Below are 114,037 nucleotides of genomic sequence, written 5' to 3'. Positions count from 1 at the left end.
TCGGTGTCCCTGGAGCCCCCGCTGGTGCTGGCGAGCGTACGGGTGGGGTGCCGGATGGACGAACTGCTGGAGCGGCAGCCGCGCTGGGCCGTCTCGGTGCTCAGCGAGAGCCAGCGGCACATCGCCGGCCGGTTCGCGATGCGCGGCCGGATCAGCGACCGGCTGCTCTTCGAGGACGTCGCCTACTACCGCGGCGAGCAGACCGACGCGCCGGTCCTGGGCGGCGCGCTGGCGATACTCGAGTGCGAGACCGAGCAGCGGGTGGTGGCCGGCGATCACACGCTGGTGATCGGCCGGGTGCTCACCGCCCGCACCCCGAGCGCCGAGGGCGGCCCGCTGACCTACTTCCGCGGCCGGTACCGCTACCTGAGCTGAGCCGGGCCGAAGGGCCCCGCGCCGAACCGGACCGGGCGAAGGGCCCCGCGCCAGGGGCTCGCGGGCTCCGGGGCAGGAGCCCCCCGGGCCCGGATAAAGGCCCCCCGGTCAGTCCCAATCGCCGCCGCTGCGGCCCTTCTTGGTCTGGCCGCGCTGCTTCTTGACCCGCAGCCGGCGCTCGTTGATGCCGCGCGGGATCTTCGTCGGGCGGCGGGCCTTCGGCGGCGGTGCGGTGGCCTGCGCGAGGATCGCGGTGAGGCGGGCGGCGGCGGCCTCGCGGTTGCGCCACTGGGAGCGGTGCTCGGACGCCCTGACGGTCAGCACGCCCTCGCCGGTCAGCCGGCCCGCCAGCCGCTCCAGCGCGCGCTCCTTCCACACCCGCGGCAGCGACTCGGTGGCCGCGAGGTCGAAACGCAACTCCACCTGACTGTCACTGGTGTTCACATGCTGTCCACCGGGCCCCGAGGACCTGGAGAAACGCCAGACCAGCTCGGCCTCCGGCACGGAGACCGAACCGCGGATGACAAGAGGCCCGGACATGTCTCCATGATCCCGCGCCCGCGCTCCCGCGTCACGGGGATTTCGCCCCGGAGCGCAAACTCCGTCCGGTGAAGAAGAAGCTTCAGGGAACCGCGGGCTCCCCGGTCCGCGTTCTGTCCGATGACGGTACTTTCGTCGTAACACCTACGACCACAAAAGGGGACTTCCCATGGCGGTAAGCCTGTCCAAGGGCGGCAACGTCTCACTCACCAAAGAGGCGCCCGGTCTGACGGCCGTGACGGTCGGTCTCGGCTGGGACGTCCGGACGACCACCGGCACGGACTTCGACCTCGACGCGAGCGCCATCGCCGTCAACGCGACCGGGAAGGTCTACTCCGACGGCCACTTCGTGTTCTTCAACAACAAGCAGAGCCCGGACCAGACCATCGTCCACACCGGTGACAACCGCACCGGCGAGGGCGAGGGCGACGACGAGCAGATCAACGTCAACCTCGCGGCCCTGCCGGCCGACGTCGACAAGATCGTCTTCCCGGTCTCCATCTACGACGCCGAGGCCCGCAGCCAGAACTTCGGCCAGGTCCGCAACGCGTACATCCGCATCATCAACCAGGCCGGCGGCACCGAGATCGCCCGTTACGACCTGAGCGAGGACGCCGCCGTCGAGACCGCCATGGTCTTCGGCGAGCTGTACCGCAACGGCGCCGAGTGGAAGTTCCGCGCGGTCGGCCAGGGTTACGCCTCCGGTCTGGTCGGTATCGCCTCCGACTTCGGCGTCTCGCTCTGACGCACCGCTGAGCCGGGGCCGCCACGGCTCAGCGGGGCCCGGCTCCACCGCGGCGCCGGCCCGTCCCGCACAGCCACGCACGGCTACGCACGGCCCCGTACAGCCCCGTACAGCCCCGCACGGCCCGCACTCCGTCCGGCCCCCGCCCCCGGTCCACCCGGGGCACGGGGGCCGTTCGCGTCTGACACCATCGCCTGCGTGATCGACCTCGGCTACGCCCTGTCCCGACGTTTCCCCGATCCGCCGCAGACGGACTACCGGCGTGCGGACGTACGGGCACTACGGCACGACCTGTTCTGCGGGGACGTGTATCTGGCGGAGGGCGAGCGGGAACTGTCCACAGCCTGGGGATGGGTGCCGGTACTGGATTTCGCGTGGGCCCTGTGCGACCTGGTGGAGGAGCTGGACCGGGACCCGCGAGGAAGCCGGTCCGCCCGGCCGCAGTACGCGGAGTTCGACTTCACCGAATCCACCGACCGGCTCCGGTTCGTCCGCCGCTTCGGGCATGTGGAGGTGACCGCGGACTGGCTGCCGGACGAGGCGCCGCTGGTGCTGCCGTACGGCGGACTGCGCCGCGAGGCACGGGACTTCCTGCACGACCTGACCGCCGACCTCACCGACATGCACGAGGGCCTGGACGGCAACCCGGCGGTCTGGGACCTGCTGGCCCGCTTCCCGCGGGTCTGAGCCCCCGGCCGACCGCGGGGCCCGTTTCCGGCGCGGACCCCTCTCCGGCGCGGGCCCGTCTCCGCCGCCGGCCCGTTTCCGGCGCGGACCTGCGGCGTTCGCCGAGAGCGAACTCGCCGGACGAAAGGGCATTCCGGCCCCCGAGGGCGGGCCGAGCGCGGTCAATCGCCCCGGAAGCCCGCCACACGAGTGGTGGAACGGGCCAGCGGGGACGCGCGCTTGGGAACTCCTTTACGCTCCCGGAGAGTTCTCAGTGCGCACGAACGAACCCCGTCGAGGAGAGACCAGCCATGGCCCTGTGGGACCGTTTCAAGGAATCCACCCAGAGCATGCAGACCCAGCTCAACGCCAAGAAGAACGACCTCAAGAGCGGCGCCTTCCGCGACGCCAGCATGGCGATGTGCGCGCTGGTCGCCGCCGCCGACGGCTCCGTCGACCCCGCCGAGCGGCAGCGCGTCGCCACCCTCATCGGCACCAACGAGGTGCTGCAGAACTTCCCGGCCCTCGACCTGCAGCGCCGCTTCGAGGACTACCTCGGCAAGCTCACCGCCGACTTCGACTTCGGCAAGGTCGCGATCCTGCAGGAGATCGCCAAGGCGAAGAAGAAGCCCACCGAGGCACGGGCCGTCATCCAGATCGGTATCGTCATCGGCGGCGCGGACGGCGTCTTCGACAAGTCCGAGCAGGCAGTGGTGCGCGAGGCCTGCTTCGCGGTGGGCCTCGACCCCGCGGAGTTCGACCTCTGAGCACTTCGAACCCCTGAGTTGCTGTCCGGAGGGGCCGTCCGATGCAGGACGACGACGAGACACCCGCACTGGTGCTCTACCAAACGCTCCGCGCCCGCGGTGCGGCCACCTCCGAGGCGGAACTGGGCAAGGCCGCCGGCCTGGACCGCGAGCAGACCGAACGCGGCCGGCAGCGGCTGACCCGGCTCGGCCTGATCCGCCACGAGGACGGCGTACTCGAACCGGTCGACCCCGACACCGCGCTCACCCGGACCATGGACGCCTACCGCGCCACCGCCGCCGAGCAGGTGCGCACCGCGGCCGACCTGCAGGAGCTCACCGGCTCGCTGCTCACCGTCTACCGCCCGGCCGTCGCCCGCGAGGCGTCCCTGGTCGAGGTGGAGTACTACAGCGACCGGCGGCAGAAGGTCCGGGTGCTCCGCGAGCTCGACAGCACCGTCCGCCACACCTCCGACTCGATCCACCCCGGCCCGGTGGCCCCGATGGACGTGCTGCACACCTCGGCGCGCCAGGACGAGGAGATGATCCGCCGGGGCGTCCGCAACCGGACGGTCTATCCGCAGTCCGCCGTCTCCAACCCGCAGTTCAACCGCTATCTGCGGGAGCTGACCGAGATGGGCGTCGCGGTCCGGCTGATCGACCACGCCCCCTACGACATGATCATCTACGACGGCCAGGTGGCCGCCTTCCGCGGCAACCCGCCGGTGCCCGGCGACCCGCACCTGGTGGTCGTGGTCCGCGGCTCGGCGCTCATCCAGGCGCAGATCGCGGTCTTCGAGGACCTCTGGCTGCGGGCGGTCCCGTACGAGCCGCCGGCCGCGGCCTCCCCCGGCGACACCGAACTCGCCCCGCAGGAAAGGACCGTCATCCGGCTGATGGCCGGCGGCCTGAGCGACGACCAGATCGCCCGGAAGATGGGCGTCAGCCGCCGTACGGTCCAGCGCGCGGTCACCAAACTCATGGAGCGGCTCGGTGCGACCAGCCGCTTCGAAGCGGGCCTCAAGCTCGCGCAGGACCCCGAATTCAGCCGGGCGGTACGGCGCTGAGTCGTGGCGGCGGGCTGAGGATGCCTGGGGGTGGGTGGGGACCGGCGGGCCGTGCCGGGCCCCACCCTTCCGACGGATGGCTCCCCCCCGGGAAACCGGGCGAGCGTGCCGGTTGCTGCCATCTGCGGATCCGGACGCGGCGACTCGGGGGAGCCGCGACCGGCGGCATCTCGCGATGCCACGGCGCTCCCGGGCGGAGATGTCCACCGCGAGTTCGCCGCTTCAGATAATTACCCGATGCCGCGGTCCGGCGCCTAGCGGCTTTTCCGCCGGAAAGCGCGTGTGCCACCCGGCGGTTACCCCCGCGAGCTGCGCTTTTGCCACCTCCGGTCACTCTGTGTCCAAAAAGCGACACGTCCCTATCTGGACATCATCGGAGGCCGGGCCGGCTCGGCCCGGCCCGGCCGCCGCGCGGCTCTTGTTCAGCGCAGCGCCCGCCGTGCGTGGATACGGCTCACCCACGTGGTGAGCAGCAGGAAGACGGTCGCGACCGCGGCCACCACCTGGGAGACCACGGTGCGCGTCTTGTCGGCGAACCAGACCGGCTCGTACATGTTGGGCAGCGGGCCCAGCGTGCCGACGTCGACGTAGCGGTAGAGCAGGATCGCGAAGAGCCCGGCCAGGGCGACGAGCAGGGCGAAGGCATCGACGAACGCCCGGCGCCAGACCAGGACGAGGAGCGCGGCCAGCGACGCGAGGCCGGCCTCGGCACGGAAGAGGTCGCCCTGGCTCCAGGTGGCGGTGACCGCGTCGTACTGCGAGGCGAGTTTGGCGTGCACATACGCGTCCACGGCCAGGCCGGCCGCGGCGATCACCCGGGCGGTGCCGCGGAAGACGGTGAGGAAACTGGGCTGGTCCATGGGTCCACCTTGCCCGTGCCGGACGTCGCCTCCCCGATGGCGGCGACGGTAACAGCGGTGGCGTCCCCCTTGACCACCTGTACGGCGGTCCCCTGGGGGCCCGGCGGCCCCGGCGAGTGCCCCGCCGCGCCGCCACCAGCGCCGCGGCCGTTCCGGCCCCGCGTCCTCGGTGAAGTCGCCCAGCGCCTGCGCGGTGATCCGCACGGCGTCACTGTTCAGGTCCTGTGACTGCTCGGTGAGTTCCGCCAGCAGCCGGGTGTCGATGCGCTCCGCGCCCATCACGCCCCATCTCTCCACAGCGCGCCCGCTCTGTCCGCGGGCACTTCGCGACCTGCTTCGTCACGGCCGGGCAGGCGGATTGGTCCGTCACCCGTACGGAGGAGGCACAGCCGCGCCCGGTGCTGACGGCCGGCGGATCTCCCGTACCGCGAGACTTTCCGTCCATCACGGGCCACCGCGGGCTGTGGGCGGTTACGCTCGGTCTATGCCCTCTTGGTGGCAAATGTCAGGTGGTCGGCGCGCGAGCCGGCTGCTGACCGAGGCCATTCGGGAGGCCGGCGCCTACGGCGGCTCCCTCTATGTCATGGATCCGGCCGCGTCCCTGCTGCGGATGCTGCTGATCAGCGGCATCCCGCAGGAGCTCTGCACCCCCTGGCACACGGTGCCGCTGCACTACCAGGTGCCCGTGCCCATGGCGGCACGCGAACGGCGCCAGGTCTGGCAGGCCGTGCAGGGCTCGGACGGACAGCCGGTGGCGCGTTTCCACGACGGCTCGGTCACCATCCCCTACCCGTTCGCCGTGCTCGCGGTGCCGATCTTCGGCGCGGACGACCAGCGGGAGGAGCAGGAGGACGGACAAGGGAACGGACTGGGAGACGGACACGGGGACGGACCGGGAGATGGTGAGGTGCTGGGTGTCCTCTCCCTGCTGTGGGACGGCTGCCACGCCCGGACGGTGGCGCCGGCCGAGGCGGCCACCGGCGCCGCCACCGCGCGGCGGCTGGCACCGCTGGTACGCCGGGTGGTCCGCTCGGGCGCTGCCTCCTCCGCGGGCACCCCGGTGGACGTCCTGCCGCCCCGCGACCGCCGGCCCGGCCGGTCGGAGGCGATGGCCGCCGCCGACTTCACCGAACTCATGCCGGAGGGCGCCTGCACGCTCGACCTGACCGGCCGGGTGCTGCACATGAACGCCGCCGCCGCCCGGCTGCTCGGCGCGAGCCCCGCCCAGCTGCTCGGCAGACGCCCCCGGGAGGTGCTCCCCTGGCTGGACGACCCCACCGCCGAGGACCGCTACCGTACGGCGCTCTTCGGCCGCCAGCCGGTGGCGTTCACCATCCGCCGGCCCACCGGGCAGGCACTCACCTTCGAGGTCCGCCCGGGCGAGCGGGTGATGAACGTCCGGATCACGCCGGCCGGCACGATGGACGAGCAGGCGACGCTCCCCGCCTCTCCCGTCCCCCCGAGCGCCCGCGGCGGCGCCCTCTACCGGCTCACCCAACTCGCCGCCGCCCTCGCCCAGGCCGTTGGCGTGGGAGACGTGATCGACACCCTGGCCGTCCACTCCCTGCCGGTCTTCGGCGCGCAGGCGGTGGCGGTGTTCAGCGCGGAGAGCGGCAGGCTGACGCTGCTCGGCACCCACGGCTACCCGCCGGGCGCCCTCGACCAGTACGACAATCTGCCGCTCTCCTCCGGCACCCCGTCGGCGCGCGCCCTGGCCGACCGCGTCCCGCTCTTCTCGTCCTCGCCCGACGAACTGCGCAGGCACGCACCGGGCATCGAACCCGACCCCTCCCGCCAGGCGTGGGCGCACCTCCCGCTGATCATCTCCGACCGGGCGATCGGCGGCCTCGTCCTCGCCTACGACCAGCCGCATCCGTTCCCGCCGGACGAACGGGCTGTCCTGCTCTCGCTGTCCAGCGTGGTCGCCCAGGCCTTCGACCGGGCGCGGCTCTACGACACCCAGCACCAGCTCGTCCGCAGCCTGCAGTCCGCGCTGCTGCCCAGGTCACTGCCGGCGGTGCCCGGCCTGGAGACCGCCTTCCGCTACCGCGCCGCCACGGAGGGCGTCGAGATCGGCGGTGACTTCTTCGACCTGGTCCCGCTCGACGACGGCAGCACGGTCGCCGTCATCGGTGACGTCCAGGGCCACAACGTGAACGCGGCGGCGCTGATGGGCCAGGTGCGGACCGCGGTGCGGGCCACCGCGAACACCGCCCCCGACACCGTGCTCAGCCAGGTCAACCGGCTGCTCACCGACCTCGACCCCGGGCTCTTCACCAGCTGCCTGTACGCCCACTACGACCCGGTGACCTCGGTGGTACGGCTGGCGAGCGCCGGCCACCCGCCGCCGCTGCTGCGCGACCCGGCGGGCGGGACCACCGTCGTACCGGTGCCGCCCGGCCTGCTGCTCGGCATCGACGCGAAGGCCGACTTCACGGTCACCGACGTACCGCTGCTCCCGGGGTCGGTGCTCGTCCTCTACACCGACGGCCTGGTCGAGACCCGCGGCGAGGACCTCGACTTCTCCACCCTGCGCCTGTCCGAGCTGCTGGAGGACCACGGCGCCGAACATCTCGACGCCCTCGCCGACGCCCTTCTGCGGGCCACCTCCCCGGCCGAACGCCTCGCCGACGACGTGGCGCTGCTGCTGCTCAAGGTGACCGTCTGACAGTCCGGCGACACGGTCCGCCGGCCGCCGTGGGCTACCGCCGGTCCGGCGGCGGGTTGAGCACCGCCCGCACCGCGTCCGTCACCAGCTGCCGACGGGCCGACCGGCTGCTCTTGCGGGCCACCGAGTGGTATTCCGGCGTCTGGGCGGTCCACAGGCCCGCCAGCGTGAGCACCAGCGTCAGCAGGTCCGTCGCGGAGAAGTGGTCCGGGAGCAGCCCGTCGCGCTGTGCCTTGTCGATCGCGGCGATCTTCGCGTGGCTGGAGTCGACGATCGACTGGATCGGATCGTGCCGTTCGGCCCGCTCCAGCCGGTACCAGGTGGCCAGCCTGGCCACCTCCGGGTGGTCCTCGTAGCCGTCGAAGAGCCGGCCCGCGTACCCCGGGAGGTCGGCCGCGTCCATGGCGATCTCGTCCGTCGTCCGCACCACGAGACGGTCGAAGACCGCGTCGAAGAGGGCCTCCTTGCTGCCGAAGTAGTGGTAGATCTGCGCCTTGTTCGAGCGGGCCGCCAGGGCGATCCGATCGACCCGGCCGCCCGCGATCCCGTACTCGGCGAACTCCTGCGCGGCGGCGTTCAGCAGCCGGTCTCTGGTCGCTTGTGCGTCTCCTGCCATGCCGGCAGCTTAGCAACTAACCAATCGGTTGACATCTGCGGAGCTTCGGAGCGGAATACGACTAACCGGATAGTCGCATGAAAGATGCAGTTCAGATGGTGCGACTAACCAGGTGGTTGACAATCGACTGCCGCGCCGCTTCACTTCAATCAACCGGTTAGTCAGAAGGACGGGCCGGGCAACGGACAGCAGGGAACCGCCATGCGGAGATTCACCGGCAGGACCGCACGGTCACCGGCGCGGGCAGCGGCGCGGGCAGCGGCATCGGAGCCGCCACCGCCGAACAGCTCGCCCGAGCGGTGCGCGCGGCCCGTGGGCTCCTTCACCTCGACCTCGGCGGGCGCCTCCGCCGCGCGAGCTGTGCGCCGCCCTCGGCGGGCGCCTCCGCCGCGTGAGCAGTGCGCCGACCACGGCGGGCGCCTCCGCCCCCTGAGCCGCGCGTGGGGCGCGAACAGCCCGGCCCCTCCGGCCGGTTCGCCCCCTCAGCCGTCCCGCTTCTCCTTCCGGCACCGCTCCCCCCGCCCTCCTCCCGAAAGGCCCGTCACCGTGTCCGCATCCGTTTCCTTCGCCGGCGCCCGCTCCCCGTTCGTCACCGGCCTCGACCCCGATGTGCTCGCCGCCCAGCGGCAGGCCAACCTCGTACTGGCCCAGATGCCGCAGCCCGATGTCACGACCCCCGAGGGGCTCGCCGCACTGCGTGCTCTCACCTCCCCGGCGCAGCCGGCCTCCCAACTCGTGCCCGAGGACATCACCGTGGACGGCCCGGCCGGGCCGCTGCGGCTGCGGGTCTTCACCCCCGAGGGCGACATCCGCGCGGTCTATCTGCGCATCCACGGCGGCGGCTGGGCGGCCGGCACCCCGGAGGACGACGAGGCGGTCAACGATCACATCGCCCGTACCTGCCAGGTCGCCGTGGTCAGCCCCGCCTACCGGCTGGTCCCGGAGTCGACGATCGCGGTCCAGATCGAGGAGTGCCTGGCCGCGGCCCGCTGGGCGGCCGGCCAGGCCGGTCCCCGGTTCGGCGCCGGCCGGCTGCTGATCGGCGGCATCTCGGCCGGCGGCCACCTGGCCGCCACGGTCGCCCTCCGGCTGCGCGACCAGGGCGATCCGGCGTTCGCGCTGCTGGCGGGCGCGCTGCTGGACTGCGGGGCGTACGACATGTCGTACACGCCCAGCGTCCGCCGGTCCGACCACACCACCCTGGTCCTGCCCCGCACCTGGATCGAGGGCCTCACCACGCTGGGGCTCCCCGGCCTGGACGCGGAGGCCCGCCGCGACCCGGAACTCTCCCCGCTCTACGCCGACCTCACCGGACTGCCCCCCGCGCTCTTCACCGTCGGCGCCCTCGACCCGCTCCGCGACGACTCCGTGTTCCTCGCCACCGCCTGGCAGTTGGCCGGCGGACACGCCGACCTCGACGTCTGGCCGGAAGGGGCGCACGCCTTCACCAACATGGGCACCCCGCTGGCCGCCCTGGCCCTTCAGCGCACCACGGACTGGATCGACGCCCTGCTCGCCTGATCGCCCTCCGGCCCACCCCGACTCCGTACCCCCCCGCCCGTACACCCCGCCCCCCAAGGAGCCCTCATGTCCGCCTGGACCGTTGCCGACATCCCCGCCCAGCACGGCAAGCTCGCGCTGGTCACCGGTGCCAACTCCGGCCTCGGCCGTATCACCGCACTCGAACTGGCCCGGGCCGGCGCGACCGTGCTGCTGGCCGGCCGTACGCCCGCCTCGCTGGAGGAGGCCGCCGCCGCCATCACCCGGGAAGTGCCGGGCGCCGGCCTCCTGCCGGTCCGGCTCGACCTCGCCGATCTCGCGTCGGTCGAGGAGGCCGCGGCAGCGGTCATCGCCCTGGACCGGCCGCTCGACCTGCTGATCAACAACGCCGGTGTGATGGCGGTGCCCGAACGCCGCACCACCAAGGACGGCTTCGAGCTGACCTTCGGCACGAACCATCTCGGCCACTTCGCACTCACCGGCCGGCTGCTCCCCGCGCTGCTGCGGGCCGAAAGCGCCCGGGTCGTCACGGTGAGCGCCCTGGTCGCCCGCAACCGCGGCCTGACCTTCGACGACGTGGCGGGCGAACGGAAGTACACGCCGATGAGCGCCTACGCCCTCTCCAAGTACGCGAACGTCGTCTTCACCCAGGAGCTGGCCCGCCGGGCGGCGGCCACGCCGCTGACCGCCGTCGCCGTCCACCCGGGGTCCGCGAACACCGGCATCCAGCGCCATGTGCCCCGGCTGGTCAAGGCGGTTGTCGGAGTGGCCATGGAACGCGTGCTGGGGCAGCGCCCCGAGGAGGCCGCGCTGCCTTCCCTCTACGCCGCCACCGAGCCCGGCATCGCGCCCGCCGCCTTCATCGGCCCCACCGGACGGATGGAGACCCGCGGCGCGCCCGGCCCGGTCAAACTCCCCGCCACGGCAGCGGATCCGGCCATCGGCCGCACCCTGTGGGAGCTGTCGGAACGCCTCACCCACGTCGGCTACGCCCTCCCCTGACCAGCACCGTTCAGCACCCGCCCGGCCGGCGGCCGGCCCAGCCGCCCGGCCGACCCCCGGCCCGGTCGGCGGCCCGGTCCGGCGGCACCCGGCCGGAACGGGCCGGTGACCGGCCGACCGATCAGACCCCGTCCGGTCAGCCGGCCCACGGGCGTCCGGGGCCCTTCCCGCCGGGGTCCTGGCTGCCCGAACCCACGGCGTCCGGACGGTTCGCCCCGGGCGGTTCGCCTCCGGACCACCCCCACCCCAACCACCATCCCAGCGGCGCAACCACGCCCCCCTCGTATCGGTTAGGTAAGGCTAAGCTAATCTGTCGGCCGTGAGAGTTGCAGCAGGCCCAACGGGTGCGGTGCCGGCGCCGCGCCGCGGTCATGAACTGGCCGCCGACGGCGTGACCGTGGCGTACGACGGGGTCGACGTCGTGCACGGCGCCGCGATCACGCTCAGGCCCGCCGAGGTCACCGCGCTCGTCGGTCCCAACGGCAGCGGGAAGTCGACGCTCCTGCGTACGCTCGCCCGCCTGCAGCCCGCCAGGGCCGGAACCCTCGCCCTCGACGGCGGCACCGCGTCCGCCCTGGACGGCTGGGAGCTGTCGGCCCGTGAGTTCGCCCGCCGCGTCGCCCTCCTGACGCAGGGCCGGCCCACCCCCAGCGGACTCAGCGTCCGCGACGTCGTCGAGTTCGGCCGCTACCCGTACCGGGGCCGCTGGGGCCGCCCCGACCCCGGCGGCGCCGCCGCGGTCGACCGGGCGCTCGGCCTGACCGGCCTGGAGGACCTGGCCGGACGCGGCGTCGACCACCTCTCCGGCGGACAGCTCCAGCGGGTGTGGCTCGCCGGCTGCCTCGCCCAGGAGACCGGCGTACTCCTCCTCGACGAGCCGACCACGTACCTCGACCTGCGCTACCAGGTCGAACTCCTCGACCTGATCCGCGACCTCGCCGACGACCACGGGATCGCGGTCGGCGTGGTCCTGCACGACCTCGACCAGGCGGCGGCCGTCGCCGACCGGGTCACCCTGCTCCACGCGGGACGCATCGTCGCCGACGGCGCACCCGAGGACGTCTTGACGCCGCACCGGCTGACCGAGGTCTACGGCATCCGGATCGACGTCGACACCGACCCCGCGACCGGCCGGCTGCGCACCCGCGCGATCGGCCGCCACCACGCCCGAAGCGAAAGGCACCAGGCCACCTCATGAAGCACCTCCCCGCCGCAGCCGCGGCCGCCGCCGCGGCGCTGCTCCTGGCCGGCTGCGGCACCACCGAGCACGCGTCCGCCGACTCCTCCCCGTCCGTCTCCCCCACCGGCTCGGCCACGACCGCGGGACCGGTCACCCTCACCGACGCCACCGGCGCGACGGTCCGCCTCGACCACCCCGCCACCCGGGTCGTCGGCACCGAGTGGAACGTCGTCGAGGACCTCCTCACCCTCGGCGTCGCGCCGGTCGGCGTCGCCGACGTCAAGGGCTACAAAGCCTGGGACACAGCCGTCCCGCTGACGAACGCGCCGAAGGACATCGGCACCCGCGGCGAGCCCAGCACGGACACCATCGCGGCCCTCTCGCCCGACCTCGTCGTGGCCACCACCGACCTGTCGGCGGCCGTGGTGAAGCAGCTGCGGAAGGCCGCCCCGGTCCTCGTGGTGCGCTCGGCCGACGCCGCCGACCAGATCGGCCTGATGATGAAGGACCTCGACCTCATCGCCCAGGCCACCGGGACGACCGCCAAGGCCGGCACCGTACGGCAGGCGTTCGAGGCGAAGCTCGCCGCCGGCAAGCAGGCCCTGGCGAGCGCCGGCCGCACCGGCGCGAAGGTCGCCCCCGCCGACGGCTACGTCGTGTCCAACCAGGTCTCCGTCCGCCCCTACACCAGCGGCTCCCTCATAGGAGCGGTCAACGAGCGGCTCGGCCTGCGGAACGCCTGGACGATCAAGGGCGACAAGGACTACGGCCTCGCCACCACCGACGTCGAAGGGCTCACCGGCCTGGGCGACATCCAGTTCACCTACATCGCCAACGACACCGACGGCGACCCGTTCGCCGGCGCCCTCGCCAAGAACGCGGTGTGGAAGTCGCTCCCGTTCGTCAAGGACGGCCACGTGCACCGGCTCCCCGACGGCATCTGGATGTTCGGCGGACCCGGGTCGATGGAGGCGTACGTCGACGCCGTCGTCGACGCCCTCACCAAGTAGCGCCATGGCCGCCACCGGGACGACCGCACCCGCCCGCGACCGCACCGCCCCGGCTCCGGCCGCGTCCAGGACCGGCGCGGTCGCGGCGACGGCCGCGCTCGTGGCCCTGCTCGCCGCCCTGGCCGTACTGGACATCACCCAGGGCACGGCCGCGGTCGGCGCGGGCGAGGTGTGGAAGGCGCTCACCGGCCACGCCGACCAGAGCGACGCCTCCGTCGTCATCGCCTCCCGCCTGCCGCGGATGACCGCCGGCGTCCTGGTCGGCGTCGCCCTCGGCAGCGCGGGCGCCGCGCTCCAGGCGGTGAGCCGCAATGTGCTCGCCGCGCCGGACACGCTCGCGGTCAACGCCGGTTCGTATCTCGCGCTCGGGGTGCTCACCGTCACCGGCGCGTCCGTCCCGCTGCTGGCCTCCTCCGGCGTCGCGTTCGCCGGCGGTCTCGCGGCGGCGGCCGTGGTACTCGGGCTCTCCGGCCTCGGCGCCGGTACGGTCCGGCTGGTCCTGGCCGGCAGCGCCCTCGCACTCGGCCTCGGCTCCCTCACCGACGCCCTGCTCCTGCTCTTCCCTGAGCGGACCAACGGCCTCTACCAGTGGAGCCAGGGCAGCATCAGCCAGAACGGCTTCGGCGGGGTCGGCCAGATGGCGCCGGTGATCCTCGTGGGCCTGGCCGGACTGCTGCTCGTCGCCCGCCGCGTCGACGCCCTCTCCCTCGGCGACGACGCGGCCCGCGGCCTCGGCGTCCCGGTGCGGGCCACCCGGATCACCGTCGTCGTCCTCACCGCCCTGCTCTCCGCGGCGGCGGTGACGCTCGCCGGACCCATCGGCTTCGTCGGACTGTGCGCGCCGGCGCTGGTCCGGCCGCTCGGCCGCCGGTTCCGGGCACTGCTGCGGGCCCGGGCGGCCCTGCCGGTCGCCGGGCTCACCGGGGCGGCGCTCGTCCTCGGTTCCGATGTCCTGCTGCGCGCCCTGGTCAGCGCCCAGTCCGCGGTCGCGGTGCCCACCGGGGTCGTCACGAGCGTCGTCGGCGCCCTGTTCCTGGTCGCGATGGCCTTCCGCGCCCGTGAGTCCGGTGCCCCCGCCGAGCCGGACCGGATGCGTATCCCGAGCCGGGCGGCGTTCTGGTCGACCGTCGCCGTACTGACGGCGGTGCTGGTCGGCGTACTGATCGCCGCGGTGCTCTTCGGTGACACCGGACTGCTGCTCGGCGATGTCACCAACTGGGCGCTGGGCCGGGCCGGTCAGGGGGTCACCTTCGTCCTCGACACCCGGGTGCCCCGGGTGCTCGCCGCGCTTCTGGTGGGCGCGGCCCTCGCCCTGGCCGGGACATTCGTGCAGGCCGTGACCCGTAATCCGCTCGCCGAGCCGGGCATCCTGGGCGTCTCCGGTGGGGCCGGCCTGGGCGCCGTGCTGCTGGTCACCACGGTGCCCGCGGCCGGCGCGTGGAGCATCGCCGGCGCGGCCTTCGCCGGCGCCTCGGCCGCCGCCGTACTCGTCTTCGGCCTGGCCGCGCGCGGTGGCTTCCAGCAGAACCGGCTGGTCCTCGTCGGCGTCGGCGTGTCCGCCGCCGCCACGGCGCTCATCAGCCTGGTCATCGTGCTCACCGATCCGTTCAACGCGACCAAGGCGCTGACCTGGCTGTCGGGTTCGACCTACGGGCGGACCGCGCCCGACCTGCTGCCGGTCGCCGTGGTCCTTCTCGTCGCCACCGCCGTCGCGGTCGCCCGGCGCCGCGAACTCGACCTGGTCTCCCTCGACGAGGACACCCCGCGGCTGCTCGGGCTCGGCCTCGCCCGCTCCCGGCTCGCGTTCCTCGCGCTGGGCGTCCTGCTGAGCGCCACCGCGGCCGCGGCCGCCGGCACGATCGGCTTCGTCGGCCTCGTCGCCCCGCACGCGGCCCGCGCCCTGGTGGGCCGCCGCCACGCGCGGGTCATCCCGGTCGCCATGCTGCTGGGCGCGGTTCTGGTCTGCGCGGCCGACCTGCTGGGCCGTACGGTCATCGCCCCCGCGCAACTGGGCGCCGGCCTCATGACGGCGGTCGTCGGCACCCCGTACTTCGTCCGCCTCCTGCTGCGCACGCGCCGCTAGGGCGCGTATCGAGTTGCGATCAGACGCCCCTCCCGGGGTGGACGAACGCGGCCACGGGGGTCGCTCCGGTGGGAGGCGGGCGCTTTGTACGGCCTGCGGCGGGGCGTCGGCGGCGTCTTCGCAGGGTGCGCCGCTGCATCCACCGCGCGCTGGGACGCGCTCGCCGGCCCGGACGGCGAGGGTCGGCATCCGCCAACCAGCACATCACCGGTAGACTGCCACCTGATGCCGAAAAACCGCCACCCTTCTGCGGGGCCCTCAGCGCCGCAGCACATTCCCAGCGGCGCCGGCTGGCTGCCGCACGGCTACCACCTCGCCCCTCACACCCACGACCAGGGCCAGCTCGTCTACGCAGCCGCCGGGACGCTGGCCACCACGACGGAGCGCGGAACCTGGGTGGCCCCGGCCAACCGTGCGACGTGGACGCCGCCCGGCTTCGCCCACGGTCACCGCTTTTACGGACGCACCGACGTACGCCTGCTGACGATCCCGGTCGAACTGTGCGTCGAACTGGTGGAGCACCCCAGCGTTTTCGCCGTCAGTCCGCTGCTGCGCGAGGCCGTCCTGACCCTGACCGACGACCGGCCCGAGGCCCGCCCCGGCGCCCACCAGCGGCTGCTCGCCGTGGTGATCGACGAGCTCTCCGACGCTCCCGAGCACTCCCTCCACCTGCCCGAACCCGGCGACGACCGGCTGCGCACCGTCACCGACCTCCTGCATGCCGACCCCGCCCGACCTGCGACCCTGACCGGGCTGGGACAGGCCGCAGGAGCCAGCGAGCGCACCCTGAGCCGCCTGTTCCACACCGAACTGGGCATGAGCTTCCACCGGTGGCGCACCATTTTGCGCATCCACCACGCACTGGCCCACCTTGCCAACGGCATGTCGGTCACCGACACCGCGGTGACGTGCGGGTGGTCGAACCCGTCCAGCTTCATCGATGCCTTCAACGAGGTCGTCGGCCAGACCCCGGGCAGCTACCAGGCGGACCTGCGCAACAGCCCCACGTTGCCGTAGCGGGATCCGCCTCAGCGCATGGCAGGGCGACGTGGATCCCGGATTCTTGGCGGGTTTTCAGCATCAGGTGTCAGTCTGCCGGTGGTATGCGGCAGGGGCCGGGTTCCAGGCTGGTGGTCAGGCCGCCGCACCACCTGGTCGGCGGGCCGCCACTTCCCAACCCGAGGAGACCTGGAACAACATGGCCGAGACACGCGAGAATCCCTCCGTCGTCATCGTGGGAGCCGGGGTCGCCGGCCTCACGCTCGCCAACATCCTGCTGCGCAACGGCGTCGGCTGCGTCGTACTGGAAAAGCGCAACCGCGAGTACGTCGACCAGCGCCAGCGCGCCGGGGCCATCGACAGCTTCGGGGTGGGCATCATCCGCGAGTGGGGGCTCGGCGAAGTCCTGGAGGGCGACCCCATCCCACAGGACGAGGGCGGCTTCTTCATCGACGGGCAGGCGATGCCGATGGACATCGAGCACGACGAGGACGGCGGCATGTTCATCCCCCAGCACGTCCTGACCCGCAACCTCACCGACGCCTTCCTCGCCCAGGGCGGAGACCTCCGCTACGAGGCCCTCGATGTGACCCTGCAGGACCTCGACAGCCGGCAGCCCACGGTCCGCTACCAGGACCCCGACGGCACCGCGCATGTCATCACCTGCGATTTCATCGCCGGCGCTGACGGCTTCCACGGGGTGAGCCGGTCCTCCATCCCCGCCGACGTGCTGACCGAGTACTCCTACGAGTACGGGTACTCATGGCTCACCGTCTGGGCCGCGGTGGCGACCAACCCCGCGGGCATGGCGATCCACGAGCGCGGCCTGGGCGGCATGATCCCCCGCGGCGCCACCGCCACGCGTATCTACCTCCAGTGCCCGCCCCAGGACACCCCCGAGCAGTGGCCCGACGCGCGCATCTGGAGCGAACTGGAGGCCCGCTTCGGCACCACCGTGACCAGCGGCGAGATCCTCAGCAAGCAGGTCATCCCGCTGCGCAGCGTGGTCTTCGACCCGATGAGCTACGGCAGGCTGTTCCTGCTGGGCGACGCGGCCCACATCGTCCCGCCGATGAGCGCGAAGGGCATCCACCTCGCCCTCCACGACACCGACGTCTTCGCCCGCGCGGTCCTCGCCCAGATCCAGAAGGACGATGCGAGCCTGCTGGAGAACTACTCCTCGGACTGCCTGCGCCACATCTGGAACTACCAGGCATTCGCCGCATGGATCACCGATCTCATGCACAACGCCGGTGACACCTCCTACGAAGGAGAGTTCCGCAAGCAAGTCGCCCGCGCGGAGATGACACGCCTGTTCGCCTCCCCCACCGCGAACAAGCTCTTCGGCGAACTCACCGCCGGCACCAACTAGGGCGCGCGGTGTCCGGCGGCGGATCAGGGTGGCGGCGGGACGTCCGGACGTAGCGGTGGGCCGCTGTGGGCCGCGGTGGGCCGCGGTGTGCCGTGTCCGGCGGTCGGATCGGACGCCGCGGGGCCGCCGGCCGGATCGGGGTGGCGGCGAACGGTCCGCCGCCGGCCGGATCGGGGGGCGGCGGAGCCGGGGTGGAGGCGGGGCCGGCCGGGCCGCCAACTGCCGTGAAACGGGGCGAAGACGGCGGGATCGCGGCCGCAGGCGCACCGTCGGGAGCAGGTCCGCCCGGCGGATTCCGGTGCGCTTCCGAAACTGCCTGCTCTCCACCCTCCCCTGACACTTGACGTCTTCATATGGCAGAGTTCGCCCTGCGGTCCGGTCGTGTGAAGGCTTCCCCACGGATTTCTGTGCCTTCCCACCCTCCGCGGAATCGCCGGACCGGCCCCGAGGGCCGGCCACGGCAGAGCTGTCGTCCCCAACGACGCCTTGTCCGTTGAGTGTCCAGTGATCGTGTCCGTGGAGTGTAGGTGCTGCCTTGATCGCCAGACCTGGTGTGGACCCGCCCACCGAGCACCTGGGCGATCCGTGCGACCGCCGACGAGATCTCTCCCATGGTCCGCCCCGCTCCAACCGCTGGTGAGGAAACGTCGGAAGCGGCGCGAAGCGGCGCAAACAGGATCAAGAGACAGACTGGGATGCGAGCATGGCACACGGGCCTGTACGAGACCACCGCCGGTCCGCGAAGGCGCCCGCGCGGGCGCCCGCCGGCCGGGCGGCCGGCCGGTCCGCCGCCCGGCAGGCGCAGCGCCGGCGCAGGCAGAAGGTCGTCAAGGTAGTGGCGATCTCCCTCGCCTCCGTCGTGCTGCTCGGCGCCGGTGCCGCGTTCTACGTCTACCACCAGCTGAACGGCAACATCCAGACGACCGCGATCTCGTCGAAGAACAAGGGCGTGGAGAAGAAGGACGCGCTCGGGCGGTCCCCGATCAACATCCTCGCGATGGGATCGGACGCCCGCAACAGCGCCGCGGACTGCAAACTCGGCGGCGCCTGCAAGGACAGCAGCGGAGCGCGGGCCGACGTGGAGATGGTGGTCCACATATCCGCCGACCGCAGCAACGCCACGGTGATGAGCATCCCGCGCGACCTGGTCACCGACCTGCCGGCGTGCACCGACGAGAAGTCCGGGCGGAGCGTCGCCGCCCGCCAGGACATGATCAACAGCGCCCTTGATTACGGTGCGAACTGCCAGGTGGCGGCGGTGCACCAGCTCACCGGCATACCGATCGACCATTTCGTCGAGGTGGACTTCGCCGGCGTCGTCTCCATGTCCAACGCGGTCGGCGGCGTCCCGGTCTGTGTGAACCACAATGTCTACGATCCGCAGTCCCACCTGAAGCTGTCCGCCAACAAGGTGCACATCCTCAAGGACGTCGCTGCCCTCCAATTCCTGCGCACCCGGCACGGTTTCGGCGACGGCAGTGACAACATCGGGCGGACCAGCGGGCAGCACATCTTCCTCAGCGCGATGATCAACCAGCTCAAGAGCGCGGGCACACTGAGCAGTCCGACCAAGCTGTACAAGCTGGCCAACGCGGCCACCAAGTCCCTGACGGTGGACACCGGGCTCGGCAGCATCCCGAAACTGATCGACCTGGCCGAGGACCTCAGCAAGGTCCCCACCAAGCGGATCACCTTCACCACGATGCAGAACAACGTCGATCCGGCGAACACCGCGCGCGTCCTCGAAGGGCCGGACGCGGACACGCTCTTCCGGACCATCGCCAACGACCAGCCGCTGACCGACGCGGCCGGCAAGAAGACCGGGACCACCGCCCCGACGGTCGCCCCGGTCGACAAGAGCACCGTCAGCGTCCACGTGGAGAACGGCACCAGCACGATCGGCTGGGCGGGCACCGTCCTGAAGAAGCTGACGGACGCCGGGTTCAGCCCGTCCTCGACCGCCGGCAACGCGGACGCGCCGACCGCGACCACGACGCTGACCTACCCGGCCGGCCAGGTCGCCCAGGCCAAGGCCGTCGCCACCGCGCTGGGCCTGCCGACCTCCCATGTGAAGCAGGGCACCGGCGACGGAATCGTCCTGCTGCTGGGCGCCGACTGGACGACCGGCGACACCTTCCCCGGCGGCCACCCGGCCCCGGTGGACACCAAGAAGGCGCTGACCGGCGCGCTGGCCTACAACGGCGGCGACAAATCCACCTGCGTCCAGGTCAGCACGCAGCGCACGATCGCGTCACCCACGGGGGGCATCACCCCGGAACAGTCCTACGCCCGCCACCCCGAAATCAAGGACTCCGCCCCGTAAGGCGCCCGACTCCGTCAGCCACGCGCGGAGCCCAACGACGCACCCGCGCTCCTCGCCGGACACGGTCCCGGCCGGGTCGTCAGCCACCGCCCGGGCGCCACGAGCGGGTCTCCCGCACCATGACCACCGCACCCCAGAGGAAAATCAGCGCCGCCACGGCGGTGGTGGAGGCCGCGCAGGCAGCCAGAAAAGTTCCGGCGAGCGTCGAGCCGTTGGCGCGGCTGGGCAGTGCGGCCCAGGTGCCGACGAACTCCCCGAGCAGTCCGGCAGCTGTGAGGGGCGCGAAGACGGAGAGGGCCGCGTGGGTGACGAAGACCGTCCGGCGGCCCGTCAACACCGCGATCGGGCTGAGAGCGCGCCCCAGCCGGAGGAACTCCGACAGTCCGGTGATTCCCACCGCCGCGCCGAGCACGAGGATGCCGAGCACCTCGAGGAAGGCGATCCCCCGTCCCTGGTCGGAGTTGACGTGCGCCCCCGCGAGGAACTGGCTGCCGACGGTGTCGACTTGTGAGCTGCCCAGGACATGGAACTCGGCCTTCTTCAGCGCGGGGACGGACAGATCCCGCCCGTCGGCGGAAATCAGCATGATGACCGCGCTCGTGTCCTTCCCGGCCCCCGCTTCCGCTACGGCACCGGAGCGGACCGTCGCGTCCGCCGCACCCGCCCCGTACCACCGGATCATCTCCGCCAGTCGTGGGTCCGCCGGGACGGCGGGCAAGGGGAGTTGGGCACCGGCAGGCGGGCAGGGCAGGCGCAGTGCCGCGAGGGAGCCGCACGGCCCCTGGACCCGGAACAGGCCGCGCAGGGGATCACCCACAAGGGCGACCGGGAGGGCAGGGCGGGCCGACTCCGCAATGATGTCGGCGAGTTGTGACTCCGACAGCTTGGCTCCGTCCAGGACGGCGGCGGAACTGCCGATACGGTCCACCGTCGCCTGTGCGGCCCTCGCTTCACCGCTGTACTGGCCGTACCAGACGAGCGCCTGGATCAGCAGACACACGGCCACCACCGCGCCGGAGACCAGTCGTGCCGTGACGGTGGGGTGGTGGGCGACCCGGCTGCCCGCGGTGATGGGCGCCGGACTGCCGGTTCTCCGGCCGAGCCGGGCAACTCCGCGGCCGGTGAGGGCAGTTAGCGAAGCCACGGCGGCCGGCAAAGTCACAACGGTGGCCGCGACCCCGACCCAGTTGGTCACCACGTAGCCGCTGGTGCCGGGATCGAAGAGCGACGGACCGCGTACCGCCACCAGCAGCATCACCGGACACAGGACCGCCCACTTGGTGGTGCTCCGCTTCGCGCCCAGTGGACGTACCCGGTCGGATGCCCGCCGTCCGACCGGGTACGTCGCCACCGCCACAAGCAGCACCGCGGCCACCGCGCCGGCAACGCACGCGGTGAGCGGGCCGAGACCAGCGCGCAGATCCCGAGCGGAGAGGACGTAGCCGACGAAGGGGAAGGTGACGTCACGCGACGCCGCGACCGCCACAACTGCCGCCGCGATCAGCCCTCCCAGGCACACCGGGACCAAAGCCTCGCCCACCACGATGAGCGAGCGTTCCACTGCTCCACCGCCCAGCGCTTCGATCAGCGCCGTCCGCCGGTCGCGCTGCGCGGCACCGCAGCGCACCGCGACGGCAAGGAGCACCCCAACAGGCAGGAGCACCAGGGCGATCAGCATCGCCTGGAACGTCCACTCGGGCCGCCTGATGTCCGTGTCGCCGACCCACTCCCAGGTGGTCCCGCCGAAAGCGCGGACCGGCTGGGCCCGGGAGCGGTCGATCGCGTCCCCCAACGGGCGGACGTAGGCGAGGCGTTCACCCGGTGAGCTCAGCCCGGCCGCGCCGATGGTGCCGACCTGCTTCCCGTACCGGTCGGCGATGCCCTCCGAGCGGCCCTGTTCCGCCAGCGCCGGAGACAGCAGGGACTCCCCCGGCCCTGGCCAGTGCGACACCCCTGGAGGCAGGGGAGCGTCCCGGGCCGGCGGAACGACCTTGACGATCGTGACGTAGCGCTCGTTCACGGTGTCCATGCCGGGCAGCCACAGGAGCTTCGCCGCTACCACATCACCGGCACGCGCAACGGCGGGAGAACGGGCGTCTTCCCGCGCGACGCTGCCGGCGTAGGTGGCGTGCGCCGCCACCAGCGAGGCGAACCCCAAGGCCAGGAAGAACGTCGCGCCGAGCAGCGCCACGAAGCGGACGCGGCCCGACTCCGCGCGCCCGCCTGCCGCGTGGCCGATACGCAGCAACTGGCCCCGCAGGCCCGCGCCGTCACGACGAACCGCCGGCCGGCAGCGCCTCGCGCAGCGCCCCGTCCGTCAGACGCACGATCCGGTCGGCCCGCCGCGCCACTGCGGGATCGTGCGTCACGACGAGCAGCCCGCACGAGCGCCGGGCGGGCAGGGCGAACAGGATGTCCGCCACCTGCCGGGAGGTCGCCTCATCCAGGGAACCCGTCGGCTCGTCCGCGAGCACCAGCGACGGGCTGTTGACGAGAGCCCTGGCCACCGCCGTAGGCCTGCCGCTCGGTGACGCCCCCGGCCGGCACACCCAACTCCCGCAGCAGAGCCTCCGCGGCGCGGTACGCGTCGGCGCGGCGGACCCCGGTCGTGGTCGACGCCCGCCCGGACAGCCTGCTCATCTCCGTGGATCTCGGCGGCCGGCAGTTCGGCCAGGTGGGCTGTGCAGTGCGTCAGCTCCCCGATGAGGTGGTCGGCGCACCGGGGCACGCTTCCCGGACAGACGGTCTGCGCCAGCGACGGGTGAAGGAAGTTGTCAGCGCGCGTGATTCGGTGAACCTTGGCTCAGCACTCCTGCCACGCGGGCAGGAGGAGCGCAGTATGGGCAGACGCGGACCGCCGGGAGCCGCGGTAACGCGCTTCGCGCCCTGGGTCTCGCTCTCGCCGCGGGAGTCGGTCCACGGCGGTACAGTGACGGGAGCAGGGGAAGCCGGTGAGATTCCGGCGCTGCCCCGCAACGGTGTAAGTTACGTCTTCAAGCGGAGCGCCAGCCCGATCGCCTGCTCGCAGAACACGCCTGGGTGTCTGACATCTGGGTCTCTTCTGGGAGGGCTCCGGGGCACCCACACGGAGTCCAACTCGATTCGGGTTGGACTTTCTTGCTGTTGAGGACCAGGTCGCTCCCGAGGGGTCGAGGTCTCCTGCAGCCGCAGGGACCCAGTGATAAGGGCCCGTCCCGCCGGATCATGACCGGCAAGACGCGCCCTCCGACCCAGGGTCTGGTCATGATCGACGGCATCGTCCACCGCTCGGCCGTACACGACAGCATGCGGATCACCTACCGCAGGTACAGCCGATGAAGCCCCTCCGGCATCTGGGCGTCCCTACTCCTGGGGTCTCCGTTCTCTCGGTGCTCTCCGGGTCGCATACGCCGTGGTGGGCGATGGTCGCGGTGGCCGTGGTGGGCATCGCCTACGCCGCACTGGCACGGGTCTTCCCCCAAGACTCCACGGACCGGCGGCAGATCTTGCAGTACTGGCTCGATCACCACGCGGATCGAGATCAGCCAGCAGCACGCGGCCGCCCTGACCATCCACCCCGACCCGTTCCACGGCGAGTGGAACTACACCATCCCGCCCCAGCCCGGCATCCCCGACGTCCCTCTCCACCCGCCCGGCCCTCGGTCCCATCCCCGACACGCGCACACTTTCGGCGCGACGCTGGCCACCCACCCCCTCCTGACAAGCCTGGACCGCCACGACCTCGACCGCCTCACCGCCGACATCCGCGACTGACTCGACGCCCTCCCGCCCAAGCAACGGCCCCGGCACCGCAAGCTCACCACCGAGAACATCATCTGGGCCACCCTCCTCGACCAGCACGGCCTGTCCTGCTCACTGACCGCCTACCTCTTCCGCATCGGCGAGAACCAGATGAGAGCCCTGATCAAACAGGTCCGCCCCCTCCTCGAGGACCACGGCCACCGCCCCGAGCCGATTCCCGCCCGCCTGATCGACCCCAGCGACCTCGCCAGCTACGTCATGCACGCGACATCCCAGGCCAGCGAGCACGACACGACCCACTAATTCATCGACAGGCCCCCCCGAAACACCGGAGCCCCCACCGACACACATCAGTGGGGGCTCCTGGCGTCCGCTGGCGTTGCCGTCACCGTTGCCGTCAAGCGCCTGGGTCACCGTCACCGACTATCCCATCAGAGCGGAATCGCTCTGGCACCCGTTTTCGTCAGGGTCGGCTATCGGTAGCGGAAATACGGGACTCCCCTGGCATTTCCCTCAAACAACTCGGACCCTACTTATACTCGGCAGGTCCCATACCCCTGTCAATGCCAGGCGCGTCACCGAATGTGCAGTCCTCAATCCTCGACCGGGTACACGCGAATGGGATCAGCACCGCCCAGATAGAGCATGCACCCCGCGTCCTCCTGGTCCGCGTTCTCCGGTGGGACCACGAAAATTCCCGCGGTGGGCGCGGGAATCCAGCCTAGGTTGCGCGGAGGATCGTACTTCTCGTAATGCCCGACATAGAGGCGCGTCGGCGGAATGGAAATCGTACAGACGTCTCCCGCGCGAAGCTCGGGCGCCGCCGGTTCGAGCTGGTATGGAACCCATTCCGCATGAAATTCTCCGTGCGGAAGCGAAAACGTTCCATCCCATCGGAAATTCGTAGAATTGTCGATCACCCTCCAGGGCCATTCCAGCGTGATGTACCGAGTGCTCACCGCAATGACTCTAGCGCTTGCCGGCTCGCACGACACCATGACTTCGCTGCCGACCTGAGGAAACACTTCTCGACACCCCTGAATCTGACTGTTAAACAGAACTGGTGCGCGCGGAGTTCTAGCCGCACGCACCAGCTCATCCTACATCTCTAGCAGAGAATTGACCTGATCAGTCCTTCCGCCAGAACATCCGGAACGGCGAAGCGTTCGGACCACCGGAAAACTGCGGACCACCGACGACGATTTCCGGGTCCGACGACAATGCGAGTGACAGCCCCAGCAGACATTGCGGGAGGCCGCGCCGAACGCGATCTCTTCGTCGTCAGCGAGGCCGTTCAGGATGGTCGTCTCAGCGTGACCCTCGCCCTGCACGAAAGCATCCTTGGCCCACTGCGGCCAGCTGTTCGGAGCTTCCCCGTCGTGGTTCACCGCAGTACGGACCGAGACTTCTCCTGTCGTTTTGTTGCGAACCCCGACGACGGCTGTTGTCCCGAACTTCCCCTGCGCTCCCCTGACGCCGGGGATGTCCTCGTTCGTGGCGCGGTAGCGCGATTGCTGAAGGACATCAGCGGCAATGGATGCGTGTTCTGCCTCCTCCTGGTTGCTGAGGCCGCCGCGGCCGTCGCAATTGTGTACGAGGACCGGTGTGGCTCCAGCCCCCACACAGTACGTGTGCTACGCGGACACCTCTACCTGCTTTTTCGCAGGTCAAGTACGATTTGCTAGTCCGGCAAGGTGCGTGGATGTCCGTGGTTGTGCGGGGTTGTTGCCGTCAGCTACTGCCGTCAGCTGGCTCCGTCTCCCCGGAGGTGCCGAAGCGCTTGAAAGACCCGGGCTGTATGGCTTCGCGGACCGAACACTGGCTGGTATGACCGTTCGCGACGAAGCGCACCGCCTGCTGGATGCTCTGCCGGAGGACCGGCTGGTGGACGCCATAGAGCTGCTGCGTGAGTGGGCAAAGGTGGAGCGTGGCGAGCGCCCACGACGGCGCTTCCGCACGACCGCTTCCTTCGATGGTGACCTGGACCTCGGGGCCCGGGCCAAGGACATCGTGCGTGAGACATGGGACGGTCAGGAGCGGCGCAGCGCGTGATCGTGATCGACACTGGCCCTGTGGTCGCGGCGGCCAACCGCAAGGACGATCAGCACGCCGCTTGTGTGCGCCTGCTGGAGAATCATCCGGGGCCGCTGCTGCTGCCGTCCCCGCTCGTGGCAAAGATCGGCTACATGCTCTCCAGCCGGGCAGGAGTGAAGGCCGAGGCCGACTTTCTGCGTGATGTGGCCGACGGGGTGTACAACCTGGTCCCGGTCACCTCCACCGAGGCCGCGCGGGCTGCCGATCTGGTGGAACGGTACGCAGACCTTCCCCTGGGCACGGCGGATGCCTTCGTCGTGGCCGTGGCGGAGAAGTTCCGTGCGGTCAACGTCGCAACGCTGGCCCGCCGCCACTTCAGCATCGTGCGTCCGGGCCACGTGCCCGCCTTCACTCTGCTCCCGTAGCAAGCTCTCGGCTCCTTCGCCTACCCATGGCTGGGGGTCGAGGCCTCAGCCGCCGACCGTCCGCCACGGCGGCGGGTCCGCCGGGCGGGCACCCGTCACGTGTGTCTCGCTCAGCCCCCACCGGCACCAGCCACGCTGTCTGTGCCGTCACGGCCCGAGGCAGCGACGGGCCCAGGCGTACGGAACGGTGGTTCGGCCGAGTCGGGGTTTCGCTTCTCTGCCGGTCGGGTCCGTGGGTGCCGGGGTGGGTGCGCGGCGAGTGGACGGTGGGCGTCGCCAGCGGGGCGGCAGACAGGAGCGGGCTGCGGGCACCGGCCGCCGGCGATCAAGGCGGCCCGCGTCAGTGGGGCGCCTTGATCAAGTAAAGAAACTCTGAACAGCTCGACCCGCAGCCCTGCCCGCCGGACCCCTCTGAAGGGCTTCTTACCTGACCTCCTGGGGTCCGCACTCGAGCCGGACTCTCCGGCCTGGAGGGCCCAACCCCGAGTCCGGCGATAGCCAGATCTAGTACTACAGGGCTAGATCTGCTGGATCTGGAGTTGCAGCCGTCGCTTGATGTGGTGGCGGCGTGCCTCGGCTTGGTGCTCGCGGCGCCAGTTTGACCAGTGAATTGCATGGTCAATGGCGTCGTGGGCGGCGCCGATCACGTTGAACAGCCGCCGGACCTCGGCCAGGGTGAGCGCGGCGAGGCGTCGTTTCCGAGGTGGGGGCGCGGTGGCCGTGCCCGTGCCCGGTTCAGCCTCGTTCGGGCTGTTCGTCCTTGCGTGGTCCGGAACTTGGCCACAGCTCACGGGACCCCTTTTGAGAGGTGCCGGCCATCGCGGCCAGGAATGCCAGGGCGAGCATGGACAAATCGATGTGGCGGTACCACGCGTCGTACTTGCGCACCTGATAGTTGTCCAGCCCGGCCTCCTGCTTTGCGGCCTCAAAGCATTCTGAGGTTCCCCCGCTGTGCGGGAGTGGCTGACTAGCTGGTCAGGGCGGGTTGACGTGGTTTCAGGTTCACCGGTTCGGCCGCTGCCTGGTCGGCGTAGCGCTTCTCCTCGAACTCGATCGGGCTGAGGTAGCCGAGGCGTTTTTGGATGCGTCGGGGGTTGTAGAAGCCGTCGATGTACTCGAAGAGCGCCAGATTGGCTTCGGCCCTGGTCGCGAAGACGCGGCCGCGGATGCACTCGGTCTTAATGATCATCCACAGGTTCTCCGCCAGGGCGTTGTCGAAGGAGTCCCCGACGGAGCCCATGGACGCCCGGATACCCGCTCTGACCAGCCGCGTCGTCAGCTTGATACTCGTATATTGACAGCCGTGATCGGCATGGTGGACCAGTTCGCCCGGGGCGACCTCACGGCTGGCCAGGGCATACTCCAACGAGGACAGGACCAGGTCCGCGTCCGCGCGGGCGGAGGTCTCCCATGCCACGACGCGGCGGGAGAACACGTCGCGGATCGCCGACAGCCACAAAGGCCCCTCCCCGGTGGAGATCATGGTGAGGTCGGTGACCCACAACCGGTTCGGCGCGGGCGCGGTGAAGTCGCGTTGCACGAGGTCAGGGGCGAGATCGGCGTCCGGATCGCGGCGGGTGAACCCCTTGCCGCGGCGGGGGCTGATGCCGACGAGACCGGCCTCGCGCATGAGGCGCTCGACCCGTTTGCGGCCGACGTGCACTCCACCGCGCTTCAAGACGGCATGGACACGGGGCGAGCCGTAGACCCCGCCGGATTCCTCATGGACCTGCCGGATCCGGCCGGTCAGCTCCGTGTCCTGACGGCGCCGTTCACACGGCTCCTTTTCTGCCTGGCGCCAGCGGTAATAGGTGGACGAGGGGATGTGCAGTTCCCGGAGTACGGGCTCGACCCCCAGGTGCGCGTGCTCATCGAGGAGCGCGGTCACCTGGGCCGGGTCGGGTCGAGCTGGGCCGCGAAAAAAGCCGAGGCTGTCCGCAGGACCTCGTTCGCCCGCTTGAGCTGGGCATTCTCCCTGCGCAGGGCGGCCAACTCCTCGCGCTCGGCAGTGGTCAACACGTCCTCCCGTTCGCCGGCGTCGGCCTCGGCCTGGCGGATCCAGTTGCGCAGGGCCTCGTGGTGGACACCGAGATCCTCGGCCATGCGGCGGATCACCGGCTTCGGCTCGGCCGCCCGGTACATCCGCACCGCACGCTCACGCAACTCCAGCGGGTACTTCCTCGGGGCAGGCATCGTCAGGGCTCCTCTCATGAGACCCATCTGACCTGCTGTCACCCTTCCCCGCATCTCGGGGGAACCTCATTCCTCCACCGGCCACCGCGAACCAGCGACCCGAACCAGCGCGCCGAACCCCTCTCGACGCGGGTCGTGACAGTGGTAGTAGGCCAGTTCGCCGTCGTCCAGGGAGCGCCGCACCAAGAAAAGGTGGTCCGGATCGTCGGATTCCAGCAGGGCCCAGTCGTAGACGCGAAAGCCCTTCGCGCCGATTCCGCACGCACGCCGCTGCCAGGCGCTCGGCCGCAGTGTCCCGACAGCCTTCTCAATCACGACCCCGTCGCCGTCCGCGGTCGTGAACTCGGTGTTCTTCGGAACGCCCATCACGTAAGCGATCCGGCGCTCCTGAAGCCAGGCGCGCAATCCAGGGTTCTGACCGAACTCCTCGTCCGCCGCAAACCAAGCGAAGGGCACCCCGGCCTTCAGCGCGCGCTCGATCATGACCGTGACCTGCTGCGGACGGGTCCGGAAGACCGCCTCCGCAGGGATGCCCGCCTCCGCACACCGATCCCGGTCAGCGAACCAGGAATGCTCCGGGATATACAACTCCCGGTCCAGCAGCACCCGCGATCCAACCGGATTCGCATACGCCAGGAACGTGCCGATCTGGCAATTGTCGATCCGGCCCAGCGTGCCGGAATACTGCCGCTGCACTCCGGCTGACTTCCGGCCCTTCTTGGCGAACCCGGTCGGATCAGCGATCAATACCGACTGCGGGTCGGCGAAACGCTCCATTGCGTAGGCGACCACGAGATCCCGCAGGACATCGGAGTTCCACGGCGTCAGGTTCAAGAACCGCTGCAACGCCTTGGGCTCCTTCTCGCCGACATGCTCGGCGATCGTCCAACCGTTTTTTCGCTGCAGTGGAGCCATCAAACCGCGCAGGTACTGCCGCGCGTGACGGCGCGATTCCGGGCGGTAGAACAGCGGGTCCATCCGCGCACACAAAGCCGCGAACTCCTCGTCCCACACCGCCAATTCCGCCCGGGTTATCGAACCCTCCGGAAGATCCTGATCATGCGTCACCGTCGATGCCACGCCGCCCAGTCTCGCACCCCACACGATCAGAATCTAGCCCTGTAGTACTAGTGTCGCGTGAATGAAGTCCTTGGACGTTTAGGTGTGGCGTGTTCGAGGATTTCGTCGGCGGTTTTGGTCCATGCGAAGGGCTGACAGCGGTCGTTGTAGGCGTCGATGTAGCGGCGGATGGCGTCGGTGAGGTCGGGGACGGAAGTGAAGGTGCCGCGGCGTATGGCCTGGCGGGTGATGATGCCGAAGAAGATCTCCACCAGGTTCAGCCACGAGCAGGAGGTGGGGGTGAAGTGCAGGGTGATCCGGGGGTTCTTCGCCAGCCAGGCCTTCACGCGGGGGTGCTTGTGGGTGGCGTAGTTGTCGGCGACCACGTGCAGTTTCACCCTCGGGTGGGCTTTGGCGACCTGCTTGAGGAAGCGGAGGAACTCGTCGTTGCGGTGCCGGTCGTAACAGGCGTCCGCGGTGATCTTCCCGGTGGCGACCTCCAGGGCCGCGAACAGCGTGGTGGTGCCGTGGCGGACGTAGTCGTGGGTGCGGCGCTCGGCCAGCCCTGGCCGCACCGGCAGCATCGGCGCTGTCCGGTCCAGCGCCTGGATCTGCGATTTCTCATCGACGCAGACCACCACCGCTTTCTCCGGCGGGGCCAGATACAGCCCCACCACATCGCGGACCTTCGCCTCGAGTTCCGGGTCGGTGGAGAACTTGAACGTCTCGCTCCGCCAGGGCTGGATCTTCCACTTCCGCCACACCTTGGCCACCGCGACGTTGGACAGACCCAGTTCGGCGCCGAGCAGCCGGGACGACCAGTGGGTCACGCCGAGCCGGTCCGGCGGACCCTCCAGGGTCCGCACCACCACTTCGGCCTCGTCCACCGTGCCGGGCCGGCCCGACCGCGGCCGGTCCTCCAGCCCGGCAAGGCCGGCCGAACGGTACCGGCCCCGCCAGGTGACGACCGTCTGCCGGGACAGCTCCAACCGCCGCGCGATCTCGGTGTTCGAGGCGCCCTCCGCGGCAAGGAGCACGATCCGGGCCCGCGTCACCAGCCCCGACGGGGACGACGGCGAGCGGACCCACGAACGCAAGACCTCACGGTCCGCATTGGCGACGGCCAACGGCAGGGCGACAGGCATACGCCATTCAACCGCACTTCCAGCCACCGTCCAAGGACTTCATTCACGCGACACTAGAGGCAACGCCGTTCAGTTAGGTGTGGAGGCGGTTCGTCAAGGCTGGTGAACGAGGCAGCGGAGCTGCTGTAAAAGAGGTCTGTCCTCCAAGACATCCTCACTACAGGAGCTCCGCTGTTGGAACAGGCTGCCATATCAGAGAGGTTCGGGGTAGCGGCCGGGGTGTTCGCGCCGGGGCACATCGGTGAGCTGACCCGGATCGTGCCCTTCGAGATGGTCGACGAGGTGCTGGCGCAGACCGGTGCGGTGCAGTCCAGGGTCCGGCTGGTGCCGGCCCGGGTCACGGTGTACCTGCTGCTGGCCGGAGCGCTGTTCACCGGGCTGGGATACGGGCAGGTCTTCGACCGGCTGTGCGCCGGGCTGGCGGACCTGCCGCTGGTCCGGCCCAGCGGCAGTGCTCTTCGCCAAGCCCGCCAGCGGCTGGGTCAGGCGCCGATGAAAGCACTGTTCGACCTGGTGAGCGGCCCTGCGGCCACGGCTGCTGCGGCCGGGTGGTGGCGGGGACTGAGGGTGGTGGCGGTTGACGGTACCCTGCTGCCCGTCCCGGACTGTCCGGCCAACCTGGCGGTGTTCACCCGGCAGCGTCTCGGCAACGGAATCTCGGGATACCCGCAACTGCGTCTGGTCGCGCTGGTGGCCTGCGGGACCCGGTCGGTGATCGGGGCCGTGTTCGGCCCGGCCACGACCGGTGAACTGGAATACACCCGCCGCCTGGCGGGGCACCTGCGGGCGGGCATGCTGCTGCTGGGCGACCGGAACTTCTCCGCCGCGGCACTGCTGAACCAGTTGGCCGCCACCGGCACCGAACTGCTGGTCCGCTGCAAATCCGGGCGGAACCTGCCACCGGTGGCCCGCTGCCGCGACGGCTCGGTACTGGCCCGGATCGGTGCGCTGACCGTCCGCGTCATCGACGCCGAGATCACCATCCGCACCGCCCACAGCACCCGCACCGGCCACTACCGGCTGCTGACCACGCTCACCGACCCCGCAGCCCACCCGGCCGGTGAGCTCATCCGGCTCTACCACGAACGCTGGGAGACCGAGACAACCTACGCGGAGCTGAAGACCACGATCCTGGGCGGACGCGTCCTGCGGGCCCGCACCCCGACCGGGGTCGAGCAGGAGGTCTGGGCTCTCCTGACCGCCTACCAGGTACTGCGGACCGCGATGACCGACGCCACCGACAGCGTCCCGGGCACCGATCCGGACCGGGCCGGCTTCACCACCGCACTGTCCTGCGCCCGCGACCAGCTCGTCCTGGCAGCCGGCATCATCGCCGACACCGCCATCGACCTTGTCGGAGTCATCGGACGCAACGTCCTGGCCCAGCTCCTGCCCCAGCGGCGGGTCCGCACAAAAGACCGCATCGTCAAACGAGCGATCTCCAAGTACAACGCACGCGGACCCGCCATCGACCGGACCACCTACAAAGCCACCATCAGCATCAACATGCTCACAGCCAATCCTTGACACCACCCAGCCCGCCCTAACTGAACGGCGTTGGATCTAGAGGTTGGGCTCGCTGACGAAGGGACTCCGCCACCCAACCGTGTTGCCGTCAGCTACTGCCGTCAAGAGCTCCCTCAGGACCCGCGGGGTTCAAGGTCCGCAGTGAGGACCGGCACTTCTTTACCGCACATCCGCTTCACCCTGTGGGCGTTCCGGTGCTCATCGACGAAACGGAAGCGGATCACCGTGTCGTCTCCCGCGCGAAATAGGCGGCGGCTTTCCGGAGGATCTCGTTGTCCTCCTTCAGACGGGCGTTCTCCCGCCTCAAGCGCTTGAGCTCTTCCTTCTCATCAGGGGTCATGCCGGCCTCACCCCCGCCGTCCGCCGCTCGGACCCGAGCTTCGTCATCGCGGACCCAGTTGCGCAGAGTCTCCAGATGAATGCCCAAGCTGTGGGCGATGTCGGTGAGGGTCCGGTCCTTCGAGGAGCGCACCAGGTCCACCGCGTCCCGCTTGAACTCTTCGAGGTAGCTCTTCCGCCTTGCCACCTTGGATCACTTCCCCTGGATGACCAATCATCCAGCGCCCAGGTGTCGGAATTTCGGGGGTCACTCCATTCGCCGACTGACACCGGACGGCACATCCGAGGCCGTCCGAGGCGGTGGGCCACCAAGGCGCACCAAGGCGTCCTGTACGGACGACCAGGGCCACCTTTCCATCGGACGTGCGCGCCTCGATCGCCCGCGCTCGGGAGTGAAGCATTCACACGGGTCTCACTCCTCCGGGCCTGGACCATCGCCCGCCCCAGACGACTACTGCGATTCCACCAACTGAAACCATCGAAGATAAGTCTCACTAAGCATCTGCGATCCCTCGATCAAGTTGGCCCAAGTTCCATCATGAAGAGCAACAGATAGGTCTTCCATTTGCTTTTGAAATTCCCCATGAGCCAGACCGATGACTCCCGATCCTTCGGCTTCATCCTCCAGGAAGCCCGCAATGGAATAAGAAGCAAGTAGTACGTTAAAGCAATTCTTACTGCTCGCCTCTGGGGCGCCCCAGGTGCGCAATACGTAGTCAGCCAAGGAAGCGATATCCATGACCCAGGCCCCCCATCCGGGAAGCTCCTCGACTGGGTCGTCGTCTGGGCCAAGAAAGTCTCGAATACCCCGACTTAGCGCCGCAGGGACAACTTCATCATGTCCCATTGCGCGGCTAATCGCATAGTCCCGAATATCCCGGACCAGAATCGTCACGCTACGGAATTCTGCGACAATTCTGTCGTCATCCAGCAATCCAGCTACACGAGCCAGGCACGCAGTTGCCACCTGACCTCGGCGCTGAGAATCGAGGCTTTCGATGGCTCCTGCTGCGTACTCCCGATCAAACATTGGCACTTCCTGTCAGTCCCAGACGAATTGACTCTGTCCTGTCAATCGACCACCACCAGGGGCAGACCTAATTCTGCCAAGAATGGCCGTCCCATCGCTTGGGCCAACCAATCGCGCGGCGCCAACCGAGTCACTGAAAGAATCGAACAGCGAGTTCTGGCACCAGGGGCAGACAGGTCGGTTCGCAGCACCAGCTACCGGTGTCCAATTTTTGCTGCGAATGTGGTCCAATGCGCTGGTTTCAGCGTCCCCCGCAGTCCTGTCAGCCATCTCCTCTCCCCCCTGAAGCCCTTCCCTTATCAGCCGGTCCAGCCCACGCTTTGCTGTACCACTCCAACCCACAACGTCATGCATATTGCCGTCGCCATCCATCGCGCGAATTATCGCAGTGGACCGTCGGCCTTGGGCACCTTCGGGAAGGAGCTTGTGCAGGGCGTCGACACGAGACTTCAGTCCCGCTGCAATAGCTTCGTTGCAGTTGTGGACGAGGATCGGTGTGGTGCCAGCTTCCACATAGTAGGTGTGGAGGTCGCCGATGGTGAGGTCGTAGGTGGTGGTGTTGGCGTGGTAGAGGCGGACGGCGGTGATCTGGGCGGTGCCGGTGGGGGTTTGGAGGGTGTCGCCGGTTCGGAGGTACTGGGCGTCGACGAAAGCGGCTCGCGTCTCGTCGTAGAAGGGGTGGTGGAACGTCGTCGTCAGGTGGCCGGTCTGGACGGCAGCCGCCGAGGAGACCGCAGCCGTCGGGGCCGTGTGATCGCTGGCGTGGTGGACGCCGCCGAGGGTGGCGAGGACCGCCGCGGACGCCGCCAGCCCGTATGCGGCCTTCTTCGCCGCCGCCTTGGCGATGGTCTTCGCCGCTGCCGACGCCCGGCCCCGTACCGACACCTTCACCGGCGCCGACACCGCGGCCGGCACCGCCCCCTGCGCCTTCACCGTCAGGTCCACGAAGTCGTGGTCAGTCCTGGTGACGATGACCGCGGTCACCTTGTGCTCCTGCGTGCCCGCCTCGCCCGGCACGGAGTTGGCGATCGTGTCGCCGACCTTCACCTCGTCGATCGGTTTCGACGTGCCCCCGGCCAGCAGAACGCGGGTGTTGCCGGTGAAGCTGTGCGGGCTTCCCGTCCTGCAGCCGGAACCTTCGCTCTCCGACCGCGCCCCCGCTGCCTCCGTCTCGGCGGCGGCTTCGTCCGTGGCGTCCGCGACGCCGGATTCGGCCGCCTCGGTGGCGCCCTTGCCGAACAGCCCGCCAACAGCCTCCAACGCCTTCGGGGCGAGCTTGCCGAGGACCTTGCCACCCAGCGAACCGAGAGCCCCGCCCACCGCGCCGGCGACCGCGCCGGTCACCGCGGAAGCGGCGAACGCCCCGGCACTGCACGCCGCACCACCCTGATCGGCGCAAGCGAAGCCCTGCTCGACCAGCGAACCCGCCGCACCCGCGACCGCGGCGCACCCGATCGAGCCGACCCCCACCGTGGCCGCCTCACAGCCGGCAAAGACCGCCGTGGACACCACGAACGACGTGATCGAAGCCGCGTGGTTCTTCGTGTACGTGGCCGCGGTCTTCGCCGCCTTCACCGTCGCCTTGTACGCGGTGCGGGTGGCGCTGGCGACGGTATGGACGGCTGCCTTGGCCTTCTTCGCGACGGCCTTGGCGGCCTTCTTGACCTTGGCCACCACCCGTTTGGCCTTGCGTTTGACCGCGTGGTAGGCGGTGGTGACCTTGCGGACGGCCGCGTGGTAGACGCGCTTCACTTTCCGTGCCGCGTAGTGGTAGACCCGGGTGGCTCGCCGCACGGTGGCGTGGTAGACGTCCCTGACCTGCTTGACGGCCTTGCGCACCTTCCGCTTCACCGCCTTGACGACCTTGTGCACGATCGGCGGCGTGTAGTGATAGACGAAGGCAGTCGCGTGCGAGACCGCCTTGTGGACGGCGTGCTTGACGACGTGAGTGGCCTTGTGGACGAGGCTGCCGAGGCCCCAGTGGCCGGAGGGGTCGGTGCCGTCGAGCGGGTTGTCGTCGACGTAGACGAAGGGGTTGGCCTCCACCGAGTCGGGCACCGGGTTCAAGGACACCGAGTCCTTGTTCATGAAGGTGCCGGTCGCGGGGTTGTACCAGCGGGAGTCGGTGCCGACCTTGCCGGTGTCGGCCTCGGTCCAGCCGGACTGGAAGCCGAGACGGCCCATCACGCCGGCGGTGGCGGTCACATTGCCCAGGGGGTCGTAGGTCGCTGACCCGGACAGGCTCGTCGCCCCGGACGCGAAGGTCCCGACGACGTCGTTGTGGGCGTCGGTGACGGCCAGCAGCCCGCTGCCTGGAGACGATCCGGCGTTGACGCCGGTCAGCCCCCCGGACGGGTCGTAGGAGTAGGTGTAGTTGCCGTCCGAGGCGATGGTGTTGTCGGCACCGGAGTACTGGAAGGTGCGGCTGGTCAGGTCGGCGGCGTCGCTGTCGGTGATGTTCCGGCCGACGGCGTCGAGGGTGTACGAGTGGTCGGCGGCGGTGATCTGGTTGCCGAAGGCGTCAGTGGTGTAGTGGACGGCTCCGTCGGCGGTGGAGGTGTCCGTCGTCATCGTGCCCCGCGCGGAGTACGCGTAGGAGTGGACGCCGTCGGAGGTGATCTGGTCCCGGGCGTCGTAGGTATAGACGTTGGCGCCGACCTGAACGCGGTTGCCGGAGGCGTCGTAGCTGTAATTGGTGGTCGTGGCGCCGTTGTTCCACGACGCGAGCCGGTCGGACTGGTCGTAGGTGTACGCGTTGTTCGACGCGCCGGCCACCCCGACGGTGTTCTTACTGGTCAGATTCCCGTTGTTGTCGTAGCCGTAGGTGATGCCCGACAGGGTGCTGGCACCCTGCACCAGGGTGTCGCTCTTGAGCCGGTGCGCGGTGTCGTACGTGTAGGTGCGGGTCTGGCCGGTTGAGCCGTACTTGATGGAGCTGACCTGCTCCAGCGCGTTGTAGCCATAGGTCAACTGCGTTCCGGAGGAAGCGTCGTTGAGGGTGGACAGTCGGCCCGCGGTGTCGTAGCCGTAGGAGGTGGTGCCGGCTGCGTCGGTGCGGGTCAGCGGCGAGGAGTCGTCGTTGTACGTGAAGCTGGACGAACCCGCCGAGCCCGACGCGGACAGCAGGTCGCCCCGGTCGTCGTAGCCGAAGAACTCGCTGGTGGCGGCCTGGTGGTCACGGGCGCCCGCCAAGCCGGCCTCGCCGGTCGACGCCGACTTGACCTGCCCGTCGCCGTCGTAGCTGAACGAGCGGGTCGCAGTCGCCGCGTCCGCCCCGCTGCCCGACGCCGTCTTGAGGTTGCCGACCGCGTCGTAGCTCATCGCCGTGGCGACGCCCCCCGGCTGGGTACTGGAGACCAGTTGCCCGTCGAGGTCGTAGACGTTGGTGGTGGTCGAGTCCGCCGCCGAGCTGTAATCGGCGGTGGCCGGCGCCCGCGCGGTCTCCTGCTGGCCCCACGGCGTGTAGGTGTAGTACCAGGAGTTGCCACGTCCGTCGGTGAACCGCGTCTGGTTGCCGGACGCGTCGTAACCGAAGCCGGTCGTGATGGAGTGCGTCGCGTCGACCGGCTCGACCTGCTGGGTGACGGTGCCGGCCGCGTCGTACGTGAAGTGCGTGGTGTGCTGGTTGGCGTCGGTGGACGCCAGCACGTTGCCGACCCCGTCGTAGACCTGCGACGACCCCATCAGGAGCTTGCCCGTCGCGTCGTACTGCTCGCTGGAGACCGGGCGGCCCGAAGCGTCGTACTCGGTGGTGGAGTACGTGTTGTCGGCCTCGGTGGTCCTGGTCAGGTCGCCCTGGTAGTCGTAGCTGTACTGCGTGGTGTTGGCGGCGCCGTCGGTCACCGAAGTGGTCTCACCCACCCGGTTGTACCCGTAGGTGGTGCTGACCCCGCCCGGGGAGGTGGTCGACGACAGGTACGCCCCGTACGGATTCCCGGTGGTCGGCGCGTAGGAGTTGGTGGTGGTCAGGGTGCGGGCGGAGGGGTAACGCTCCAGTGTGGTGGAGGTCTTCTGCCGGCCGAGGTAGTCGTAAGTGGCCTGGCTGACAGCGCCATTGGCATCGGTGATGGACAGTTGCTCGCCGTTGGCGTCATAAGTCGCGTGCGTGACCGAACCGTCCGCCGCCGTGGTCTGCGCGACGTCACCGAGCTGGTCGAACAGGGTGTGCGTTGTCTCGTTCTTGGGCGTCGTGGAGGAGACCTGGTTGCCGTCGCTGTCGTACTCCCAACTCGACGTCGCCGTCAGCGGTGTGGACGAGCCGGCCGGCGTGTAGGGCGGCAGTGTCTCGGAGACCTTGTTGCCGTTCGGGTCGTAGACGGTGGTGGTCTGGGCCCCGTTCGGGTCGACCTCCTCGACCGCCTCGCCGTAGGTGTTGAACCCGCTGGTGGTCACCGGCCGCTGGGTCGACGGTGTGCCCCCGTTGGTCTCGACCTGCACCGCGGGGGCGGTGGTGACCGCCAGGTTCCCGGCCTCGTCGTAGTCGTAGTCCGTGGTCTGCACGTCCGCGTCGGTCATCGACTTCGGCAGACCACGCTTGTCGTAGGTCCACTTGGTGACCTGCGCGGTGGAGGAACCGACCGTTCCGCCGGTGCGGCCGTTGCCGTAGAGCTTGGTGATGTCGGCGGCGCTCAACGCCCGCGGGTAGACCTGCACGTTGGACTCGGATCCGGCCACCGCGTCGCTGGTCGCACCGCCGGCCGTCCGGGTACCGCCGATCGTCAGCGGCCCGGTGCCTGTCCAGGGCGTGGGATCGGTGGCCGAGGCGGCCGGCGCGCCGTTGATGTACAACCGCATCGCACCCGTACTGGCGTCGAAGACGCCGACCAGGTGGGTCCAGGTGTTCAGCGCCGCCGGAGCGGTTGCCTGCGCGTCGTAGAAAGCGGACGGCGAGGTGACATCGGAATTGGCGATGTGGAAGCGGTAGGCGTTGGCGCCCGGGTTGTACTGGAGGTAGAAGGAAGCCCTGTTGGTGCCTCCCTGGGCGACGAACGTGCGGAACGCCGAGGCGTCGGTGAGGTCGACCCAGGCCGACACCGAGTAGGAGGCCGTCGTGTCCAGTACGGGACCGTTGGTCGCGATGAGGCTGTTCGGCCCGGAGGTTCCGCTGAAGGTGGCGGCCCCGCCCGACCACGTCACGCCGGACCCGACCGACCCGGTGTTGCCGGTACCCGAGGAATCGTCGACCGTGCTGCCGCTGGTCTGGTCGAGCTTCCACCACCCGGACGGGTGGCCGGAGGAGTCGCCGGAGATGCTCTCGGAGAGCTGGTCGCTGGCCGCGTCGTAGGTGTTGGCCGTGGTGGTGCGGTTGCCGGTGGTGTCGCTGTCGGTCTCGGTGGCGACCATGTCGTCGGGCGTGTACGAGACGGTCGTGGTGCGGTTGGCCCCGGTCGGGTCGACGGTGGTGGTCGTGGTCCGCGATGCCGCGTCGACGGTGAAGTTGGTGACCGTGGCGCCGTTGTCGGTGGTCTCGCTGAGCTCGTTGCCCGCCGCGTCGAAGGTGTTCGCGGTCAGTACGCTGCTGCCGGTGCCGTCCGCGCTGGTCCTGGTGACCTTCGCGGTCAGGCCGTTGTCGGTGTACGTGTACGCGGTGGTGTTGCCCATCGCGTCGGTGATCGACGCCAGCCGCCCGGCGGGATCGTAGGCCCGCGACGACTCCACGAGCAGCTTGGCCGGCTGCGGGTTCACCGGGTCCCCGGTGTACATGATCCCCTGCGTGAGCAGATGGCCGTCGTCGTCATAGGTGTACTGGGTGGTGGTCCCGGACGACGTCACCTCGCTCAGCTTGTTGCCCGAGTGGTCGTAGGTGTACGTCGTGGTGTTGCCGTTCGGCAGTCCCGCCGCCTTGTTGGCGTCGCTGTCCGTCGAGACCTGGTCGTACTGGTCGTACGTCTGTGTTTCGGTGCGCGGGGCGTCACCGCCGGTGGCGTCCGCCACCGTCTGCGAGGTGACGTCCCCGTCCGCGTCGAAGAGCGTGGTGGAGACCGCCTGATGGATCGCGCCGCTCGCCCGGTCGGTGATCGGCGGATCCGTCTCCCGGTAGACCTGACCGGCCGCGTCGTAGGCGTAGGCAGTGGTCAGACCGGCCGGATAAGTGTCGGAGACGACCTTTTTGGTCAGCACCTGCCCGAGGCCGTCGTACGTGTACGACGTCACCAGACCCAGCGGGTCCGTGGTGGCGGCGACATCACCGGTGTGCAGGTACGCGATCGAACTGACCGCGCCACCGGGCGTCGTCGACCGGACCGGAAGCCCCTTCGGCACCGTCCCGCTGTCCGCCGCCGGGTAGGCGCTCGTCCCGTCGCTGTAGACCGTGCTCTCGGTGCGCCCGTTGGGGAAACCCGCCACCGGTGGCGTCGTGACGGCCGTCTCGTCACCGTCGGCGTCATACGTGTGCGTCGTCAGATACGTAGGATCCGTCGCCGAGGCGGACCGGCCGTCCCGCTCGGTGAGCAGTACGTCGTTGCGCGGATCGGCGGTGGTCAGCTGCGCTGTCGTGTCGTCGGGGTAGTAGGTGTAGTACTCCGTCGAGCAGCGGTTCGCGGCCTGGTCCTGGCAGGTGGTGGACGACACGATGTTGCCGCGGACGTCGTGGCCGGTGACCGTCATGGCGCCGTTGGGATCGACGACCGTGTGCTCGAAGCCGCCGGTGTCGTAGCCGAAGCTGGTGGTGTAGCCGAGGCCGTCGGTCTCGCTCAGCTCCCGCTCGTTGTTGTCCAGGTCGTACGTGTAGGTCGTGACCGCGCTGTACGGCGGCGGCGAGGTGACTTTCACCGTCTCCACCGGCAGCAGACCGGTCGAGTTCTGACCCGCCTCGAAGTGGCTCTCGGCGTCCTGCGCGGTGAGCGCCGTGCGGTACATCGCCACTTCGGCGAGGGACCCGTTGAAGTAGGCGACCGTGCCGCTGGTCAGTCCGGTCCAGCCGGCGCCGGTGGTGCCCGCGCCGATATAGGCGGTGCTGCGGGCTGCGTTGGACAACCCGGCCGTGCCGGTCTTCGTCGCGGCCTGGACCCCGTCCAGGTAGAGGGTCTGGGCTGTTGGTGTGGCGCTGAGCAGGACGTGGTGCCACTTGCCGTCGGTCACGGTGCCGGTCGTGCCCAACTGCACGGAACCGGCGGTGGTGGAGAAGCCGCCGTGCAGTTTGTTGTCGCTGCCGATCCACAGTTGCGGCGTGGTGGAGCTGACGGTGCCACCGATGGCCGCGCTCTGCGAATTCAGCAGGATCGCCGTGCCGTGGGTGGTCTTGAACCAGAGTTCCGCCGACGCCGCCGTGGCACCGGTGACGGTGTCCGGGACCTTCACGTACGAGCTGGTGCCGTTGAAGGTGGCGGCCTTCTGGTCGCTGAAGGGGCCGGTCGTGCCGAGGGTGACGGCGTTGTACGTGCCGTTGCCGCCGCGCGTCTCGTCCACCGCTGCCGAGGCTCCGGCGGCTTCGCCGAGCCGGAAGTACGTGGCCGGGGCGCCGCCGAGGACCGCGCTGCGGTAGGTCTGGCTGGAGCCGGCGACGGTGGGCGCACCGAGCTTCCACACCCCGCCGTTCTCGTCGGTGAGCTGGGTCAAGGTGGTGGTCGCCGGGTCGTACGTCATCGTGTGGTAGGTCTTGCCGGACGGCCGGATGGTCGAGCTGAGCAGGGCGGCGGGGTGGGTCCCGAAGTTCCGCAGGGCGGTGACGTCGGCGGCCACCAGCGGGCGGTCGTACCAGGCGGCGTCCGCGATCTGACCGTTGAAGTAGGTCGCCTTGCCGGTCGGGTCGGTGGTGCTGGAGTTCGGCTCGTCCGGCCACTTGCCGCCGAGGAAGCCCGCGCCGAGGGTGTTGTACGGCTGGTTCTTGCCGAAGGCGAGGCCGGGCTGGATGCCGATCGTGCCGGACAGCGAGCCGACCTTGGCACCGTCGAGGTAGAGCGTCTGGGAGTTGCCCGCGGCCGACATCACCATGTGGTGCCACTTGCCGTCGGCGACCGAGGCCGAGGTGGACATCGGGGCTATGCCACCGCTGTTCCAGAACTCGGCCTTCAGCTTGCCGTCCGTGCCGACGTAGGCCGCCGGGGTGTACGCGCCCGGCGAGTCGCCGGCGGTGACGGGCTGCGAGGCGTAGGAGTACAGCACCCCCGGGCCCGCGGAGGTCTTGAACCACAGCGACAGCGCGCCGGAGTCTGTGTTGTTGCCCATGTCGAACGGCAGCGTCGCGTACGAGCTGCTGCCGTTGAACCCGATCGCCGTGGCCGTGGAGCCGGCCATCGGCCCTGCCGCGCCGTACGTGACGTTGCTGTAGACGAGGTTGTCCGCGCCCTGGTTGGCCGGCACCGCGTCCTTGCCCGCCGTGCCCGACGCCTCGGACATCGGCCACATCGCGTGCGGCCCCAGGTCCAGGGAGGCGTTCTGGTACTGCGAGCCGGCGGTGTACCCGTAGGTCGTGCACTTCGTGGTGGAGATCGGCGAGCAGACCGAGGTCAGCTGGTCGCCGGTGTAGCCGTAGATCCACGTCTGCGCGCTCGTTGGCACCGCCGAGTCGACCAGGTCGGTCGCGATCGAGGAGATGTGCGCGGCGCTCGCCCCCGTCGGGGTCTGCCACGTCAGATGCAGCGCACGACTGGAAGTGACCGACGTCATCGTCGTGATGTGACCACCGGACCAGAGGAACGTCAGCGCGTGCCCGTCCGCGTCGGTCACCGACGAGATGCCGTACGCCCCCGAGCCCAGTGACTGCGTGAACGCGTACACCGTCGCGTCCTTGTCGGTCAGCGAATAGCCGCCGGTCACTGCCTTGAAGGTCGCGAAGCGCCCGGAGGGCGGGGCGTAACTGCCGTCGCCGTTCTTGCCGAAGCCGACCTGGGACCCGTCCGGATAGGTGACGACGTTGGAGACGATCGCGCCCGCGGTGTTGTACTGCTCGGTGGCGCGCGCGTCGAAAACGCTCGACCAGCCGGTGCCGAACGCGCCGGTCCAGCGCGGGTCACGGGAGTTGTAGGACCGGTCGACGTCGAGCCCAGGGCCGACCACCGAGATACTCGCGTCGGTGTCGTCGGTCGTGTAGTTGCCGATCGAAGCGTCGAAGCCGTGGTCGGAGCTGTTCTGCGACAGCCCCGACGTGATCAGCGGCTGCGGCACCTCGACCGACAGCGCGTACCAGGTGGCCGCGGAGTACAGGCCCGCGTCGTACGACTGCACCGTCCACTCGTAGGTCTGGCCCCATGTCAGCTTGCCGGCCGGCACCGTCCAGTCACCGGTGGCGAGCAGCCCCGAGTCGACGACCTTGGTGCCAGTGTTGTCGACGATCTGGAAGTCGTACTTGGTCGTCGTGTTCGCCTGCGAGTTGGCGCCACCCGACCAGGCGGTCAGCTCCGGCGTGGTCGTGTACGCGTCCGCGTTGTTGTTCGGGTACTGCTGGTAGACCTGCGGCGGGGTGGTGCCGGTGTAGGTGACGTCGATGTACGGACCCAGGCCGGGGTCGCTGAACGAACCGAACTGCTTCCAGTGCAGGTTGTCGGTGGTGTCCGCGTAGACCGCGAGACCGTAGTCCGGGGTGGTGCCGTTCACCCACCCCTGGATCGAAGCGGTGGTCAGCGGCACCTCCACCCAGTCACCCACACTGCGGTCGGAGGCGTTGTTGGCGCAGGCGTGCGGGACGCTGACGGTGAGGTTGCCGATCGAGGCGCCCTTCGACGGACCGGGGTAGGTCGTCACACCGGTCGGCGTCCACGCGCTGGTGACCAGCGCGACATCGAAGCGCTCCGCTGTGCAGGTCGACGCCCAGGTGTCGAAGAGGTGCAACGACGCCTTGGTGACGGTCACCCCGGAGCCGTCCCAGCCGCCGTACCAGTGGTTCACGAAGGAGTTGGCGGAGTGGGTGCCGGAGTCGTAGGACCCGACCTTGACGGTCTGCTCGAAGGAGTGGTCGCCGTCGTTGCCGGATTCGGCGTAGGTGGTGGTCCAGCCGTCGACGATCTCCGGCGGTGTCACCAGGGTCGGATCGACGGTCACCGGGAAGACCCGGGCCGGGTCGTGCAGCCAGGACGGGTCGAGAGTGACCCGCAGTGCGGTGCCGGAGCCGTCATGGATCAGGCGGTAGGTGACGGCATAGGTGGTGGTGGGATCACCGGAGCGGCGGTCGACCTTGGAGTCGTACGCATAAGCACGCGGAATCCGGACCGCGACCTTGCCCGCCGCGTCGCGCAGCTCGATCGACCCGTCCTTGACCTGCACCGGGGTCAGGCCGTGCGGCGACAGCGGGAACGTCCAGGAATTCGCGGCCTGCGCCGAGTGCAGGACCACGGACTCCTTGACACCCGTGGCGGACGGGGAGAGCACCAGGTCCGTCTGCGGGAGGGCGGCGGTGTAGGTGACCTCGGAGCCCGCCACGGTGCCGGTGACCTTCGCCGCGCCCCGCAGGCCGTACGAGACCCTGTGCTGCGCGTCAGGACGGAAGGACGCCAGTGCGCTGTCGCTGCTCTTCGCGGCGAAGTCGACCTCCACGGAGTTGGCCGCCTCGTGCAGCCGGCCGTCAGAACCGCGCCGCACCTTGGTGTCGATGGGCCGCCATGTCCCCTTTCCGTCGCGGTAGTTGACGGGGGATTGGGAAACCCGCCGGGTCCGCGTGCCGTCCGCGTTGTCGTAGACGGTGGTGGTGGCGTCCGACGCGGCAGCGTCCCGCTTGCTGGTCTTCGCCGAGAACCCGCCGACGAGCGCGCTGCGGCCCGACGGCGTCGCCTTGGCATACGGCTGGTACGCGTCCAGCTCGCTGGGCGCCTTGCCCGGCTTGTGGCCCGCCCCGCCCGCGGCCCGCGTGGACGCCGCGGTCGCCCGATGGCTGCGACCGGCGGCGGTCCCGCCCTGCTGCCGCGGTATGTCGTTCCAGTGCGGCGGATGATTCGCCCACGACATGAGCGACGACAGGCTCGGCATCGACAGCGCGGGCAACGTCGCCCCGTCCGCCGCCGCCTGATCGGTCGCCAGCATGAACGCCAGCGCCACGAACGCGAACATCGCGGTGATCCGCAGCCACCCTCTGCGGAGGGCGGAACGGCGCACGGAGCGACTCTTGGAGCGACCACGGAAGGATGCGCGCACGGCACAGGCCCCTGACAGAATCGACACAGAAAACGCGCAGATCCTGCCTGTTGTGACCGGCTGTTGACCAGACCAATCCCCCGTTCCGTCGACATTTATTGCCTGTACATGACGAAGCGCGGCAACATGTCCCGAGTGTCCGATTCGCTCCTGGGGCGACCTTTGCCGGTCGTCAGGTTTCAACGCGGCGGGGACGTTCGCGGTCCGCCTGTGGGCCGGCGGCAACTTGGCCGCGCCGGGGGTGAGTTGAGGGCCCGGACGGAGCCGCACGCCCGCTCGGCGGACGGCCGGGGATGCCGCCCCGGGCACGGCGGGGGGCGCCGAGGACGGTGCCGGCCGAGGTGCGGGGTCAGCCGTGGGCGAGGGCGGTTTCCACCGCGGTCCCGACTGCGGTTCGCGTACCCGCGACGGCGGTCACGTTGGCGCCGCCCCCGCCCCCGCCCCCGTCTCCGTCCCCGTCTCCGGCAGCCGTGCCAACGACCAGGAATCGGGCCCCGGGATACTTCGCGGCGGCCGACGCGGCGGCGCCGTCCGGCGCCGCCCCCACCGTCAGCACGACGGTGCACTTCCGCTCCACCAGCGTCGCCAGATACGGCCCGGCCGCGCCCGTGCTCTGCTCCCCCGCCATCGCCAGATACGTCACCTTGGCGTGTGTACGGGCGGAGGCATCCTGCATGCCCGCCCACACCGGCGCCGCCGCCGGATCGGCCAACCCGCGCTCCCCGGTGAGCAGGCACGCCTGCTGCTCGGTGTAGACCCGCGCCCTGGCCGGCGGCAACTCCCGCGGCCGCCCGGACCCGGACCCCGCCAGAAGGACGACAGTCACCACCGCGGCCAGCGCCACGACCCCCGCACCACCGGTCACCGACCAGCCGCGATGCGCGCGTATCCAAGCCTTCACGACGCGCAGCATACGGCCGGCCCACCCGCTGCGACCGCCCCAGCACCTCTGCGCTCCGATCCGCCGATCAGCCGTCCGCCGTCGCCACCGGCCACGTGCGCCGTCGGACGAAGGGCTCAATTGGCGTCCGACGTGGACCTGCTCGTGCGGGGGGGTACACCGGAGCCCTGACCTCCACCCCGTTATGTTTTTCGCGGTCCCGCAAGAGGGCCGCTGGCCTCCGGGCCCGGTATGACTGTTGCCCCCTGTCGAACGGATGACCTGGGGGGTGGTGTCACCGGGCCCGAGGGGTGCCGTCGGAGACGCTGATGAGAGGTCCGGCCACCGCCCGGCCTGGCGCAATGCCACGACTCGACTCTCGCAAGAAAACGAGTCACCACGGAATCCGGAACGCTTTATACTACGCAGCTCCGAATCCGCGTGGCTCCTCGTAGACGATGCGCCCCATCTCTTGGCCCAGGTAGGGCTTCGGCTTCCCCGGTGGCAGGACAGGTGCAACCGTGCGGAAGACGCGGTGCAGTGCCTGTCCTTCGTAATCGGTGAGTCGCTCAGTGGCCTGCAGCCACACTGCGCCGGTCGGCAGTTCCCACACCTCGTGAAAAGCTCCGCTCGCCCGCAACATATCTGGGCCGCCGAGCCGGGCCGCGATCTCCGGAGCGCAAACGGTCACCCACGGGTACCCACGGAGGACGCTCCGGCTCTCCGCCACGCCCAGCATCGCATCGCGCGCCTGTCGCATCTCCAGCATCGTCTGCCCATTTGGCCGCCAGTCGTCCCCCACTCCCCCGTAGGTGACCGGCATATCCTGCACCATTCTCCAGAGGAATCGACGCGCATCCTCATTCGTGATCCGCGCGATTCGATTATGCGGTCCGTCAGGAAACGTTTCGAACTCGCAGCCCATCCGGAACCACTGGCCGTGCTCGCTGGCGATCCGTGCCGTGATATGGGCACGGTCGCCATGCCGCGAATAGCCGTTGGCATCCAGCTCGACTATGTGCATCTCCGCGCCCGCCGGAAATTTCGCGAGTCCCTTGAGGAAGGTCTCCCACCCACGCGCGGACCAGGCCCGCCGGCTCGTCACTCGTCCCCAGGCGTTTCCGACCCGCACCAGCGCCGCCCACATACTGCCGGGTTCCCCCCACGGCGAATCACCCACCCCTGGCCGAGACATCGGCAGCGCGACCTCACCATCCCGAAGCCCGGCGATGACATCGGGAAACAACTCCTCCGGCATGCGCCTGGCCGGCCACGAGAAGCCCGGTGAGACCAGCCTGTCCCCGACCGTCCAGAAGGCCGTCGCACTCGACTACACCGTCAACGTGGCCGCCTCCCTGAAGATTCTGGCCGACAAGTGGAACGAGGTCCACACCACCGGCCAGACCGTCACCGTCAACAATGACGACGCCTCCAAGCCCGAGAACTGGTTCACCGCGGTCTGGAACTACAACCTCGGCTTCAACGCCCCCGCCGGCGCTCCCGGCGTCTCCTGGGGCCTGGGCTGGTACAACAACCCCGCCAACCCCATCTACCCCGCCTCCCGGCTGGCGTTCATGGACACCAGCCTCGACCCGGGCGCCAACCACGACGCCGCCCACCCGCAGGACTGGCCCTACGAGGAGAAGGTGATGGGCTGGGCCGCCTGGTCCATCGACACCGGCCACTCCTACGCCACCACAGGACGCCAGGACTGGCCCGGCGACAGCGGCTTCTCCTCCGCAGGCTTCCAGCCCTCCTGGTGGCTCACCCCCGCACAGCGCAGCGAGATCAAGCCCCCGCTGAACACCTTCTGCAACACCAGCAACGACTGCGACGTCAACAACCCGCCCCCCTGCGAGACCCAGCACATCGACGGCTGCGACCAACTCCACTGGTGGAACGCCCAGAACACCGTCTGGAAGACGGACTGCGCCGACACCTGCGGCCACGAGAGCATCAAATACCTCACCCTGCGCGCCGAACCCGGCCGCGGCTACCGCCTCCAGTACGGCGAACCCGACTGCGAGGGCCCCCCTGCGGGCGCCGTCGTCGTCAACTCGGTGCCCAACGGAACACCCACGTGGAGCGATACCTGCGGCAACGCGACATCCTCCGGGTCCTTCCAATTCACCTTCTACCCCGACTCCTCGGGCCAGTACGAGGCCAAGAGCGATCTCCATCAGATAGGCGGCGGCTACCAGGGCCACTTCTGGTACGCCCACGCCCGCGACAAGACCGCCCTCGGCGGTGACGGCGGGCGCATGACCGTCCTGGGAACCTGGTCGATGAGCGGCCCGGTCGCCGCGAAGCAGGCCGAGGTCCTCGTACACATCCCCGACACGGGAGCACAGACCAAACAAGCCGTCTACCAGATCGAGACCGCCTTCGGCACCGTCAAGCGCACGCTCGACCAGAGCGCTCACGCGGACAACGACTGGCTCGTCCTCGGCGCCTACCGCTTCAACAACAAGACGCCGCAGGTCAGTCTCTCGAACACGGTGAGCAGCGGGAACGGGGACGACGACGTCGCGTACGACGCCGTCGCCTTCCTGCCCGGCGACTTCGGTGTGCCCGACGGCCCGGCGATCGACCTCACCCTCCCCAATGCCGACGCCACCAGCCCCAACCCCGATCAGAAGGTCCAGCAGCCGAGCCACAACGTCACCCCTCCCCTGAGCCAGTCCGGCGCCTCCGCCGAACGCGTGGCCGGAAAGGCTGCCGCGAAGCCGCAATGCGGACCGGTGGAGAACGGCGCGCAGGCGTGCATGGGACCGTCACTCGCCGAGACCTCCGACCGCGCCGCCGCGGCCCGCGTCGCCCCACTGGACGCCGACGACTGGTGCAACTCTGAGGACCCCAAGCCGTACGCGACCCGGTTCAGGGAGTGCGACCACCGCATCGTGCCCGGATACATGCGCCTGGACGGGGAGGACCAGGCGGTGGTGAGCTTCTATTTCCACCGCGAACTGCTGCTGGACGACTCCGCCGGGACCTTCCACGAGGTCCTGTCCATCACCCCGTATTTCTGGGGAGGGCCGGTTGCCATGGTCAACATGCATATGGACCGGCATCTGTGCGGGTCCGGCTGCGCACCTGACAACTCCGCCTCGTGGGACGGCCAGCCGTCCTGGACACCCGGCGACACCCACGTCGCCACGCTCACCACCGAATACACGTGGGACCACTCCAAGGCGGGTGGGGCCCTCTTCCTCAAGCCGGACTTCCAACTCTCCGCGGACATCATCCCCGCGGCGGGCTACCCGAACGTCCCGACGGTCGGCTACCAGTTCAGCCTGGACAACCCGACCAGACTCGACGAAGTCCGCTGCGACACCGTCATCGACACCGCCGGCGGCTGCGTGTTCGTCAACTACGCCCCGACCTACACGTTCAACGCGGGCAAGTTCCCGCAGGCCGCCGCGCACGCCTGGCTCGTGCAGACCGAGCTGCTGCCACAGCCGGGACTCCCGGCCACGCCGCTGTACTACCTGCCCGGTGGCCGCGACGAGCAGAACAGGGATGTGGTCTGCGACGAGGAAGGGTGGGCCGCCGCCAACGGAGACCCCGCGGCGCTGAGCAGCCCGAACGACACACTGAACTGCGACGAGTTCTCCTTCAACGCCACCTACAACAGCGGGGGCATGCCCGCCTCATTGGGCGGGCTGAATCCCGTGTCCTCCGGCAGCGAGTGCCTGCAGACGTACGCGAAGAACGTGAACGGGACCGTTCACCTGTACAACATCGGCGGCTACGCCCCACAGTGGTCGGAGGTGTGCGGCCGCTCGTCGATATCAGGAAGCCAGAACAGCGGCTCGGCGGGCGGGCTGAGTAGCTTCTTCAGCAACCTGCGGCTGATGAACGGGGACGCCTTTCTCCTCGACACCGGGATGACCTCCGACTGCGCTCCGGTCGGCCGATCCCTCACCTGCACGATGACCCTGCGTCCGTGACGCACCGCGGTGGGCTGCCGGCCAAGCCGGCGGCCCACCGCGGATGTCGGCGAACGGCTCCGGAGCCGCCTGCCTACTCGGGTCGGAGCGGCCGCCAGCTCGACGGGATCCGATCCCGCACCCGGATGTCGTGCCACGACAGCCAGCCGTCGGCGACCCCGGGCACCAGGATCCCCCGGCCTGCTCCCCCGTGGAGTTCGTCGGCCACGCCCTCGATCCACTCGGCGAACGTTTCGCCCGATTCCTCCGGCTCGGTGAACTCGCCAGCATGGACATTCCACCCCAGCTGCCCTGTCGGTACATCGATGAAGTTCCAGAGGCGCGGCTCAGCCGTCGACATCGCACACGCGGGAACCCACGGACGCGGACCCATCTCCTCGGCTTCGAGGATGGCCGACAGCGCCTGATCACGACACCGGACCGCATCCATCGGCGGGAACACGTCATAGCCCCGGAGGATCCGTCGGCGAGGACCGCTGCCACGGCCCCCGACATGGCGCGACCACAACGCCAGCAATTCCGGCGGCAGTTCCCCCAGGGCATCCTCCGCCGCGGCGACCTCGGACGGATCGGCCGGGCCGGGCAGCGTCGCGTGCGACTGCGGCGCATGCACCCCCAGCCACTCCTCGATGCGCCCCCAGGCGGCTGTCGTCCGCTCCGCACGAGACGGGTCGTAGTCCATGCCCCGATGCTAGTCGCCGCGCCAGCAGATGAAGGTGCGGATCAAGGTTCACCGCCTCGAGTTCTCCCGCGAGCCGGTGGCGGCCGTCCAGCCTCCCGGACCCTGGGTGGGTCAGGCATTGCCGAACGGATGGGCCACCGCGAGCAGCCACCCTGCGCTATTCCATCCCGACCGCGCCCATCAGCAGCGTGTTGCCGAGCTGCGCGGCCGCATCGGCGACCCCATACAGGCCGACGCATTCCCAGCACCACGGGCGTTGGCACATTGCCACAATTCGGTAGGCCGTAGAGACCGCCGTCGGCTGCCCCCTCAGGCACCTATCTGCACGCTCGCTGCACGGATGGCCACCGCTCGGCCACCGTAACAACGACCGCACACCCCAGAGCTGAGGCCGAGACCAGTAAAGACGCAGCTCAGAGCCCCTCTTGAGCAAGATCCGTCACAGATCCGAAACCTGCGACCAACGCACTGCGATGCGCAGACCTCACGTGCCCGATTAGCCCGAATCCCAAGGTCATCCGAAACACAAAACCCCAGGTCAAAGGCTTGACCTGGGGTTGACCATGGAGCCCCCTGTCGGATTCGAACCGACGACCTTCGCTTTACAAGAGCGGTGCTCTGGCCGGCTGAGCTAAGGAGGCGCAGGGAGCAGTGTACCGGGAGCGGGTCGGGGGGTGGTTCGAAAATGGGGTCCGGGGGCTGGTGACAAGGGAGCACCCGGCAGGTACGGTCACCAGGAGTCTGTATGCAAACGGACTAGACCAATCAAGAACGCACCACAGTACGTTCTTCCTTTACTCGGATCGTCCGGCACGTTCCTGCCGGTGAAGGGACCGCAACAGTCATGGCTACTGTCACGTTCGACAAGGCGACCCGGATCTACCCGGGTGGCGACAAGCCCGCGGTGGACGGGCTCGACATCGAGGTCGGGGACGGCGAGTTCCTGGTGCTCGTCGGGCCGTCGGGCTGCGGCAAGTCGACCTCGCTCCGCATGCTCGCGGGGCTGGAGGACGTCAACGCCGGCTCGATCCGCATCGGTGAGCGCGATGTCACGCACCTGCCGCCGAAGGACCGGGACATCGCGATGGTGTTCCAGAACTACGCGCTCTACCCGCACATGACCGTCGCGGACAACATGGGCTTCGCGCTGAAGATCGCCGGCGTCAACAAGGCCGACATCCGCAAGCGGGTCGAGGAAGCCGCCAAGATCCTGGACCTCACCGAGTACCTGGCCCGTAAGCCCAAGGCGCTCTCCGGTGGTCAGCGGCAGCGTGTCGCGATGGGCCGCGCGATCGTCCGTGAGCCGCAGGTCTTCCTGATGGACGAGCCGCTGTCGAACCTCGACGCCAAGCTGCGTGTCCAGACCCGTACCCAGATCGCCAGCCTGCAGCGGCGCCTCGGCGTCACCACGGTCTACGTCACCCACGACCAGGTCGAGGCCATGACGATGGGCGACCGCGTGGCGGTGCTCAAGGACGGCATCCTGCAGCAGGTCGACAGCCCGCGGAACATGTACGACCGCCCGGCGAACCTCTTCGTGGCCGGCTTCATCGGCTCCCCCGCGATGAACCTGATCGAGGTCCCGATCCACGACGGTGGCGTGAAGTTCGGCAACGCGGTCGTCAACGTGGCGCGCGACGCCGTGCAGGCCGCCGCCGACAAGGGCGACAAGACGGTCTTCGTCGGTGTCCGCCCCGAGCACTTCGACATCGTCAGCGGCGAGAGCACCGGCCTGTCGAAGGACGCCCCGGCCGGCCTGGCCGTCACCGTCAACGTGGTCGAGGAGCTCGGCGCCGACGGCTTCGTCTACGGTGCCGCGGAGGTCGACGGCGACCACAAGGACATCGTCATCCGCGTCGGCGGCCGTGACATCCCGGAGAAGGGCTCCGTGCTGCACGTGGTCCCGCGGGCCGGCGAGACCCACGTCTTCGCCTCCTCGTCCGGCGAGCGCCTCAGCGACTGACCGCCCGACCGCCTCAGCGGCCGAGGCACCTCAGCCGCTGAGCCGGCCACGTGAGCGCCCGGCCACGTGAGCGCCCGAGCACCTGACCATACGCAGGCGCCCCCGGCACCCACGGCACCCCCGGCAACCACAGCCTGTGCGCACCCCCGGTGGGCCGGTACCTCTCGGAAGTTCGTACGAGAGGCACCGGCCCGCCGTCGTGCCTGCCGCCCCACCCGCTGGAGCGCCCCCCACCGTGCCCCACCCCCGCACCCCACCGCACCAACCACCCCCCATACGCCACCAAACCGGTCCTTTCGAGCGCCCCCTGCACCCGTTCGTCAACACCCGAACACCCCCTTCCGCGACTTCACTCCCTCGGGAGGGTGACTAAATGTCGCCAAATCATCACCAGTCGCTACGATCCGATGCGTGAACCAGGTAGCTCGCCGTCTCGGCAAGACATTCGCGCTCGTACTCCCGGTCGTTCTCGTCCTGTCGGGAACCCTCGCCGTCACCCGCGTCCCGTGGGCGGCCTCGTCCCCGGGCTCGCAGGTGCTGACCGCATCGGCGAAGCAGGACGCCACCACGCCCCAGGAGGCCCTGCGGCAGCGGCTGCTGGCCGAACTGCAGGAGAAGGACCCGGGGGTGGCGCTGACCGACCTCCAGGTCGCCATGGCCAAGCAGCCCTCACTCGCCCGCTACTGCGTCTCCATCGCGCGCTCGCTGGGCCGCGCGGCGGTCGCCAAGTACGACGGCGCCACGCAGAAGGCCCAGTCGTGGTCGCGCCCGGTGTGCGACACCGCCTTCGCCACCGGGGTCTCCTCGGTCGGGTGAACTTCCGGCCGGTCTGCCAGGGCGCCCACGGCGTGCGGTCCACCCGGTGGGGGCCGCACGCCCTCGTCGTCTAGGGTGCGCTGCATGACGTCCGCGCAAGCGCTAGCCGCCACCCCCGACAGCCCCGAACTCCCCCCGACGGTCACCCAGGCCGTCCTGCTGGCCGGCGGGCAGGGGTCGCGGCTGCGGCCGTACACCGACGACCGGCCCAAGCCCATGGTGGAGATCCCCGGCACCGGCACGCCGATCATCGGCCACCAGCTCGCCTGGCTGGCCGCCGAGGGCGTCACGGACGCGGTGGTCTCCTGCGGGCACATGGCCCACGTACTGCAGGAGTGGCTGGACACCTCCACGCTGCCGCTGAACGTCACCACCGTGGTCGAGACCGAGCCGCTGGGGCGCGGCGGCGGCCTGAAGTACGCGGCCAAGTCACTGCCCCGGCCCGACGAGCCCTGGTACGCGACCAACGGCGACATCTGGACCCGCTTCTCGCTGCGGGAGATGGCCGCCTTCCACGAGGAGCGGGCCGCCGTCGCCACCCTCGCGCTGGCCCGGCCGCGCATCCCGTGGGGCGCGGTGGAGACCAACGAGTTCGGCCAGGTGCTGGACTTCATCGAGGCGCCGCCGTCGCCGTTCCTGATCAACGCCGGTGTCTACGTCTTCGCGCCCGAGTTCACCGCGCTGCTGCCGGACCTCGGCGACCACGAACGCACCACCTTCCCGCACCTGGCCCGCGAACGCCGGCTGGCCGGCTTCCCGATCCCCCAGGGCGCCTACTGGCGGGCCATCGACACCGCGAAGGACCTCAGCGAGGCCGCGAAGGAACTCGAAGCCCTCCAGGCCCTCAACAAGGTGTAGCCCGGCGGCCGTACGGGCAACCCCGCCCGTACGGTAAAGCCCGCAAACGCCCGCACACCCGCCGTGGAACGGACCAGGCGGCCCGTACCGGGGAAGGGCCGGTACGGGCCGCCTGTCGTCGCGCCGGAGGGCCTCAGGGGGTCCGCAGGGGGACCTCAAAGGGTCCCGCGAGGGAGAACCCGGGGGAACTCAGGAGGGCTCAAAGGCTCCCGGCCCAGCGCATCCCCAGCGAGTCCTCAGCACGTCACGCCGCACCCCGCGGCGCATGCCCCGAGGGCCCGCCCGGGCCCATCCCCAGCAGCAGGCCGTCCGACGGCCCGCTGCCCAGCAGCCCGCCGATCGCCCCCTGCGTCGGCTTCGCGGTGGGCGGCGGAGGCGGAGGCGCCTCCGCGGTCGGCGCGGCCGGCTGCTGCGGGGGCTGCGAGCCGCCGGACGAATCCGCGCCGGACCCGCCGGCCGAACCCGTACCCGAACCGCCGTGCGTCGGGGTGCTGCCGACGCCGCTCCCGGTGCCGGTGCCCGCGGTCTCCTGCCGGCTCGGCGCCGTGGTGGGCGCCTGGGTGGCCTGCTTCCTGCGTTCCTCGGCCTTCTTCGCCTTCGCCCTCTCGGACTGCGAAGGCGTCGGCGAGATGCCCTGGGTGGCGTCGGGCGTGCCGGACACCTCGGGCAGCGGGGAGCCGGGCAGCACATTGGTGGGCGTCACATGCGGGCCGGAGTGCCCGTCGTGCGTGGTGCTGGCGCGGACCGCCGCACCCAGCACCGAACCGACCAGCAGCGTGCCGCCGGCGATGACCGCGGCCAGGATCGCGCCGCGGCGCAGCACCCGGCGGCGCAGGTCCCACACCGAGACCCGCGGGCCGAGCCGCCGCCAGGCGTCGCCGGCCAGATGGGCGTCGATGGAGTAGACGGGGGCGCCGGCGATGATCAGCGGGCTCCACGCGGCCAGGTAGATGAAGTCGGGGGCGTCGTAGACCGGGACGGTCCGCCAGCTGACGGTGACCAGCAGCGCGATCGACAGGGCCGCGCCGAAGACGCCCGCGACCCGCTGCCAGAGCCCGCAGACGGTCAGCACGCCGACCACGACCTGGAGGAAGGCGATGCTCAGGCCGGCGCCGACCGGGTGGTTGAGCGCAGCGTCCCGCAGCGGCTCGGCGAGGCCCCACGGATGCAGGGAGTTGAGCCAGGTGACCATCGAGCCGCGCTTGCCGCCGTCGAAGTAGACGCGGTCGCAGAGCTTGCCCATGCCGGCGTAGATCGACACGAAGCCGAGGAAGATCCGCAGCGGCAGCAGCACGATGCCGAGGTTGAGCCGGCGGTCCGGGTACCAGGCGTGCTTGCCCGGGTCGCCCTTGCGCTCGCGCGGCCTGGGCGCGTCATAACCGCCGGCCCCGTCATACCTGCCGGCCCCGTCATAGCCACCGGCCCGGTCGTACCCACCGGCCCCGTCCACACCGCCGGCGCGGACGCCGCCGGCCGGGCCGGACAGCTCGACCGGTCCGGTCACCTCGTCGTCCACCGGGTCGTACGCACCGGTGGCCGGCCGGATGCCGCCGAGCAGCCCGGTCGGCGAACCGGCGGTCCGCTGGCCCACCACGGTCGGCAGTACGGTCGTCTCCCCGACCCGCGGCAGCAGCTGCGTGCCGGCGCCGCGGCCCGCGCCCGCGCGGCGGACCGCCTGCTGCAGCTCGCCGGCGAGCGGGTCGCCCGGCGCCGAGGCACCGGACCAGACCACCGGCGCCGGCCGGCGCCGCCCGCCGGCCGCGCCCGCGGTGACCACCGGGATCTTCGCCGTCTCGTCCAGCCCGAGAGCACGTTCCGAGGCCGCCCCGAGCTGCACCCGGAAGCTGGCGTGGTTGACGATGACCTGGGCGGGATCGCTCGGGACCCGTGCCATGGTCATCACACGCTCATCAAATCCCGGCGCGCCTCCCCCCGTGGGAGTGCGGGGTGTTCTGGTGTCCACGCTCATCTAACCGAGTGAACGACCTTTAGGACACTGCCCCCGGCTCCCCCGGTGTCGGAACTCCGACAACTCCGGCAACTGCGACGCGCCGCAAGGGCGTTACGCGCGGCGCCGCGAAGCCTCGTAGAGGACCACGCCCGCCGCGACACCGGCGTTGAGCGATTCCGCGCCACCCGGCATCGGGATGCGGACCAGCAGGTCGCAGGTCTCGCCGACCAGCCGGGACAGGCCCTTGCCCTCGCTGCCGGCCACGATCACCACCGGACCGGAGAGGAGTTCGAGGTCCTGGAGTTCCACGTCGCCGTCGGCGGCCAGGCCGACCACGGTGAGCCCGGCCTTCTGGTACGACTCCAGGGTGCGGGTGAGGTTGGTGGCGCGGGCCACCGGGACCCGGGCCGCGGTACCCGCCGACGTCTTCCACGCACCGGCGGTCATCCCGGCCGCGCGCCGCTCGGGCACCACCACGCCGTGGCCGCCGAACGCCGCCATGGACCGGACGACCGCGCCGAGGTTGCGCGGGTCGGTCACCCCGTCGAGGGCGACGATCAGCGGGTCCTCGCCGCGGTCGGCCGCCTCGGCCACCAGGTCGTCGGGGTGCGCGTACTCGTACGGCGGGATCTGCAGCACCAGGCCCTGGTGGTTGAGCCCAGCGGTGATCCGGTCCAGTTCCGGCTTGGCCGCCTCCATCAGCGGCACCCCGCGGTCGGAGGCGAGCTTGATCGCCTCACGCACGCGGTCGTCGTTGTCGATGTACTGCTGGACGTAGACCGCGGTCGCCGGGATGTCCGCGCGCAGCGCCTCCACCACCGGGTTGCGGCCGACGACCATCTCGGACGACGACTTGGCGCCGCGGCCGGACGGGCGGCGGGACTGCGCCGACACCGTCCGCTTGGCCTGGGCGTTGGCGATGCGGTTCTTCTTGTGGCCCTTGCGCGCCTCGGCGGGCGGGGTCGGGCCCTTGCCTTCGAGCCCCCTGCGCCGCTGGCCGCCGCTGCCGACCGTGGCGCCCTTCTTGTTGGACGTACGGCGGTTCCTGCGCTGGCTGTTCCCGGCCATCGGGCACTCTCACTTCTTCGGTCGAACTCGGCAAACGTCAAAGGGCGCCGGACAGCGCCAGGGGGTCAGCCCCGCAGGGTCCAGCGGGAGCCGGTCGGCGTGTCCTCGATCTCCAGACCGGACTGCACCAGCCGGTCGCGGATCGCGTCGGCGGTCGCGTAGTCCTTGCGCGAGCGCGCCGACTGCCGCTGCTCCAGCACCAGCTGGACCAGGGAGTCCACCACCCCGTGCAGGTCGTCACCGCGGTCGGCGCCCGTCCAGTGCGGGTCCAGCGGGTCGAGACCCAGCACTCCGAGCATCGCACGGACCTCGGCCAGCCGCGCGACCGCTGTTTCCTTGTCGTCCGCGTTGAGCGCGCTGTTGCCCTGCCGGACGGTGGTGTGCACGACGGCGAGCGCCTGCGGGACGCCCAGGTCGTCGTCCATCGCCTCGGCGAAGGCGGGCGGCACCTCGGCGGCGGGCTCGACCGGCCCGGTCTTCTCGATGACCCGCTGGACGAAGCCCTCGATCCGCGCGAACGCCGACTCGGCCTCGCGCAGGGCCTCCTCGCTGTACTCGATCATCGACCGGTAGTGCGGGGTGCCCAGGTAGTAGCGGAGCACGATCGGGCGCCAGTGCCGGACCATCTCGGAGACCAGCACCGAGTTGCCGAGCGACTTGCTCATCTTCTCGCCGCTCATGGTGACCCAGGCGTTGTGCACCCAGTAGCGGGCGAACTCGTCGCCGAACGCCTTGGCCTGGGCGATCTCGTTCTCGTGGTGCGGGAAGATCAGGTCGATGCCGCCGCCGTGGATGTCGAAGGCGCCGCCCAGGTACTTGTGGGCCATCGCCGAGCACTCCAGGTGCCAGCCGGGCCGGCCGCGGCCCCAGGGGGTGTCCCAGGACGGCTCGCCGGGCTTGGCCGCCTTCCACATGGCGAAGTCCCGCTGGTCCCGCTTGCCGGTCTCCCCCTCGCCCTCGGGCTGGCGGAGGTTGTCCAGCTCCTGGTTGGAGAGCTCCAGGTAGTCGGGGAAGGAGCGCACGTCGAAGTAGACGTTGCCGTCGCTGACATACGCGTTGCCGCGCTCGATGAGGCCCTGCATCATCTCGATCATCTCCGGCACATGACCGGTCGCCCGCGGCTCGTAGGTGGGCGGCTGGCAGCCGAGCGCGTCGTAACCCGAGGTGAAGGCGCGCTCGTTCTCGTAGCCGATCGCCCACCAGGGGCGCTTCTGCTCGGTGGCCTTGCGGATGATCTTGTCGTCGATGTCGGTGACGTTCCGGATGAAGGTGACGTCGTAGCCGCGGTAGCGGAACCACCGCTGCAGGATGTCGAAGTTGAGGCCGGAGCGGATGTGCCCGATGTGCGGGGCCGCCTGCACAGTGGCGCCGCACAGGTAGATCGAGACACAGCCCGGCGTGAGCGGGACGAAGTCACGTACCTGGCGCGCGTCGGTGTCGTACAGGCGAATGGTCACTCCTCAAGGGTAGTGGGCCGGAGCGTGTGCCTTGTGCCCTATGGCACAGAGCACACACACCGGTCACATTCCCGCAGCACTCGGATGCCCGCGGGGCCCGTTCGCGCGGTCCCTCCGTACGGCCGGGGCTCAGCCGTGTTCGACGATGTGCTGCGCGCTGACCCGCACGATCACCCGGACCGCGCCCGGGACGTCGCTGCCGTACGGCTGCCCGGTGTACTTCCGGCTGAGGTCGTCGATCAGCTTGTCGCCGCCCTCGGTGGTCATGGTGGCGGTGCCGCGGATCTCGACGTACGCGTACGGCTTCTCGGGCAGCGTGATCAGCACCGTGACCCGGGGGTCGCGCACCAGGTTGCGGTGCTTGCGGCGGCCTTCGAGGGTGCTGAAGATGAGGTCGTCGCCGTCGCGGGCGACCCATACCAGGGACAGCTGCGGCTGCCCGTCGGGCTGGATGGTGCCGACGGTGGCGAAGCTGTTGGCGTCGATCAGGTCGCGGGCGGAGTCGGAGAGGGCGGCCATGGCGTTCCTTTCGCGGGGCGGGGGTCGATGCGCTCGGTCACGGGGACCGTTCCGGATCCTACGAAGCCGGGCCGGGCCCGGGAGTCCACTGACCGGCGCGCCGGTCAGTGGACTCCCGGGCCCCGGTCGCGTGCCGGTCAGTCCGGGGCGACGCGGACCACCAGCGCGGTGGCGATCGCCGCCAGGCCCTCGCCCCGGCCGGGGAAGCCGAGGCCGTCAGTGGTGGCGCCGCTGACCGCGACCGGTGCGCCGACCGCGGCGGAGAGCACCTGCTGCGCCTCGTCCCGGCGCTTGCCGACCTTGGGGCGCTGACCGACCACCTGGACGGCCACATTGCCGATGACGAAGCCGGCCGCGCGGACGATCCGGGCCGCTTCGGTGAGGAGCGTGAGGCCCGAGGCGCCGGCCCACTGCGGGCGGCCGGTGCCGAAGTGCGCGCCGAGGTCGCCGAGGCCGGCCGCGGAGAAGAGCGCGTTGCAGGCGGCGTGGGCGACCACATCGGCGTCGGAGTGTCCGGCGAGCCCGGGGCCCTCACCCTCCCAGCGCAGGCCCGCGCACCACAGTTCGCGGCCTTCCTCGAAGGCGTGGATGTCGGTGCCGATGCCGACCTGGGGCAGGACGTAGCCGGCGGGCAGCTCAGTAGCCATCGGTGGCCCTCCTGCGGGCGAGGACCGCCTCGGCGAGCACCAGGTCCAGCGGCCTGGTCACCTTGAACGCCTCCTCGTGCCCGGGCACCACCAGCACCGGCAGCCCGAGGTGCTCCACCATGCTCGCGTCGTCCGTGACGCCGTGGCTGACGGAGGCGTGCGCCTTGGCGAGGACGGCCCGGTCGAAGCCCTGCGGGGTCTGTACGGCGCGCAGCAGGGCGCGCTGCGGGGTGCCGGTGACGGTGCCGGTCTCCGGGTCGACGCTCTTGACGGTGTCGGCGAGCGACAGTCCGGGGACGACGGCGGGCGCGCCGGCCCGTACCGCGTCCACCACCGCCTCGACGGTCTCGACCGGCACCAGCGGGCGGGCCGCGTCGTGCACCAGCACCACGTCGACGTCGTCCGGCAGGGCGGCCAGGCCCAGCCGTACCGAGTCCTGGCGCTCGGCGCCGCCGGGCACCACCCTTATGTCGGTCGAGCCGGGCAGGCCGTGCGCGTCGAGCAGCGCCCTGACCTCGGCGGCTCCGTCGGGCGGCGCGACCACGACGATCACCTGGACGGCTCGGGCCCGCGCCATCGCGCGCACCGCGTGGACCAGGATCGGAACCCCGCCCAGGGTGCGCAGCGCTTTGGGCGCGCCGGGGCCCAGCCGGACGCCACGTCCGGCGGCGGGAATGACGGCTGCGGTACGCAGGTTTGTGTCCTTGTATGAGATGGGTATCGCACTCAAGGTGCCGGGCACGGCGTTCTTCCGGACCCCTTCCGTGAAGTCCGGGGGAACGCGTGCTGGGATAAGCATGCCGCAGCACCCGGTCATGGTCGTCAACCGGGTGCCGCGGCAGGATCCCCCCGAACGGGTCGGGGGGTGCGTCTTCAGAAGTCGGTACGTCACATCGGCGCACGGTGGTGTGCCGTCGGTCCGACGCGACCCGAGAACGTCCGAAAGGGGATGTTCTTACGACGCGAGGACCTCGTCGAGCAACGCCTCGGCCTTGTCCTCGTTGGTGTTCTCCGCCAGAGCCAGCTCGCTGACCAGGATCTGCCGTGCCTTGGCGAGCATGCGCTTCTCGCCGGCCGACAGGCCGCGCTCACGCTCCCGGCGCCACAGGTCACGTACGACTTCCGCGACCTTGATGACATCACCGGAGGCAAGCTTCTCCAGATTTGCCTTGTATCGGCGGGACCAGTTGGTGGGCTCCTCGGTGTACGGCGCGCGCAGCACCTCGAAGACCCGGTCCAGACCCTCCTGACCGACCACGTCGCGTACGCCGACGAACTCCGCATTGTCCGCGGGTACGCGTACCGTCAAGTCGCCCTGAGCGACCTTGAGCACCAAGTAGGTCTTGTCCACGCCTTTGATCTGGCGAATTTCGATGGCCTCGATCAGCGCGGCCCCGTGATGGGGATAGACCACGGTGTCGCCAACCTTGAACGTCATGTGACAGGTACCCCTTCCGTGGCTATCCAGAGTAACACGGGAACGGCCTCATCTGAATGGCGTTTTCGCAGGTCAGGGCATATCTCGGGGCTTGACAAGGGCCCCTGGATCGTGCTGGAGGGTGCGCCCGCAACAGGGTATTCGCAGGTCGGAGCGGGTATACGGCAGGGGCGAAACGTGCCCGTTACAGCCCCGGAAGCCCCTGAACAAGGGGTCATACGTCCGCATTTGTCCCTCCCGGACGAGTGGACCTTCGCTACTCCGTTCGGGTTCTCGGCTGTTGATGATCCAATTTTGCACAGTCCTGGAAATCGGCCCGGCGATCGGGCGTCCGATCCATGGCATGAAGTGATCACGACGAACAGGTAAAGAGCCGGGCCCAGTGCGCGGACTCCGGGGCGCCTCGGTAATCTAAGGCCGCCAGAAGATCTTCCCTGTCTGCCCTAGGAGATGCGCCGCCGTGGTCCGCAGCTTCCGTCGTGGCGCGTTCGCCGCCGTTCTCGCGCTCTCGCTCGCTCCGCTCGCCGCCTGCGCCGCGGGAACGGACGCCACCTCGCTGAAGGTCGAGCCGGACAGCGCGTACGCGAGCGCCGGCGTCATCAAGGTGCAGAACGCGTTCGTCCTGACCCAGGCGGACGGCCCGGCCACCGTCTCGGCGCGCCTGTTCAACAACGGGTCCTCGCCGCAGACCCTGCAGTCCGTGCAGCTGGCCGGGGCGCTCAACGCGCGGCTCTCCGGGGCGAACGGCGGCAAGGACGTGACGGTCCCGGCGCACGGCACCGTGCTGCTGGGCGGCAAGGGCAACCCGGCCGCGGTCATCGACTCCGGCCAGGAGTCCCTGCGGGACGGCGACGTCCAGACCGCGGTGTTCCGCTTCAGCGGCTCGGGGCCGGTCTCCCTGCCGATCAACATCACCCCGTCGGCGGGGTACTTCCAGCCGTACGGCCCCAGCTCGCTGCCCACCACCGCGACCCCGTCCCCGAGCGACACGGCCACCCCCACGACCACGCCGGACTCCACGGCCACCCCGACGGACACCGCCACCCCGACCGGCACCGCCACGCCCACGGCCTAACGGGCAGCGGCGGACACGCAGGAGGGGCCCGGCTCGCCCGCCGGGCCCCTCCTGCCACCGTCCGCCGTTCTACGGCTCGAACTTGTAGCCCAGGCCGCGGACCGTGACCAGGTAGCGCGGGGCGCCCGGGTCCGGCTCGATCTTCGCGCGCAGGCGCTTGACGTGGACGTCGAGGGTCTTGGTGTCACCGACGTAGTCGGCGCCCCAGACCCGGTCGATGAGCTGCATACGGGTAAGGACCCGGCCGGCGTTGCGCAGCAGCATCTCCAGCAGGTCGAACTCCTTGAGCGGGAGGTCGACCTTGCCACCGCCGACGGTGACCACGTGCCGGTCCACGTCCATCCGGACCGGACCGGCTTCGAGGGCGGCCGGGGAGACCTCCTCCGGCTCACCGCGGCGCCGCAGCACCGCACGGATGCGGGCGACCAGCTCCCGCGAGGAGAACGGCTTGGTCACATAGTCGTCCGCGCCTATTTCGAGGCCGACGACCTTGTCGATTTCACTGTCCTTGGCGGTCACCATGATCACCGGGACATTGGACTTGAGACGCAGCTGTCGGCAGACCTCGGTGCCGGGCAGTCCCGGCAGCATCAGGTCGAGCAGTACCAGGTCGGCACCATTGCGCTCGAACTCGTCCAGCGCGTCGGGCCCGGTCGCGGAGATGGCGACCTCGAAGCCCTCCTTGCGGAGCATGTACGACAGCGCGTCGCTGAAGGACTCTTCGTCCTCTACGACGAGTACGCGGGTCACGGAAGGACCTCCGGGGCGGGGATGTGTTCAGGCAGGGTCTGGAAAAGCTGATCGTCCGACGGCTCGTCGGCCGGGTCCGCGTCCGCTTCGGCATCGGGATCGGTGCCTGGCGGTAGCGCGCGGTCGCGGGCGATCCCGGCCTCGGGAAGCCGCAGTGTGAAAGTGGAGCCCTGGCCTTCGGCGCTCCACACCGTGACCTCCCCGCCGTGCGAGGCGGCCACGTGCTTGACGATGGACAAACCGAGCCCGGTGCCGCCAGTGGCCCGCGAGCGCGCCGGGTCCACCCGGTAGAAGCGCTCGAAGACCCGGTCGCGGTCCTTCTCGGAGATGCCGATGCCCTGGTCGGTGACGGAGATCTCAATGAGGTCCCCTCCCGTGGCGGCGATCCGCCGTCCGGCTATCCCGACCCTGGTACGGGCCGGGCTGTAGTTGACGGCGTTCTCCACCAGATTGCCCAGTGCGGCGGCGAGCTGGCCCCGGTTGCCCCAGATGAAGAGATCGGGGGTGGTCCCGGTGGCCATGGTGATCTGTTTGGTGTTGGCCTGGTGCCGGCAGCGGTCGACCGCCTCCGCCACCAGATCCTCGACGGCCACCGGTTCGGCGTCGTCGAGCAGGTCGTCGTTCTGCACCCGGGACAGGTCGATGATCTCCTGCACCAGGCTGGTCAGCCGGGTGGCCTCGATCTGCATCCGCCCGGCGAACCGGTTGACCGCCTCGGGGTCGTCGGCCGCGTCCATCACGGCCTCGGAGAGCAGCGAGAGCGCACCGACCGGGGTCTTCAGCTCGTGGCTGACGTTGGCCACGAAGTCCCGGCGCACCGCTTCGATCCGCCGGGCCTCGGTGAGATCCTCGACCAGCAGCAGCACCAGCCGGGAGCCCAGCGGAGCGACCCGGGCCGAAACCGCGAGCCCTTCACCGCGGCCGGCGCCCCGGCGCGGCAGGTCGAGCTCGACCTGCCGTATCTCGCCGTCACGGCGCGTTTCGCGGGCCATCTGCAGCATCTGGTCGACAGCGAGCCGGCCACCACGGACCAGTCCGAGGGCGTACGCCGCCGAGCTGGCCTTGACCACGACGTCGCCCTCGTCCAGGACGACGGCCGAGGAGCGCAGTACCGACAGTACGGTGTCCACGCCCGGCGGCAGGCTTGCGGTCATATGGTCCGGCCTCAATGCGGTACGGGTGGGGCGGGCCTGTTCCCGCTCGCTCCAGCGGAACGCGAGCACGGCGATGACGCCGGTCAGCAGACCGGCGATCGCACTGGCTGCGGCGACTGCCGCGTTCACGTCCATGGCTCCAGATTAGGTGGGCCGCTCAAACACTCCACAAGCCTGAGACATACCTCTCGGATGTACGTTGCCAAGAGTTCACCTTCACGTAGGTGCCGATTCACTCTGGGTGCGCGACCGGTACGCGTGGACCCACCAGCGTGTCAGCGTGGAGGAGAAGCCTCTGTTGAGACGGTTCGGACGGAAGGAAAGCGATGCGGGACGCATACCACGAGGAGCTCGACTCGATCGGTGACGGGCTGGTCGAGATGGCCCGCCTCGTCGGGTCCGCGATAGGCCGGGCCACCACCGCACTGCTGGACGCCGACCTGAACGTCGCGGAGAGCGTCATCGCGGCGGACGAGAAGGTCGACACGATCCAGCGGGAGCTGGAGAACCGGGCGATCACGCTGCTGGCCCGGCAGCAGCCGGTCGCCACTGATCTGCGGATAGTCGTCACCAGCCTGCGGATGAGCGCGGACCTGGAGCGGTCGGGCGACCTGGCCCGCCACGTCGCCAAGCTCGCCCGGCTGCGCTTCCCGAGCTCGGCGGTCCCGGCCGACCTGCACAGCACGATCCTGGAGATGGGCCAGCTCGCCCAGCGCCTGATGGCCAAGTGCGCCGAGGTCATCGTGACCAAGGACGTCGACGACGCGCTCCAGCTCGAAGCCGACGACGACCGCATGGACGAGCTCCACCGCACCCTCTTCCAGCACCTGCTGGACGACCGCTGGAAGCACGGCATCGAGACCGCGGTGGACGTCACCCTGGTCGGCCGCTACTACGAGCGGTTCGCCGACCACGCGGTGTCGGTCGCCAAGCGCGTCGTCTACCTGGTGACGGGCGAGCACGCGGACGAGCTGACCCCGGCCCCGACGGTGGTGGAGGGGGCGTAGGGAGCGGGCGGCGCTTGGGGGGAGTGCCCTTGTGCGCCGTTGAAGCGCCGTGATGTGACGGGGTTCACTGGTGGCAGGCAAGTCCGAGGAGGCTGTACTGATGCCGGAATCCCCCACGCAACCGCCCGCCCGCCGTGACCGGCCCGCACCTGTCGACGGCGCTGCCCCGCTGCGTACTCCGCTTCCCCTGGTCGCCGCCTGCGGCTGCGGCTCGGGCTGCGGCTGTGGCTGCCAGTCCGGCGCGCCCTGCCAGTGCAGTGGCTGCTCGCACTAGCTGAAAGCGGCGCCACCCGCGCGAGGGAAGGGCCCCACCCGATTCGGTCGGGTGGGGCCCTTCCGTCTGTCCGCCGCCGGCCGCTCCGGGCCGCGCCTGCGGACCTCGGCAGCTGCGGACCTCGGCAGCCCGCAGCTCCTCCGCACGCCCGCGCCCCCGGCCTCCGCAGCTCCGCGCCTCCGCACAGAGAGCCGATGTCTTCCGCGTCGATCACCCCGAACATTCTCTCCCTGCACGGGTATTGCCCCACGCCGATCTCCTCGTCACGCTACTCATCGGATGTATCCGGCTCCCGGCTCCCTCCGTAGTCCGTATGGAGATCACATGCGCTTCGGCACCCTCACCGCACACATCGCGCTCGCGGCCGCCGCCGTCCTCACCGGTGCGGGCGCGCTGCCCGCGCATACCGGCCATACCGGCGACGGCCACCCCCGTCCCGCTCCGGCCGAGGTGCTCCATGTCTCCCCGGCCGGCCACGGCGCCGCCTGCACCGCGCGCACCCCGTGCGGTCTGACCACGGCCCACACCCGGGCCCGCACGCTCGCCGCGAAGTCCGCCCACTCCGCTGCCGCCCGGTCCGTCGTGGTCGAACTCCAGGGCGGCACCTACCGGTTGACCGGCCCGCTCAGCCTCGGCCCGCAGGACTCCGGCACCCCCGGCCACCCGGTGGTCTACCGCGCCGCCGCCGGGCAGCGGCCCGTACTCAGCGGCGCCGTCCACGTCACCGGCTTCACCGAGGTGGATGCCGCCCGGCACCTCTACAGCGCGCCGGTCCCGGCCGGCACCGAGAGCCGCGAGCTGTTCGTGAACGGCGTACGGGCCGACCGGGCCCGCGGCGCCAAGAACCCCGGCGGCTTCACCGCGACCGCCACCGGCTTCACCACCAGCGACCCCTCGTACGCGGCCTGGCCGAAGACCCCCGACGTCGAAGTGGTCCAGAACAACGCCTGGAAGCAGATGCGCTGCCCGCTGACCGCCATCACCCCGAGCGCGTCCGGCGGCAGTGACCTCACCGTCGACCCCACCTGCTGGCACGACAACCACACGGCCGTCCCCAACCCGAGCTTCCCCTTCAACGGCGCCGGCCTGCCCACCCTGGACAACATCACCTGGATCGAGAACTCACCCCAACTGCTCGGCACGCCCGGGCAGTTCTACCTGGACAGCGCCAAGGGCCGGCTCTTCTACGTCCCCCGCCCCGGTGAGAACCTGGCCACCGCGGATGTCGAACTCCCCACCGTCCAGCAGCTGGTGAACCTCGCCGGCTCCCCGGGCCACCTGGCACCGCTCAACGACACCGACCCGCACGCCGTTTACACCGGAGCGTGGTCGTACCAGGGCGGACGCCACTACGGCGACCTCGGCGCGGACGTCCACTACACCGAGACCAACGGCGACTCCTTCTCGTACACCTTCGACGGGACCGGCATCCAGGTGCTCTCGGAGGTCAGCTCCGACGAGGGCGGCGCCGATGTGTACGTGGACGGCCGGAAGGTCTCGACGGTGACCGGGAGTACGACCGGGGACCGGCTCGCCCAGCAGGTGCTGGCGTCGGTGACCGGCCTGGCCAAGCGCACCCACACCGTCAAGGTGGTGAAGACCGGCGGCAGTTACCTGCTGATCGACGGCTTCACGGTCGTCCCGGACGTCGTCACCCCGGTCCACGACATCACCTTCTCCGGTCTCACCTTCGCCTACACGACCTGGAACGCGCCCAGTTCACTGGGCTACGTCGACAACCAGGCGGGTGTGCTCTGGGATCCCAGGACCCTCGCGCCGACCCGGATCCCGGCCGCCGTCCAGGTGCACCGGGGCGCCCGGATCACCTTCTCCGGTGATGTCGTCACGCACACCGGCACCAGCGGGATCGACCTCGCCGACCAGACCCAGGACTCCACGGTCACCGGCAGCACGATCACCGACCTGTCGGGCGCGGGGGTCGCCGTGGGCGAGGTCGACGACTACTACCAGACCCAGCCCGCCCTGATGACCAGCGGAAACACCATCTCGCAGAACATCGTGCAGACCCCGGGCCAGGAGTTCTCCGACGCGGTCGGCATCTGGGTCGGACACAGCCGCGGCACGACCCTCGCGCACAACGACGTCGGGTACACCCCGTACTCCGGCATCTCCATCGGCTGGGGCTGGGGCTGGGCGTCGAGCTGCGACCTCCAGGCCAGGCAGGGCCTGCCGGTGCCGTGTCTGCACGGCACCACCTACACCGGGGACAACCACGTCGTCGGCAACCACGTGCACAGCGTGATGGGCGTCCTCTTCGACGGCGGCCCGGTCTACACCCTCGGCGGGCAGGCGCTGCCGTCGGAGTTCACCGGAAACGTGCTCTCCGAGTGCATCGACGGCTGCAACATGATCTACCACGACGAGGGCAGCTCGCTGTGGAACACCCATGACAACGTGGTGCGTTACGCCAACGGCTCGCTGTGGCTGAATCTGTGGACGCCGAGCATCCACGACGACACGATCCACGACAACTTCAGCGACACCGCGGCGTACAACAACAGCGGAACCGCCATCGACTTCCAGCAGTCGACCGTGGTGACCGACGGCGACTGGCCCCCGGCCGCCCGCGCGATCATCGCCGCCGCCGGCCCGGGCACCCTGCCCGGCGCCACCGTGGACGACGACGACCTGCGGGTCGCGTACACCGGCAGCTGGTCCTCCAGCGGCTCCCGCGGCCTCGGTGATCTGCACGACGGCGTCCACTACACCCCGTCGGACGGCGCCGCCGCGACCATCACCTTCACCGGAACCGGCATCACCGCGTTCACCGAGACCAACTCCGACGAGGGCGACATCGCCGTCACCCTGGACGGCGCGGCGCGCGGCACGGTCAGCGCCGCCTCCGCCACCCGCCTGGCCCGGCAACCGGTCTTCACCGCGACCGGGCTGTCACCCGGCACCCACACCCTGACCCTCACCAAGGAGAGCGGCAGTTACCTGCTGATCGACGGATTCACCCTGCGCTGACGTTGGCGGTGAGGCGGCGCAACAGGCCCCTGATCTGCTCGGTCTCCCCGGCGTTCAGGCCCATTGCGCCGCCGATCTCCGCCGGCACCGCCGCCGCCCGTTCGCGCAGCTCGGCGCCCTGCGGGGTCAGCGTGATCCGCACCGAGCGCTCGTCGTCCGGGCGGCGCTCGCGGCGCACCAGGCCGCTCGCCTCAAGGCGCTTGAGCAGCGGCGTCAGGGTGCCGTAGTCGAGCTGGAGGGCGGCGCCGAGTTCCTTGACGGCGACCGCGTCGTGCTCCCACAGCACGAGCATCACCAGATACTGCGGGTACGTCAGCCCGATGGCGTCGAGCAGCGGGCGGTAGCGTGCGGTCACCGCGCGGGATGCCGCGTACAGGGCGAAGCACAGCTGGTCGTCCAGGAGCAGGGTGAACTCCTGTCCGTCCTCGGGCGACGTGCCGCTCATCGGACCTTCTCTCCCGCGGTGCGGCCCGGGCGGCCGCGTTGCCGGACCACCAGGGTAACCGCATCCGGGGCTTTACTGGGGGACGATCTGCGTGGGGGCATTTAACTTGTGCACGATGTAATCGCGTACTAATGTCATGCCCGCAAGGTTCGCTTGCAGCGATGCGAAGGAGCAGCTCATGTCCGAGTCCACGGCGTCCACGTCGTCCACGTCGTCCACGTCGTCCACGTCGTCCACTGAATCCACCGGGCCCACGGCGTCCACTGAATCCGCGGCACCCACCGCGTACACCCCGGTCCAGCCCGTTCTGGAGCCGGCCGCCGCGGCCTTCGCGGAGGCCACCTCCAAGCCGCCGTTCCTCTACCAGCTACCGCCCGCCGAGGGCCGGGCAGCCGTCGACGACGTCCAGTCGGGCGACATCGCCAAGCCGGAGGTCGACGAGGAGTGGGTCACCGTCCCGGGCGGCCCGACCGGCAGTGTCCGTACCCGCATCGTCCGCCCGAAGGGAGCCACCGGTCCCCTGCCGGTCGTCCTCTACATCCACGGCGCCGGCTGGGTCTTCGGTGACGCCCACACCCATGACCGCCTGGTCCGCGAACTCGCCACCGGGGCGGAAGCCGCCGTCGTCTTCCCCGAGTACGACCGCTCGCCGGAGGCCCGCTACCCCGTCGCCATCGAGCAGAACTACACGGTCGCCCGCTGGATCGGTACGGACGGCGCCGCCCACGGCCTCGACAGCGGCCGGCTCACGGTGGCCGGCGACTCGGTCGGCGGGAACATGGCCATCGCGCTGACCCTCCAGGCCAAGGAGCGCGGCGACGTCCACCTCCGCCAGCAGGTGCTCTTCTACCCCGTCACCGACGCCGCCTTCGACACCGGCTCCTATCACCAGTTCGCCACCGGGTACTTCCTCGCCCGCGACGGCATGAAGTGGTTCTGGGACCAGTACACGACCAGCGAGGAGGAGCGCGCCCAGATCACCGCGTCGCCGCTGCGCGCCACAACCGAGCAGCTCACCGGGCTCCCCCCGGCCCTGGTCATCACCGGCGAGGCGGACGTCCTGCGCGACGAGGGCGAGGCGTACGCCGCCAAGCTCCGCACCGCCGGCGTGCCGGTGACCGCGGTCCGCTTCCAGGGCATCATCCACGACTTCGTCATGGTCAACGCGCTGCGCGAGACGTACGCGGCGGAGGCGGCGATCGCCTTGGCGGCGAGCACGCTGCGCAAGGCGCTGCACGACGCGTAGCCACCACGACGCGGCCGCCCCCTGCTCCCTCCCGCCCGCACCTCCCACCGGCCCCCGCACCGCACCGCACCGCCCGCGACCCGTCGGCGCGGCGCGGCCCGGGCGGGGGCGGTCAGTCGGCGGGCGGGTGGGGCCGGTCGGCGGCGGTGCCGAAGCCGGAGAGGCCCGCGGTGAGGAGGTCGGCCGCCCGGCGGACGTCGGCGGCCACAAGGGCGCGGACCTGGTCGGGGGTCCGGGCGGCGTCCATGTGCTTCCGCAGCGCCGCGAACTGGACCTGCCAGAGCCCGAGGAGGGCCGTCGCGGCGATCTGCGGCTCCGGGTCGGCGGGGTCGGCGCCGGCCCGGGCCGCCAACACCTCCGCGGCCACCGCGACCAGCCGGTCCGTCATGTCCCGCTGATGCGCCCGCAGGGCCGGCGTGCCCTGGATCAGCGCACTGAACCGCTGCACCTTCGTGATCGCCTCGGCCGGGTCCTCCTGCAGGTCCAGCCACGACGTCATCGCACCGAGTTCGGCCGCGAGGATCCGTACCGCCGCCGTGACCACCGGGACCTCCGGGTCGGCCAGCGAGGTGCGCAGCGCCGCCATCGTGACCTCGGGCAGGTCCAGGACCAGCGACTCCTTGGTCGGGAAGTAGTTGAAGACCGTCTTCTCCGACACCCCGCACGCCGCTGCGACCTCCGCGACCCGCACCGCCTCGAAGCCCCGCTCCACGAACATCTCGGTCGCCACGTCGGACAGCCGCTGGCGCATCTGCCGCTTCTTGCGTTCCCGCAGGCCCTCCGCCTTGCCGGCCGGCGCATCGGAAGGGCCCGCCACCGCCGACCAGTCCACCGTTCGCGCGCTCATGGCGACAGGATAGTCCGGCCGCAGCATTTTTTCTGCTACCGTAATTTTTCAGTAGCCGTAAAAACATCGCCGCGGCTCCCGTGCCCGCGGCGACGCCACCCCGGCAGCGGCTGTTGAGGGGCGAATCACCGTGCACGTCCTCGAATGCGTCAACCTCTTCTTCGCCGGTCTGCTGGCCGGCGCTGAGCTCGTGGTCCGGTTCGGCGTCCGCGCGCCACTGGCCGCCCTGGACGAACGACCGCAGATACGGCTCCGCCAGGCGCTCATCAGAACCCTGCGGGTGGTGGTGCCGAGCCTCTACGTCCCCGCCGCCCTGACCGGAATCGCGGTCACCGTATGGAACGCCTCCGGCACCGGCTTCGCGCTCCAGTGCGTGGCCCTGTCCGCCGTCCTCGTCTGGACCGTCGCCACCTTCGGCGGCACCGTCCCGATCAACGAGGGAATTCTGGAGTGGAGGGCCGACGCGCCGCCGGCCGACTGGCGGGCGATCGTGCACCGCTGGGAACGGCTGGACACCGTACGGAGCTGGGCCGCGGCCGGTTCGTTCGCGTTCTTCCTGGCCGCCGTGGCGCGGCAACTCACCTAGCCGGCACGGCGGTTGAGCGCCCCGCCGCCCCGCCGCCCCGACCCTCCCCGACCGTCCCAGAACCCATGTCACCGAAGGAGCACCACCATGCCCACCACCCCCCGTATCGCCATCGTCGGTGCCGGCCCCGGCGGCCTGCTCTGCGCCCGCGTCCTGCAACTGCGCGGTCTCGCCGTCGAGGTGTACGACGCCGATGCCTCCGTCGACGCCCGCGACCCCGGCGGCACCCTCGACCTGCACGCCGACACCGGCCAGATCGCGCTTGAAGACGCGGGCCTGCTCGCCGAGTTCGCCGCGCTCGCCCGTACCGAGGGGCAGGCCAAGCGCACGCTCGACCGGCACGGAAAGGTCCTCGCCGCGTACGTACCCGACGAGGACGAGACCGCCGCTCCGGAGATCGACCGCGGCCAGCTCCGCGCGCTGCTCGCCGCACACGTCCGCCCCGGCACCGTGCGGTGGGGGCACAAACTGGTCGCGGCGACCGCACTCGGCGCGGGGACGCACCGGCTGGAGTTCGCCAACGGCGCCGTCGTGGAGAGCGACCTCGTCATCGGCGCGGACGGCGCCTGGTCCCGGGTCCGGCCGCTGCTGACCGACGCCGTCCCCCGGTACACCGGCGTCTCCTTCCTCGACATCCGCTTCGACGACGTCGAGCGCCGCCACCCCGGGATCGCCGAACTCGTGGGCGACGGCCACATGTTCGCCAACGGCGGCGACGGCCGGGCCATCATCGGCCAGCGCAACAGCAACGGTGTGGTCCGCGGCTACGTGGGCCTGCGGACCGGCCTCGACTGGTACCACGCGGCCGGCGTCGACCTCGGCGACACCGCCGCGGTACGGCGTTTCCTGCTCGGTGAGTTCGCCGGCTGGGCCGACACGCTGCTGCCCTTCATCGCCGACAGCGAGTCCTTCACCAACCGGGCGATCCAGGTGCTGCCGGCCCCTCTCACCTGGGCGCACACCCCGGGCGCCACCCTGCTCGGCGACGCGGCCCACGTCATGTCCCCGTTCGGCGGCTTCGGCATGAACCTGGCGCTGCTCGACGGCGCGGAACTCGCCCACGCGCTCGCCGAGGAGCCGACCGTGGACGCGGCCGTGGCCCGCTACGAGACGGCGATGTTCGCCCGCACCGGCCCGCTCGCCGTCGGCGCCAACGAGGCGCTCGACCGGTTCTTCGGGGCCTTCGACCCGGCCGACATCCCGGACCAGAAGGCGTCCGCCCACCAGTACAAGCAGGCAGCCGCCGTGTACCGGCGGCGCGGCACCGCGGACGGCACCTGGACCCTGACCTTCCCCACCCCGGCAGGCGAACGTCAGGCCGAACTCGTCCTGGCCACGACGCCGACCGTCAGCGGCACCCTCGACGGCACCCCGATCGAAAACCCCGCCCTCACCGCCGGCACCCTCACCTTCACCGCCCGCATCACCTCCCCCGTCCGCCTGAAGCTCACCTGCACCGCCACCCTTGACGGCCCCACCCTCACCGGCACCGCGAAATCCCGCCGGCTGACCTTCCCTTTCACGGGCACCCGCCAAGCCCCCACCGCCTGAAGGTCACGCGTCGATCCGCCCATTGCCCTCTTCCCACCCCGCACCGCCCTGTTCGAGCAGCACGGTCCGGCGTATCCGCTCAGGGCCGAGCCGGCGATCGTGCAGGGTGAACACCTGGCTCGCGCCAGGCGCCGGACGCGGCACCCCCGTCGATGTTCCCGTGCGCCACCAGCACCCGCCCGGCGAGTTCCTGCGCCTGCAACAGCGCCAGGTCCGCCCGCCGCGAGGCCCTGCTCCGACGCGCCCTGCGCCAACGCGAGCGCCTGGTCCGAGAAGGCGGCTTTGCCTGTGGCGGAGCCGCGTTGCGCGGTAGCGTGACGCCCCACGACCGGCCGCACTCGGGGGGGACCCATGCCGGACAAGCGTGAGCGCGTTTTCACCGAACAGCTGGATCTGCCGGGGGGCCGCCGGGCACGGGTGTCCGCGTACGACGACGGGTCCGTGCGATTCGAACTCAGCGACGCGCCGTACGTCATCCAGGAGGCGTTCCTGGGCGGCCGGGGAGATCACGCCGTCCTGATGCTCTCCCCGGGAAAGCAGGGAAGCGCCGCCATGCACGGAAAGGTGCAGCCCCCACCCACCCCCACCGCCTGACCACGGCCCCCACTCGCAGTAGGGAGGCAGGTACACCGTGAACACAGCGGCACTGGTTCTGTCCATTGTGGCCGTGGTCGTCTCTGTTGTGGTTTCCCTCCGGCAGATCACCCTCGCCCGCCACTCCAACGCTCTGCCCGTTGTCATCGATCTCTTCCGCGAGCATCGGAGCGACCACCTCACCACGGCACGAGCTTTCGTTTACCGGGAACTCCCGGCCTACGATCTGTCACAAGGACTCGACGCGCTCCCCGAAGAAAAGCAGAGGCTCGTCCGCGATCTCGCATGGTTCTACGACAACTTGGGAGCATTGGTCGCGCACAACCTGGTCGATGTCGAACCCGTCTCGGGATACCTTGGCGGCTCGGTAATCCTGATCTGGGAGAAGATGGAACCCCTCGTCCGAGGCGAGCGCGTGAAGCGAGATCCAGCCAACCAGGATCCCATCCGCTGGCAGGTTTACTTCGAGAATCTCTACCACCTCGTGAAAGAGACACCCCCGTCGAAAGCCAGATCCGGCGAAAAGCTGTGGCGGCTAACCCAATAACCAGCCTCGTATCAGCGACGTTGGTCGAGTACGTCCACTGATCACGGATGGACGCGAGGGCGTACCCCTACGCATGCGAGCGCGGAACGAACTCCCCGGCACTGCTGCGCCTCGGCGCTCCGGGACGCCGGGGCGGAGCGTCAGGACGCTGCCCGAGTACCCGGCACTCTCCGACCGGGCCTGGCACCGAGCCCTTTTCAACGTGCTGCACGTCGCACCGTGGTCGTCGCCGGATCTGTGCCCGACGGTTCATCAGCCTTTGATGTCCGGTCGCTCCGCAGACTGGAGCAGGCTTGGGCAATTTTGCACTGGCCCCCAGCACCTCGATGCCGATGAGGCGGCCCTGTTCGTCGAAGTCGAGGTTGATCATGGCGTCGGTGTCCACCGGATCGCAGGGATACATGCGCGCGGACCGAACGAGGGCCTGCGGTTCAGTGAGGTACACGTACGCTGCGTCCGCAGTCCTGTCGTAGGTGACTCTGACGTCTGCCACGGCGAGCGAGCTCCCTTGCTGTCGTCTGCTAGCGGCACTGTCTTTGTCCCTCGGGCCGAACCGTCCTCATGACGTGGCGAGGTGCAGGGCCAGGACGGCCTCGACGATTTCAGTGACGCGCAGCCAGGTTGGAAAAGCCTCACTGTGGGTGTGAGGACTCGTAACTGAAATAAGACCGAAGGATGACCGCTATAGACGCTGTGCGAACGCCGCATGCACCCCGCGTGACACCGCTACGCTCCCCCCGAGGTCTTCGATCGCCTTGCACAGTGCCGCTTGAAGGGTGACCAGCTGCTGTGGTGTGAGGGCCCTGTGGTCGCTGAACGTGGCGAGGAGACCTACCCAGTCCGTGGCGCTCACTGTGTCTTTCCATCGGTAGGTGCGGGTCTCGGTCGGCCCGAACGCCGAAATGGACTCGAACGGCTCGCCCTGTGCCTGGAGCGGTTCGTAGCTGTGCGTTCTTGCTTGCGGCGCGTGCTCGTCATAGACGCGCTGGAAGAGCGCCGCCACGTCGTCATCGAGGAGGTAATAGCTCCAGAACAGCGCGAGCGTGCCCCGGGGACGCAGCAGCGCTGCGGCCTTCTCGCTTCCTCTCACCGGATCGATCCAGTGCCACGCGTCAGCGCACGTGATCAGACCGAACTGGCGGCCCGTGGCATCCCAGGACTCGAACTCCGCGACCTCAACCGGGACCCCGTGCCCACGCGCGAGGTCGGCCATCCGTTCGTCGATCTCCACTCCGAGCACCCGTATCCCGCGGCCGGCCAGCTCAACGGCGACTTTGCCGGTGCCGCAGCCGACATCCAGCACTTCGACGGGCCGCAGCGCGACCAGGTCATCGAGGAGCGCGTGCGGCGGGGAGGGCCGGTACCGGTCGTAGTGCTCACTGGCTGAGCCGAACGACTGAGCGCTCGTCCGATCCAGGTGATACTTCGGCGACGTCATGGGGCCGACGCTAGCTGGCGGCCCGCGACCAGCGCGGATTCCTCGTGAGAACCGTGGCAGGTCGTCCCCGATCCGAAACCCAGCGCTGTTGCGGGACCGCGTCCAGAGCCACTTGCCCCTCGGATGGGTTCGGGTGCTGTCCAGCACCGTGGTCCCCTTGCCATCGCACGTCTCAGCGGACGTGTTGCCCGATGCGGCACCACGGCCCGAGGACGCCCCGGCGGAAAAGAACGCCCCCGCACCACGGAGAATGCCGCGGGTCGGGGGCTTACAGGCGTCGCGTTACTACTTCTTGCCCTGGTTTTTGACCGCCTCGATGGAAGCCGCCGCGGCCTCGGGGTCGAGGTAGGTGCCGCCCGGGGTGATCGGGTGGAAATCGGCGTCCAGGTCGTAGGAGAGGGGGATGCCGGTGGGGATGTTGAGCGCCGCGATGTCCGCGTCGGAGATGTTGTCGAGGTGCTTGACCAGCGCCCGCAGGGAGTTGCCGTGGGCGGCGACCAGAACGGTGCGGCCGGCCAGCAGGTCGGGGACGATGCCGTCGTACCAGTACGGCAGCATCCGGTTGACGACGTCCTTGAGGCACTCCGTGCGCGGCCGGGCCTCGGAGGGGATCGCGGCGTAGCGGGGGTCGTCGGACTGGGAGAACTCGGTGCCGTCCGCCAGGACCGGCGGCGGCGTGTCGTAGGAACGGCGCCAGAGCATGAACTGCTCCTCGCCGAACTCCGCGAGCGTCTGCGCCTTGTCCTTGCCCTGGAGCGCGCCGTAGTGCCGCTCGTTCAGCCGCCACGAGCGCCGTACCGGGATCCAGAGCCGGTCGGCCGCCTCAAGGGCGAGCTGTGACGTGCGGATCGCCCGCTTCAGCACCGAGGTGTGCACCACGTCGGGGAGCAGGCCGGCGTCCTTGAGCAGCTCGCCGCCCCGGACCGCCTCCTTCTCGCCCTTGTCGTTGAGGTTGACGTCCACCCACCCGGTGAACAGGTTCTTCGCGTTCCACTCGCTCTCGCCGTGGCGGAGCAGGATCAGCTTGTACGCAGCAGCAGCCATGCTCCTGAGCCTAATGGAAATGGCTTGGCGCCTCTCAGCCGCCCTAGGTAATCTGCGCAAGGCGATTGCGGTCATTACGGGGAAGGCGTCGGATGAGGGCTGCCGGGCGGGCGGGACAGGCGGGACAGGCAGGACAAGCGGGACGGGCACTACGGGAGACCGTCTCCGGTTTTCCCCGCCAGTTCTGGTGGCTGTGGACCAGCACCCTCGTCAACCGCCTCGGCGGCTTCGTCGTGACCTTCCTCGCCCTCTATCTGACCGTGCAGCGCGGCTACTCCCCCTCGTACGCGGGCCTGGTCGCCGCCCTGTACGGCCTCGGCGGCGCGGGCGGCGCCGTGCTCGGCGGGGTGCTGGCGGACCGGGCCGGCCGCCGCCGCACCCTGCTCGCCGCCCAGGTCGGCACCGCTCTCGGCACCGCCGTCCTCGGCCTGGTCACCGACCCGCTGGGGATCGCCGCCGTCGCCACGCTGCTCGGGCTGACCGCCAATGCCTCCCGGCCCGCGCTCCAGGCGATGATCGCCGACCTGGTGCCCGCCAAGGACCGCGTCCGCGCCTTCTCCCTCAACTACTGGGCGATCAACATCGGCTTCGGCGTCTCCGCGGCGGCGGCCGGCTTCATCGCCGCCGAGGGCTATCTCTGGCTCTTCCTCGGCGACGCCTTCACCACTCTGCTCTGCGCGCTGGTCGTCTTCGCCAAGGTCAAGGAGACGCTGGCGGCCCCGGCGCCGCGGGACGACGCGCAGGAGAAGACCCCGGCCGCCATCACCTTGCTGGATGTGGTCCGCGACCGCCGTTTCATGGGGGTCGTCGCCCTCACCTTCCTGCTCGGCAGCGTCGCGCAGCAGGGCAACTCCACCCTCGCCATCGACATGGGCGCGCACGGGCTGTCGGCCCGGCAGTTCGGGCTGGTCGCCGCGCTCAACGGCCTGGTCATCGTGGTGCTGCAGATCCCGCTGACCCGCGCTCTGAGCCACCACGCCGGCAGCGTCCGGCTCGCGGCGGGCTCGTGCCTGCTGGCCTGGGGCTTCGGCCTGACCGCCTTCGCCGGCAGCGTGGGCTTCTACGCCTTCACGGTCGTCGTCTGGACGCTCGGCGAGATCGTGCACGCGCCCGCTTCGATGTCGGTGGTCGCCGACCTCGCCCCGGCCACCGCCCGCGGCCGCTACCAGGGGATGTACACCCTCTCCTGGTCGGCCGCCGCCTTCGCCGGACCGCTGGCCGGCGGCTTCACGCTGGACCGGCTGGGCGGCGACGCGGTCTGGATCGGCTGCGCGGCGGTCGGTACGGCGGCGGGCGCCGGCTACTACCTGCTGCTCCGCCCACGCACCGCGCCCGCCGGCCTCGCCACGCCCCTGGAGGACCGGGTCACCCTGCCGTCCTGAGACGCCGGCCCGAGACGCCGACCTGAGACGTCGGCCCGAGGCGCCGACCCGATACGCCGACCTAAGCCGACCCAAGGCGCCGTCCTGAGACCCCTACGGCTCCTCACCCGTCAGATGCGTGAACGCCGCCAGATTCCGGGTGGACTCACCCCGCGCCACCCGCCACGCATACTCCTTGCGGATCGACGTGGCGAACCCCAGCTCCAGCAGCGTGTTGAAGGAGCCGTCCGCGTTCTCCACCACCGCGCCGAGCAGCCGGTCAACCTCCTCGACGCTCACCGCGGCGAGCGGCAGCTTCCCGGTGAGATAGACGTCACCGAGCCGGTCCACCGCGTAACTCACCCCGTACAGGCGGATGTTGCGCTCCAGCAGCCAGCGGTAGAAGGCTTCCTTGTTCTCGTCGGGGTGGCGGACGACGAAGGCGCTCACCGACAGGGTGTGCCGGCCGACCACCAACTGGCAGGTGGTGGAGAGCTTGCGGGTGCCGGGGAGTTGGGTGACATAAGTGCCAGGACTCGGCGCCTCCCACGTCAACTCGGCCTCCCGGAGCGCCTGTTCGACCAGCTCTCCGGCCGCGGTCCCGGGGTCGGTGTCAGCGTGCGCGGTCACGGTCTCCTCCTGCTCAGCCATGGGCGTCAGCCGTGCCTGTCGGCCGGCGGGCCGTCCGCCCCCGGGTCCCGGCCGCGGGCGTCAGGCGTGGGCCGATCGTAGGTGACGGCGGTGGTCGTACTGCGCTTCCGCGTAGACCTCGGCGGTGTCCGCCGCCGCGGTGTCCCAGCCGAAGCAGCGCGCGTGCAGGGCCGCCGCCTCGCCGAGGGTGTCGCCGAGGTGCGGCTGGTCCACGAAGCGCCGCAGCGCGGTCGCGTAGTCGCGCGGTTCGTGCCCGGGGACGAGGAAGCCGGTCCGCCCGTCGCACACCGCGACCGGCAGCCCGCCGACGGCGGCCGCGATCACCGGGGTGCCGCACGCCTGCGCCTCGATCGCCACCAGCCCGAAGGACTCGCTGTGCGACGGCATCACCAGGACGGTCGCCGCCCGGTACCAGTCGGCGAGCCGCTCCTGGTCCACCGGCGGCTGGAACCGTACGACGTCGGCGACGCCGAGCCGCGCGGCCAGCTTGTGCAGCGCCTCCGGCTTGGCCAGGCCGCTGCCGCTCGGGCCGCCGACCACCGGGACCACGATCCGGTCGCGCAGCGCCGGGTCCTCGTCCAGCAGTACGGCGACCGCGCGGATCAGCACGTCGGGGGCCTTGAGCGGCTGTATCCGGCCGGCGAAGAGCGGTATCAGCGCGTCCTGCGGCAGGCCCAGCCGGGCGCGGGCGGCGGCGCGGCCGGGGTCGGGCCGGAAACGTTCGAGATTGACACCCGGGTGGACCACCGCGACCTTGCCGGGGTCGGCGCAGTAGTGGCGTACCAGCTCGCCGGCCTCCTCCTCGGTGTTGGCGATCAGCCGGTCCGCGGCGGCGACCACCTGGGTCTCGCCGATCACCCGGGCGACCGGCTCGGGGCAGTCGTCCATGGCGAGGGCGGCGTTCTTCACCTTGGCCATGGTGTGCATCGCGTGCACCAGCGGCACCCCCCAGCGCTGCGCGGCCAGCCAGCCGACGTGCCCGGAGAGCCAGTAGTGCGAGTGCACCAAGTCGTAGTGCCCGGGGCGGTGGCCGGCCCACGCCTGCATCACGCCGTGGGTGAAGGCGCACAGCTGGGCGGGCAGGTCCTCCTTGTTGAGGCCCTCGTACGGCCCGGCGTCGACATGGCGGACGGACACCCCGGGCATCAGCTCCACCTTGCAGGGCATGCCTCCGGTGGTGGCCCGGGTGAAGATCTCCACTTCGATGTCACGCTCGGCGAGCCGCTTGGCCAGCTCCACGATGTACACGTTCATACCGCCGGCGTCACCGGTGCCCGGCTGATGCAGCGGCGACGTGTGCACGCTGAGCATCGCCACCCGGCGCACCCGCCGTCCCCCGCCCCACCGCTTGTGGGAACCGCCCGCGCGCAGCGCGTTGAGCCGGGACGTGTACGTCGTCACCATGCGTTCCTTCCGGCAGCCGTACGAACCTCGTCAACCCTGGTCAACATCGGAATCCTGTATTCCATTTCCCATCCGCCGAACCGATACGTGGTGTGTCCATTTACGCGGTCGCCGGCCGCGGTCGCCGTCCGCTGTTTCCTGCCGGTGTCCGCCCGGCTACGGGCTTCCGCCGCCTCGGTACGGGCCGGGCGCCCGCCGCTTCGGTACGGGTGCCCGGCCCGGCCGCGCTTACCCTCGTCGCATGAGCGGCGGACGCGCGGTCGGCGTGGTGACCAGGGGGACCACCAACCCGAACCGGCTGCGCCGGATGGACCGCTGGATCGCCGCCACCCACGCCTGGCAGCTGCGCGGCGCCGCCGACCCGCTCGCCGTCGACCTCGGCTACGGGGCCGCGCCCTGGACCGCCGTCGAACTGCTCGGCCGGCTGCGCCGGGTCCGCCCGGCGGCGGAGGTGATCGGCATCGAGATCGACCCGGCCAGGGTCGCGGCTGCCCAGCCGTACGCCCGCGACGGCCTCACCTTCCGGCACGGCGGCTTCGAGGTCCCGCTGCCGGCCGGCCGCCGCCCGGTGCTGATCAGGGCGGCGAACGTGCTGCGGCAGTACGGGGAGGGCGAGGTCGCGGCGGTCTGGGAGCGGCTGTGCGCGCGGCTCGCGCCCGGCGGGCTGCTGGTCGAGGGCACCTGTGACGAGATCGGGCGGCGGCACGTCTGGGTGGCGCTCGGCCCCGAAGGCCCCCGTACGGTCACCTTCGCCACCCGGCTGGCCTCCCTGTCCCGCCCCTCCGACCTGGCCGAACGGCTGCCCAAGGCGCTGATCCACCGCAATGTGCCGGGGGAGCCGGTGCACGCGTTCCTGGTCGCCTTCGACCGGGCGTGGGCAGCCGCGGCGCCGCTCTCCGCGCTGGGGGCACGGCAGCGGTGGGTGCGGGCGGTGCGGGAGCTGCGGGAGGGGGGCTGGCCGGTGGTGGACGGGCCGGGGCGGTGGCGGCAGGGGGAGGTGACGGTGGCGTGGGGGGCGGTGGCGCCGCGGGGGTGAGGGGGCGGGCGGGGCGGTGGCCGGGCGGTGAGGTGCGGGCGGCGAGGTGCGGCCGGGCGGCCTCGGGGGTTCACGGAATCCGGCCTTCCGAAGCCGTCCCATACCGGACCCCGAGGGGTATTCGGGGCCTTTGCCGACCCTCGGGACGTCCGGGGCAAGGTTGCGGCCTCCGCGCGTGATGTTTGTCATGTGCGGATCCGCACATGGCCGCTGAAATCCCGCTCTGGCCATGGCATATGACGCTGGCGACCGGCTTGCGGGCCTCCCGTAACGGCCACCGTTACCACTAGGGTCGCCTGACTGAGCCCCCGGCCGGCAGGTCCGTACCAAGACGGTACGTGAGCAGCCCCAGGGCGCACGGAAAGCAAAGGAGTCGCTTGATGTCCGCTGCCGAGCGTGACACCGAACGGCCCTCAGCCACCGTTTCCGGGGCCGAGGGCCCCACCGGCCTGTCCACGGACAGCGGCCTGCCCCGTACCGAGGACGGGACCTGGACCGAGGACCGGGTCCGTACCGAGGACCGGGTCCGTACCGAGGACCGGGCGCGCACCGAGGACTGGCCCCCTACCGAAGACCAGGCCCGTACCGCCGTGGTCCTCCCCCGCCAGCGGCAGGACTCGGCCGGCGCCACCGCCCTGACCCTGCTGGTGATCGGCGACGACCCGACAGACGCCTTCACCGCCCCCTGGTTCCAGGACGGCAACGGCCCGCGCATCCGCATCCTGCGGGCCCGCAACCTCACCGCCGCCGGCCGCCTGCTCACCGACGACGTGCACTGCATCCTGCTCGACCTGCCCGACGTCGTGGAGAACCTGCGGCAGGTGCTGCGGCTCGCCCCCGGCACCGCTGTCCTCGTCCTCACCGATGGCGCGGACGAGGGCCAGGCCGCCGAAGTGGTACGCGTGGGGGCGCAGGACCACCTCTCCCGCGACCAGATCGACCCGGCCACCGTCACCCGGGCCGTCCGCTACGCCGTCGAACGCAAACGCGCCGACCTCGCGCAGCGCCAGCTCACCGAGACCCGGCTGCTCGCCCAGGAGAACTCCCGGCTGGAACGCGGCCTGCTCCCGACCCCGCTGCTGGAAGGCGCGGTCGGCCTGCGGTTCGCCGCCCGCTACCGCCCCGGCCGCAGCCGGGCGCTGCTCGGCGGTGACTTCTACGACACCGTCCGCACCCCGGACGGCACCGTCCACGCCATGATCGGCGACGTCTGCGGCCACGGCCCGGACGCCGCCGCCCTCGGCGTCGAACTCCGCATCGCCTGGCGCGCGCTGACCTTCGCCGGCATCGGCGGCGAGGATCTGCTGCGCACCCTGCAGGAGGTCCTGGAGCACGAGCGGGACGACGAGGAAACCTTCGCGACCCTGTGCGTGCTGGACATCGCACCGGACGGCGGCACCGCCCAGCTCTACCTGGCCGGGCACCCCGCGCCGCTGCTCACCTGCCCCGGCGGGGTGCCGGAACTGCTCCCCTACGAGGAGGGCGGGCCGGCGCTCGGCCTGCTGCCGGACGCGTCCTGGACCCCGGTCCCGGTCCCGCTGGACGGCGACTGGAGCCTGATGCTCTACACCGACGGCCTGATCGAGGGCCGGATCGGCGAGGGCACCCAGCGGCTGGGCCAGGACGGCATGGTGCGGATCGTGGCGCGGCTCTTCGCGGAGGGGCTCTCCGGAGAGGAGCTGCTGGACGCGGCGATGGCGGAGGTGCGGGAGCTGAACGGCGGCGAGCTGACGGACGACGTGGCGGTCGTACTGCTGGAGCGGGAGAGCTGAACCTTTTGGGTTCCGCCCGGGTCCAAGCCAGGTCCGGGCCAGGTTCCGCCGAGGCCCAGGTCAAGTCCCGGCCAGGTTCCGCGCGGGTCCAGCCCAGGCTCCGCGCGGGTCCAGGCCAGGCTGAACTCAGGCTGAACCCAGCTCCCGCTCAGCCCGCGCGGCTCAACGGCGGCCGTTGTACGGGCCGTAGGGCCCGTCGCTGCTGCTGCCACCGCCGCTGCGGGGGCCGCCACGGCGGATGCCGCGGAAGCCGCGGCGCGGACCGGCGCCGGTGATCTCGCGGATGGCCGGCCGGACGTCGACCATGTACACGATGACGGCGACCAGGCCGATCAGCGGGAGTATCGAGATGATCGACAGGAACTTCATCACCACGGCGGCGATGCCGAGCACCACCAGCCAGAACGTCTTCGTCCGCTTGCCCGTCGCGCGGTAGGCGTCCTCGCGGCGGATCGCCGCATCCACGAACGCGAACACCGCGAAGAGGAAGAGCGCCCAGGAGACCCAGGAGAGAGCCGTCTGGAACCCTGTGATCAGCATGCGTCCACCGCCTTCGTCGTAGCGCCCGGTCGCGCCCCTGCCGTTTACTCACCGTACCGGTCCTACCCACGGAACGGGCCGGGCGCACCGTGCGTGCCCGACCCGTACGGGTGATGCCGCCGGGTTCCCATCAGGGTCCCTGTCCGGGTCCCTGTCCGGGTCCCGTCAGGTTCCCGTCTGCGTCCGGTCCCGTGTGCGTTCCGTGAGCGTGCTGCTACTCGGACGCCTTCTCACCCTGCTTCTTCGCGGGGGCCTTCCGCGCGGCCGGCTTCTTGACCGGGGCGGACGGGGTGGCCTTGGCGGCGGGCTTGTCCGAGGCGCTCGGCTCGACGGCGGCGGCGATCTCCACCACCTCGTCGGCGGCCTCACCGCGCCAGGTGGCGACGGCGCCCTTGCCGCGTACGGCCAGCTCGTCGTAGGTCTCGCGGGCCTTGACCGCGTACTCGGCGGCACGGCCCACGCCCTGCAGCGCGAGGTCCTGCACCGACTCGCCGATCTTCTTGAAGTCGCGCAGTTCCTTCAGGTCGAGGTCGGCGAAGGTGCCGGTGACCTTGGCCTGGGTCTCCCTGGCCTGGATGGTGACGCGCTCCTGCACGACCTTGGGGTCGGTGGCCCGCAGCTTCTCGATGTGGTCCGGCGCCTGCTCCCGGATCCGCCCGATCAGCGCCGGCACCTCGCGCAGCTTCTCCGCGGCGAGATCCGCCGTGCCCGCGACCGCGTACAGCGGGGTCGGGTTGCGGAGGCTCTTCACGATGTCATCGGTGATCGTCATGTCTGGTCTTCCTCCCGTACGGGGACACCTGCCGCAGCGCGGCCGTCCGTCCCCGTCACTTGGTCGTTGTCATCCCCGTGTGGTCCACCGGCCGGCCCGCCGTTCTCCCCCACGTGGCCGGTCACCGCCGCGTTCTCCTTGCGGAAGGACTCGTAGATCTGGATGAGCACCTGCTTCTGCCGCTCATTGATCGACGGGTCCATCAGGATCGCCGCCGGCACCTCCAGCGCGTCCCGCTCCCGTGCGTCCAGGATCCCGGCCTGCACGTAGAGCGTCTCCGCGGATATCCGCAGCGCCTTGGCGAGCTGCTGCAGGATCTCGGCACTGGGCTTGCGCAGCCCGCGCTCGATCTGGCTCAGATACGGATTCGACACCCCGGCCGCGTCCGCGAGCTGCCGCAGACTCAGCTGCGCACCGCGCCGCTGCTCCCGCAGGAACTCCCCGAGCCCTCCCACCTTCAGCGCACCCATGCCCCCCACCTTCCCCCCTCCCGCTAACTTTTGCAAGCACCCTGCTTGCAACCGCACGCACGGGAAGCGAGGGCTTCATGGAGCCTGAGCGCGGCGGCGCGGGATATGCGTGGCGGCTGTCGGGTCCGGCTCGCGGGCCCGTGGCGGCACGGCCTTTCGGGCCGGCGACCGCGCGCTCAGGTGGGCGAAGGGCTCAGGTGGGTGGGGGGCGGGGGCGGGGTCAGGTGGTGGGGGGGCCGAACCAGGTGGGGAGGTGGGGGAGGAGATCCCGCTGGTCCTCGCCGGCCCAGGCCACGTGGCCGTCCGGGCGCAGCAGTACCGCGGGGACGTCGAGTTCCTCGCTGACGTCGATGACGTGGTCGACCCGGTCCGCCCAGCCGGGGATCGAGAGCCGCCCGGTCTGGTCGAGCAGCAGGCCGCGGCCGGCGTGCATCAGCTCGTAGAGGCGGCCCCGCTTGAGGCGCAGGTCCCGCAGCCGCCGGCCGAGCAGGTCGTGCCCCCGGCCGAAGTCGTAGCGGACCTCGACCGCGGTGATCATCCCGGTCACGTACCGGTTCACCTCCTCGAAGTCCATCAGTTTCGAGAACAGCTCCCGCAGCGCGGTCGCACCCGGATCGGTTCCCAGCAGGGTGATCTGCGCGCGGGTGTTGTCCAGTACACGGGCGCCCACCGGGTGCCGTTCGGCGTGGTAGCTGTCCAGCAGCCCGTCCGGTGCCCAGCCGTTGACCGCGGCGGCCAGCTTCCAGCCGAGGTTGAACGCGTCCTGCACGCCGAGGTTGAGCCCCTGTCCGCCGGTCGGCGGGTGGATGTGCGCCGCGTCGCCGGCCAGCAGCACCCGGCCGACCCGGTAGTGCTCGGCCTGCCGGGTGGCGTCGCCGAACCGGGACAGCCAGCGCGGCGAGTGCGCGCCGAAGTCGGTGCCGGCGACTTCGCGTAGCCGCTGCTTGAACTCCTCAAGGGTCGGTGCGGCGGTACGGTCCTCGGCGGCGTCGGCGGACGTGGCGGGCGTGGCGGGCGTGGCGAGATCGGCGGCGGGCGCGATGACTTCCGCGGCGGGCACGATGATCCGGAACACCCCGTCCCCGTTGGGGATCACGCCGAACCGCAGTTGCGTCGTGCGGACTTCCGCGACGACGGCGGCAACCGTCGCCGGATCCTCGGTCACCTCCATGTCGCCCAGCAGCGTCTCGACCTTGGCGGGCTCGCCGGGGAAACCGACGCCGAGCCCCTTGCGCACCACGCTGCGGGCACCGTCGCACCCGACGAGATAACGCGAGCGCAGCCGCGTACCGTCCGACAGTTCGACGGTCACCGCGTCCTCGTCCTGGCTCAGCCCGGTCACCTCGCAGCCGCGCCGGATCTCGGCGCCGAGTTCGAGGGCGCGGTCGTTGAGCAGCCGCTCGGTGACCGGCTGCAGCGTGGACAGGCCGTACGGGTGTGCGGTGTCCAGCCGTTCCGGCCATGGCTTGACGATGCCGCCGAAGAGACCGCCGGTCTGGAACTTCTCGCTGACCGCGAGGAACCGGTCCAGCAGGCCGCGCTGGTCCATGATCTCGACGCTGCGCGCGTGCAGGCCGCGTCCGCGGGACTGCTCGGTCGGCTCGGTCAGCTTCTCCAGCACGACGACCTGCACGCCGTGCAGCCGCAGCTCCCCGGCCAGCATCAGGCCGGTCGGTCCGCCGCCGACCACGATCACGTCCATCATGAAATCCCCCATTGTGCGACGAGATTGAATTCCGGCCGGGGGCCGGGGGCCGGGGGCCGGGGTGCGCGGGCGCGCGGACTGCGCGGGTGGGTCCGCCGCTCGGCAGGCGTCCGGTCCACGGCCCTCCGGGCGGTGGACGTGGGAGTCCCGGTGGGCGGTTCTCCGTTCCCGTGCGACCCGTACGCACACGAATGCGCGCCTACTTCGTAAGTCTTCCATTTCCGCAGGTCCCGGCCTCGGCCGCCCATTCTGCGGCACGACCCGGGCCTTGCCGCAAGGCCCCCAGTGCGCTATACGTTGAGCATGGCGGGGAGCGAATTGCCTCCCTTTTCCGTGGTCGTGCTTTGGGGGCGCGGCCCCCGCGAGCGGAACTCAGCGGACACCGGCGTGCGGCGGGAGTGCCCCCGGTTTCCGCCTTGTTGGGGGTGGGAACACTTCGCCGCCGGCCTTCGCACATTTCCGCGCGAGGCGAACAGCCGTGCTGACCTGCCTTCGGCGAAGAAGAGCCGCGGCCACCAACCACCGCCCACCGCCCCCCGCGGCGGGGAACGAGGGGTCATGAGGCAGCCACACCTGTCCAGCGTCGTGGAGCGGCGGCTCCTGGTGAACTACCGGGTCGCCCCGGAGGCCGCGGCCCGGCTGCTCCCCGAGCCGCTGCGTCCACAGCTGGTGCGGGGATACGCCGTCGCGGGCATCTGCCTGCTGCGCCTGGGAAGGGTCCGGCCCGCCTGGGCACCGGGGGCGTTGGGGCTGCGGAGCGAGAACGCGGCGCACCGGATCGCGGTCGCATGGGACGGACCTGACGGCGTGGAGACCGGCGTTTACATCCCGCGCCGCGACACCGCCTCCCGGATCAACGCCTGGGCCGGCGGCCGCGTCTTCCCCGGCGAACACGGCCGCGCCGACTTCGAGGTGCGCGAGACGCCCGGCAGGATGCGGGTCGCGCTCGCGACGCGGGACGGCCACACCCACGTGGACGTCACCGTGGAACCCGCCGACGAACTGCGGGGCAGCGCACTCTTCACCGGGCTGGCCGAGGCCTCCCGCTTCTTCCAGCGCGGGACGAAGGGTTTCTCGGCCACCCGGTCCGGCCACCACCTGGACGGCATGGAACTCCGCACCGACGCCTGGCACGTGGACGCCGGCCGGGTCCACGCCGCCGCCTCGTCCTTCTTCGACGACCCGAACCGATTCCCTCCGGGCACCGCGACACTGGACTGCGCGCTGATCATGCGAAACGTCCCCGCCAACTGGCACCCCCTCCCCACGATGCCCGCGAGCTGACCAACGAGTCCCCCTCCGGGGGCGCGAGGACCCGCGACCATCCCTCCCACCGACCCACCGGCCCCGCACGTCCTGCCCCCTCCACTCGCTCCCGATCACCGGCGGAACCGTCAAGTCCCCGTGTGACGGGCACCCGAGACGGGGGGCAGCGCGTAGGGAGCGGGACGTGGGGGCCTGGCGTGCGAACGTGTCCGGGCCTCGGATCGCCGTCAGACCCGACCGGGGATTTCGCCGCTGCCGCCCGTGGCGAGAAACGCCGCCACCCGGGCGGCCACGGCCGCGGTGTCGGCCGGCCGCGTCGTGTCGACGGTCAGGAGCGGGCCGCCGAGCCGGAGCGGGCCGGGGTAGGTGGCACGGATGGTGGCCACGCGGTCTGCGACCTGCTGAGGGGTGAGGTGGGGGTCGAGGTGACCACGGTGACGGGTACGGGACCGGAAGCGCTCGGCGGCGACAGCGGGGTCGCAGGCGCAGTGGACCTCGACCAGGAGGCCGGCGGGGCCGGCCAGGCCGTGCAGCCGCGCGGGGGCGGTGTCGTGGTGCCACCAGTTGTCGAGCACGGCGCGGCCCGCGTCGGCCGCGAGGGCGTACAGGATGTCGTCGCTCGCGCCGCTCAGCCCGCGCCGCCAGTCCTGGTCCCCGACACCCAGGGAATCGTAGAGCGACTCCAGGATCACGTCCTTGTCGATCACCGGCAGCGCGAGCTGCCCGGCCAGGCCCCGGGCGAGAGTGCTCTTCCCGCCGGCCGGGAGGCCGGACACCACCACGAACGCGCGGGCGGTCCGCTTTCCGGTCGCGCCGTCGATTCCGCTGGTCACACCGGGAGGCTACGGCACCGTGCCGAAATCCCGTGGGGCCGCCGGCACGGGGGTTCACAGGGTGGGCGCATGGGGCACGGGAAAGCCTCGTACGTGTGCCTGCCGTGCCGGGCCTCGTACAAGCAGCCGTATCGCGGGGATCACCGGCGAGTCTGTCCGCGCTGCGCGGAGCCGCTCATCCATGCGGGGTCGGCCTTCGCCCCGCCGCGGCGGCGGGACCTCGCGGCCTGGCGGACGCTGGCCCTGGTGCTGAACGCCGGCGTCCGCTTTCACAAGAGCTGCTGCGGCGGTCCCGCTACCGCCCCCGCACCCTGCGCGACGTACGTACCGCACAGGCGAACTCCCGGCGCACCGGCGAGCCCCTCGTCCGCTGGGACCCGTACCGTGAAAGCGGTCGGTGATCCGGCGGGCCGCGGCCGGCCGGGCCCCTCGTCCCCCGTCGTAGGGTCGAACGACCGACGTGGTTGACCTTGACCTTGGGGAAAGGGCCAGCATCGGTGGGGCCGGGCCGGAAGGGCCCGGTACGAGGGAGCGGGAGAGCAGGGGAGGCGGAGTACATGGAGCTGCTGAGCATCGGAGCCTTCGCGAGGGCCTCCCGGCTGTCGCCCAAAGCGCTGCGGCTGTACGACGAGCTGGGGCTGCTGACACCCGCGCGGGTCGACCCGGTGAACGGCTACCGGTTCTACGCGCGGGGGCAGTTGGAGCAGGCCCGGCTCGTCGCGTGGCTGCGGCGGCTCGGGATGCCGTTGGCCCGGATCCAGCAGGTGTGCGCGCTGGACGCCCGGGACGCCGCGCGGGAGGTCCGGGCGTACTGGGCCCGCGTCGAGGCCGACACCGCCGCGCGCCGCGACCTGGCCGCCTTCCTCGTCGAGCACCTGTCACGGAAGGACGACCCCACCATGTCATCGACCACCGCACCCCTGGCCATCCGCTACGCCGCCCTGTCCGACCGGGGCCTGGTCCGGGAGACCAACCAGGACACCGCCTACGCCGGCTCCCGCCTGCTCGCCGTCGCCGACGGCTTCGGGACGGGCGGGGCCGGCGCCGCCGCCGGGGCGGTGGGCGCCCTGCGGGAGCTGGAGACCGACGGCATCCCGGCCGGCGCCCTGCTGAACGCCCTGGAGGACGCGGTCGAGCTGGCCGGCCGCGCGGTCCAGGGCGTCGCCGCCGCCGGCCCCGACCCGCAGAAGGTCGGCACCACGCTCACCGCGATGCTGTGGACCGGTTCCCAGCTGGCCCTGGTCCACATCGGCGACTCCCGCGCGTATCTGCTGCGCGGCGGTGAGCTCTTCCGGATCACCCACGACCACACTCTCGTCCAGTCGCTCGTCGACGAGGGCCGGCTCACACCGGAGGAAGCCACCTCGCATCCGCAACGCTCCCTGCTGGTCAAGGCGTTGAGCGGCGATCCGGACCCGGCCGGCCGGGCCGCCGACATCCGGTTGCAGGACGCCGAGGCCGGTGACCGCTACCTGCTCTGCTCCGACGGGCTGTCCACGGTGGTGCCGGAGGACGACCTGGGCCGGGTGGTCCGTACGGCCGCCGACCCGGACGGGGCGGTACGCGAACTCGTCGCGCTGGCCAACCGGTCCGGCGGCCCGGACAACGTCAGTTGTGTGGTGGCGGACGTGGTGGCGGAGGTGGTCGCCGCGTGAGCGGCGGCTAGCCGAGGGCGTCGAGCCGGGCCAGTTGCTCCGGGGTGAGCCGGATCGCGCCGGCCGCGATGTTCGCCGCCAGGTGGTCGGGGTTGCCGGTGCCGGGGATGGCCAGGACGTGCGGGCCGCGGTGCAGGGTCCAGGCGAGGCGGATCTGTGCGGGAGTGGCGCCGTGGGCGTCGGCCACGTCGTACAGCGCCGCGTCCTTCGGGTCGGAGCCGGCCGCGCCGTCGCCCGCGCCCGCGCCCCTGTCCCGGCCGGTGCCCGCGCCCCTTTCCCGGCCCGCCCCCGCGATGGCGAAGAACGGCACGAAAGCGATGCCCTTCTCACCGCAGTCGGCGAGGAGTTCGTCGTCACCGCGGTGGCCCAGGCCGTACTGGTTCTGCACGCACACCACCGGCGCGATGGCCAGCGCCTCGGCGAGCTGGTGGGGGCGGACGTTGGAGACGCCCAGGTGCCGGATCAGTCCGGCCTGCCGCAACTCGGACAGTACGCCGAAACGTTCGGCGAGCGAGTCGGGGCCGTTCACGCGCAGGTTCACCACGTCGAGCTGGTCGCGGCCCAACTGCCGCAGGTTCTCCTCCACTTGGCCGCGCAACTGGTCAGGCCGGGCAGCCGGCGTCCACTCCCCCGACTCGTTCTTCCCCGGCCCGACCTTGGTCGTGATGACCAGGCCATCCGGATACGGGCCGCCCAGCGCGCTGTTGATCAGCTCGTTCGCCGACCGCAGTGACGAGATGTAGAAGCTCGCGGTGTCGATGTGGTCGACCCCGAGCTCCACCGCCCGCCGCAGTACGCCGATCACACGCGCCCGGTCACTCGGCCCGCCACCGGGGTCGGCGGTCAGCCGCATCGCCCCGAAACCCATCCGGTTGACGGTCAGATCCCCCAGCCGCCACGTCCCGGCGGCCGCTGCTCCGTTGCTCTCTGCGCTCATTCCGCCGAGTCTCGCACGCACGGCCGGGAATTCGTCGCGGCAGATTGTCGAGAAGGGGGCGGCGCCGGCCGACGTAAAGGGTGAGGCGGCCACCGGGGCCGCCCGTGGGACGAGCGCGGAGGCGATGAAGATGCGGAAGATCGTTTACCTGGTGCACACGTCGGTGGACGGCTTCATCGAAGGGCCGGAGGGAGAATTCGACTGGCCGCTGATGGGGCCGGAACTCTCCTCTTACGTACAGGAGTTCGATGAGCGGACGGATCTGTTCCTGTACGGGCGGAAGCGGACCGCGCTCGAACTGAGCGACGCGCGAACGGTGGACGGCAAGGTCGTGGTGATGCGGTACGCGCTGCGGTAGCCGAACAACCGCGTGCGGTCCGCACCGCCCGGCGGCACCGGGCACGCCCTTGACACCCGGAGGGGAGCCGCAGAGTCTGAGCAGTGCGCGCGCCGCGACCGTCGGAGGACCGTTCAGGCCCCTGTCAGGGCCGTCAACTCCGCTGCGCGAACGCGGTGTTGAGTGCCGAACGCCGAGATGAGGGCGTTGGGCGGAGGTCCCGGGGCCGACAGCGAGGTCGGACCGGATCGCGCCGAGGAGGAGCCGTCATGCGCGGGCCAGACGCGTACCCCACCGTGTCCGGTGTCGCCGCCGCGGCCCGCCTCCTCAGCGCCCGCCACCCCGACCTGTGCCGGATACGGCTGGTCGGCGAGTCCCGCGCCGGGCGACCGCTGTGGCTGCTCTCGGTGGGCCACGGCCACCGGCACGTGCTGGTGGTGGCCGGGGCGAACCCGGATCAGCAGGCAGGCGGAGCGACCGTACGGTGGCTCGCCGAACAGGCCGTCCACGACCGGCGGCGGCTCGCCGACGCCGACCTGACCTGGGACTTCCTGCTCTGCCTCGACCCGGACGGCACCGTGCTCAACGAGACCGGCCCGGCCGGCGAGCGCCCGGCCGCCGTCCACTTCCGGCACACCTACCGGCCCGCCGTCACGGACTGCCCAGAACAGGCCGCCCACCTCCCGGAGAACCGCGCCCTGTCGGCGGTGATCGACGCCCTGCACCCGGAGTTGCGCTGCACCCTGCACGGCACCGACGTGGGCGGCAGCCTCGTGCGGCTGTCCGCCGATCTGCCGGGCCTCTCGGAGCCGTTCGGGAAGTACGCCGCCGAACTCGACGTCCCCGTGCGGATCGGGACGTGCGAGGCGCCGTTCTGGGCGAGCCCGGGCCCGGGTGTGTACGTTCTTCCGCCCGGCGCCGCACAGCGCGGCCCGGACGCCGGGCCGGCCGATCCCGCCGGCGCCACCTGGGACAGCCCGCACCCCCACGACGGCCTGACCGCGCTGGTCGAGGTGCCCATGTGGGCGACCCGGCGGATCGCCGACCCCGCGCCGCACCCCGACCCCGGCCAGGCGGTCACCGCGCTCGCGGCCCGGCTGCGCAAGGACGGCGCGGCGAGCCTCGCCGCGCTGGAACGGACGGTGGCGCTGCTCGGCGACCTGGCCGACGACCCGATGCTGCGCGGCGCCGAACAGGCCGCGGGAGCCTTCGAAGGGCTCGCCGCCCGCTACGAAGCGCTGGCCGACCACGCGCCCGCCCCGCTCACCATGGCCCAGGTCGCCGCCTTCGACATCGCCGGCCGCCGCATACCGCTGCACGCCTCGGGCATGCTGCTCCGCCTCCTCGACCAGCACCGCGTCCCCGTCGACGGCGACCCCAACTCCGAACCCGCGCGGCTCCGTTCCCGCCTCGAACGCCGCCTGGACGCCGGCGCCCGCGACCTGGTCACCACGATGGACGCCCGCTGGGTCCCGGTCGGCACCCAGGCGGAACTCCAGGCCCGTACGGTCCTGGCAACGGTCGAACGCCTCGGCTGAGAGCGGTCGGTGGGGACGGATGCGGCGAACACGGCTGTTCGGCACGGCTGTTGGGGTGGGTGGTCGGAACGCGGCCGGTCGAGCACGGTCGGTGGTGCGTACACGGCTGTTCGGCACGGCTGTTCGGGCGGGCGGTCGGAACGCGGCCGGTCAAGCACGGTCGGCGGTGCGAACACGACCGGTCCGCAAAGCCGTTCGGGCGGGCACTCCGAACGCGTCACGCCTGGCGGTCAGTTGAGGTCGCGTGTCCGGTTGCGGTTCGGGCCGCAGGCCGGGCACGCCGGGCGGCGGGGGTGGCGCTGGAGCACCGGGTCGCCGAGCGCCATCAGGTTGATGCCGTAACGGAAGCCGGGCTCCATCGGCGGGACGCCGCTGAGCAGGGCGAGGGCGGCGTGTGCGACCAGGGTGCCGGACAGAGCCGCGGTGACCGCGCTCGCCGGGTTCCAGGGCATCCGCGGGGAGGCGGCCTCCTCGTCCTGGCCGGGGGCGAGGCGCAGGTCGCGGCGCTCGGCCTCGCCCGCCCGCAGGCACTCCCAGCAGGGGCCGTCGCCGGGTACGTGCACGCCGGCGGTGATCAGCGGTCCGCGGTAACCGCCCTCCACCCAGGGGAGCTTGAGGTCGAGGCAGACCCGGTTGGCCCAGCGGCGGATCTCCGGCGGCCGGTCGGCGCCGAGCACCAGCAGGTCGTACGGCACGCCCTCGCCGTAGCCGAGCAGCCGCGCGAGGTCCGCCGGGCCGCGGATCTCCCGTGGTTCACCGGTGACCGTCACATCGGAGTTGAGCGACCGCAGTGCGGCCACCGCGGCCTCGGCCTTCAGGCTGCCGATGTCCGTCTCGCGGTAGAGCATCTGCCGGTTGAGGTTGGAGAGTTCCACCACGTCCGGGTCCACCACATGCAGGCGCCCCACCCCCGAGGCCACCAGCAGTTGCGCGGCGGCCCCGCCCGTACCGCCGACCCCCAGGACCACCACCCGGGCCCGGCGTAATCGCAGTTGCGCCTGCCACGGGCTCGCCCGCGGGCTGAGGTCCATCCAGCGCAGCAGCGCCACCCCGCGGGCGTGCCGGACCGGGTCGCGGTCGCCGAGCCCGGGCGGCAGCGGCGCCGCCGCGTCCTCCACGAAGCCGGCCGCCCGCAGTTCACCGATCGCCGACCGTACAGTGCCGGGCTCCACCACCGGGTGCCGCCCGGTCACCTCGGCGGCGATCTGCGCCACGGTTCTGGTGCCGTCCATCGCCTCGGTGAGAGCCCAGATCCAGCCGTCCGGATCGGCGATCTCCGCGCCGATGCCGTAAATCACGCTGCCGATCCGGACGTTGCCGTCCACCGTGCGGTACGGGCGGTGCTCGGGCTTGATCCGCGGTCTGCGCAACGGCGCCACCGCCTCCGCGCCGCCCGGGTCCAAGCCCGTCCCCGTACCCCCGCACGCACTGGCGCCCGGCTCTTCGTCGTCCCCACCGTGCAGTGCGCCCACGTCAACCTCCCCCGCCAACGTTTCCCCCTTGACACTGTCGCTGGCCCGCCGCAGCCTTGGCAAGGCGTGGGGCGACTGCGGGTAATCCGTCAACTACCCTGCGCCGCAGCCGACTTGTACAGAGAGGAGCTCTCGTGGCAGCCATCATCGTCATCCGCCCACTGGACAAGAAGGAGACCACCGGCGACAGCAACTCCAACGGCACGTGACATCGGCGATGGCCGACGCGTATCCGAGCGTCGCGGGGGTCGCCGCAGCGGCCTCCGCGTTCGCCCGTTTCCACCCGCGGCAGTGCACCCTGCGGGAGATCGGCAGATCCCGTGAGGGCAGGCCCCTGCACCTGCTCAGCTATGGGCGCGGCCGGCGCAATGTGCTGGTGGTGGCCGGGCCGCACTCCGACGAGCGCGTCGGCTCGGCGACCGCGCTGCGGCTCGCCGAACGGGTGGCCGCCGACCCCTGGCTGCACGCCCGCGCCGACGCCACCTGGCACTTCCTGCTCTGCCTCGACCCGGACGGCACTGTCCGCAGCGAGGAGGGTCCCGCGGTGCGGCGTACGCCGGCGGCGCACTTCCGGCACTCCTACCGGCCGCCCGCCGACGAACAGCCCGAGTGGGCGCCGTCGGTCCGTGACCCGGCCGACCAACTCCCCGAGTCCCGGGTGCTGATCGAGCTGATCGACGAGCTACGGCCCTTCCTGCAGTGCTCGCTGCACGGCAACGACCTCGGCGGTTCCTGGATCCAGCTCACCCGTGACCTGCCGGGCCTGGCCGAACCCCTGGGCAAGCTCTCCGCCGAACGTGATGTGCCGGTCCAGACCGGTACGTACGACGCGCTGTACTGGACCGTCTCCGGGCCCGGCGTCTATGTGATGCCGGAACCGGGGCGGCCGGCGCAGTTCGACAGCCTCCCGGAGGACGTCAACCGCTCGACCTGGATCCAGCCGCACGCGTACGGCGGGATGACCGCGCTCTTCGAGGTGCCGATGTGGGCGAGCGGCAAGGTCGCCGACACCGACCCGCACCCGGACCCGGCCCGCGCCCTGCACCACCTCGCCACGCTGCTGCGCCACCAGTCCGCCCAGGTCACGATGCTGCTGGACCAGGTACGGCCGCTGCTGCCGCCCCCCGGCACCGACGGGCCGCGCTCCGGCCGGCCGCCGGCGGACTGGGCCCGGCCGGCCAGTGGGGTGCCGGGTGAGCGTGCCACGCTGCTGCGGATCGCCGAGGACCTCACCGGGATCTGCCCGCAGATCGCCGACGACTGGGACCGGCTGCACCCCTCGCCCGTGCCGCTCACCCGGGCCCACCTGACCGCCCTCGACATCGCGGCCCGCCGGATATCGCTCCGTGCGACCGGCACGCTGCTCCGGCTCCTCGGCAGTCTCCCCGACGCGGTCCTGCTTCCCGGCGAACGTCTCCCGGCCACCGCCCGCACCCGGGTCCGCCTGCAGTGCGAACGCCAGCTCACCCGCTGGTCCGACGACCTGGCGGCGGGCCACGCCCTTGCGTGGGTGCCGGTCCCTGACCAGGTGGACCTCCAGTCGGAGACGGTCCTGGCCACGTTCCGCCTGCTCAACGAGGAGTAGGGGGCGCTGGTGGGGGCGGGTGGGCACGCCGGGACGTGCCCGCCCTGAACCGGGAGCGGGACCGCGCGCCGGGGGTGCCCGCCCCGAACCGGCGGGCGGGCCTGTCCCGGCGGGCGCAGGCCGGCCGGGGGTCCTGCGGCCCACGGTCGCGGGCGGTTCCGCTGGGGGTCCCGCAGGCGGTCCCGCGGGCGGTTCCGCGGCCGGCACCCGTCCTCAGCGGCCGGAACGGCCCCCGCTCAGACCTTGGCGGTGCTCAGTTCGGCCGCCACCAGCTCCGCCACCTGCACCGCGTTCAGCGCGGCGCCCTTGCGCAGGTTGTCGCTGGAGAGGAAGAGTGCCAGGCCGTTCTCCACCGTCTCGTCCACCCGGATCCGGCCCACGTAGGAGGCGTCCCGGCCGGCGGCCTGCAGCGGGGTGGGGATCTCGGAGAGTTCGACGCCGGGCGCGCCCGCCAGCAGTTCGTACGCCCGCTCGACGCTGATCGGCCGGGCGAACCGCGCGTTGACCTGGATCGAGTGCCCGGAGAAGACCGGCACCCGTACGCAGGTGCCGGACACCTTCAGGTCCGGGATCTCCAGGATCTTCCGCGACTCGTTGCGGAGCTTCTGCTCCTCGTCGGTCTCGAAGCTGCCGTCGTCCACGATGTTCCCGGCGAGCGGGAGCACATTGAAGGCGATCGGGCGGGCGTAGACGGACGGCGCGGGGAAGTCCACCGCGGCACCGTCGAAGGTGAGCCGGTCCGCGTTCTCGGTGACCTTGACCGCCTGGCCGTGCAGTTCGGCGACGCCGGCCAGGCCGGAGCCGGAGACCGCCTGGTAGGTGGTGGCGACCAGCGCGACCAGCCCGGCCTCTTCGTGCAGCGGGCGCAGCACCGGCATCGCGGCCATCGTGGTGCAGTTCGGGTTGGCGACGATGCCCTTGGGACGGTCGGCCAGCGCGTGCGGGTTGACCTCGGAGACCACCAGCGGCACCTCGGGGTCACGGCGCCAGGCGGAGGAGTTGTCGATCACGACCGCGCCCTGGGCGGCCACCTTCTCGGCCAGCTCACGGGAGGTGGCGCCGCCTGCCGAGAAGAGCACGATGTCCAGGCCGCTGTAGTCCGCGGTGGCGGCGTCCTCCACGGCGATCTCACCCGCGGGCACGCTGCCGGCGCCCTCCCAGGTGAGCTTCCGCCCGGCGGACCGTGCGGAGGCGAAGAGCCGCAGCTCCGTCACCGGGAAATCCCGCTCGGCCAGCACCTTGCGCATGACCCCGCCGACCTGTCCGGTCGCGCCGACGATTCCGATCCTCATCCGGTCTCTCTCCGATCTGGTCGCGCCCGCCGGGTGTCCCGCCGGCGGCGCTGGTGTGCCCGCCCGTTCGAGTATCCCTCGGGCCGCGAGGTGGACAGCATGTGATTTCAGGTGACGAGACGCCCGGGGCCGCCTCCGGCGAGTCCAGCGCCGAGAACGGCACCGACGCCAGGGCTCCGGGCCAGGTCAGCGCCGCTTTCCTCGGTCCGGTCCCGGTCGGCCCCCGCGTCCCGGGCCCGGCCCGGAGGCAGGGCCGCTTCGGCCGTTCGGGCGAACCGGAGCTGTTCCGGGGTGGCGGGGAGCAGCGGAAGCCGGACGTCCGGCGTGGGTATACGGCCGTGAGCGTGAAGGAGCGCCTTGACAACCGCGGGGTTCGGCGCCCGGAACAGCGCGGCGGCGAGCGGCTGCCCGGTGCGGTACGGCACGTAGTGGACGATCACGGCGCGGGGCCGGCCGCGGCCGGTTCACGGAAATGGGCGAGGACACCCGCTGCTCCCGGCCGGGTGAACGACGGCACGGTCACCAGGGCGGTCGGTTCTCCGGTGGTGCCGAGGGCGACGAGTCCGGAGGCGCCGTCTGCCACCAGCTGGCGGGCGAGCGTCTCCAGTGCGCGGGTGTCGACCAGGCCGTCGGTGCCGAACGGCGTGATCAGCGGTACCTGGATCATGTCCGCGAGTCTGACCCCGTCCACCGCGAAGGTCCAGTTAATTGTCCTGCACGGACGATTAAGCAGCCCTACACTCCCGCCCATGTACGAGATCTCCACGGACCCGGCCCGCCTCGACGTCCCCCGCATCCACCAGTGGCTCTCCACCGACGCCTACTGGGCGCTGGACCGCCCCCTCGCCAAACAGCAAGCCGCGATAGCCGGTTCGCTCAACTTCGGCGCCTACCACCAGGCGACGGGCGAACAGCACGCCTACGCCCGCGTCGTCACCGACCTCGCCACCTTCGCCTGGCTCTGCGACGTCTACGTGGACCGGGCGGCCCGCGGCAACGGCCTCGGCACCGATCTGGTCACCGCGGTCCGCGACCACCTCGCCCCGCACGGCCTGCGCCGCATCCTGCTGGCCACGGCCGACGCGCACGGTGTCTACGCCAAGGTCGGCTTCGAGCCCCTCGCCGACCCGGAGAAGTGGATGTCCCTCGGGCTGCGGTGAACGCACCCGCCATCAGCTCGGCGGGAGGCGACGGCTGGGCTCAGTTGCTCGGTGCAGCAACGTCTTCGACTGCCGCGACGAGCACCTGCATACCGACGACCACCGGGTGCGGGTCTACGGTCCGCAGCCGTGCCACCCGGTCGGGGCTGCGTGCATAGCCGAGGAAGGGAACGCCCGCGGCCTTCGCTGCTGCCGCGTCCGGGGCGGAATCACCGATCATCAGGGCCTGCCCAGGCCGTACATCCAGTGCGTCGAGCGCCCGCAGCAGGCAGTCGGGATGCGGTTTCATCAAGGCCGGGTCCTTGGTGTCGCGTCCGAAGACGCGCCCTTGGAAGTAGATGTCGAGGTCATGCCTCTCAAGGTAGGTCTCCACGGCGAGCGGCGCGTTGTTGGACGTGATGGCGAGCCGCCGGCCGCCGGCCGCCGCGGACCGGATGAACCGGTCGGCCAACGGCGTCGGTTTCGCCGTACGGGCCGCCACCACCTCGGCTTCCGCCAGCAGAAGCTCCAGATCCGCCGCCAACTCGGCGCGCATCGGGGTCCGCAGCATCGCATGGGGGTCGGTGCCGGCGAGCGGAAGCGCGTCAGGGCCCCCTTGCTTGCGAGCGTGCTCCGTCATGGTCTCCGCTATGGCGGCCGCCGGGTATCCCGAGAAGAGACGGCAAATGGGTCCGTCGAAGTCCAGCAGTAGGCACTCGGCACGTGCCAGCAGGGCTCGAAGAGCGGACTCGGAGGGTCCGTCGTAGGGACGTGTCACCCCACCAGTCTCTGCGGTGGGGAGACCCTTAGCGAGAGGGACCCGTAAAGTCCAAGCCGAGCTTTGTGATGGTTCACGCCTCCCACGGAGCGGCGAGAGCGATTCGAACCGATGACCGGATTCCGGCCACGAATTCCGTTCCCAGAAGAGCTCGTCCATACCGTTGAGCAGTAGGAGCTTGGGGACTGGTGTTGGGGCGGCGCCTGCGATCTCAATGGATGCCTTGGGCGCAGGGTCCAGAGCACGCTCCACGGCGAAGGCTGCTGCGCAACGCGACGATCTTGGTCCCCAGCAACTCCCGGAGCCTACGCCTCGTGCGTTCGTCGGCGACGTCATCGATCAGTTGCCAAATCGCGAGACGGGCCCCCTTGGATGGCTGCAGCGACCGCAGTGTTACGGACTGGGGCCATAGCTCACAGTGGACGTCGAAGTGACCTCCTCGGCCTGGAACGCCTCGTGAGCGGGCCTGGCTTCCGGTACCGGCTTCGCCATGTCAGCCGGTCGGTATCTGTTCCGTAGCTAAACCTGTGCAGGTACCAAGACGTGGCCGGCAAGTCGGGGGGCGCTGCTGTCGCTCAGGCTCGCGCTGAAGAGACTCAGCCCGCCCGGTTCTACCGCGCCGGCGGCATTTTCGTCGCGCTGATCTTTCTGGCGCATCGCTGAGTCCCGATCCGTAAGGCTGCACGCGGGTCTCACTCGAAGATCGTCACCGGCTCGGCGATGGTGTCCCACAGCGCGTCGAACCACTCCTGCGACTCGGCCACGAACCGGGCGTCGTTGGTGGCCGGGTTGGCCGGGTCGCTGCGGGACATGTAGAGCGTGCTGTTGACGCCGAGGGTGTCGTAGATGTCGCCCTGCCAGCCGTCGCTGAAGGTGAGCGGACGCTGGACGACCTTGTAGTAACCCCACAGGCTCACGCGGCCGTTGAGGATGTAGATCTTCTGCAGTGGCGTCACCGGCACCGTGCGGAACTCGATGGAATTCACTATGTCGGGCCGTACGTCGGTCAGCCGGGTGAAGGAGCTGCGCAGGGCTATGGAGTGCGCCCGGGCGAGCTGGCGGAGGCGGCGCAGGGGGCGGTCGTCGGTGAAGTCCTCGACCAGGCGGGGGAGGGCGAGCGTGACGTCCTGGGAGGGGAGGAGGAGGCGGACCCGGATGGCGGTGGGGTTGAGTTCGCCGGTCATCACGCTCTGCAGCGGGGAGGCGAGGGCGCCGCCGAGGGTCTCGCTGGTGAGCGAGTAGGCGTCGATCGTGACCTCGGGCTCCTCGAAGGCCGCGGACACGTAGGTGGTCAGCGCCTCGAAGGCCCGCTCGGGTTCGCCGGCCGCCGGGAGCACCGCGTTCTGGGCATCCCAGTCGAGGACTTCGGCGGCGCGGCCCCGCTGGTTGTCGATGTAGCCGCCCTTGCGGAGTTCCTGGAGCGCGCGCTGGACGGTGGGGCGGGACACCTGGAAGCGCTCTTCCAACTCCGCCTGGGAGGGGATGCGTTCACCGACCCGGAAGACGCCGTCGGTGATCTCGCCGCGCAGTACGTCGGCGATGCGCAGGTAGGGAGGGAGCTGGTCGTTGCCGGTGACCGTGTCGTCGTCGCGCGCGTCCACGGAGCAACGTTACAACTTCTCAACGGAAATCGGGTGTTCGAACCCGATATGACGGCCTCGCACCGATCACAACCAAGAGTCATCCAACTCGATTCGGAGAGCTGAGCGAATCGAACTCTTCAAGGCGGACCTGACGGGTCGCAAGCGCTCACGCAGGGAAGATCGCCTCCCACGAGTTCACCACGTCTTCGATCCCCGCTTCCGCTCGGAGCGGACCGGAGCCGCCGAAGCCGAGAAAGGCGACGCCTAGGTCGTGAGCCGCCACGTAGTCACTCGGCGAATCTCCGATCAGGAGGCTCTCCGCAGCCTTGGCACCGGTCGACTCGAGCGCGCGTCGCACGCAGTCCGGATTGGGTTTCATCAGCGCCGGATTGGCCGCCCGGCCATGTACATTCCCTCCGAAGTAAGTGCTGAGAGCGGCGCGTCGGTTGTACCGCGTAATTGCCTCGTGGGCGTTGTTCGAAGCGATCGCCAGCCTTCGGCCTTCTGCCTCCAAGGCTCTGATCACCGCTTCGGCACCGGGAGTCGCTTGCGCGGTGTCAACTGCCAACATCTCTTCATGAGCAAGCCATTGTTCAAGGTCTTCCACATCGGCAACAGGCAGCTTCTTGCCGGCATCGAGCAAGATCTGCATGGGATCGTCGGGCCGGTCGTTCGAGTAGAACTGCATCTCGCGGTCGACCAGCCAGTCGAGCATCCGCTCCGCCACACCGGCGGCCGGGCGCCCGGCGAACACCTGACAGATGGGGCCGTCGAAGTCAAGGATTACGCACGTGGCTGCTTCGAACAGTTCACGAACCCGGGACGGCGCTGCCTCGTCCGCCGAGGAAGACTGCACTTCGTGGATCTTGGCGCGGGGTGAGGGTGTCACTCATCGAGTCTCGACTATCTGGCGACGGTTTGCCAGAGCGAGTCGAACCACTCCTGGGTGTGTCGGAGCAGAACCGCCGAGGATGAGTCCTCCGCGACCCCGAGTGACGAGTAATGAAAGAGCGTCGACTGGAGGCCGTAGGCATCGTAGGCACGTACTGTCTCCCCCGTCCCCTCGTCCACCAGGACGTCCTGCTCCTCGAACTTGTAGTACCCGTGAAGGAGCTCAGTACCGTTGAGGAGATACATCTTGACCAGCGGCGTAGCAGCAAGCGTCTTGACTGCTACTGATACCTCGGGCACCAAGTTGTAGATGCTCACGAAATTATGTCGCAGGATGGACGCCTGTCCACGGAGCAAATCAGCAATGCGCTGACGCGTGCGAGCGTCGGAGCGGTCGTGCACGGGTAGTCCGACCAGCAATGTTTCATCCGGATCCGCGAGAATTGCCCGAATGCTGATCGATTTGGGTTGGATCGCGCCGTTCCGGATCTGGATGAGCATCTGTCCGATCGTCTGGTTGAGCGTCTCTGCCGTCAGCGAATACGCGTCGATCCGCACATGGGCGGCGGCGAACGCCGTCACGAGATGATCACTCAGCAATGCGTCAGCCAGACCATAGGCGCGCCTCAGTCCCGGAGATCCACTCACCCGCGCCTGTACGTACGACCCCCTCCCCTGGATCGAGTCTACGTAGCCCTCACGCTCGAGTTCCTTCAGCGCGCGCTGGATGGTCTGCCTGGAGACGGCAAAACGACGCACGAGGCTCTCCTGGGTGGGAAGCTTCTCGCCCACTCGATGGACACCCGTTTCGATCTCCGCACGCAGCGTATTCGCGATCGACTTGTAGGAGGCCACACCGTTGTTCTTCGCTGCGTCCAACTCCATGACAAGAAGATACCCGTGCCAGTCAATTCAGGCAGGTTGACTGACCAACCCGTACATCGCCCAGTCAAATCCGGTCGGGTGCGCCGGAGTTGCGTGGGTCGCTTGATCGAAGCACCCCCATGCGCGTCGACTTGAGTGGGTACATGCGGTCACCTCCGCGAGGTTATACCGCTCTGTGCTCTCAAGAATGTGCAGGTCAGACGCGGTTGCCTGCTCCTCGCCCACCTCTCTTCGGTTCACACTGAGTACTGGACGACCGGATGGCCCGCTCAAGCCACCGAGGTCCGGATTGGAGGGGGAACAATGCTGGCTCTCAGTTTGTGCGCATACGCATTCGAGCAGCTGGTTCAGTGGCGGTACGGCGCGGCCGGGATGCTGGCGCTCGGCTTCGTCACCCTGGGACACAAGTCGCGGAACACCACCTGCACGGTCATCGGGCTCACCGCGCTGGCCGTCCTGCTGGCTCAGTAAGGCCGGCGAAGAACCCGCGGGGCCGGCCGGTCCACCCGGGGCCGGCTGCACGCGGCAAGGGTTCGAACGATCAGAAGACGTCGATGCACCACGGGCGGCGAGGAGTGCGGAAGAGCGTGTCCGCGGTCCGCGCCGCTTCGGCACGGTGTTCGGTGATCCGGCCGAGCGCGGCCAGCCGGACCGGGGACTCGTCGCCGAGGTAGAGGCAGGCAAGGTCGGAGACGGAGAGCGTCAGGTCGGGGGCGGCCGGGGTGGGCGTGCACCGGGCGGCGCCGGTCGCGTCGGTCTCCAGCAGGAAGCGGCCGCCCGCGAAGCCGGCCGGGTCCTGGACGTCCAGGACGAGCGCGGCCGGGCCGCCCCCGTAACCGCGGGCCGAGAGGGCCACCGGGGTGTCCAGCACCCGCAGCCACATGAAGTCGGCATGGGTCTCGGTGTGTGCCGCCCGCGGGTCACCGAGCAGCAGCGGCAGTACGTCGTCGGGCGCGCGCAGGCCGGAGGTGAGCCGGTTCACCCAGTCCAGGGACAACAGGAAGCGCCACAGGGCCCGTTCGGCCGCCGGGGTGGCGCCGATGAGCTGCTGCACCTTCGCCTCGACGGTGGGCAGCTTGTCCTGCCAGTGGCTCTCGGAGATCTCCCAGGAGGCCAGGCCGTCGATCCGGCCGTCGGCGCCGCGGTAGAAGGCGAAGAAGGGCTCGGTCCAGGGCCCGTCGGAGGGGAACACCGTCTGGCCGGTGGTCCGTTCCCACCACAGCGGGGAGCGTTTGATGGTGCCGGGGGTGCGTAGCCGTACGCGGTCGAAGAGCGCGGGGCTGGCCTTGCGGACCTCGGCGGCCGTGGCGATGTCCACCCGGCCGCCGTCGTCCGGCCCGGCGTAGCGGCGGTCCAGCGCGGCCCGGGGGATGTCGATCTCCCAGCCCGTCACCCAGGTCGCCGGGCCGAAGCCGTACCGGCCGTAGATCGGGTACTCGGCGGCGACCAGGATGGACACCGCCTCGCCGCGTTCCTTGGCGGCGGCCAGGTCCGTGGCCATCATCCTGCCGGCCAGTCCGCGGCGCCGGTGGGTCGCGGTCACCGAGACGTTGGTGATCGCCGAGGCCGTCAGCAGGCCCCCGCCGGGGAGCGTGAGCTCCTGCGGCAGGCTCCGGAAGGTCGCCACGCAGCGGCCCTCGTCGAACGCGCCCTGGGTCCGTTCCAGGTCCAGCATCGGGCGGCGCATCGCCGTCTCCCCCTCGGCGACCGAAGGGGAGCGGTGGAAGCCGACGTTCAGGGCCCGTATCCAGTCGGGGACGTCCGACTCGGCCGGCGATCGGATCTCAAGGCTCATCCCCGCACGCTATTGCGGCCCCCCGCGGGCCCGCACCCCAATAAGACCCAGAGCCGAGCGTGCCTCCCACCCCGGCGGTGCGGCCCACCGCGGCGTGGCGGTCGGCCCTTCCGGCCGGCCCCGGAGGCCGCCCCGGCCGAACGGCCCGCCGCAGCGCCGCCGTCGGCCGTTCCGGCCGAGCCCGGCGGCCGGCGCGCCAAGGCGGCCGGTCCCGCCCAGCACCGTGACCAAACCCACCGGCCAACGATCCAGGCCGGGGACCACCGCGGGACGTCCCGGCCAACAGCGCCTGCCGGCCCCCGGCCTGATGCCAGAGCCAGGGGTCGCACCCACCCCACCGGTCCGGTCCGGGCGGCCGGGTCCGCCAGCGCGTCCCGGCGGCCGGGAGCCGGTTCCGTCCGGGGTCTGGGGGCCGAGAGTCGGCGGCCGGTCCGGAGCCGGGAGCCGCCGGCCCGGTCCGAGGTCCGAGGGTCGGCGCCGGTCCGAGGTCAGGAGCCGCCGGCCCGGTCCGGGGCTGGGCCCGGGGCCCGGGGTCAGGTCAGGGTTCTGTCAGGAGGTCGTCCACGTGGGCCTCGCCCTCGCGGTAGCGGCGGGTGATCTCCGCCGAGCAGGCGTCGACCGTCCGCTGGAGGGTCTGCCGGCGGCGGGAGACCTCCTGCTCGTAGCGGACGAGCCGGGCTTTCGCCGCCTGCAGCTCCGGGTCGGTGCGCGCCTCCAGGTCGGAGAGCTCCACCTCGCAGAGCATCTCCTCGGCCAGTTGCCGTACCCGCTCGGTCAGTGGTGTGCCGAGGGTGACGTGGCGGGCCGAGGACCGCGCCAGGGACGGGCCGTCGGTCAGGATCTCGGAGAGCCGGTTGACGACAGGACCCTCGGGGCCGCCGGCCGGCTCCCCCGCCGGTACGCCGCCGCCCGGGGCGCCGCGGCGGGCCAGTTCGGCCCGGAGGATGTCGATCCGGCCGTGCAGCATGCGCCGCAGGTACGAGAGGTCGGCTTCCTCCTGCTGGGCGTCGCGGCGCAGCGTCCGCACGGCGACGAGATCCAGCGTGCCCAGCTCGGGTTCCGTGTTCTCCCCGAGCGGGCCGCGGGGGGCGGGTGGACGGATCGGACCCAGCGCGTCGGCCTTCAGCATGCGGTGGCCCTTCCTGGTGGGCGCCGTCGGTGCGGCAGCCGTCGGAACGGCCGCGCTGCCGGACGCCGCTGTGGATGGTGGTACTGCGGTGCGGGAAGTCTCTCCAGCCCCGGATGTGGTCATGCCTGTCGTCACCCCTCCTGACGGCGCGTGCGCCGCCAGGTTTCGATGCTGCCACCTGCCGCTCGTACCCCGCAGCGACTCTGCACCCGAACGGCCGTCGCAACAGTTGTGCGAGGCCGCCGACCGGGCGCGGGCGCGCTTCCACCGCGCGCCCCCTCACCCGTGTGAGGGACGGCGGACGGCACCCGCGACAATGGGGCCATGCGAGCGGTGGCCCAGCGGGTGAGTCAGGCGGATGTCGTAGTCGGCGGGGAGACGGTCGGCGCCATCGAGGGGCCGGGGCTGTGCGTCCTGGTGGGGGTCACCCACGACGACACCAAGGAGAAGGCGGCGCTGCTGGCCCGCAAGCTGTGGACGCTGCGGATCCTGCCGGACGAGCAGTCGTGCTCGGACGTGAACGGACCGCTCCTCGTGGTCAGCCAGTTCACGCTCTACGGCGACGCCCGGAAGGGGCGCCGCCCCACCTGGAACGCCGCCGCCCCCGGCCATGTCGCCGAACCGCTGGTCGACGAGGTCGTCGCCCAGCTACGGGGGCTGGGCGCGACCGTCGCGACCGGGGTGTTCGGCGCCGACATGAAGGTGTCACTGACGAACGACGGACCGTTCACCGTGGTGATCGACATCTAGGCGCCGCAGGACGCCCGGTAAGGACCGCTCACGGCGCCCGGTAAGGACCGCTCACCGGGAGCCTGGCCCTTACCGGCGCGTCACCGTTGGTCACCGCTGGTCACGCGGTCGCGGCACAAACCCGGCCCCTACGGCGCGACGACCGTCTCCTGCGCGGCCGCCGTGTCCTCCGCCAGCAGCGTCGCCCGCTCCGGAGTGTTCCGCTTCACCACGGCGAGCGCGATCGGGCCGAGTTCCCAGTGCCGGGCCGACGAGGTGATGATGCCGACCGCGCGGCCGTCGGGGCCCTCCTCGGCGATCCGCACCGGCGTGCCGTGCGGCGGCAGGTGCACATCGCTGCCGTCCAGGTGCAGGAAGACGAGCCGGCGCGGCGGGCGGCCCAGGTTGTGCACCCGGGCGACCGTCTCCTGACCGCGGTAGCAGCCCTTCTGCAGATGGACCGCCGTCTCCAGCCAGCCCAGCTCGTGCGGGATCGTCCGGTGGTCGGTCTCCAGGCCGAGCCGCGGGCGGTGCGCCTCGATCCGCAGCGCCTCGTAGCCGAGCACCCCGACCGGCGGACCCGCCTCGGCGGCGAAGGACTCCAGCCGGTCGCGGGGCACGAACACGTCCCGGCCGTACGGCGTCTCCCGGACTGCCCACTCGGCGGGCACGGTGGTGATGGAGCCGGCGGGCAGGAAGACCACCGCGTAGTCGTCGGTGGCGTCGGCGATGTCGACCCGGTAGAAGAACTTCATGCTCTCCAGGTAGGCCAGCAGCGCCTCCTGGGTGCCGGGTTCGACATGCATCCAGGTGGTGGAGCCGTCGTCCACCAGGTAGAGGGCATGCTCGATGTGGCCGTGGGCGGACAGGATCAGCGCCTCGGTGGCGATGTGCGGCGCCAGGTTCTCCACGTGCTGGGTGAGCAGCAGATGCAGCCAGGGCAAGCGGTCGGCTCCGGAGACCGTCACCACACCGTGGTGGGACAGGTCAACGAAACCGGTGCCGTCGGCGAGCGCGCGCTGCTCGCGGAAGAGGTCGCCGTAGTGCGCGGCGACTCCTTCGTCAGGGCCTTCTGCGGGGACAGCGCCGGGCAGCGACAGCAAAGGGCTCTTCGTCATGCCGTCAAGCGTACGACTCGTCAGTCCCGTGGCCCGTGGCCAGGCGGCTCCTGCGCGGCCGACCCGCTCCTGGCGGGGGCGCCGGCCGTCCCCGCGGCCTTCGCCGCCTTGCCGGCGCAGTCGCGGCAGCGGCCGAAGATGGCGAAGTGCTTCATGTCCGTCTCGAAGCCGAACTGCTCCCGCAAACCGTCCTTGAGCGGCGCGGCCAGTTCCACATCCGCCTCGGTGACCTTGTCGCAGTCCCGGCACACCAGGTGCATGTGGTCGTGCCGGTCGGCGAGGTGGTACGTCGGCGCGCCGTGTCCGAGGTGGGCGTGGGTGACCAGGCCCAGCTCCTCCAGCAACTCCAGGGTGCGGTAGACCGTGGAGATGTTGACCCCGGACGCGGTCTTGCGCACTTCGCAGAGGATGCCGTCGGGCGACGCGTGTTCCAGCGTGCCGACAGCCTCCAGGACCAGTTGCCGCTGCGGGGTCAGCCGGTAGCCGCGCTGCCGCAGATCGCTCTTCCAGTCGGTGGTCGCCACCCGGCCAGTGTAGGACCGTGCCTTGGGCACGGCCTCACTTGAAGAAGGCGATCCCGTCGTCCGGCAGGTCCTTGAGGTCGGCGGCCCACTCCCGCGGGTCCACCACACGCTTGAGATGGGCCGACATGTACGGGCGCAGCGGCACGGAAGGGGTGCTCTTCTCCCCCACCCACATCAGGTCGCCGTTGACGTAGCCGTAGAGGCGCTTGCCGCCGTTGTACTCGGAGGCCACCGGCAGCCGGGCCACCGCGTCCGTCACCAGGTCGACCTGCGGCTTGCCCTCGGCCAGCTCACCGGTCCAGATCTCCACCACGCCCTCGTCGCGGGTGGTGGTCACGTCGACCTTGCGCTCGGAGTCGATCCGCCAGTAGCCGGTCTCGCTCTCCAGCGGGCGGACCTTCTTGCCGTCCGCGTCGAGCACCCAGGTGTGCGAGGTGTACTCCAGGAACGGCCGGCCGTCGTGGGTGAAGGTGACCTCCTGCCCGAAGTTGCACTTCTCGGCGCCGGGGAAGTCGTGGACGCCCGCTCCCGTCCACCGGCCGAGCAGGAAGGCCAGCGGCACCAGCTCGGGGTGCAGGTCGGAAGGGATCTCGATCATGTCAGCGCTGGCCCTGGTAGAGCTTCTTCACCGCGTAGAAGGCGAAGACGGCGACGCCCAGGCAGACCAGGATGAGCAGGGCGTCGAAGTAGTACTGGATTTCCACGGACGTGCTCCTCGGTCGGGCGGGGCTGGCGGTCGGGCCGCGCACGAGTCTAGTGCGCGGCCCCGCGGTGGGCGCGGCCAGGCCGGGTGAGGTGCGGCGCCCCCGGGCCCGGGGGCGCCGCGGGGCGTCAGCCGAGCAGCTGGGCCTGGAGCCGGACGGTCTGCTGGAAGGGCACCTCGGGGATCGAGCCCTTCCGGGTCTGGACGACCAGGGCGTCGATGTCACCGGCGTGCAGGTACGCGTACCGCGACGCCTCGGCGTCCGGGCGGGTCTCCAGGTGGACGTCGGCGGTGACCGACTTCGGGAGGAGGGACGGCTTCACCGTCTCGTCCAGGCTGTGCTCCTTGACGCCCTTGAGGTCCTCGAACTGGACGCCTTCGCTGACCGACTCCTGGTACGGCTGGCTGATGTACTGCAGGAAGTAGATCTCGGTTCGGGTGCCGTCCGGCATGGTCCAGCCCTCGGCGGCGATGTGCCGCAGGCCGCCCTCCTTGAGGGAGGACTTCAGCGTGCCGGCGGTTCCGGCGTCGATGGCGTACAGCTTCAGGAAGTCGTCGACCGGCAGCCAGCCGGACTTCCCGGGCAGCCCCGGCTCCCTGCGGGCACCTTCCGGCGCGGGCAGCAGCAGCGACCGGATGTCGGCGTAGTGGTGGCCGCCGGGGTTCGCCTTGGCGTCCAGCGGTCGCGGCTTGCCCGCGGGGAGCTTCGGCAGCGCGAGCGGGGGGAAGGTCCACCGCCCGTCGTCGGCGGTCTTCAGCCCGGGGATCTTCGTCCGCTCGGGCCGGGTCACCGCGTACGCGGTGCCGGCGCCGAGCACGGCGAACACGAGCGCGGCAGCGGTCCACCGCAGCGCCGCCCGCAGCTTGCGGCGCGGCGCCTTCGCCCTGCCCGGCACGTCTCCGGGCAGCGCCGGAAGCGCCGGAAGCGCGAAGGGCACCCCACGGAACCCTTCGGGTACGGGGGGTACGGGGGGTACGGGGGGTACGGGGGGTACGGGGGGTACGGGGGGTACGGGGGGTACGGGGGGTACGGGGGGCATGGCCGGAGGCGCGGGGGGTACGGCAGGAATTGCCGGGGTCACGGCGACCGGGGGCTCGGCTGCGGCAGCCGCCGCGGGTTCGGCATACGCCGGGGATTCGGCAGCTTGGGCCGGGCTCACGGCGACCCCGGGTTCTGCCTCGGCGGCAGCCAGGGCTACGACAACCGCGGACTCCGGCTCGGCAGCAGCCGGCTCGGCCTCGGCAGCAGCGGCCGGGACCGCCGGCGTATTGGCGACCGACGGCTTCGGCGCGGCAGACGCCGGCTCGGCCTCGGGCTCAGCGTCGGCAGACGCCGGGGACTCGGCAGCCGGGGCCGGGGTTACGGCGACCGTGGGCTCGGGCTCGGGCTCGGCCTCGGCAGCAGCGGCCGGGGCCGCCGGGGTGTCGGCGACCGACGGCTTCGGGTCGGCGGGCGCCGGGTCGGGGTCGGGCGGCGGGAGGGTCTTGGTGGCCGCCGGGGCCGGGTCGGGGAGCGCGTCGGTGGTGGCGGACGCAGGCGCCCGCTCGGGGGTGAGTTCGGGCATCAGACGGCCTCTCCCGGGTCCTTGATCCGGTCCAGTTGCTTGCTCAGCAGCCCCGCCGCCTCGTCGCGGTCCATCGGTGAGGGGCCGTTGGCGGTCATGGTCACGACGATGTCGCCCTCGGTGGCCTGGCAGGTCATCGAGTCGAGGTCAGTGGTGACCGCGAGGTCCTTCGGCATCACCACGCAGACCGCGTGCGGGTAGTTCTTCACCTTCGGGGCTTTGCCGCCGTCGTCGAGGAACTTCTTCAGCGAGCCGAAGAACTCCGTCTCGGCGCGGGCCGCCTCCTTGTTCCTCATCTGCACCAGCTCCATCTGGACGATCAGCTCTCCGTCGGTCCTGCTGTACGTCCGCAGGCCCGCGCCCTCGATGTGCATCGCGGTGATCTCGGCGGTCAGCTCCTTGCGCTCCTTCTTCGACAGGTCGCTGACGTCGCCTTCCATGACGTCCGTCGCCTGCTTGGTGTCGAGGACCGTGTCGTTGCCGTACTGGTGGACGTCGGGCCCCGGCATGTAGCCGGACGGCACGGGCAGCAGCATGAGGCTGAGGCTGCCGTAGTGGCTGCCGCCCGACTTCGCGCCGAACGCCTTGGTCGCGGTCGGCGTCGGCGCGGCCCACGGGGTCGCCGACGGCTTGGCGTCGTCGCCTCCGCCGTTCCGCAGCGCCGCGTAGCCGACGCCGCCGCCCACCAGGACCACCACGAGCGCGACAGCAAGCCCGAGCGCGAGCCGCCGCCTCGGCCGCACGGCCGGCGCCTGCGGGATCCCGTAAGCAACGGGTACGTCCGCCGCGGGCAGACCCGGCACGGTCGCCGCGTACGGCATCTCCGGCGCGCCCGCCGCAAACGGCACGTCCGGCACCGGCTGCACAGCCGGCGCCTCCAGTGCGTGCGCCGCGAGCGGTTTGTCCAGCGCTGACGCCACAGGCGGTACGTCCGCCTGTGGCGGCGCCTCCGATACGGCCCGCACCGCCACCGGTACGTCCGGCGCAGGGCCCTCAGGAGCCGGGTCAGGCGCGGACGCCGCCTCCCGTACGCCCGGGGCGGGGGCCACCGCCGGCGGGTCCGGCACCGGCGCCGGGTCCGGTGTGCCCGCCGCAGGCGGCTGGGTGGGGGTCTCGTCGGTCACAGCCGCTCCAGTTGCTTCGTGATCACGGGCATGACGTCCGAGATCTTCACCTTGTGCGAGGACCCCACGAAGACCTCGATCTCCAGGTTGCCCACCTCGGCCAGGGCGCGGCCCTCGTAGTACGGCCCGTAGTCGTCGTCGCTCTCCGCCCGGCCGGACGGCCACACGTAGCCGTGGACGGTGCCCGGGATGTCGACGTCGCTGCCCTGCTCCCCGTCGTAGATGCCGATGCTGCCGGACTGGTCCGTGAAGAGTGAGCTCGCCTCCATGCTCGTGTCGTCGCGGAACTGCAGGATCCTGACGTCGTAGTTCAGGTCGTGCGGGCCCATCCAGTGAGCGGACACCGCGCGCTGGAACTGGTCCCGGGCGAACTCCTCGAACTTGTCGGCCGGCTCGGTCCAGTAGCTCGCATACTCGGCCAGCGTCATCCAGGAGGCTTCGTACTCCTTGGCGCCCTTCGGCTCGGGCGTGAGGAGTTTCAGCAGGTCACCGCCGTAAATCGCGTCACGGTCCTGGGCGGCGGGCAGTACGGGGGCGGCCGGTCCCGCGCCCTTGGGCTGCGCGAGCATGGGGCCGGTGAGCGGCGGCAGCGGTGTCGGCGTCCGCTGCTGCTGGATGCGGTAACCGAGTCCGCCGCCGGCCAGTACGCCCAGCACGGCGGCGCAGGCGATCAGCAGCGTCGTACGACCGCGGCGGCGCGGCTTGGCGGGGACCGGTACGGCCTCGGACGCGATTTCGGCCTCGGCCTCGGCGTCCGGCGCGGCTTCGGCAACAGCAACGGCAACGGCGCCCGTGCCGGTCGAAGCCTCCGCCACCACGCCGGGCTCGGCGCCGCGCTCAGCGGCCGGCTCGGCTGCCGCGTCGGGCGCCGGAAGTGGCACCGGAAGTGGCACCGGATCCGGGTCGGGGTCCGGCACAGGGGTGTCCTGGGACAAGGGGTGCTCCACTGGATGCGGGGAAAACGGAAAAGTTCGGGACGTGCGGGTTCAGGAAGCGCAAGAAGCTCAAGAGCTCAAGAAGTGCGGAAAGCGCGCGAAGCCCCGCAGGACATGGGCTCCGGACGCGTGCCCGGACGGGTCAGTGACCCGTCCTGAGGCGCTGGTACTGCGCGTCGAGCAGGTCGCGCAGCTGCGTGCCGGCCGGCGTCCTGCCGCCGGTGACGGTGAGGGTGATGTGGACATCGCCCTGGTAGGAGTCGACGAGCACCGTGTCCGTGCTCTCGTCGGAGCCGGACGCCAGGTGGTACGCACGGGCCGGGTAGTCCGCGCCGAGCGGGATCTCCGTGCCCTGGGCGCCCTCGCCGCGCTGCTGGGCGTCGTACGCGGCGGCCTGGCCGGGTCCGGCGAAGCGGATCAGCTTGACGGTGACCTCGCGGACCCCGTCGGCGGTCAGATACGTGCGGTAGGCGCCGTCGCGGAATCCGTACGCCGTGAGCGCCGCGCGGGCGGCGGACTCGTCGGTGGCGGTGACGGCGATGTCGTCCGCGGTGAGCGGTGAACCGGCGCGGTCCCCGTACACATCGGCGCCGGCCGGCGGTGGCGCCAGGAAATACCGCAGGTCACCGGTGTGCACGCCGTTCTCGACCCGCCCGGCCGCGTGGGCCGCGGCGGGCGCCGTCGTCCCGGTCGCGGCGGGTGCCGCCGTCGGTGTCGCAGTCGCGGTCGGAGCCGGCGCCGCCGAACCGCCCGCCCTGGTGGGCGCCGGTACGGACGCGGCCGGTGCCGCGCTGGACGGGTCGGAGACGAGCACCGCCCCGGCCGCCACCGCCGCGAGCACGGCCACGCCGGCCACGGTGGCGAACAGCCTGCCGCGGCGACGACGGGTGCCGTCGTCGTTGTGTTCCACAGAGCCCCCCCGGGCGACGTCGTACGCGCGTGCGCACGGGTGTGTGCCGAGCACACGGATCTGCTTTATATCACCGCCTAGGCTGTGGCCATGGCGAATAAGCTCGTGATCAAGGTGACCGCAGGGGCCGACGAGCCCGAGCGGTGCTCTCAGGCGTTCACCGTCGCGGCGGTGGCGGTGGCCAGCGGAGTGGAGGTCTCGCTCTGGCTGACCGGTGAGTCGGCGTGGTTCGCGCTGCCCGGCAAGGCCGCGGAATTCGCGCTCCCGCACGCCGCGCCGCTGCAGGACCTGCTCGACGCGGTGCTGGCGGCCGGGCAGGTGACCTTGTGCACACAGTGCGCGGCCCGCCGGAAGATCACCGAGCAGGACGTCATCAAGGGGGTGCGGATCGCGGGCGCGCAGGTCTTCGTCAGCGAGATCATGCCCGACGGGGTGCAGGCGCTCGTCTACTGAGCTGCCCCGGCCCGGGGGCGCGGGGGCCTAGGGCTCGCGCCGGCGGTCCTTCTCGTTGCCGGCCCGCTTCTTGCCGTCCAGCTCGGCCCACCAGGCGTCCGACTGCGGGTCGCCCGATTCCTCGTCCCACCACCGGTCCTCGGGCCCTTTCCGGTTCGCCACGATCGCGGCGACCGGCGGGATGACCATGGCGATCAGGCACATGATGATGGCGCCCGGCACGGACCACAGGCGCACGACGCTCCACGCCAGGATGAAGAGCACCACGCAGGTGCCCATCATGGCGAAGTACAAGTGCTTACGCCGTCCGTACACACTTCCAAGGTACGTCCGTTGCCCCGGCACGGCACCCGGCCGACAGCAAGGGCCGCAGCCCCTCGCCGGGGTTGCGGCCCTTGCCGACCGGTGCTTACCGGAGGGGTGGAATCACACGGCGATGGCCACCTCGGCGGCCGTGCCCTGCTGGGCGACGACCGTACGGTCGACCGTGGCGCCGGGTACCAGTGCGCGCAGCGTCCACGTGCCGGGCGCCGCGAAGAAGCGGAACTGCCCGGTCGCCGAGGTGGGAACCTCGGCGGTGAACTCGCCACCGCCGTCCAGCAGCCGCACATAGCCGCTGACCGGCTCGCCGTCGCGGGTCACCGAACCCTGGATGATCGTCTCGCTCGCCACATCGACTCCTGCCAGATCGGGGCCGCCGGCCTTGGCTCCACACATACGGATCAGTCCTCCGGTTCCTCAGTTGGCGCCGAGCTCGATCGGCACCCCGACGAGCGAGCCGTACTCGGTCCACGAGCCGTCGTAGTTCTTGACGTTGGGCTGGTCCAGCAGCTCGTGCAGCACGAACCAGGTGAGCGCGGAGCGCTCACCGATCCGGCAGTACGCGATGGTGTCCTTGGCCAGGTCCACGTTCTCGTCCTGGTAGAGCTGGACGAGCTCCTCGTCGGACTTGAAGGTGCCGTCGTCGTTGGCGTTCTTCGACCACGGGATGTTGCGGGCGGTCGGCACGTGGCCGGGGCGCTGCGACTGCTCCTGCGGCAGGTGGGCGGGGGCCAGCAGCTTGCCG

At 70.8% G+C, this 114,037-nt stretch carries 99 protein-coding genes, 1 tRNA gene, 3 pseudogenes and 1 riboswitch (2 of these 104 running past the window's edge); of the genes and pseudogenes, 43 read left to right on the top strand and 60 right to left on the bottom strand.

Going from position 1 to position 114,037, the window contains the following annotated elements; translation table 11 throughout:
- On the top strand, window positions 1–375 hold the 3' portion of the coding sequence (locus OG552_RS20585; RefSeq protein ID WP_329135031.1) for a flavin reductase family protein. The gene continues 138 nt to the left of window position 1, outside the view; only the last 375 of its 513 coding nucleotides appear in the window; its start codon lies beyond the left edge, outside the window; it ends in the stop codon at window positions 373–375.
- A 108-nt stretch (window positions 376–483) separates the two neighbouring features.
- On the opposite strand, the gene arfB is transcribed toward OG552_RS20585, so the two are convergent.
- Window positions 484–915: an alternative ribosome rescue aminoacyl-tRNA hydrolase ArfB gene (arfB, locus tag OG552_RS20580; RefSeq protein ID WP_329135029.1), complete on the bottom strand. Its 432-nt coding sequence runs from the start codon at window positions 913–915 to the stop codon at window positions 484–486.
- A gap of 169 nt (window positions 916–1,084) precedes the next feature.
- On the opposite strand from arfB, the gene OG552_RS20575 reads away from it, so the two are divergent.
- From OG552_RS20575 to OG552_RS20560, 4 genes are all read left to right on the top strand, one after another.
- Window positions 1,085–1,660 (top strand): TerD family protein, encoded by a 576-nt coding sequence (locus OG552_RS20575; RefSeq protein ID WP_329135027.1) that lies wholly within the window; start codon window positions 1,085–1,087, stop codon window positions 1,658–1,660.
- A 198-nt stretch (window positions 1,661–1,858) separates the two neighbouring features.
- Window positions 1,859–2,347 (top strand): hypothetical protein, encoded by a 489-nt coding sequence (locus tag OG552_RS20570; protein WP_329135025.1) that lies wholly within the window; start codon window positions 1,859–1,861, stop codon window positions 2,345–2,347.
- Between the two features lie 290 nt (window positions 2,348–2,637).
- Complete coding sequence (locus OG552_RS20565) at window positions 2,638–3,093, top strand: tellurite resistance TerB family protein (RefSeq protein WP_329135023.1); 456 nt, start codon at window positions 2,638–2,640, stop codon at window positions 3,091–3,093.
- A gap of 41 nt (window positions 3,094–3,134) precedes the next feature.
- Complete coding sequence (locus OG552_RS20560) at window positions 3,135–4,139, top strand: helix-turn-helix transcriptional regulator (RefSeq protein WP_329135021.1); 1,005 nt, start codon at window positions 3,135–3,137, stop codon at window positions 4,137–4,139.
- A gap of 422 nt (window positions 4,140–4,561) precedes the next feature.
- On the opposite strand, the gene OG552_RS20555 is transcribed toward OG552_RS20560, so the two are convergent.
- Window positions 4,562–4,999: a hypothetical protein gene (locus tag OG552_RS20555; RefSeq protein WP_329135019.1), complete on the bottom strand. Its 438-nt coding sequence runs from the start codon at window positions 4,997–4,999 to the stop codon at window positions 4,562–4,564.
- Between the two features lie 502 nt (window positions 5,000–5,501).
- Between OG552_RS20555 and OG552_RS20550 the strand changes: the two genes are divergently transcribed.
- Window positions 5,502–7,667, top strand: coding sequence for a SpoIIE family protein phosphatase (locus OG552_RS20550; RefSeq protein WP_329135017.1), 2,166 nt, complete (start codon window positions 5,502–5,504; stop codon window positions 7,665–7,667).
- A 34-nt stretch (window positions 7,668–7,701) separates the two neighbouring features.
- Here OG552_RS20550 and OG552_RS20545 read toward each other — a convergent pair whose 3' ends face one another.
- Window positions 7,702–8,283 (bottom strand): TetR family transcriptional regulator, encoded by a 582-nt coding sequence (locus tag OG552_RS20545; protein WP_329135015.1) that lies wholly within the window; start codon window positions 8,281–8,283, stop codon window positions 7,702–7,704.
- A 546-nt stretch (window positions 8,284–8,829) separates the two neighbouring features.
- Between OG552_RS20545 and OG552_RS20540 the strand changes: the two genes are divergently transcribed.
- The 8 genes from OG552_RS20540 to OG552_RS20505 all read left to right on the top strand — a co-directional run bounded on the left by OG552_RS20540 (window position 8,830) and on the right by OG552_RS20505 (window position 19,752).
- Complete coding sequence (locus OG552_RS20540) at window positions 8,830–9,804, top strand: alpha/beta hydrolase (RefSeq protein ID WP_329135013.1); 975 nt, start codon at window positions 8,830–8,832, stop codon at window positions 9,802–9,804.
- Between the two features lie 66 nt (window positions 9,805–9,870).
- Complete coding sequence (locus OG552_RS20535; protein ID WP_329135012.1) at window positions 9,871–10,785, top strand: oxidoreductase; 915 nt, start codon at window positions 9,871–9,873, stop codon at window positions 10,783–10,785.
- A gap of 319 nt (window positions 10,786–11,104) precedes the next feature.
- Window positions 11,105–11,983, top strand: a complete 879-nt coding sequence (locus tag OG552_RS20530; protein WP_329135010.1) for an ABC transporter ATP-binding protein — start codon at window positions 11,105–11,107, stop codon at window positions 11,981–11,983.
- A complete protein-coding gene (locus OG552_RS20525; RefSeq protein ID WP_329135008.1) occupies window positions 11,980–12,975 on the top strand; it encodes an iron-siderophore ABC transporter substrate-binding protein in 996 nt (331 codons plus the stop codon). Before OG552_RS20530 ends, OG552_RS20525 begins: the two co-directional genes overlap by 4 nt.
- A gap of 4 nt (window positions 12,976–12,979) precedes the next feature.
- Window positions 12,980–15,058, top strand: coding sequence for an iron ABC transporter permease (locus OG552_RS20520; RefSeq protein WP_329135006.1), 2,079 nt, complete (start codon window positions 12,980–12,982; stop codon window positions 15,056–15,058).
- Between the two features lie 225 nt (window positions 15,059–15,283).
- The gene (locus OG552_RS20515; RefSeq protein ID WP_329135004.1) at window positions 15,284–16,075 is read left to right on the top strand and encodes a helix-turn-helix transcriptional regulator; all 792 of its coding nucleotides are present in this window, start codon (window positions 15,284–15,286) and stop codon (window positions 16,073–16,075) included.
- A gap of 181 nt (window positions 16,076–16,256) precedes the next feature.
- On the top strand, window positions 16,257–17,429 hold the full coding sequence (locus OG552_RS20510) for a 4-hydroxybenzoate 3-monooxygenase (RefSeq protein ID WP_329135002.1): 1,173 nt from the start codon (window positions 16,257–16,259) through the stop codon (window positions 17,427–17,429).
- Window positions 17,430–18,132: 703 nt separating this feature from the next.
- Complete coding sequence (locus OG552_RS20505) at window positions 18,133–19,752, top strand: LCP family protein (RefSeq protein ID WP_329135000.1); 1,620 nt, start codon at window positions 18,133–18,135, stop codon at window positions 19,750–19,752.
- Between the two features lie 79 nt (window positions 19,753–19,831).
- Here the strand turns inward: OG552_RS20505 and OG552_RS20500 are convergent, their stop codons facing one another.
- Together OG552_RS20500 and OG552_RS20495 are read right to left on the bottom strand one after the other, a co-directional pair.
- Window positions 19,832–22,000 carry an ABC transporter permease gene (locus tag OG552_RS20500; protein WP_329134997.1) on the bottom strand — a complete coding sequence of 723 codons (2,169 nt, stop codon included), beginning with the start codon at window positions 21,998–22,000 and terminating at the stop codon, window positions 19,832–19,834.
- Window positions 22,001–22,022: 22 nt separating this feature from the next.
- Window positions 22,023–22,259, bottom strand: coding sequence for a hypothetical protein (locus OG552_RS20495; RefSeq protein ID WP_329134995.1), 237 nt, complete (start codon window positions 22,257–22,259; stop codon window positions 22,023–22,025).
- 388 nt (window positions 22,260–22,647) lie between these two features.
- Window positions 22,648–22,780: riboswitch (cobalamin riboswitch) on the top strand.
- 863 nt (window positions 22,781–23,643) lie between these two features.
- Between OG552_RS20495 and OG552_RS20490 the strand changes: the two genes are divergently transcribed.
- Window positions 23,644–23,796: a hypothetical protein gene (locus OG552_RS20490; protein WP_329134993.1), complete on the top strand. Its 153-nt coding sequence runs from the start codon at window positions 23,644–23,646 to the stop codon at window positions 23,794–23,796.
- Between the two features lie 290 nt (window positions 23,797–24,086).
- On the opposite strand, the gene OG552_RS20485 is transcribed toward OG552_RS20490, so the two are convergent.
- The gene (locus OG552_RS20485) at window positions 24,087–24,452 is read right to left on the bottom strand and encodes a hypothetical protein (protein WP_329134991.1); all 366 of its coding nucleotides are present in this window, start codon (window positions 24,450–24,452) and stop codon (window positions 24,087–24,089) included.
- Window positions 24,453–25,320: 868 nt separating this feature from the next.
- On the opposite strand from OG552_RS20485, the gene OG552_RS20480 reads away from it, so the two are divergent.
- Both OG552_RS20480 and OG552_RS20475 read left to right on the top strand, forming a co-directional pair.
- Entirely contained in the window at window positions 25,321–25,545 is a 225-nt protein-coding gene (locus OG552_RS20480; protein ID WP_329134989.1) for a hypothetical protein, read from the top strand.
- Window positions 25,542–25,952 carry a type II toxin-antitoxin system VapC family toxin gene (locus OG552_RS20475; RefSeq protein WP_329134987.1) on the top strand — a complete coding sequence of 137 codons (411 nt, stop codon included), beginning with the start codon at window positions 25,542–25,544 and terminating at the stop codon, window positions 25,950–25,952. Before OG552_RS20480 ends, OG552_RS20475 begins: the two co-directional genes overlap by 4 nt.
- Window positions 25,953–26,470: 518 nt before the next feature.
- On the opposite strand, the gene OG552_RS20470 is transcribed toward OG552_RS20475, so the two are convergent.
- The 6 genes and pseudogenes from OG552_RS20470 to OG552_RS20445 form a co-directional block, all read right to left on the bottom strand.
- Window positions 26,471–26,743: a hypothetical protein gene (locus tag OG552_RS20470; protein ID WP_329134985.1), complete on the bottom strand. Its 273-nt coding sequence runs from the start codon at window positions 26,741–26,743 to the stop codon at window positions 26,471–26,473.
- Window positions 26,688–26,888, bottom strand: a pseudogene (locus OG552_RS20465) (IS701 family transposase); the annotation flags it as partial. The gene OG552_RS20470 and the pseudogene OG552_RS20465, both read right to left, overlap by 56 nt.
- A gap of 31 nt (window positions 26,889–26,919) precedes the next feature.
- Window positions 26,920–27,840 carry an IS3 family transposase gene (locus tag OG552_RS20460; protein WP_329128447.1) on the bottom strand — a complete coding sequence of 307 codons (921 nt, stop codon included), beginning with the start codon at window positions 27,838–27,840 and terminating at the stop codon, window positions 26,920–26,922.
- Window positions 27,837–28,145 (bottom strand): transposase, encoded by a 309-nt coding sequence (locus tag OG552_RS20455; RefSeq protein ID WP_329128445.1) that lies wholly within the window; start codon window positions 28,143–28,145, stop codon window positions 27,837–27,839. Before OG552_RS20455 ends, OG552_RS20460 begins: the two co-directional genes overlap by 4 nt.
- A 69-nt stretch (window positions 28,146–28,214) precedes the next feature.
- Window positions 28,215–29,180, bottom strand: a pseudogene (locus tag OG552_RS20450) (IS701 family transposase); the annotation flags it as partial.
- Window positions 29,181–29,272: 92 nt separating this feature from the next.
- Complete coding sequence (locus tag OG552_RS20445) at window positions 29,273–30,349, bottom strand: IS630 family transposase (RefSeq protein ID WP_329132414.1); 1,077 nt, start codon at window positions 30,347–30,349, stop codon at window positions 29,273–29,275.
- A 174-nt stretch (window positions 30,350–30,523) separates the two neighbouring features.
- Between OG552_RS20445 and OG552_RS20440 the strand changes: the two genes are divergently transcribed.
- Window positions 30,524–31,876, top strand: coding sequence for an IS4 family transposase (locus tag OG552_RS20440; RefSeq protein WP_329134981.1), 1,353 nt, complete (start codon window positions 30,524–30,526; stop codon window positions 31,874–31,876).
- Window positions 31,877–32,096: 220 nt separating this feature from the next.
- Here OG552_RS20440 and OG552_RS20435 read toward each other — a convergent pair whose 3' ends face one another.
- The 5 genes from OG552_RS20435 to OG552_RS20415 form a co-directional block, all read right to left on the bottom strand.
- Window positions 32,097–32,402 carry a transposase gene (locus tag OG552_RS20435; RefSeq protein ID WP_443070983.1) on the bottom strand — a complete coding sequence of 102 codons (306 nt, stop codon included), beginning with the start codon at window positions 32,400–32,402 and terminating at the stop codon, window positions 32,097–32,099.
- 264 nt (window positions 32,403–32,666) lie between these two features.
- The gene (locus OG552_RS20430) at window positions 32,667–33,245 is read right to left on the bottom strand and encodes a hypothetical protein (protein WP_329134979.1); all 579 of its coding nucleotides are present in this window, start codon (window positions 33,243–33,245) and stop codon (window positions 32,667–32,669) included.
- Window positions 33,246–33,257: 12 nt separating this feature from the next.
- Window positions 33,258–44,270, bottom strand: a complete 11,013-nt coding sequence (locus tag OG552_RS20425; RefSeq protein WP_329134977.1) for a LamG-like jellyroll fold domain-containing protein — start codon at window positions 44,268–44,270, stop codon at window positions 33,258–33,260.
- A gap of 388 nt (window positions 44,271–44,658) precedes the next feature.
- On the bottom strand, window positions 44,659–45,210 hold the full coding sequence (locus tag OG552_RS20420) for a hypothetical protein (RefSeq protein WP_329134976.1): 552 nt from the start codon (window positions 45,208–45,210) through the stop codon (window positions 44,659–44,661).
- Window positions 45,211–45,610: 400 nt separating this feature from the next.
- Window positions 45,611–46,447: a hypothetical protein gene (locus tag OG552_RS20415; RefSeq protein ID WP_329134975.1), complete on the bottom strand. Its 837-nt coding sequence runs from the start codon at window positions 46,445–46,447 to the stop codon at window positions 45,611–45,613.
- On the opposite strand from OG552_RS20415, the gene OG552_RS20410 reads away from it, so the two are divergent.
- Window positions 46,419–49,139: a hypothetical protein gene (locus OG552_RS20410; protein WP_329134974.1), complete on the top strand. Its 2,721-nt coding sequence runs from the start codon at window positions 46,419–46,421 to the stop codon at window positions 49,137–49,139. The genes OG552_RS20415 and OG552_RS20410 overlap by 29 nt on opposite strands.
- A 73-nt stretch (window positions 49,140–49,212) precedes the next feature.
- Here OG552_RS20410 and OG552_RS20405 read toward each other — a convergent pair whose 3' ends face one another.
- A complete protein-coding gene (locus tag OG552_RS20405; protein ID WP_329134972.1) occupies window positions 49,213–49,821 on the bottom strand; it encodes a hypothetical protein in 609 nt (202 codons plus the stop codon).
- A 564-nt stretch (window positions 49,822–50,385) separates the two neighbouring features.
- A tRNA-Thr gene (locus OG552_RS20400) sits at window positions 50,386–50,462 on the bottom strand.
- A gap of 203 nt (window positions 50,463–50,665) precedes the next feature.
- Here OG552_RS20400 and OG552_RS20395 point away from each other — a divergent pair.
- From OG552_RS20395 to OG552_RS20385, 3 genes are all read left to right on the top strand, one after another.
- Complete coding sequence (locus OG552_RS20395) at window positions 50,666–51,784, top strand: ABC transporter ATP-binding protein (RefSeq protein WP_329134970.1); 1,119 nt, start codon at window positions 50,666–50,668, stop codon at window positions 51,782–51,784.
- Window positions 51,785–52,195: 411 nt separating this feature from the next.
- A complete protein-coding gene (locus OG552_RS20390; RefSeq protein ID WP_329134968.1) occupies window positions 52,196–52,600 on the top strand; it encodes a hypothetical protein in 405 nt (134 codons plus the stop codon).
- 84 nt (window positions 52,601–52,684) lie between these two features.
- Window positions 52,685–53,458 carry a nucleotidyltransferase family protein gene (locus OG552_RS20385; RefSeq protein WP_329134966.1) on the top strand — a complete coding sequence of 258 codons (774 nt, stop codon included), beginning with the start codon at window positions 52,685–52,687 and terminating at the stop codon, window positions 53,456–53,458.
- Between the two features lie 244 nt (window positions 53,459–53,702).
- Here OG552_RS20385 and OG552_RS20380 read toward each other — a convergent pair whose 3' ends face one another.
- From OG552_RS20380 to OG552_RS20350, 7 genes are all read right to left on the bottom strand, one after another.
- Window positions 53,703–55,352, bottom strand: a complete 1,650-nt coding sequence (locus OG552_RS20380; protein WP_443071179.1) for a DoxX family membrane protein — start codon at window positions 55,350–55,352, stop codon at window positions 53,703–53,705.
- A 168-nt stretch (window positions 55,353–55,520) separates the two neighbouring features.
- Complete coding sequence (gene rlmB, locus OG552_RS20375) at window positions 55,521–56,477, bottom strand: 23S rRNA (guanosine(2251)-2'-O)-methyltransferase RlmB (protein WP_329134963.1); 957 nt, start codon at window positions 56,475–56,477, stop codon at window positions 55,521–55,523.
- Window positions 56,478–56,542: 65 nt separating this feature from the next.
- Window positions 56,543–57,934, bottom strand: a complete 1,392-nt coding sequence (gene cysS, locus OG552_RS20370) for a cysteine--tRNA ligase (RefSeq protein WP_329134961.1) — start codon at window positions 57,932–57,934, stop codon at window positions 56,543–56,545.
- Between the two features lie 129 nt (window positions 57,935–58,063).
- On the bottom strand, window positions 58,064–58,453 hold the full coding sequence (locus OG552_RS20365; RefSeq protein ID WP_329134959.1) for a PPOX class F420-dependent oxidoreductase: 390 nt from the start codon (window positions 58,451–58,453) through the stop codon (window positions 58,064–58,066).
- Between the two features lie 137 nt (window positions 58,454–58,590).
- Window positions 58,591–59,100, bottom strand: coding sequence for a 2-C-methyl-D-erythritol 2,4-cyclodiphosphate synthase (gene ispF / locus OG552_RS20360; RefSeq protein ID WP_329134957.1), 510 nt, complete (start codon window positions 59,098–59,100; stop codon window positions 58,591–58,593).
- The gene (gene ispD / locus OG552_RS20355) at window positions 59,090–59,899 is read right to left on the bottom strand and encodes a 2-C-methyl-D-erythritol 4-phosphate cytidylyltransferase (protein WP_329134955.1); all 810 of its coding nucleotides are present in this window, start codon (window positions 59,897–59,899) and stop codon (window positions 59,090–59,092) included. The genes ispF and ispD overlap by 11 nt, the downstream gene beginning before the upstream one ends.
- A 156-nt stretch (window positions 59,900–60,055) precedes the next feature.
- The gene (locus tag OG552_RS20350; protein WP_033174074.1) at window positions 60,056–60,538 is read right to left on the bottom strand and encodes a CarD family transcriptional regulator; all 483 of its coding nucleotides are present in this window, start codon (window positions 60,536–60,538) and stop codon (window positions 60,056–60,058) included.
- A gap of 460 nt (window positions 60,539–60,998) precedes the next feature.
- Here OG552_RS20350 and OG552_RS20345 point away from each other — a divergent pair, with 460 nt between their 5' ends.
- Window positions 60,999–61,613 (top strand): DUF461 domain-containing protein, encoded by a 615-nt coding sequence (locus tag OG552_RS20345; protein WP_329134952.1) that lies wholly within the window; start codon window positions 60,999–61,001, stop codon window positions 61,611–61,613.
- Between the two features lie 69 nt (window positions 61,614–61,682).
- On the opposite strand, the gene OG552_RS20340 is transcribed toward OG552_RS20345, so the two are convergent.
- A complete protein-coding gene (locus OG552_RS20340) occupies window positions 61,683–62,363 on the bottom strand; it encodes a response regulator transcription factor (RefSeq protein WP_202235241.1) in 681 nt (226 codons plus the stop codon).
- Window positions 62,360–63,652 (bottom strand): sensor histidine kinase, encoded by a 1,293-nt coding sequence (locus tag OG552_RS20335; protein ID WP_329134949.1) that lies wholly within the window; start codon window positions 63,650–63,652, stop codon window positions 62,360–62,362. Before OG552_RS20335 ends, OG552_RS20340 begins: the two co-directional genes overlap by 4 nt.
- 191 nt (window positions 63,653–63,843) lie before the next feature.
- Here OG552_RS20335 and phoU point away from each other — a divergent pair, with 191 nt between their 5' ends.
- Both phoU and OG552_RS20325 read left to right on the top strand, forming a co-directional pair.
- Complete coding sequence (gene phoU / locus OG552_RS20330; RefSeq protein ID WP_329134947.1) at window positions 63,844–64,524, top strand: phosphate signaling complex protein PhoU; 681 nt, start codon at window positions 63,844–63,846, stop codon at window positions 64,522–64,524.
- 598 nt (window positions 64,525–65,122) lie between these two features.
- Window positions 65,123–67,786, top strand: a complete 2,664-nt coding sequence (locus tag OG552_RS20325) for a right-handed parallel beta-helix repeat-containing protein (protein ID WP_329134945.1) — start codon at window positions 65,123–65,125, stop codon at window positions 67,784–67,786.
- On the opposite strand, the gene OG552_RS20320 is transcribed toward OG552_RS20325, so the two are convergent.
- The gene (locus OG552_RS20320; protein ID WP_329134944.1) at window positions 67,773–68,231 is read right to left on the bottom strand and encodes a MarR family winged helix-turn-helix transcriptional regulator; all 459 of its coding nucleotides are present in this window, start codon (window positions 68,229–68,231) and stop codon (window positions 67,773–67,775) included. The two genes, OG552_RS20325 and OG552_RS20320, sit on opposite strands and share 14 nt — an antisense overlap.
- 178 nt (window positions 68,232–68,409) lie before the next feature.
- Here OG552_RS20320 and OG552_RS20315 point away from each other — a divergent pair, with 178 nt between their 5' ends.
- Window positions 68,410–69,477, top strand: coding sequence for an alpha/beta hydrolase (locus OG552_RS20315; protein ID WP_329134943.1), 1,068 nt, complete (start codon window positions 68,410–68,412; stop codon window positions 69,475–69,477).
- Window positions 69,478–69,589: 112 nt separating this feature from the next.
- Here the strand turns inward: OG552_RS20315 and OG552_RS20310 are convergent, their stop codons facing one another.
- The gene (locus tag OG552_RS20310; protein WP_329134941.1) at window positions 69,590–70,324 is read right to left on the bottom strand and encodes a TetR family transcriptional regulator; all 735 of its coding nucleotides are present in this window, start codon (window positions 70,322–70,324) and stop codon (window positions 69,590–69,592) included.
- 130 nt (window positions 70,325–70,454) lie between these two features.
- Between OG552_RS20310 and OG552_RS20305 the strand changes: the two genes are divergently transcribed.
- The 4 genes from OG552_RS20305 to OG552_RS20290 all read left to right on the top strand — a co-directional run bounded on the left by OG552_RS20305 (window position 70,455) and on the right by OG552_RS20290 (window position 73,602).
- Entirely contained in the window at window positions 70,455–70,910 is a 456-nt protein-coding gene (locus OG552_RS20305) for an anthrone oxygenase family protein (protein ID WP_329134939.1), read from the top strand.
- An 87-nt stretch (window positions 70,911–70,997) separates the two neighbouring features.
- Window positions 70,998–72,461 carry an FAD-dependent oxidoreductase gene (locus tag OG552_RS20300; RefSeq protein WP_329134937.1) on the top strand — a complete coding sequence of 488 codons (1,464 nt, stop codon included), beginning with the start codon at window positions 70,998–71,000 and terminating at the stop codon, window positions 72,459–72,461.
- A gap of 351 nt (window positions 72,462–72,812) precedes the next feature.
- Window positions 72,813–73,055, top strand: a complete 243-nt coding sequence (locus OG552_RS20295) for a hypothetical protein (protein WP_329134934.1) — start codon at window positions 72,813–72,815, stop codon at window positions 73,053–73,055.
- A 37-nt stretch (window positions 73,056–73,092) separates the two neighbouring features.
- Window positions 73,093–73,602, top strand: a complete 510-nt coding sequence (locus OG552_RS20290) for a DUF4760 domain-containing protein (RefSeq protein WP_329134933.1) — start codon at window positions 73,093–73,095, stop codon at window positions 73,600–73,602.
- A 67-nt stretch (window positions 73,603–73,669) separates the two neighbouring features.
- Here the strand turns inward: OG552_RS20290 and OG552_RS20285 are convergent, their stop codons facing one another.
- From OG552_RS20285 to OG552_RS20275, 3 genes are all read right to left on the bottom strand, one after another.
- A complete protein-coding gene (locus OG552_RS20285) occupies window positions 73,670–74,047 on the bottom strand; it encodes a DUF2283 domain-containing protein (protein WP_329140963.1) in 378 nt (125 codons plus the stop codon).
- A gap of 237 nt (window positions 74,048–74,284) precedes the next feature.
- Window positions 74,285–75,040, bottom strand: a complete 756-nt coding sequence (locus OG552_RS20280) for a class I SAM-dependent methyltransferase (protein ID WP_329134931.1) — start codon at window positions 75,038–75,040, stop codon at window positions 74,285–74,287.
- 285 nt (window positions 75,041–75,325) lie between these two features.
- The gene (locus tag OG552_RS20275) at window positions 75,326–76,084 is read right to left on the bottom strand and encodes a phosphoglyceromutase (RefSeq protein ID WP_329134929.1); all 759 of its coding nucleotides are present in this window, start codon (window positions 76,082–76,084) and stop codon (window positions 75,326–75,328) included.
- Between the two features lie 92 nt (window positions 76,085–76,176).
- On the opposite strand from OG552_RS20275, the gene OG552_RS20270 reads away from it, so the two are divergent.
- Complete coding sequence (locus OG552_RS20270) at window positions 76,177–77,466, top strand: MDR family MFS transporter (RefSeq protein ID WP_329134927.1); 1,290 nt, start codon at window positions 76,177–76,179, stop codon at window positions 77,464–77,466.
- A gap of 93 nt (window positions 77,467–77,559) precedes the next feature.
- On the opposite strand, the gene OG552_RS20265 is transcribed toward OG552_RS20270, so the two are convergent.
- Window positions 77,560–78,096 (bottom strand): YbjN domain-containing protein, encoded by a 537-nt coding sequence (locus OG552_RS20265; protein ID WP_443070982.1) that lies wholly within the window; start codon window positions 78,094–78,096, stop codon window positions 77,560–77,562.
- A 60-nt stretch (window positions 78,097–78,156) separates the two neighbouring features.
- Window positions 78,157–79,497: a D-inositol-3-phosphate glycosyltransferase gene (mshA, locus tag OG552_RS20260; protein WP_329140961.1), complete on the bottom strand. Its 1,341-nt coding sequence runs from the start codon at window positions 79,495–79,497 to the stop codon at window positions 78,157–78,159.
- A gap of 244 nt (window positions 79,498–79,741) precedes the next feature.
- Here mshA and OG552_RS20255 point away from each other — a divergent pair, with 244 nt between their 5' ends.
- Together OG552_RS20255 and OG552_RS20250 are read left to right on the top strand one after the other, a co-directional pair.
- Window positions 79,742–80,536 (top strand): class I SAM-dependent methyltransferase, encoded by a 795-nt coding sequence (locus OG552_RS20255; protein ID WP_329134923.1) that lies wholly within the window; start codon window positions 79,742–79,744, stop codon window positions 80,534–80,536.
- A gap of 380 nt (window positions 80,537–80,916) precedes the next feature.
- Window positions 80,917–82,308 carry a PP2C family protein-serine/threonine phosphatase gene (locus tag OG552_RS20250; RefSeq protein WP_329134921.1) on the top strand — a complete coding sequence of 464 codons (1,392 nt, stop codon included), beginning with the start codon at window positions 80,917–80,919 and terminating at the stop codon, window positions 82,306–82,308.
- 162 nt (window positions 82,309–82,470) lie between these two features.
- Here the strand turns inward: OG552_RS20250 and OG552_RS20245 are convergent, their stop codons facing one another.
- From OG552_RS20245 to rox, 4 genes are all read right to left on the bottom strand, one after another.
- On the bottom strand, window positions 82,471–82,848 hold the full coding sequence (locus OG552_RS20245) for a DUF2516 family protein (protein ID WP_329134919.1): 378 nt from the start codon (window positions 82,846–82,848) through the stop codon (window positions 82,471–82,473).
- A 214-nt stretch (window positions 82,849–83,062) separates the two neighbouring features.
- Window positions 83,063–83,620 (bottom strand): hypothetical protein, encoded by a 558-nt coding sequence (locus tag OG552_RS20240; protein ID WP_329134916.1) that lies wholly within the window; start codon window positions 83,618–83,620, stop codon window positions 83,063–83,065.
- The gene (locus tag OG552_RS20235; RefSeq protein WP_329134914.1) at window positions 83,617–84,090 is read right to left on the bottom strand and encodes a helix-turn-helix domain-containing protein; all 474 of its coding nucleotides are present in this window, start codon (window positions 84,088–84,090) and stop codon (window positions 83,617–83,619) included. Before OG552_RS20235 ends, OG552_RS20240 begins: the two co-directional genes overlap by 4 nt.
- A gap of 220 nt (window positions 84,091–84,310) precedes the next feature.
- Window positions 84,311–85,795, bottom strand: a complete 1,485-nt coding sequence (rox, locus tag OG552_RS20230) for a rifampin monooxygenase (protein WP_329134912.1) — start codon at window positions 85,793–85,795, stop codon at window positions 84,311–84,313.
- 558 nt (window positions 85,796–86,353) lie between these two features.
- Between rox and OG552_RS20225 the strand changes: the two genes are divergently transcribed.
- On the top strand, window positions 86,354–87,079 hold the full coding sequence (locus OG552_RS20225) for a DUF2071 domain-containing protein (protein WP_329134910.1): 726 nt from the start codon (window positions 86,354–86,356) through the stop codon (window positions 87,077–87,079).
- A 209-nt stretch (window positions 87,080–87,288) separates the two neighbouring features.
- Here the strand turns inward: OG552_RS20225 and OG552_RS20220 are convergent, their stop codons facing one another.
- Entirely contained in the window at window positions 87,289–87,894 is a 606-nt protein-coding gene (locus tag OG552_RS20220; protein ID WP_329134908.1) for an AAA family ATPase, read from the bottom strand.
- A 69-nt stretch (window positions 87,895–87,963) separates the two neighbouring features.
- Between OG552_RS20220 and OG552_RS20215 the strand changes: the two are divergent.
- A pseudogene (locus tag OG552_RS20215) lies at window positions 87,964–88,295 on the top strand (deoxyxylulose-5-phosphate synthase).
- A 156-nt stretch (window positions 88,296–88,451) separates the two neighbouring features.
- A complete protein-coding gene (locus OG552_RS20210; protein ID WP_329134906.1) occupies window positions 88,452–89,549 on the top strand; it encodes a MerR family transcriptional regulator in 1,098 nt (365 codons plus the stop codon).
- 7 nt (window positions 89,550–89,556) lie between these two features.
- Here the strand turns inward: OG552_RS20210 and OG552_RS20205 are convergent, their stop codons facing one another.
- Window positions 89,557–90,486, bottom strand: a complete 930-nt coding sequence (locus tag OG552_RS20205; RefSeq protein ID WP_329134904.1) for an aldo/keto reductase — start codon at window positions 90,484–90,486, stop codon at window positions 89,557–89,559.
- Between the two features lie 130 nt (window positions 90,487–90,616).
- Here OG552_RS20205 and OG552_RS20200 point away from each other — a divergent pair, with 130 nt between their 5' ends.
- Window positions 90,617–90,844 carry a hypothetical protein gene (locus OG552_RS20200; protein ID WP_329134902.1) on the top strand — a complete coding sequence of 76 codons (228 nt, stop codon included), beginning with the start codon at window positions 90,617–90,619 and terminating at the stop codon, window positions 90,842–90,844.
- 248 nt (window positions 90,845–91,092) lie between these two features.
- A complete protein-coding gene (locus OG552_RS20195; protein ID WP_329134900.1) occupies window positions 91,093–92,361 on the top strand; it encodes a M14 family zinc carboxypeptidase in 1,269 nt (422 codons plus the stop codon).
- 230 nt (window positions 92,362–92,591) lie between these two features.
- On the opposite strand, the gene OG552_RS20190 is transcribed toward OG552_RS20195, so the two are convergent.
- Window positions 92,592–93,716: a ThiF family adenylyltransferase gene (locus OG552_RS20190; RefSeq protein WP_329140959.1), complete on the bottom strand. Its 1,125-nt coding sequence runs from the start codon at window positions 93,714–93,716 to the stop codon at window positions 92,592–92,594.
- A gap of 334 nt (window positions 93,717–94,050) precedes the next feature.
- Between OG552_RS20190 and OG552_RS20185 the strand changes: the two genes are divergently transcribed.
- Window positions 94,051–95,418, top strand: coding sequence for a M14 family zinc carboxypeptidase (locus OG552_RS20185; protein WP_329134898.1), 1,368 nt, complete (start codon window positions 94,051–94,053; stop codon window positions 95,416–95,418).
- A gap of 236 nt (window positions 95,419–95,654) precedes the next feature.
- Here the strand turns inward: OG552_RS20185 and OG552_RS20180 are convergent, their stop codons facing one another.
- Window positions 95,655–96,710 (bottom strand): aspartate-semialdehyde dehydrogenase, encoded by a 1,056-nt coding sequence (locus OG552_RS20180; RefSeq protein ID WP_329134896.1) that lies wholly within the window; start codon window positions 96,708–96,710, stop codon window positions 95,655–95,657.
- A gap of 436 nt (window positions 96,711–97,146) precedes the next feature.
- Window positions 97,147–97,377 (bottom strand): dihydrodipicolinate synthase family protein, encoded by a 231-nt coding sequence (locus OG552_RS20175; protein ID WP_329134895.1) that lies wholly within the window; start codon window positions 97,375–97,377, stop codon window positions 97,147–97,149.
- Window positions 97,378–97,459: 82 nt separating this feature from the next.
- On the opposite strand from OG552_RS20175, the gene OG552_RS20170 reads away from it, so the two are divergent.
- Window positions 97,460–97,870 (top strand): GNAT family N-acetyltransferase, encoded by a 411-nt coding sequence (locus tag OG552_RS20170; protein WP_329134894.1) that lies wholly within the window; start codon window positions 97,460–97,462, stop codon window positions 97,868–97,870.
- A 40-nt stretch (window positions 97,871–97,910) separates the two neighbouring features.
- Here the strand turns inward: OG552_RS20170 and OG552_RS20165 are convergent, their stop codons facing one another.
- The 4 genes from OG552_RS20165 to OG552_RS20150 all read right to left on the bottom strand — a co-directional run bounded on the left by OG552_RS20165 (window position 97,911) and on the right by OG552_RS20150 (window position 101,986).
- A complete protein-coding gene (locus OG552_RS20165; protein ID WP_329134893.1) occupies window positions 97,911–98,489 on the bottom strand; it encodes an HAD family hydrolase in 579 nt (192 codons plus the stop codon).
- Between the two features lie 830 nt (window positions 98,490–99,319).
- Entirely contained in the window at window positions 99,320–100,228 is a 909-nt protein-coding gene (locus tag OG552_RS20160) for a GntR family transcriptional regulator (protein ID WP_329134892.1), read from the bottom strand.
- A gap of 148 nt (window positions 100,229–100,376) precedes the next feature.
- Window positions 100,377–101,099 carry an HAD family hydrolase gene (locus OG552_RS20155; RefSeq protein WP_329134890.1) on the bottom strand — a complete coding sequence of 241 codons (723 nt, stop codon included), beginning with the start codon at window positions 101,097–101,099 and terminating at the stop codon, window positions 100,377–100,379.
- Window positions 101,100–101,113: 14 nt separating this feature from the next.
- A complete protein-coding gene (locus tag OG552_RS20150; protein ID WP_329134888.1) occupies window positions 101,114–101,986 on the bottom strand; it encodes a winged helix-turn-helix domain-containing protein in 873 nt (290 codons plus the stop codon).
- Between the two features lie 318 nt (window positions 101,987–102,304).
- Between OG552_RS20150 and OG552_RS20145 the strand changes: the two genes are divergently transcribed.
- The gene (locus OG552_RS20145) at window positions 102,305–102,457 is read left to right on the top strand and encodes a hypothetical protein (protein WP_329134886.1); all 153 of its coding nucleotides are present in this window, start codon (window positions 102,305–102,307) and stop codon (window positions 102,455–102,457) included.
- A gap of 70 nt (window positions 102,458–102,527) precedes the next feature.
- Here OG552_RS20145 and OG552_RS20140 read toward each other — a convergent pair whose 3' ends face one another.
- A complete protein-coding gene (locus tag OG552_RS20140; protein ID WP_329134884.1) occupies window positions 102,528–103,781 on the bottom strand; it encodes a GNAT family N-acetyltransferase in 1,254 nt (417 codons plus the stop codon).
- A 538-nt stretch (window positions 103,782–104,319) separates the two neighbouring features.
- Complete coding sequence (locus OG552_RS20135) at window positions 104,320–104,910, bottom strand: RsiG family protein (protein WP_329134882.1); 591 nt, start codon at window positions 104,908–104,910, stop codon at window positions 104,320–104,322.
- 324 nt (window positions 104,911–105,234) lie between these two features.
- On the opposite strand from OG552_RS20135, the gene dtd reads away from it, so the two are divergent.
- Window positions 105,235–105,660: a D-aminoacyl-tRNA deacylase gene (dtd, locus tag OG552_RS20130; RefSeq protein WP_329134880.1), complete on the top strand. Its 426-nt coding sequence runs from the start codon at window positions 105,235–105,237 to the stop codon at window positions 105,658–105,660.
- A 128-nt stretch (window positions 105,661–105,788) separates the two neighbouring features.
- On the opposite strand, the gene ygfZ is transcribed toward dtd, so the two are convergent.
- The 7 genes from ygfZ to OG552_RS20095 all read right to left on the bottom strand — a co-directional run bounded on the left by ygfZ (window position 105,789) and on the right by OG552_RS20095 (window position 112,518).
- Window positions 105,789–106,757 carry a CAF17-like 4Fe-4S cluster assembly/insertion protein YgfZ gene (gene ygfZ / locus OG552_RS20125; RefSeq protein ID WP_329134878.1) on the bottom strand — a complete coding sequence of 323 codons (969 nt, stop codon included), beginning with the start codon at window positions 106,755–106,757 and terminating at the stop codon, window positions 105,789–105,791.
- Window positions 106,758–106,777: 20 nt separating this feature from the next.
- Window positions 106,778–107,281: a Fur family transcriptional regulator gene (locus OG552_RS20120; RefSeq protein WP_329134875.1), complete on the bottom strand. Its 504-nt coding sequence runs from the start codon at window positions 107,279–107,281 to the stop codon at window positions 106,778–106,780.
- Between the two features lie 34 nt (window positions 107,282–107,315).
- Window positions 107,316–107,879, bottom strand: coding sequence for an FABP family protein (locus OG552_RS20115; RefSeq protein ID WP_329134873.1), 564 nt, complete (start codon window positions 107,877–107,879; stop codon window positions 107,316–107,318).
- Between the two features lie 233 nt (window positions 107,880–108,112).
- On the bottom strand, window positions 108,113–109,549 hold the full coding sequence (locus OG552_RS20110) for a hypothetical protein (RefSeq protein WP_329134871.1): 1,437 nt from the start codon (window positions 109,547–109,549) through the stop codon (window positions 108,113–108,115).
- Entirely contained in the window at window positions 109,549–110,673 is a 1,125-nt protein-coding gene (locus OG552_RS20105; RefSeq protein ID WP_329134869.1) for a hypothetical protein, read from the bottom strand. The genes OG552_RS20110 and OG552_RS20105 overlap by 1 nt, the downstream gene beginning before the upstream one ends.
- The gene (locus tag OG552_RS20100; RefSeq protein ID WP_329134867.1) at window positions 110,670–111,608 is read right to left on the bottom strand and encodes a hypothetical protein; all 939 of its coding nucleotides are present in this window, start codon (window positions 111,606–111,608) and stop codon (window positions 110,670–110,672) included. The genes OG552_RS20105 and OG552_RS20100 overlap by 4 nt, the downstream gene beginning before the upstream one ends.
- Before the next feature lie 142 nt (window positions 111,609–111,750).
- Complete coding sequence (locus OG552_RS20095) at window positions 111,751–112,518, bottom strand: hypothetical protein (RefSeq protein ID WP_329134865.1); 768 nt, start codon at window positions 112,516–112,518, stop codon at window positions 111,751–111,753.
- A gap of 90 nt (window positions 112,519–112,608) precedes the next feature.
- On the opposite strand from OG552_RS20095, the gene OG552_RS20090 reads away from it, so the two are divergent.
- On the top strand, window positions 112,609–112,971 hold the full coding sequence (locus OG552_RS20090) for a DsrE family protein (protein WP_329134863.1): 363 nt from the start codon (window positions 112,609–112,611) through the stop codon (window positions 112,969–112,971).
- Window positions 112,972–112,998: 27 nt separating this feature from the next.
- Here OG552_RS20090 and OG552_RS20085 read toward each other — a convergent pair whose 3' ends face one another.
- The 3 genes from OG552_RS20085 to OG552_RS20075 form a co-directional block, all read right to left on the bottom strand.
- Window positions 112,999–113,286, bottom strand: a complete 288-nt coding sequence (locus OG552_RS20085; RefSeq protein ID WP_329134861.1) for a DUF3099 domain-containing protein — start codon at window positions 113,284–113,286, stop codon at window positions 112,999–113,001.
- Window positions 113,287–113,397: 111 nt separating this feature from the next.
- Window positions 113,398–113,688, bottom strand: coding sequence for a DUF1416 domain-containing protein (locus OG552_RS20080; protein ID WP_329134859.1), 291 nt, complete (start codon window positions 113,686–113,688; stop codon window positions 113,398–113,400).
- A gap of 21 nt (window positions 113,689–113,709) precedes the next feature.
- Window positions 113,710–114,037 carry the end of a sulfurtransferase gene (locus OG552_RS20075; protein ID WP_329134857.1) on the bottom strand. The gene runs 509 nt beyond the window's last position, so 328 of the gene's 837 nt are visible here — the last part of the coding sequence; the start codon falls outside the window, past its right edge — the gene reads right to left on this strand; it ends in the stop codon at window positions 113,710–113,712.

The organism is Streptomyces sp. NBC_01476, assembly GCF_036227265.1.
Lineage (GTDB): Bacteria > Actinomycetota > Actinomycetes > Streptomycetales > Streptomycetaceae > Actinacidiphila.
The sequence above is the reverse complement of the archived record's forward strand: the minus strand, read 5'-3'. Positions and strand labels throughout refer to the sequence as shown.

What these genes read in the sequence shown, in the direction of transcription:
- OG552_RS20415 (WP_329134975.1), bottom strand. Translation starts at nt 46,447, where the DNA reads ATGCCGGAGGAGTTGTTTCCCGATGTCATCGCCGGGCTTCGGGATGGT.
- OG552_RS20270 (WP_329134927.1), top strand. Translation starts at nt 76,177, where the DNA reads ATGAGGGCTGCCGGGCGGGCGGGACAGGCGGGACAGGCAGGACAAGCG.
- rox (WP_329134912.1), bottom strand. Translation starts at nt 85,795, where the DNA reads ATGATGGACGTGATCGTGGTCGGCGGCGGACCGACCGGCCTGATGCTG.
- OG552_RS20210 (WP_329134906.1), top strand. Translation starts at nt 88,452, where the DNA reads ATGGAGCTGCTGAGCATCGGAGCCTTCGCGAGGGCCTCCCGGCTGTCG.
- OG552_RS20515 (WP_329135004.1), top strand. Translation starts at nt 15,284, where the DNA reads ATGCCGAAAAACCGCCACCCTTCTGCGGGGCCCTCAGCGCCGCAGCAC.
- ispF (WP_329134957.1), bottom strand. Translation starts at nt 59,100, where the DNA reads ATGGCTACTGAGCTGCCCGCCGGCTACGTCCTGCCCCAGGTCGGCATC.
- OG552_RS20275 (WP_329134929.1), bottom strand. Translation starts at nt 76,084, where the DNA reads ATGGCTGCTGCTGCGTACAAGCTGATCCTGCTCCGCCACGGCGAGAGC.
- OG552_RS20555 (WP_329135019.1), bottom strand. Translation starts at nt 4,999, where the DNA reads ATGGACCAGCCCAGTTTCCTCACCGTCTTCCGCGGCACCGCCCGGGTG.
- OG552_RS20250 (WP_329134921.1), top strand. Translation starts at nt 80,917, where the DNA reads ATGTCCGCTGCCGAGCGTGACACCGAACGGCCCTCAGCCACCGTTTCC.
- OG552_RS20430 (WP_329134979.1), bottom strand. Translation starts at nt 33,245, where the DNA reads ATGTTTGATCGGGAGTACGCAGCAGGAGCCATCGAAAGCCTCGATTCT.
- ispD (WP_329134955.1), bottom strand. Translation starts at nt 59,899, where the DNA reads ATGCTTATCCCAGCACGCGTTCCCCCGGACTTCACGGAAGGGGTCCGG.
- OG552_RS20505 (WP_329135000.1), top strand. Translation starts at nt 18,133, where the DNA reads ATGGCACACGGGCCTGTACGAGACCACCGCCGGTCCGCGAAGGCGCCC.
- OG552_RS20280 (WP_329134931.1), bottom strand. Translation starts at nt 75,040, where the DNA reads ATGACGTCGCCGAAGTATCACCTGGATCGGACGAGCGCTCAGTCGTTC.
- OG552_RS20525 (WP_329135008.1), top strand. Translation starts at nt 11,980, where the DNA reads ATGAAGCACCTCCCCGCCGCAGCCGCGGCCGCCGCCGCGGCGCTGCTC.
- OG552_RS20545 (WP_329135015.1), bottom strand. Translation starts at nt 8,283, where the DNA reads ATGGCAGGAGACGCACAAGCGACCAGAGACCGGCTGCTGAACGCCGCC.
- OG552_RS20110 (WP_329134871.1), bottom strand. Translation starts at nt 109,549, where the DNA reads ATGCCCGAACTCACCCCCGAGCGGGCGCCTGCGTCCGCCACCACCGAC.
- OG552_RS20170 (WP_329134894.1), top strand. Translation starts at nt 97,460, where the DNA reads ATGTACGAGATCTCCACGGACCCGGCCCGCCTCGACGTCCCCCGCATC.
- OG552_RS20295 (WP_329134934.1), top strand. Translation starts at nt 72,813, where the DNA reads ATGCCGGACAAGCGTGAGCGCGTTTTCACCGAACAGCTGGATCTGCCG.
- OG552_RS20135 (WP_329134882.1), bottom strand. Translation starts at nt 104,910, where the DNA reads ATGCTGAAGGCCGACGCGCTGGGTCCGATCCGTCCACCCGCCCCCCGC.
- OG552_RS20335 (WP_329134949.1), bottom strand. Translation starts at nt 63,652, where the DNA reads ATGGACGTGAACGCGGCAGTCGCCGCAGCCAGTGCGATCGCCGGTCTG.
- OG552_RS20565 (WP_329135023.1), top strand. Translation starts at nt 2,638, where the DNA reads ATGGCCCTGTGGGACCGTTTCAAGGAATCCACCCAGAGCATGCAGACC.
- OG552_RS20300 (WP_329134937.1), top strand. Translation starts at nt 70,998, where the DNA reads ATGCCCACCACCCCCCGTATCGCCATCGTCGGTGCCGGCCCCGGCGGC.
- OG552_RS20490 (WP_329134993.1), top strand. Translation starts at nt 23,644, where the DNA reads ATGAGAGCCCTGATCAAACAGGTCCGCCCCCTCCTCGAGGACCACGGC.
- OG552_RS20240 (WP_329134916.1), bottom strand. Translation starts at nt 83,620, where the DNA reads ATGACGATCACCGATGACATCGTGAAGAGCCTCCGCAACCCGACCCCG.
- OG552_RS20410 (WP_329134974.1), top strand. Translation starts at nt 46,419, where the DNA reads ATGACATCGGGAAACAACTCCTCCGGCATGCGCCTGGCCGGCCACGAG.
- OG552_RS20205 (WP_329134904.1), bottom strand. Translation starts at nt 90,486, where the DNA reads ATGAGCGCAGAGAGCAACGGAGCAGCGGCCGCCGGGACGTGGCGGCTG.
- rlmB (WP_329134963.1), bottom strand. Translation starts at nt 56,477, where the DNA reads ATGGCCGGGAACAGCCAGCGCAGGAACCGCCGTACGTCCAACAAGAAG.
- OG552_RS20455 (WP_329128445.1), bottom strand. Translation starts at nt 28,145, where the DNA reads ATGCCTGCCCCGAGGAAGTACCCGCTGGAGTTGCGTGAGCGTGCGGTG.
- OG552_RS20575 (WP_329135027.1), top strand. Translation starts at nt 1,085, where the DNA reads ATGGCGGTAAGCCTGTCCAAGGGCGGCAACGTCTCACTCACCAAAGAG.
- OG552_RS20245 (WP_329134919.1), bottom strand. Translation starts at nt 82,848, where the DNA reads ATGCTGATCACAGGGTTCCAGACGGCTCTCTCCTGGGTCTCCTGGGCG.
- OG552_RS20310 (WP_329134941.1), bottom strand. Translation starts at nt 70,324, where the DNA reads ATGAGCGCGCGAACGGTGGACTGGTCGGCGGTGGCGGGCCCTTCCGAT.
- OG552_RS20150 (WP_329134888.1), bottom strand. Translation starts at nt 101,986, where the DNA reads ATGGAGTTGGACGCAGCGAAGAACAACGGTGTGGCCTCCTACAAGTCG.
- OG552_RS20405 (WP_329134972.1), bottom strand. Translation starts at nt 49,821, where the DNA reads ATGGACTACGACCCGTCTCGTGCGGAGCGGACGACAGCCGCCTGGGGG.
- OG552_RS20365 (WP_329134959.1), bottom strand. Translation starts at nt 58,453, where the DNA reads ATGGCCGCCCTCTCCGACTCCGCCCGCGACCTGATCGACGCCAACAGC.
- OG552_RS20080 (WP_329134859.1), bottom strand. Translation starts at nt 113,688, where the DNA reads ATGTGTGGAGCCAAGGCCGGCGGCCCCGATCTGGCAGGAGTCGATGTG.
- OG552_RS20175 (WP_329134895.1), bottom strand. Translation starts at nt 97,377, where the DNA reads ATGATCCAGGTACCGCTGATCACGCCGTTCGGCACCGACGGCCTGGTC.
- OG552_RS20235 (WP_329134914.1), bottom strand. Translation starts at nt 84,090, where the DNA reads ATGGGTGCGCTGAAGGTGGGAGGGCTCGGGGAGTTCCTGCGGGAGCAG.
- dtd (WP_329134880.1), top strand. Translation starts at nt 105,235, where the DNA reads ATGCGAGCGGTGGCCCAGCGGGTGAGTCAGGCGGATGTCGTAGTCGGC.
- phoU (WP_329134947.1), top strand. Translation starts at nt 63,844, where the DNA reads ATGCGGGACGCATACCACGAGGAGCTCGACTCGATCGGTGACGGGCTG.
- OG552_RS20255 (WP_329134923.1), top strand. Translation starts at nt 79,742, where the DNA reads ATGAGCGGCGGACGCGCGGTCGGCGTGGTGACCAGGGGGACCACCAAC.
- OG552_RS20315 (WP_329134943.1), top strand. Translation starts at nt 68,410, where the DNA reads ATGTCCGAGTCCACGGCGTCCACGTCGTCCACGTCGTCCACGTCGTCC.
- OG552_RS20395 (WP_329134970.1), top strand. Translation starts at nt 50,666, where the DNA reads ATGGCTACTGTCACGTTCGACAAGGCGACCCGGATCTACCCGGGTGGC.
- OG552_RS20195 (WP_329134900.1), top strand. Translation starts at nt 91,093, where the DNA reads ATGCGCGGGCCAGACGCGTACCCCACCGTGTCCGGTGTCGCCGCCGCG.
- arfB (WP_329135029.1), bottom strand. Translation starts at nt 915, where the DNA reads ATGTCCGGGCCTCTTGTCATCCGCGGTTCGGTCTCCGTGCCGGAGGCC.
- OG552_RS20480 (WP_329134989.1), top strand. Translation starts at nt 25,321, where the DNA reads ATGACCGTTCGCGACGAAGCGCACCGCCTGCTGGATGCTCTGCCGGAG.
- OG552_RS20265 (WP_443070982.1), bottom strand. Translation starts at nt 78,096, where the DNA reads ATGGCTGAGCAGGAGGAGACCGTGACCGCGCACGCTGACACCGACCCC.
- OG552_RS20560 (WP_329135021.1), top strand. Translation starts at nt 3,135, where the DNA reads ATGCAGGACGACGACGAGACACCCGCACTGGTGCTCTACCAAACGCTC.
- OG552_RS20535 (WP_329135012.1), top strand. Translation starts at nt 9,871, where the DNA reads ATGTCCGCCTGGACCGTTGCCGACATCCCCGCCCAGCACGGCAAGCTC.
- ygfZ (WP_329134878.1), bottom strand. Translation starts at nt 106,757, where the DNA reads ATGACGAAGAGCCCTTTGCTGTCGCTGCCCGGCGCTGTCCCCGCAGAA.
- OG552_RS20185 (WP_329134898.1), top strand. Translation starts at nt 94,051, where the DNA reads ATGGCCGACGCGTATCCGAGCGTCGCGGGGGTCGCCGCAGCGGCCTCC.
- OG552_RS20165 (WP_329134893.1), bottom strand. Translation starts at nt 98,489, where the DNA reads ATGACGGAGCACGCTCGCAAGCAAGGGGGCCCTGACGCGCTTCCGCTC.
- OG552_RS20380 (WP_443071179.1), bottom strand. Translation starts at nt 55,352, where the DNA reads ATGGCACGGGTCCCGAGCGATCCCGCCCAGGTCATCGTCAACCACGCC.
- OG552_RS20520 (WP_329135006.1), top strand. Translation starts at nt 12,980, where the DNA reads ATGGCCGCCACCGGGACGACCGCACCCGCCCGCGACCGCACCGCCCCG.
- OG552_RS20320 (WP_329134944.1), bottom strand. Translation starts at nt 68,231, where the DNA reads ATGAGCGGCACGTCGCCCGAGGACGGACAGGAGTTCACCCTGCTCCTG.
- OG552_RS20180 (WP_329134896.1), bottom strand. Translation starts at nt 96,710, where the DNA reads ATGAGGATCGGAATCGTCGGCGCGACCGGACAGGTCGGCGGGGTCATG.
- OG552_RS20445 (WP_329132414.1), bottom strand. Translation starts at nt 30,349, where the DNA reads ATGCCTGTCGCCCTGCCGTTGGCCGTCGCCAATGCGGACCGTGAGGTC.
- OG552_RS20510 (WP_329135002.1), top strand. Translation starts at nt 16,257, where the DNA reads ATGGCCGAGACACGCGAGAATCCCTCCGTCGTCATCGTGGGAGCCGGG.
- OG552_RS20385 (WP_329134966.1), top strand. Translation starts at nt 52,685, where the DNA reads ATGACGTCCGCGCAAGCGCTAGCCGCCACCCCCGACAGCCCCGAACTC.
- OG552_RS20090 (WP_329134863.1), top strand. Translation starts at nt 112,609, where the DNA reads ATGGCGAATAAGCTCGTGATCAAGGTGACCGCAGGGGCCGACGAGCCC.
- OG552_RS20115 (WP_329134873.1), bottom strand. Translation starts at nt 107,879, where the DNA reads ATGATCGAGATCCCTTCCGACCTGCACCCCGAGCTGGTGCCGCTGGCC.
- OG552_RS20225 (WP_329134910.1), top strand. Translation starts at nt 86,354, where the DNA reads ATGAGGCAGCCACACCTGTCCAGCGTCGTGGAGCGGCGGCTCCTGGTG.
- OG552_RS20325 (WP_329134945.1), top strand. Translation starts at nt 65,123, where the DNA reads ATGCGCTTCGGCACCCTCACCGCACACATCGCGCTCGCGGCCGCCGCC.
- OG552_RS20350 (WP_033174074.1), bottom strand. Translation starts at nt 60,538, where the DNA reads ATGACGTTCAAGGTTGGCGACACCGTGGTCTATCCCCATCACGGGGCC.
- OG552_RS20200 (WP_329134902.1), top strand. Translation starts at nt 90,617, where the DNA reads ATGCGGAAGATCGTTTACCTGGTGCACACGTCGGTGGACGGCTTCATC.
- OG552_RS20140 (WP_329134884.1), bottom strand. Translation starts at nt 103,781, where the DNA reads ATGAGCCTTGAGATCCGATCGCCGGCCGAGTCGGACGTCCCCGACTGG.
- OG552_RS20550 (WP_329135017.1), top strand. Translation starts at nt 5,502, where the DNA reads ATGTCAGGTGGTCGGCGCGCGAGCCGGCTGCTGACCGAGGCCATTCGG.